Source organism: Allobacillus sp. SKP2-8, from assembly GCF_007559355.1.
Lineage (GTDB): Bacteria > Bacillota > Bacilli > Bacillales > Alkalibacillaceae > Allobacillus > Allobacillus halotolerans.
In genome coordinates, this window is the sequence record NZ_VMHF01000008.1 from 1 (window position 1) to 92,146 (window position 92,146).

The window sequence follows — 92,146 nt, forward strand, 5'->3', positions numbered from 1 at the left end:
CACATTTTTTTCGACACTCGAGGGTATAGAACGCATCTATAGGACTTTTCACCACATTTTTTTCGACGCTCGGGGGTATAGAAGGCTTCTATAAGACTTTCCGCTGTAATTTCAACGCCGCTTGAGCGTATAGACGTGAGCATGGGCAGTCGATTCGTAATGGACCCGACTGATTACGTGTATTCCTTAGGATGTGGCTGTATTAGATGATCAGAAAATGTTAGAATAATGAGAGGACAAAGACAATCAATAATAGGAGTGAGTTAAATGAACGAAAATCATTTCAACAGAATGAATAATGATGATGGATTCGTTGCTGCATTGGACCAAAGTGGTGGCAGTACACCAAAAGCACTTGCTGCTTATGGTATTCAAGAGGATGCTTATTCAAACGAGGATGAAATGTTTGATCTTGTCCATGAACTTCGGACAAGAATCGTCACTTCACCAGCGTTTTCTTCGGATAAAATTTTAGGTGCAATTCTTTTCGAACAAACGATGGATCGCAAAGTCGAGGGTAAATATACGGGCGATTACCTTGCAGATAAAGGCATCGTTCCATTTTTGAAAGTCGATAAAGGTTTAGCTGAAAAAGAAAATGGCGTTCAAATGATGAAGCCTATGCCTGAGTTAGATGAGCTATTACGTCGTGCGAATGAACGGAATATATTTGGAACGAAAATGCGTTCAGTCATCCATGAGCCGAATGAAGAGGGAATTAAAGCGGTTGTCGACCAGCAGTTTGAAGTAGCGAAGCAAATTATTGACGCTGGGCTAGTTCCAATCGTTGAGCCAGAAGTCGATATCAATAGTTCTGATAAAGAGAAATGTGAAGAGATATTGAATCAAGAAATCCTTAAACATGTCAACGAACTATCTGAAGACCAAAACATTATGCTTAAACTGACTATCCCGACAAAGGTCAACCTTTATAAAGAGTTGATTGAACACCCTCGTGTTGTTCGTTTCGTCGCCCTTTCTGGTGGTTATTCACGTGAAGAAGCTAATGAAAAATTAAAAGAGAATGATGGCATGCTTGCCAGTTTCTCTCGTGCACTTGTCAGTGAATTGAATGTCGATCAAACAGATGAAGAATTCAATAAAACACTTCAAGAAGCCGTTGACTCCATCTATGATGCTTCTGTGAATAAAAAATAACGTAACATTTAATAAACCTGAGCCCTCATTTGAAGGCTCAGGTTTGTTTTTTATTTATTTAGTTTAATTTCTTTGTAAACTTGTCGACCATTATGGCAATTGCACCGTCACCAGTAACGTTTGCAGCTGTACCGAAACTGTCTTGCGCCATGTACAACGCAATCATTAGACCTAGTGCTGTTTCGCCAAATCCTAGCATGCTACCAAGTAATCCTAAAGCAGCCATAACCGCTCCACCTGGCACACCCGGTGCAGCAATCATAATGATTCCTAGCATCATAATAAATGGAAGCATTGTGGCGAAGCTTGGTAGAGAAAGCCCTTCAGTCAACATCATAACCGCGACGGAGCATGTAACGATTGTAATTGTACTACCTGCTAAGTGAATCGTTGCACTTAATGGGACCGCTGAGTCCGCTACTCCATCAACGACATTGTTTTGCTTTGATTGTCTTACAGTTACTGGAATCGTTGCCGCACTAGACATTGTTCCTAACCCGGTAAAGTAAGCTGGTAACATCGTCTTTAACGCACGGAATGGATTTCTTCCAGTAATCCCTCCAGCAACTACATACAAAATCAATATCCAAATCCAATGAACGATAACTGCCATGATGAGGACGACTCCGAATGTTTGAAGCGTTCTGAACACCGCCCCATCGGCAGCTAGCTCACCAAAAATACTCGCGATGTAAAACGGTAAGAGCGGAATGATAATTTTCCAGATTAACCGCTCGACAATTTCTTTACCTTCGTCAAAAAACGCTCTAATTGTTGGAGTATGTATGCGCGTAATTCCTATACCGAAAACAAAAGCCAATACAAGCGCTGTCATGACTCCCATGATTGGATCAATGGTCAACTCAAAGAATGGTTCAAAGCCAGCAGTCTCTTCAGCACTTCCTCCACCTTCATTCACAAGCATCGGGATAATAATAATTGCAATAAAAAATGCCAGTGTACCCGCTAGAACTGTTGATGAATATGCAATCGCGGAAGTCACGCCGAGCATCTTCCCCGATTCCTTCCCAAAGCTCGCTAGTCCACTAATAATGAAAAAAACGATAATCAACGGAATTGTAAATCCTAAAAATTGGCCAAAAATTTCTTTAAATGTAACGATGATACGAATTAGAAATTCAGGAGCAACCAAGCCTACAGCAATTCCCAAAATCACTCCAATTAGTAATTTTACTATTAACTTCACGTGAATTCCCCGTTTCCATTTTTGACGTAGTATAGCATTGAAACAAAATCACGACAAGAATAAATTCGTATACCTTCATTAATTTTGCTTTTAATATAAGTATAATCTGCTATTGTATCATGTTATGTTTCAGAATATAAAAAAAGAAGCCAGGAAATATTCATTGTGACATTAGTTTCCTGGCTTCTTTATGAATTTTCTATTCTATTATTTTTTAGGTTCTAAGTCTTCAATCGAGTCAATATCCATGTAAGTCGGTACACCTAAACCTATTTTCGCACCTTCTAGGTTCTTCCCTAAATCTTCATATTCGCCTTCATATTTTTCGTAGAAATCCCTGTGCGTTTGCGGCATCCAAGGAGCTAAAGAAGCATCTGCGTCTCCAGCAGATACAGCTTGGAAAACGATTTGTGGATCAACGGGTGTCAATGTTACATTAAACCCTTTAGATTCCAAGGCAATTTTAGCGACATGGGCAGATGCACGTTCAGAATCCCATGGAGTCAACGCTAACTCAATATCCTGACCATCAACAGAGTCTACACCTTCAGACCAGCTATCGACTGTTTCTTGGTTTTCGTCAACCCAATCTTGTGCTGCTTCTTCAAAGTCTTTTTCTTGAGCTGCTAGCATGATCGATTCCATATCGTCTACTTCCCAGAAGAAATTATCAAGAATTTCATACGCTTCAGGCATGTCTTCTTTTAACCCTTTACGAGCAATTGTAGTGATATATTCTTCCCCACCGTAGACACCTTTTGGATCATCAATATATTTAATGTCATACTTTGCGAACATATAATGCGGGTTCCAAGCTGCTACAATAATTTCTTCTTCATTATCAAGCGCTTCACCTAGTTCCGTCAACATGGCTGCTGTAGAGGATTCTTCATGTGTCCAACCCTCAAGGTTGTCATACTCTTCCAACGCCTTATTTGTCGCCTGGGAAATTCCAGCGCCAGGCTCAATCCCAGTGATGGTGTACTCAACTTCTTCACCAACATTCACATCGCCATTTGATTCACTTTCCGCACTACTTTCATCTGCATCTTCTCCACCACAAGCAACTAATGCCAATGATAATCCAGCAACAATTCCTAATTTTTTCAGTTTCATCATAATAAACTATTTCTTCCTTTCTTATTTAAATTCTTTTTGAGATTTTAAGTATATTAAAAGAGATCGATCAAAACCCTCCTTAATCTTTATCTCTACCCACCCTTTAATGTTACAGTGTTTTAATTTTCTAAACAATTCGCATTTTCGGGGTTTATTCAGCAAATGAGCTACTAACCTGTTAGATACACATCTTATTCTGAAATAATAAAAGATAGCGTTGAAATCATCTAAATAGCTACTGAATAGTCTCGGTGCTTTAGCAGACTAACTTAATAAATCAGAGAAATCAGTAGAAAACCTTGTAATAATGAGATGGCTATAAATAGAACCTTTTGTGCTGATTCTCCGTCTTTCCAGCGATTTTAATAATAAGGGTCCAGAAAAAACACGCCTTCTTAAACACATAAAATAACACCCTACCATTTACTTTTTCATGGTAGGGTGCTATTTTCGATATTTTGAACTAGATTATAATAGATATTATTCAGTAGGTTTAAGTTTTTCAACCGATTCAATTTCCATTTAAGATGGTACGACCAGATCGACTCTAGTGCCTTCCAAATTCGGTCCTAGGTCTTCGAGTTTTTTTCACCATTTGAATCATTTACAGTAAGAAACGAACCTTTTCTAATACGAGCTCGCTTAATTGTTTATGACCGTTTTCATTTAAGTGCATGTAATCAACTTGGTTCATGGTGATCGATTTACTAGCATCCAAGAAAGATAGATTCGTATCATCCAAAAACGCTTTCAAGTGACCTGGTAACTCCCTCGATTTCACGTCACAATTGAAACCCATCGACTTCCGGACCTCAGTCTTTTGATAGTCTGAACCGATTACTGGTGGGGCAATGACTAATACTTGAGTTGATTTGTTGTAAATTTCCTTGTGTGCGTGTTGAGCCTTTTTAGCCAGTCTAGTAATACCTTGAGCAATATTGTGAGCCGTCAGTCCAAACCGTTCTTTCGTATCATTCGTTCCTAACATAATGATGACCAATTCTACAGGTGCATGGCTCTTTATACAAGGAACGATATAATCCATTCCGTTCATTCCTTCTAGTAAGGGATCGTCCATGACACTTGTCCGACCAGGAAGCCCTTCTTCGATAATTTGATATTCATCACCTAATTTTTCTTGTAAAAGGCAAGGCCATCTGACTTCTTCCGGAAATCTTCTCATTGTTTCTGCATTTAATCCCCAAGTATTCGAATCTCCAAAACAAACGATCCGTTTTCTCATAAATAACGATACCACCTTATCTTGATATTTTTTGATATGCACCCGAAGCGTGATTATATGTCCCTTATTTTATCTTATATGGGTTTAAATTCGGAATTTATGTAACCTATTTGGCATGATATGTGACTTCTTTTTGGAGATATGCACCCCCATAAAAGATATATGCGCCCTGGCATGAATATTCCCGAGAAAGATGACTATATGCACCCAAATTACAGTTATATGAGCCAGATCCTCTCGATATGCACCCTCAACTGAACTTTATGCGACCTATTCGGAAACTTATGGGACCAAATAAAATAAATATGCGCCCAAAACCGAATTAAATGCGCCCAAAACAAGTATGGTTATTGGATAAAACAAAAATCACTACATTATGCAGTGATTTTTGAGTCGTGCTTATATTTCCTTCATATATTGCAATAATTGATAGACAGCGCCTTGTAAGTTGGCATCATTTCCGTTTTGAGCAAGCTTAATCGATAAGGATCTTTCAAAAGAACTCATGATACGATGATTGACGCGCTGTTCGAGTTTCTCCAGCAAATAATCTCCTTGCTCTGAAACGCCACCGCCGATAACAATCATAAGTGGGTTAAAGATATGTACCAACGTTTTGATTCCTAAGGCAACATCATCTACCCAGCGGTTAATGACAGACTCTGCTAACTTGTCCTCATTTTTGGCTCGCCAAAACAAATCTGGTAAGGAATCATAGTCTTCAATGACACTTCGAGCCCGCTTGCTTAAGGCTTTACTGGAGGCATATCGTTCATAACATCCCTCATCTCCACAAGTGCACGGCTCACCACCTGGATAAAGGTTCATATGACCAAATTCACCGGCAGAATAAGCAGCTCCATCATAAATCTCTCCATTAATCACAATTGCACCGCCAATCCCTGTGCCAAGTGTCATGCAGAGAAATTGATCAACCTGCTTTGCTGCATCTTTCCAATATTCCCCAACAGCTGCACAGTTGACGTCATTATCCACTGTAACAGGCAAACCGAATTCAGATTCTAATATTTCTTTAATATTTAATCCAGTATAATTTGGAAGCGAATCAGTCGCGTATATGACTGTTCCTTCTTTTCGGTTGATCTGACCGGCCGTACTGATAGCAATGCCAGAAAGCTCAAACTCAGATTGCAACTCTCCCACAAGATCTTTCACTTGATGAAGGATTGCAGGACCCCCACCTTTTACGTCTGTTGGTATGCTTGCCTTTGTTAGAATCTTACCATGATCATCCAAGACACCGTATTTGATACTTGTTCCGCCTATATCAATTGCTCCTGCTAACACGTTGCCTTCCTCCATTCATTTTCTATTATTACTATCTTAAGATGTCGACGAGGAATGTTGAGATTCCAGGGAGAAAGACGAGTAATAACATAACGACAACGATTGGTATAAGAAATGGTAGGACACCTCGGTACATGGTTCCAACCGGTATATTACCAACCCTTGATACAACGAATAATGCCATCCCCATAGGCGGTGTCAAAATACCGATCATTAAGTTTAGAATGACGAACGCACCGAAAAAGATCGGATCGATTCCAACACTCGTGACGACCGGAATCAATACTGGTACAACAAGAACCAGCAATGCCAACGCATCGATAAACGTTCCTAATATAATCAAGAGTAAACTGATCAATAATAATAAGAAAATCGGTTCCTCGGTAATTCCTAGAAATGTGTCAGCTACTTTAATCGCCACACGCTCTCTTGCTACGAATTGACCGAAAAATTCAATCGCCGCAAGCATAAGGATGACGACACCTGTCATTTTAAACGATTCAACAAAGTTTTCGTATGCCTTTTTCAATGTCAGTTCTTTATAAATAAAGAAACCAAGGAACATGGCATACACCGTACTGACAACAGCAGCTTCAGTCGGTGTGAAAAACCCCGAGAAAATACCTACGATGATAATTAAAGGTGTAAGCAATGCCCAGAACGCTTCCAAGAAACGTTTCCAGATTATTTTTAAATTCGCACGTTCAAGAACTTTGTAACCGCGTTTTTTCGCCATAACAAATGTCGTCACGAATAAAGCAATGGCGATTAAAAGACCTGGAACCAACCCGGCAATGAACATCGATGCAACTGACACGTTAGCGATGGCTGCATAAATGATCATGTTCAAACTTGGTGGAATAATTCCACTTAAAATGGAAGTCGCTGCGGTCAAGCCACCATTAAAATCATCATGGTAACCCGCTTTACGCATGGTGCGAATTTCCAATTGGCCAAGGCCACCTGCATCTGCCAATGAAGAACCTGACATTCCTGAGAACATTAAACTAGCTGTAATGTTCACGTGTCCGACTCCACCCGGAATATGTCCGACCAAAGCTAATGCAAAGTTGAAGATTCGATCGGTAATTCCTGAAGCGTTCATCAATGTACCCGTCAATATAAAGAAAGGTATAGCTAATAATGTGAAATTATTAATCCCATCAATCAATTGAGCGGCAGAGGCAAAAATGAGGTTCCAGTCACCTAAGGCAAAGTATGCAAGCGCAGCAATGAGTAATGTAAAACCGACAGGAATCCCGATGAAGAGCAACAGAATCCATATGATAAAAATAATCGCAATCTCCATCTATTCCACCTCCGCTGCTTTACTTTGACGCCATTCTTTAATCAATCGCTCAATTAAACGAAAGATCATTAATCCAGTTAGAATTGGTAGAGCCGCATACATATACACATACGAAATCTGTAAGGTTACCATTTCTAAATGTTCTTGTCTTTCGACGACTGTAAAACTTATATAAAACACCGTAATCAGTGCAGCCAAAATCAATAATTGGTTGAATAAATAAACCCATTTTTGTATTTTGGCAGGTAACTTATTCACGAAAACATCAATTGCCACGTGACCTTTATCTTTAATTCCAGCTACAATGCCTAAATATCCTGCGTAAATAAAAAGAAGTTTACTCAATTCCTCTGACCACACCAAGGGAACACCGACCCCTTGGCGTGACAGAGTTTGAGCAACTAAAACAATTAACATGATTAGAAATAGGGCACTGCCGATTATTTCTTCTAAGTTGTCATAAATTTTCTTTAACATGAATAATCACCTTCATGGTTTATGTTTATTCCGCTGCCCCTTGAATAACTTCCATATATTTCTCTGCATCTTCACCGATATCTTCATAGTAGCTAGGGTAAGCTTCAGAAACAGCTTCTCTGAACTCATCTAAGTTCGGCTCAGTAATCGTTACGCCTTCTTCTTCAAAGAAGGAAATCAATTCATCCTCTTGTGTCTGGAACAATTCCGTATGGTGATCTGTTGCTGCATCAATTCCTTCTTCTAAAATTGTGCGAAGATCTTCAGGAAGATCTTGATAGGTCTTTTCACTTACCACATACGTGTTGTCATTAACAACGTGATTCGTCAACGCAATATAATCTTGAACTTCATGGAAACTCTGTGCTTCAATTGTTGGAAGTGGGTTTTCCTGTCCATCTACCTGACCGGTTTGTAGTGCTAAGTAAACTTCACCGAAAGCCATTGGTGTAGGGTTTGCACCTGTGTATTCAGCATAGTCAAGCAATGTTTGTGCTTCTGGTACACGAAGGCTCATACCTTCCATGTCAGCAAGTTCCTCAATTGGAGAGTTGGAAGATGTTACACGCGGTCCGTTGTAAGCACTATCAATAACACGCATACCATGTTCTTCAACTAACTCAGCACGTAGTTCTTCACCGAATTCAGTGTTGTATACAACGTTTTTAATGTGATCGAAATCCTCAATTACATAAGGCATTGCCAATAGTTCTGCACGTGGGATCCACTCACCGAAACGCCCCATCTCTGCAAGCGTAATATCTAGCGTTCCATCCTGCAATTGGCCAAGCATAGACAGGTCATTACCTAATTGCGCATCTGGGAAGATGGTTACTGTCAAACGGCCATCACTTTCTTTTTCAACATAATCCGCTAAAAACTCAGCAGCTTTGTACTCATTTGCCTGTGTGTTTGGCTGCATACCGAATTCCAACTCATAAGATTCACCGGATGCTTCACTGCTTTCACCATCTTCACTGCTGCTTTCACTACTACTTTCTTCCCCATTCTCTTCGCCTTCGCTCCCTGAAGAAGAATCTTCATCACTACCTCCACAAGCTGCAATAACCAACAATAAAGCTAAACTTAAGAAAAATAACAAACTTTTTTCATAATTTTTCTTCCTCCCTATTTGGTTTCCACTTTATTCATTTTTTGAGAAAACTTCTCCGTGATTACTTGCGGTCGTGTGATGGCACTGCCGACGACCACCTTATAAGCACCTAGTTCCAACGCCTTTTTCGCTTTCTCTGGAGTATCTATGTTTCCTTCTGCAATGACAGGTACGTTAACCGCTTTCAATGTTTCTTCTAAAACCTCAAGCGGAACATCCCCTTGTGTATACGGTGTGTAACCGACTAATGTCGTAGCAACAATATCAACACCAAGCTTTTCGGCATGCACTGCTTCTTCAACTGTCGAAACATCTGCCATGAACTTTTGGTTTGGAAACTTTTCTTTCACTTCACGAAAGAATTGATCAAAGCTTTTGTTGTGTGGGCGAATTCGATTTGTAGCGTCAAACGCAATAACTTCGACGCCTTCTGTCGCTAACTCTTCCACTTCTTTTAACGTTGCGGTGATCCGAACTTCATTGTCCCCATAATCTCTCTTGATAATCCCGATAATCGGTAGATCAACCTCTTGTTTGATTGCTTGAATATCTGCGACTGTATTGGCACGAATGCCACTCGCTCCACCTTGATAGGCCGCCAATGCCATTTTGGACATAATGAGCGGGCTGTGAAGCGGTTCTTCTTCTAAAGCTTGACAAGATACAATTAATTTTTTGCTCATCAACTTATACTCCCACTAAGATGATTTATTTCCCTGAAGCTAAGATGTCAACGATCTCTGTTGCCTGTCGTTTTTTATCATCCGTTAATTCTTTGAAAGGGAACTTCATAAAGCCAGCGTCGACACCTTGTTCTTTCAGTACATGTTTGAGTGTCTGATAAACGCCGATGTTTTCCATTTTAGCGATTACTTGATTCATTTCTAGCTGTAAGCTTTGCGCTTTTTTAAGATCTGAATTTTGAATCGCATCAAATAATGCTTTCGCTTGCTTTCCAAGTAGACTGTAAGTACTGCCGATTGCTCCATCTGCTCCAGAAATAATGAATTGAAGCAGCATGTCGTCTGCACCACCGAAGAACACTTTATCCGGATACAGCTCTTTCAACTTCGTGAGTCTAGAAAGGTTTGTGTCGGAATATTTGACGCCAATGACATTTGGAATGGCCAATAACTCACCATAGTCATCGATTGTCATTTGTGTTCCAGTTAGCACCGGAATGGAATAAACAATCATTGGATGATTCGTTTCTTCTGTAATCCGTTGATAGTAAGACTTGATCTCTTCAAAACTGAACTTGTAATAGTAAGGGGTAATCGCTGACAATGCGTCATACCCAAGTTCCTTGGCTTCGTTACCCAATCTGATCGCTTCTTCTATGTTTAATGAACCGATCTGGCCAATCAGCGTTACGGCATCTCCAGCTTCATCTTTGACGATTTTAAGCAGTTCTTTCCTCATGGTTTCATCCATTAAGAAACTTTCTCCTGTTGAACCGCCGATATATAAGCCGTCGACTTTCATTACGTCAATATTCTGCCGAACCATTTTCAATACTTTCGTGTAGTGGGCAACCAGGTGTAGTGAGCGTCATTGTGATTCGAACATTATTGTCTTCATCGACATCAATGCCATAAACCAGTCCTAGATCGACCTATATGGATTGATGGGGATATAAGGGAATCCTATCCTTCAGGAGCTACGGCTAAAAAAATCTCTTTAAAAAAATGATTATGAAACAATCGGGTGCAAGAATGGAATAATAATTACGATTTTTCTTGGCTTATCGGGCTACTATATAATGTTGGTTATGACGCCCAAGTTAGGAAAAAGGGGGTGTAATAATTGAACTGGGCAGTACTAAAAGATGCAAAATGGTGGTCATTAACAGCAACGTCTTTATTATTAGGGGTTATTGGCATAGTGTTGGCAGTATACAATAATAGCTACTGGGCGTATTTTGTTATTATTTCAGCGATATTCACGCTTTTAGGCTCGAATAGAGGAGATCAATTAACGGGTTTGTAAAGCAAACGGGCGCGATTGTGGAATAACAAAATTAATATATGAAAAAGTCGCTCAACAATATGAGCGACTTTTTTCATTTTAAATTTATACTAAAACGTATGTTATTTTGTATGCTGATTTCGTTGTGATTTATGATGTTAAAATCCTACTGAAATACGGTGTGATTTTAAATGCTAATTTTATTGTTAATTTGCTTTTTCTCCACCAAAAGTGAACTACTTACCCGTTTAGGCGTGCTTTTTTTGTTGAATTTTGATTATCGCTTCGGCGCTAATTCAATGGCTTGATCTAACGCTTCCAGCATACTTCTTTCATCGGCAATTCCTTTTCCAGCAATATCAAATGCTGTTCCATGGTCGACACTTGTTCGTATGATTGGAAGGCCGACAGTGATATTCACACCCGCTTCAAGGCCTAACACCTTGATTGGCCCGTGTCCTTGGTCATGATACATCGCTACAACGATATCAAAATCACCTCGTTGTGCACGGAAAAATAATGTGTCCGCAGGAAGTGGTCCTTCGACATCAATACCTTCTCCTGTTGCCCGTTCGATGGCTGGAATGATTTTTTCTTCTTCCTCACCATAGCCGAATAATCCGTTCTCGCCTGCGTGTGGGTTAATGCCACACACACCGATTTTCGGCTGGTCAATCCCTGATTTGCTCAATGTGTCATGCGCTAAGCGGATAACTTTATAGACACGTTCCGGTTCGATCATGTTTATTGCATCAATTAACCCGACGTGGGTCGTCACATGGATGACTTTCAACTTAGGAGATGAAAGCATCATGGAAAAGTCTTTTGTATCGGTCAATTCCGCCAGGATCTCTGTATGTCCTGGGTAAATATGACCACCTTTATGCAGCGCTTCTTTGTTCAAAGGCGCTGTACAAATGGCATCGATTTTTTGTTCGTTTGCCAGTTCAATCGCTGTACGAAGATATTCAAACGCAGCATGACCTGCTTCACTGGAAACTTCACCAAAAGGAAGGTCTGCAGGTAAAATATCTAAATCAATACAAGCAATTTCACCGTATGTTGTTTCAAAATCCGTATCTCTATCGATCACTTTAATAGACGCTTCTATCTTTAAATTCTCTACTGCTTTTTTCAGCATTTTTGCATCACCAATGACGATTGGTGTAGCTTCTTTGTATATTCTCTCTGTCTGTAAACTTTTAACGATGATTTCAGGACCTACGCCTGCTGCATCGCCCATTGTAATTCCTATAATTGGCTTATTAGACATGGTTATGAACTCCTTTTAATTCAAGCATCGCATGGTGTATGGAAGTTTCAGTTCCAAACGCGCCTGCCTTTGTAATGACTAAGTAGTCTTTTTCCGGACCAATCAATGTTCCTAAAGGAATGCCTGTTTCCACCTCTTGTATAAGTTGAAAACCTAGCCCTCCCAGATGACGAGATGTATCTTTTGCAGTATCGCCACCCGTTAAAACAAAGCCGGTCAGATCTCTATTTCTAAAAGCTACTTGTTCGACGATTTCACCGATGCCGTTTGAGATTCGTTCACCAATTGCATTTTTAGTTAGTTTCAGTTTTTCACCGATTGCTTTCACATCGCTGCGCGCACGTTCATCCGAGGGTACATACAAGACGACATCTTTCTCTTTTGCAAACCCTTCTAAACACCGTTCAATATACGTTTGTCGAGCATATTCCCATTCATCTAAAAAGAAGATTGTCGGGTCGATTTCAACGGCTTCGATCTGTGGTTGGTTTGCTGCATATTGAACTTGCCCTTGTGTTACTTGTGATAAACTCCCACAAACTGTCATCACACGTTCCGCTCTTCGTTCGACTTGCTCACCGACTTCGCTTTCAAGACCTAATGTCTCTGGAAGGACTTCCGCCAAACCAGCAGAACCTGCCCAAATGACATTCCGAGAAATCGAGCTCATTTTCTTCGCACCTTCTCGGAGGTCTTCAAACGATTCAGCATCGCAAACAAGGTAAGAGATCCCCTGTTCTTTAAAGTTTTCAATCTTCTTCGCAAAAGAGTCATTATCCAAGTAAATGTCTTCTTGGCGAATCAGACCAACCGGCACGCCGATCTCTTCTTCAATCAATGCTGGAATCGATGAATTTTTCACCGGGTGTTTTGGATCTTTTGCCGTTTCTGTTTCTGCCAACTCCACGCCATTGACATAATGGATCCCATTCTTTGTCGTTCGTCCAAGTGATGGGAATGCTGGCGCGATGAAGATAAATTCAGGGCCAAAGACTTCTTCTAGTGTCTGTAACTCTGTACCGATATACCCTCTTAACGTCGAATCCATTTTTTTATAGATCGTAGTAAAACCTGCATTTTTCAAATATTCCCCAGCCTGGATTGTGATGGATATTGCATCTTTCTTCGCTAAAGCGCGCGAATTTGTATCAATCACCAAACCGTGGTTAAGCCTATTTGAGGCTTGTGGAATATCGAACAACACAGACGTAGGTATTCCCTTTTTTGTCAATTGAACACCTGAATCATTCGCGCCCGTCAGATCATCCGCTATAATTCCTATTTGTAATCTCATTGTTGATAACTTCCTTTAATGTTATTCATGCACCACATAATCGTCTGGTATATTCACACCTTTTTTCTCCAGACGTTTTACAAGAAATCCGATATAGATCGGTAGTAAGATTGCGGTCGTTACCGTAGATGCAGCTACCTGCACGGTCGCCAAGTCAACATTTGTTGCAAATGTTGCACTTGCCGCGGCAATTGCTGCTGGTGTTGCTACTGCGTTACCTGCTGTAGATCCTTCAGCCGCACCAGCAATCGGGTTCCATTTAAGTGCTTTAAAGACAAAGTACCCTGCTGTACCCGTGATAAATACTGTTGCTAAACCAAGAAGGACGCCAGAAAGCCCACCATTAATGATTGCATTGAAATCAATTCCCATACCAAGCGCAAACGCGAAGAATGGAATTAACATCGAGCTACCTTTATCCAAGAATTTACGCATTTCATCATCCAAGTTCCCTAACACCATACCCACAATGATCGGCAATAGTACGGAAATGAATGAAACGAATGAGAACAATCCGTCAACAAAGCCCATTGCACCGAAGATCGCCAATGCAACCATCGTAAAGAACGGACCATCGTTTAAAGCTAACAGGGAATAAGCTGCGCGATCTGTTTTGTCACCATATTGTCCAACTAACGCGACGTATAAACCGCCGTTACTGTTCGTCATGGCAGCAATAATTGCAATCGGTGCCAAGCCCAACCACAATCCATTTTCTCCTGCGAACATATACGCAAGTAAACCGAATATTGCTCCGACAAACCATTTGGTCGCCAACAATGTCGCACCTTTTCCAAGGCTGACACCGACGTTCCGTAGATTAATTTGTGCACCTGTACATAACAGGAATAGGGCAATCAATGTGCCTGCACCATCGACAAATAATTGTTGTGTAAAGTTACCGATTCTCAACAAATCGGGTGCAAATGTATTGAGTGTTGCAGCAAGCAATAATGGGACAACCATCATGCCGCCCGGAATTCGATCCAATGTTGCTTTAATCTTCATTATTCTCCTCCTTCATATGTAAATCGTTTAATTTTCGAACACCAATAAAGCGGTTACACGTGTAATAATAATTTAATCCGATTAAAAATGCAACATTATTTTATAATAATATTTTATTAATGCTCTTGTTCCGTTATTTGTGTTGCAAAATGAAACAAAAAGAGGACCTTATACAGATCCTCTTTTTTTTTCATTCCCTATGATTTTGTTATTTATTATTCATCTCTTAATTTTCGCCATAATGTTGAACGGTTGATTCCTAATCTCTTTGCTGCCTTCGTTTGATTTTGATTTTCTTCCGTCAACACTTGCTGGATGACCTGCTTTTCAATTTCTTTTAATGTACCTTCCATCGCTAATGGTTTCACTGAGTTATTTGATGCAGAAAGCTTATTCATAACCTTATTAACATCGGGGACATCAATATAATATCCATTCGCTAAACTACTTAATTGTTTCACAACCGCTCGTAATTCTGGAATATTTCCCTTCCAATCATATTGTAGCAAGCATTGAGCGGCCTGATCGTTTACCCCGACGGTTTCACTTCCCTTTTCCATATGCATCTCCGTCAAAAAATAATCAATAAAAGCCAATATATCTTTTTTACGCTCTCGGAGTGGTGGAAGGTAAATGATTTCGTCATCGTAATCGCTCACAGCATCGGTCTCCAGCAATTCTTCCTGTAAAAGTATGATTTTAATTCGCTTCGATAAGACGGTCAATCGGTATATGAGATCTCTTTGGACATCGGAAGAAATCAAATCTATATTTTTCACAATCACTGTTCCACTTGTTAACGAGTGAAGTATTTCCTCTAAATAGGTAAAGCTTTCATTCGTAAATAGCGATCCATGAATCTCTACAATCGGTGCGGTTTGATCAAAACGTTTAAAATGAATTTGTTTGGCGACTGTAAACTTCCCTGTTCCCTTCTCTCCTACAATACAAGTCATTTCGTCAGTCGCCGCTGCATGACCAATCTTCTCTTCAAGTTGGTGCACGCGATCACTGTCTCCAATCAGTGGTTGATTTGCTGGGTCGCTCATCATAGATATCACTTGCTGCCCGTTAGGATTATACGTAGTTGCATTCAATTGAATTCCAACAATCTTCTCTGTCTTGCTAACGAGAAAACCTTGGAGTTGATAGATACGCGATTCACATTTGATTTCTTGCCACTGAATTTGTTGTTGATCAAGAACTCTTCTGACAAGTTGGATAAACGATTCTGCATGTACCAACTTCTTCGTTGGGTCTATTTCGGCAAATGAACCATTTTGTTCGAGAACTTTCCCCTCTTCATCCACTAACATCACCGGAAGGGGCATCTCATTAAGGACTTGCCGATAAATATGATGGCGATAATTAACTCTTCGAAAGAAGTGGTGGATTCGCTTTGCTTCGTCGATGGCATTCATAATCGCTTCTCTTCCGGAAGTAATCAAAACACCTCGTAAACCAAGCCGCTGAGCAACCTCGATCGTTATAACGTCACCAATGACAACAGTGAATCCTTCTTGTTTTAGCCGCTCTAAATTAGCTTGCACTTCATTCGATGACTGTATGGTAACCATTTTTACGTCGAAATCTAAAATATTACAAATAGTCGCTGAACCTTCAGATATATTTTTAAAACCTACGAGTGCTACACCGGATTTCACCCCACTGATCAAGGTAAACACACGAAGCATATCGTAACCAGTAATATCAATGTGTACGACAGGAATGGAAATGGATTCTTGAATCAGTGACGCCGTTCCACCACGACTGATAATGATGTCATAACCTTGCTCTTCCGCACGCTTGGCCTCGATGACACCTTTTTCCAAGTTTGCTACCGTCGTATCCAATTGAATATCATCTGGAACCTCGATATTTTTCGCTGTTTCCGCCAGACCATTATATGGTGCTACGAGTAAAACCTTAATCATAAAAACCCCTCATCCGTTGCATATTTCAACAATTGTATTATGCCATAAAGTGGTTTTTGTGTCATGTATTGCGGGAGGGATTTTTTAAGAAACTGAAGGGGCGTGGATTAACACTGAAGACACGTGGGTTAACACTGAAGACGCGTGAATTAACACTGAAGCGGCGTGGATTAACACTGAAGGTGCACGAATTAACACTGAAGATGCGTTGTTTAACACTGAAGACGCGCAGATTAACACTGAAGGTGCGTGGTTTAACACTGAAGCCGCGCAAATTAATGCTGAAGTCATAAGATCCAATGATGGACTATTCAGGCATAGAGAGAAAAAATCATGCGCTATCTTCGAACAGAAGCGCACTAATCAAAGGTAGCGAGTAAAAAACGCACACTACCCACGAATAGAAAGGTTCCAATCGTGGGTAGTGGTTAACTTTATCTTTAATAAATAATTGAATTATTCTGTTGCTTTTCAGCTCATTTTAATCCTGAAGATTGTTAATTTAAGCTATAGTCAATACGTTTTTCATCATCTAAAAACAGCGACATTTCCTTAGGTTTTGTTTCTGCAATTTTTCTTCCGTTTCGATAAGAAGCCAGCACTTCTGCTTGTGTTCGAATCGCATCGTATCGATTCGTCGCATTCAAGATAATAAAGTTCGCCGGCTTACCTTCTTCAATTCCGTATTGATCTTGAATATCTAAGGTAACCGCGCTATTTTCTGTAATATAATCAAATGAATGAACGATTTGGTGGTAGCCCATCAAGTGGGTCACATGTATCCCCATAAGCAGTACTTGCAACATATTCCCCGTTCCGATCGGATACCACGGATCGACGATATCATCATGACCAAAGCAAACATTAAGGCCCGCTTCCGTCAATTCTTTCACCCGGGTTACACCGCGGCGTTTCGGATAATCATCAAACCGACCTTGTAAATGCGTGTTCACGAGTGGATTGGCGACAAAGTTGATGTTTGAAAGCTTTAAGATTTTCATTAATTTCGATACATATGCCCCGTTATATGAATGCATCGCTGTCGTATGACTCGCTGTCACCCGATTGCCTAGGCCTCTTTCAAACGCTTCTGTTGCAACAACTTCAACAAAACGCGACTGCTCATCATCAATCTCATCACAGTGGATATCGACGAGCTTATCGTACTTTTCAGCTAGGTCAAAAGCAATTTTCATCGATTCCACACCATATTCGCGAGTGAATTCAAAATGTGGAATGCCACCGACGACATCTGCTCCCATCTTTAAAGCTTCCTCCACAAGCTCTTTCCCTTTCGGATATGATAAATAGCCTTCTTGAGGGAAAGCAACCAACTGAAGATCGACATAGTCCTTCATCTCTTCTTTCACTTCGATCAAAGCTTTCAAAGCTGTTAATGTTGGGTCACAAACGTCTACATGCGTACGAATATGTTGAATTCCTTGACTGATCTGCCACTGAATCGCTTTTGTTGCTCGTCGTTTCACATCTTCAATCGTCAATAATTGTTTTCGCTCAGCCCACGTTTCAATGCCTTCAAATAATGTGCCGCTCTCATTCCACTTTGGCTCTCCAGCTGTCAGTGTCGTATCCAAATGAATATGTGGCTCAATGAAAGGCGCACTCACAAGCTTACCACCCACGTCCAAAGCGCCATCGATCGGCTTGGCTGTTTCGATTTTCTTGAAAAATCCATTCTCGATATGAATGTTCCATAAACCTTCTCGTTTTGCTAATGAAGCATTTTGTATAATCATCTACTTATACCTCTTTTCCTACAATGACACTCGTTTTCGTTCCCATAACTCGCTCCAAAACGAATGTTAAACCTATAAATATAATAACCGAACCAATCATGCCATTTAACGGTGGAATGCCTGGAAGAAACTGTGCAGCCGCAAAGCCTCCGACCCATGCGATAATCGCCGGCCAACGAACAGCTTGGAATGTCGTCTCTTCCAATGGTGCATAGTGTCCTTTTCTTAAAATAAAGAAATCCGCAAGTAAAATCGCGCCAATTGGCGGAAGGGCAGCTCCTAATAAGGATAACCAGCCGACGAAATTATTGTATAACCACATCGCAAAGATTGTTCCGATGATTCCGTTGATAATGACGAGCTTGCTTTTTTTCATTTTCGTGATATTCGAAAAGCCTAAGCCAGATGCATATAGCGCGTTATCATTCGTCGTCCAAATGTTTAACCCGAGAACGATAATCGCCGGAACAATTAGCCCTTGGACAAACATGACTTCTGAAATATCTCCAAATCCAGTAGAGATTGCTCCGACTGCGCCGAATAGGAACATCAACGAATTTCCGATGAAAAACGCAATCAATGTAATGATGACAGCTGACTTTTTCGTTTTCGCAAACCGGACGAAATCAGGAGTCAATGTGCCTGCACTCGCAAACGACCCCACACAAATCGTCAATGCGACGGCAAGTCCTAGTGACGTTTCTGGTTGATAGTTAGCTAGTTGAGCGATACCTCCAAGATCGTTAATAGCTATTCCAACAGACACGCTCCCGATGATTGCAATGGCAGGAACCGCGATAAAACTTAAGATGGCCAATGCCTTCATACCGTAAAAGGCTGATGCTGTCATGACGATCCCTGAAAGAATGACTAACAGCCACATATCAATGCCCGTCACCTTGTGCACAGGAACGGCAAACATTGCCAATCCCACACCGAACCAACCGACTTGTGTTGCGCCTAGTAAAAATGAAGCTAAATACGAACCCTTTTCACCAAATGCGTATCTTGCAAGCAAGTGTGTCGATAAACCTGTTTTTGCAGCCATATACGCCAAGCCACTTGTGTACAGCCCAAGAATTAAGTTTCCTAATAACACCATCCAAATGAACTCTTGAAAGGTTAAGCCTAAACCTAACTCGCCACCCGACAACATACTTGCTGAGAAAAACGTTAATCCCATCATCACCGCAAACATTTTCATAAAACCGACCCGATGAGATTGTGGTACTGCACGTAATGAAAATTCATGATCCATATTCAATTCCCCCTTGTCTTTTCACTGGCACCAAGTCGAACAAGGAGATTTACAGATTTTCGCACAAAAAAAGCTCCTTGTCCGACCGACAAGAAGCTTTTAGAAATAGAATGACGTGCTGCGACGTGCATACACGTATCCCATTTCTAAACCGTTGTCCTTGTCAGTCTCTCTGGACTGAATTAAAGGTACCCATATGTGATTGTTCTCATTATTACAATGTAAACGTTGATTGTCAAGATGAATGGAGCTTTATTTTAACGATTCTTCTGATGAAGCTGAACGTGAAGCTCACGGACTTCCGCGGCCAATTCAGGGACCGGACCATCTATCTCCGCGTCGCGAATCACCTCTTGAATCGGTAAATTGTAAACAAATGGATTCTACATCTGAATCGTTTAGTGAAGTAGCAAATTTAGGTCTACATGTATCACTTTTGTAACGTCTAAACTCCTATTATCAGCCATAGTATTTAATTATTTTTGGTTCGTAGTTTGATATTACTTCAAAAACATCATCTCCAGTCAGATATAAATGATGCTCTACTGTGGGATAAAGTTGTTTATTAGCTATATGGTTATTGTCAAATGACTTAATATAGGAAGAATTAGATACTTTAAAAAAATATGGGGATTCATCTGAATTTAAAAAGGAAAAATCTTGATCTAACCTACTCAAATCTGACCTCCCTATCTCCGTTCCATACCGAAAGCTCCAAACAACGTACTCTAAAGGGCATTCCTGATCATACACAATTTTTATTCTATTACTATAAAAGTCTTTGAAAATTATGGTCAATGAATCGGGCTTGCAAGCCACTTCCTCCATAACTATTTCTGATGGGTTTTTACCCTTTAAAGTCATGTCAGGTTGCCAAACATGGAGTTTTTCTCCATTTTTTTTCTTCATTATAATCAACTACCTTATTTATATCTAATTTTGTCCCAAACCCTCGAGTTTGATGCTGGATATTGCAGAGTTGGTTTACCTGTAGATGTTTGGTTGGTGAGGTTAGCAGAGGATTTTATTCCATTCCATTTTATTTGGCCAGCACTACCACACATAATTCTAAAATCCTCAGTATCACTCTCAGTTGGAGCTGGGCTAACATTTATCTCAATACTTTTTATTTCACAACCACCTGGCATTGCATTTATTCCTTGCTCACCACTAATAACCATATAAGAAGCAATTAGTAAAAGTAAAAATAACGTTTTAAAAATAAATCTCTTACTTATTTTTTGAACATTACCCCAGCTCACCAACTCGATAAACTGAACGCTCATACATTGAAAAATACCTAGTGTTCCAATACAAAAAAAGCCAGTTATCCAGTAACGATACTTAACATTCATCCTACTTACTCAGCCAATTAAAGATTCTTCTGATGAAGCTGAACGTGAAGCTCACGCACTTCCTCTGCCAACTCGGGGACCGGACCATCTACCTCCGCATCGCGAATCACTTCTTGAATTGGAAGGTTCCGAACCGGTGAAGGCCCAACTCCCATTTCATTCATCCACTCCACCAATTGCTCAGACGAGCTCGCATATACAATTCGTCCTAGACCGACCCAACCATGAGCCGCCGCACACATCGGGCAATGCTCACCAGACGTATAAACCGTCGCCTTGCTTCTTTCCTCAGGACTCATATTATTCGCCGCCCAGCGCGCCAAAGCAAACTCCGGGTGCTGGGTATGATCTCCGCCAGCCACATGGTTGTGGTCTTCATGGAGTACCTTCCCATCCGCAGAAACAAGAACAGAACCGAATGGCTCATCTCCTTTATCGAGCGCCTCTTTAGCTAATTCAACACAACGGCGTAAGTGCTTTATATCCACTTCAGTAATCATCGGAAAGCCCCCTCAATATTTTTATTACCAACATTTAAGTTAGCATACTTTTAGATGGCGAACACATTATACGCTTATCAAGCAATAGGATAATTACTAAGTTCTATATAATTTATAAAAATAAACAATTATCATTAAAACTTTAAAAAATAAAACAAAAATCATTTTATTTTTAATTTATTTCATGTAAAATGATACCAAGAATAATTTCAGGGGGAGTGTTAGATTTGAATCAATTTAAATTTAATCCGCAAGATAGTCAAATGATTGTAAATGGTATTGTTGAAGGGTATCGGGAGTATATTGAACATCGTAAAGACCGTCACGAAATTATGGCAATTAGTTCTGCTTTTGCTTGGACAAAAGGAAACTTCATAGAAAGTAAAATTGCACAAATCAGCCCTCTTCTTAGTCTAAAATACAAGTTCGCAAAGGCAGGATTAACATGGGATTATTTGCAATTTATTCATGAAGATACAAAAAAACTTTTTCTCATTAAAAATGCAGCTTATTTTAACGAAGATAACTTCTCACAAGCTTTATTACCCAATCAACAGAAAAGTAAGGGCCCTCGTAGAACCTACCTACACGAACTATCAAAAATAAACCAACATATTGAATTTACGTCTGATTACCAACCCCAAAGTGGAGATGAAATAACTGAGCAACTATCTTTATTTATACCCGAGAAACAAATAAGAGATGATTTAGAAAAAATCCAAAAAGACTATAATGAATTCCACATCCTAACGTACAACATTGACGACGCATATCAAATCTCTGAAATCATTCATTATATACCTAACCCGACGAATAACATTGCATACAGAATTGAGGACCTATCAAAATATATCTCAGGTGCAGAATTAACAGATGAGGAACGTGAAGTAATTGCACCAGATCAAGACAGTGATATAATTGACCCTGCAGCATATGATATAGGAATCATAGAGGATGAGAACGAAGAAGAAAGTAATTAATCTTTTATTTTAGTAAGGGGGGGAGCTTTATGTTTATTGGTGAAAATTTAGCTAACCTTCGCATCATGCATGGATATTCACGAAAACAGCTCTCTGAAAAGTTGAATGTAACAGAGCAAGCCATCTGGCAATACGAAAATAATTATACGTCTCCTAAAATGCAAATAGTTAATGATTTGAAGTCAACGTTTAACGTAAAAAGCAAATTCTTTTATAAAAATGACGTATTAAATCGATACTGTGAACCAAATAATATTCCAGTTATGAACATTGCATACCGGTCTAAAATAAAAAATGTAATTTCAAAGACACAAGCAGAAGCCAAACACATTGAATATCTGGATAGCTTTGTTAATTATCTTACGGCAAAATTATCTCTTCCTACTCAAAGAATCATTCAACTAAGAGACGAAGTTATTAACTATCTAAATACTACATCCGATGCTCGGGAAGTACAAATAAGCACAGTAGCTGAAATTGCACGAAATAAACTAGGATTTCGAGATGATACAAATGATGACCTGATGTTTTTAGTTGAAAAAAGCGGTATCTTTATATTTGAAAAAGCAATTGGAGAAGAAATTGATGCTTATAGTTTATGGACTAATAGTGACCGACCTTTCATTATTTTAGGTAATATTAAAAGGTCTTCTGTTCGAAGAAACTTCGATATTGCACATGAGCTTGGTCATTTGCTTCTTCATTATAAAGTTGAATTCACCAACCTTGATACAAAAGAACATAAAAATATAGAAAATGAAGCAAATCTTTTTGCGGGTGCTTTTTTATTACCGAAAAAACCTTTCTTATATGATATGGAAACAATTTCTCGCGTTACTAATCCTGATGCTTATTTAGATTTAAAAAAGAAATGGAAAACATCACTTCAAGTTTTAGGTTATAGAGCGGCTAATTTAGGTATACTGGACTCCAAAAATCATCGTAATTTTTATGCTGCCTTACATCGAAAAGATTATCTAAAAAGAGAACCACTCGACGAATCTTTATCGATTCAAAGACCGCACAAAATTAAATCAATTATTGATTTAGTGACTAAAAAGGAATTAATTGATCTACGTGAGATGATGGAGAAAGACTGGATGGTAGAAGTTCAATTTTTTAACCGAATAACCGGTATTGAAGTAGATTTTTTTAATAATTATCTGAAAAAGGATTATGACTTTGAACTGTTACATGTTGAAAATTCATAAAATCTTCTGTAACTAAAAAAAGGTAGAACCCTATTACAATGGGTCTACCTTTTTTCTTGTTATTAAATTCAATTGAATCTTTCGTCAAAGCAGTAAAAAAGCGATTGGCGTTGCGATCAAAATCGTAAGGATTGTTCGTTCAATCCAAATGACAATAAATTTAGGAATACTGACTTCAATATCCGTTGCCAAGATTGTCGGAATCGTAGCAGAGAAGAAAATGATTGCTGAAACGGATAGAATCCCCATGACAAATTTCGTTACTAAGGAGGCATCCACAACCATTAATGCCGGCAAGAACATTTCGGCGATTTCTACAGCTGCCGCTTTGGCTGCCAATAGAGGCTCTGGAAGTTGAACCAATAACGTGAATGGATAGAAAATATAACCGATTATATCAAATACAGGTGTGTAAGTAGATAGAATCAATCCTAAAAGTCCGACAGACAGAATGGTTGGCAATATGGATGCTGCCATAATGACGCCATCTTTGAAATTGATCCAGACGTTTTTCATTAATGGTAAAGAATCATTTGCGACAGACATTCCTTCATCCCAAGCTGCTTTGAGTCGATTTCCCTTAGGTTGAACTTCTGGAGTTCCCTCTTGCCCTTGGTAATAGTCTTCACTGACTTTGTTTAATGGCCAAATCCTAACTGTGATAGCGGTTACAAGAAAGGTGACAAACAACGTGACCCAAAAATAAGTATTCCATATGTGCATGATGTCTAGCGTACTGGCTACGACTACCATGAACGTTGCTGAGACTGTTGAGAATCCAGTTGCGATAATCCACGCTTCTTTCAGTGTGTACTTCCCTTCTTTATACACGCGGTTGGTGATCAACATCCCGATTGAATAACTTCCTACGAATGAAGCCACTGCATCAATTGCTGATCGACCCGGTGTTTTCCAAACAGGTCGCATGATCGGCTGAACCAAGACACCGATGAACTCTAAAAATCCATAACCGACTAACAAAGCCAAAAAGACTGCACCGATTGGGACTAAGACGCCAACTGAAGTAACTAAGTTATTAAAAAGAAATGGACCTAAACCTGGATTGAAGAGCCAAGCTGGTCCGAAATCGAACACGAGCATGAAGGCGAATATGGCTCCAGCTATCTTAAACATCGATAAGCCAATAACGACTTTATTTTTGTTCCACGTTTTATTCGCAAAGGGGTAAATCGCTCCGAAAACGATAACCGCTAGAATATAGTACGGTACGGCAGCTGTGAAATTCTCTCTAATAAATGTCACCATATGATCAAGCATAATACTCGATGAACCATTGATCGTAATGGGAATGAAAAACATAAACGCTCCTATAAAACTGTAACCGATAAACTTAAGTATATTATGCCAATTCGTGTGGTGCTCCTCCTGTGGTTGATGCACTTGCTTTTCTGCTTCCATTTGCATAACCTCCCATAGGTAAAATAAAGCTCTGTTAAAAATCTTTAAGATTTAACAGAGCTGCACAACATAACATCTAGTTTTCTACGACTACTTTTCCTTTTTTAATTACTTGGTCAATATGGTTCATGCCATAGTTGTACGATAGTTTGAGATAGTTCGACACACCGAAAATAGCTACGTCCGCTTGTTTTCCCACCTCCAAACTACCGATTTGTTCTGCTTTACCAATGGCGTGTGCAGCGTTAATCGTTGTTGCGACCAACACTTCTTCTGGAGTCATGCCCATTTTCAAACAGCCTAGGTTCATAATGAATTGCAAAGACAATGTCGGGGATGAACCTGGATTGGCATCTGTCGATAGGGCTACAGCAACGCCTTGGTCGATCATCTTCCTTGCATCGGCATACTCAGCCATCAAGAAAAATGCTGTTCCTGGCAATAGCACACCGATGACATTTTTTTCTGCCATTTGTCGGATTCCTTCATCAGAAGCTTTCAATAGATGGTCAGCTGAAATGGCTCCGACTTCAGCGGCTAATTCTGCTCCACCGTATGGTTCGATTTCATCGGCATGAATTTTCGGAATGAGACCATGTTCTTTTCCAGCTTGTAAAATACGCCGTGATTGCTCAGGTGTAAATACACCTCTTTCACAAAACACATCATTGAATGTAGCTAACCCTTTCTTGGCCACTTCAGGAATCATCTCTTCAATGACACGGTTGACGAATGGTTCTGGGTTTTCCTTTTCATCCATCGGAATGGCATGCGCACCCATGAAGGTAGAAACGATATCCATCTCATGGTCTTCAGCAAGCTTTTTCGCTACTTCCAGTTGTTTCATCTCATGCTCAATGGAAAGTCCGTAGCCACTTTTGGCTTCTACGGTTGTGACTCCATACTCAAAGAATGTATCGAGCCGCTTCTTCGACTCTTCATAAAGTTGATCGAAGCTTGCTTCCCTCGTCGCTCTAGTCGTGGCATGAATCCCGCCACCAGCATTCATAATTTCCATATAGGTTTTGCCTTTGAGGCGCATAGCATATTCATTCTCTCGCGTACCTGCATGAACGAGATGAGTATGAGGATCGATTAACCCTGGTGTTACTAGTTTTCCAGTCGCATCGATTACCTCCGCTTGAGCCACCAGCTCCGCGTGCTCTTTTTCGATATCTGCTAATAAGCCTACAGCTTGAATCGTTCCTTCCTTCATCAAGACACTGCCATTTTCAATCACGGTTAAATCGCTCATTTTTTCTCGCTTGGCAGGTTGTTCGGAATAACCCTTCGTCGTCACTAGCTGTGATGCATTTTTGATAAGTAGTAGTTCTGACATGTGAATTCTCCTTCTCTATGAAATGACTTATTGATCTAGTAATGGGATATGAACACCTTTTTCACGTGCCGTCTTCTCCGCTAATTCGTAGCCTGCATCGACATGACGCGCAACACCCATCCCTGGGTCTGTCGTCAATACGCGTTCCAGTCGTTGTTCCGCTTCTTTCGTTCCATCTGCGACAATGACCATCCCGGCGTGTAACGAGTAGCCCATTCCGACGCCGCCTCCATGGTGTACACTTACCCAGGTCGCACCGCCGACACTATTAATCAGTGCGTTTAAAATTGGCCAATCAGCGACCGCGTCACTACCATCTTTCATACTCTCTGTTTCACGATTTGGCGATGCGACTGAACCGGAATCTAAATGGTCTCTACCAATTACAATCGGAGCTTTCAATTCGCCGCTCGCCACCATGTCATTAATGATTTTTCCGAAACGGGCACGTTCGCCATAACCTAACCAACAAATGCGTGAAGGAAGCCCTTGGAAGCTAATCTTTTCACGCGCCATACGAATCCAATTGCAAAGTGATTCGTTGTGACTAAACTCCTTTAAAATGACTTCATCTGTTTTATAAATATCTTCCGGATCTCCCGATAAAGCCACCCAGCGGAACGGCCCTTTTCCTTCACAAAACTGTGGTCGGATATAGGCGGGAACGAAGCCTGGGAAATCAAAGGCGTTTTCAACACCTTCATCTTTAGCTACCTGACGGATGTTGTTTCCATAGTCAAAGGTAATCGCACCTTTCTTCTGCATATCGAGCATCGCTTCTACGTGTTTTGCGATGCTTTTTCTAGAAAGTTCAGTGTACCTTTCAGGATTTTCATTTCTTAATTGATTGGCTTTGTCTAATGTCAAGTCTGTTGGAACATAACCGTTTTTCGGGTCATGGGCAGACGTTTGGTCTGTCAGAACATCTGGAACAAACCCTCGCTCAATCATTTCAGGTAAAATTTCCGCTGCATTGCCTAGTAAGCCAATGGATAACGCCTCACCACGCTCACGAGCATTTTTTGCCAGTTCAAGCGCATCGGATAAATCTTCGGCTTGTGTATCAAGATATTTTGTTTCGATTCGGCGGTCGATCCGGTGCTGATCAACTTCGACTGCAATACATACCCCTTGGTTCAACGTCACCGCGAGCGGTTGGGCTCCTCCCATACCACCTAATCCAGCAGTAAGCGTGATTGTTCCTTGTAAACTACCATTGAAGTGCTGACGCGCACATTCAGCAAACGTCTCATACGTCCCTTGAACGATTCCTTGACTGCCGATATAGATCCAGCTTCCTGCCGTCATTTGCCCATACATCATTAATCCTTTTTGATCTAACTCATTAAAATGCTCCCAGTTCGCCCAAGCGGGAACCAAATTGGAGTTTGCCAGCAAGACTCTCGGTGCATTTTCATGAGTTTTGAAAACGACGACAGGCTTGCCTGATTGAATGAGCAGTGTTTCATCATTCTCAAGCTGCTTCAGCTCTTTCACAATCGCGTGGTAACTATCCCAATTTCTTGCCGCCTTACCGATTCCTCCATAAACAACAAGCTCATCCGGGTTTTCGGCAACTTCTGGATTCAAGTTATTGTTCAACATGCGCAATGCCGCTTCCTGAAGCCATCCTTTCGTATGTAGCTCTGTCCCTTGAAATTGCTCAACTGCCGTTTTATTCATGGACTCAATCCTCCCGTTACGTTATTTAAAGCGTTTTCATTTTTTCCAAGAATCCATTCCTGCCATCACTTCTGCCACTAAATAAGACGCCAGACGAACCGTTTGCTCATCATGGTCAAGCGTTGGATTAACCTCAGAAATATCAAAGCTCAATAAATTTTTCCTTCTGGAAATATGATGCAATAATTTTTTCACCGTTTTCGGATCCATACCTGTCGGCGAAGGAGCACTGACACCCGGTGCGGATGAAGCAATAATCGAATCGGTACATAGCGTTAAAATGATATGGTCAAATCGATCTGAAAATGTATCAATTACATTAAACGTATCTTCAAAATTGTTATGCTCCAGCTCTTCTTCTAGCACATATTCGCAATCTAATTGATCTGCTATATGAAACAATGCCGGTGTGTTACCGAATCGTTGAATGCCTAAGCACAAATAACCCGCTTTTGGATCTTGCTCCAATATTTGCCGAAACATTGTGCCAGATGAAGGTTCTGGGTCGTTACGTAAATCAAAATGGGCATCGATATTAATGATCCCTACTGATTTGTCCGTTCCAAGATATTTTCTTGCCCCTAAATAATGACCGTATAACGTTTCATGACCTCCACCTAAAATAATTGGTGTCCCATGACTTCCGAGTAACTTGGCCACTTGATTTCCTAAAGAGGATTGCGCTTCTTCCAACGCACGTCCCTGACATACAACATTCCCTACATCTACAAGCAGTGTATTCAAGTGATTCGGGATTTTAGCAAGATGTTTACGAATTGCATCCGGCGCTTTCGAAGCCCCTTGTCGACCTTTATTTCTTCGCACACCTTCATCACTCTCAAAACCGATGAAAGCAAAGTATGGGTCGCTATCTTTCAATTGATCGACGCTCATCCGTTCAACGACTTGGTGTAATCTGAAACTGTCTGGGTTCTCATGACTGTCAATTCTCCCCGTCCAGAGATTCTCCATTGCTCGCATGCTGCGTAATTCTCCTTTCGGATTAATTTCAGAATATATTAACTATTGTAATTAGTGTAATTTATTTATAGTATAATTACTAATACATATTTTCTATATTTCTATTACTTTTAACTATAGGTGGTGAAAAAGTAGAAATGGATACGAGACAATTACGCTATTACGTTGCACTTATTGAAGCTGGTACCTATACAAAAGCTGCCGAACAGCTACATATCTCTCAACCATCACTAAGTGCGACAATCAAAAAACTTGAAGAGAGTGTTGGATTAACGTTGATCAATCGAGGTTCGCGGAGTTTGAATCTGACCCATGAAGGAAGAATATTGTACGAGGAAGCACGTCGATTTCTTCAACATTTTCAGCATGTAACCGATGAAATGAAACGATTGAAGCAACAAGGACCATTGGGAATTTCCATCGGTTTAATCGAATCGACGATCTTTTTCGTGCCTGAAATTCTCAAGCAGTTCAAACAGGAATATGAAGAGGCAAAAGTTAGTTTGATGGAAACATTAAGTTTGTCGGATGTCGAGGAAGCTTTATACAACTTTGATATACATCTCGCCATAACAAACCAGAACATTTTTCAAAATGATATTGAAACATTGCCGATCTATGAGGAAAAGCTCGTAACACTGATCCCATCAGGACACCGGTTGGCTAATAAGCGCAAAGTTCAATTACATGACTTAGAAAATGAAAGCTTCATTGTTTGCAAAGAGGGTTTTCAAACACGACAAGACATTTTGAATGCGTTCAATCGAGCGGGCGTCCAACCAAATATTCAGTTTGAAATTGAACGATTCGAAACAAGCTGTAGCTTAGTTGAGAAAGGATTGGGCATCACTGTCGTTCCTGAAAACTATGTCACCTACTCAAAACATACAAATTTAGTCGTCAAATCGCTTGCGGAAGACAATATTTCAAGGACAGTATACTTAGCTTATGTAAACAATCGGTACATGCCACCGATTGTGAAACGATTTATTGAAATGATTGAGACGTACTTTAAATAACTCTTATTCTTTTCGCTTAAAAGATCTTTGATGACGGATGCCTAACTCTTTTGCTTCTCTACGCAAAGAAGTAATTAAACTGATTGCCATTAATATGATAACGACCGAGAATGGTAAGGCCGCAACAATCATTGCGTTTTGAAGCGCCAGCAACCCGCCAGAATAGATCAATGCCAATGCCGTAAGAGAAAGGAATATACCCCAAATCGCTTTGATTCTACGGGTAGGATTTTGAATGCCATTGGATGTCATCATCCCTAACACGAACGTTCCCGAGTCAGCGGAGGTCACAAAGAAAATGACAATAATGAGTATCGTTAAAATCGATAACACCATTCCAATCGGATACGTTTCCAATACACCAAACAGCGATTCTTCCGGTAACAAGGAAGAAATGCTGATTCCTGCTCTTTCTGTCGTAATTGCAGCGCTACCGAACGTCGTAAACCAGATAAAGCTAAGAATGGTCGGTGCTAACAAGACGAATGTAACGAATTCACGAATCGATCTCCCTCTGGAAACACGAGCAATGAACAATCCAACAAAAGGTGACCATGCAATCCACCATGCCCAATAAAATATCGTCCAATCATTAATCCAACCACGGATATCCTCATTCAATGGTGCAATCCGCAAACTCATTTGAATGATATTTTGAAAATATCCACCTACAGAAGTCACCAATAGATTTAGCGTGAACAACGTCGAGCCGAGAAAAAACAGAGCGAGAAATAGTAGCAATGATAAGCTCATATTAATATTACTGAGATACTTAATCCCTTTACCAATCCCTGTTAAAGCAGAAATCATAAAGAGAATCGTCACGATAATGATAATAATTGTCTGTGACCTTAAATTTTTCGGAATATCGAATAAAAACGATAAGCCACCGTTAATTTGGATGGCACCGAAACCCAAAGAAGTTGCTACACCCATGATTGTTGAAATGACCGCAACAATGTCAATGACCTTGCCAGTCGTCCCATCAGCATGTTTGCCAATAATCGGACGCAGCGTCTTACTAATTAAGCTAATTTCACCTTTTCTGAATCCAAAATAGGCAATTGCTAATGCAACGATTCCATAAATTGACCATGGGTGAATGCCATAATGAAAATACGTGTACCGCATCGCATCTTTAATCCCTTGATCTGTCCCCAATTCCCCCGTAGGTGAGTTAATCGCATAGTGACTCAATGGTTCATAAGCACCGTAAAAAATTAACCCGATACCAATTCCAGCACTAAATAGCATCGCAATCCATGTCGGACGGCTAAATTCAGGCTTTTCGTCAGGTTTCCCAAGCTTAATTTTACCGACCGGGCTTATGAATAAATAAATACACGCTAAAACGATTAATGAAACAGAAACCAAATAGTACCAACCAAACGTATTGATAATGAATCCTTGTGTTTGATTCGTAATGGTTTCCACCAAGTTAGGTGTGACGATTCCAAAAAACACGATAATTGACATGATTGCTAGTGCGGCATAAAAGACAACCGGATCTTTTTTCATATGAATTATAATCTCCTCTATCGATCGAATTGATTTTCAGCAATTGAAGCATCTACCGTTATTTTGGACATGGAGGAGGATAATATGTAATTGATATATATGTTTGACGATGAAAAGGCGCTTACTAGTAAAGCGGCTTAGATTATTCATAAAAAAACCCCAAAAAGTTAAAATAACTTTTTGAGGTATGACAATTTACTGCTTCGGATTTATTTTTGATACAATTAAATATAATACAGCCGTTACGATAATGGTAGGATATACGGCCCCGACTGTTTCCGTAAATAGTGGTAATGGATTAATGACCAAATAGAAAATAACACCAACGAGCCAAACAAAAATAGCTCTTAGGTTTACGCCTTTAAAGTACCAATATTTACCGTCTTTAAGTTCCAATTGATTCACTTCATATTTTCGCTTACGTACGAAGAAATAATCTGTCAGCAAAATACCCAGCAACGCAGCTAGCGCCATCCCGATATAATCAAGAAACATCATCAATGTATCGAGGAAGCTCGCCATGTACAAAGGAATCAACATGGGGAAACCTGCAAGGATCGTCACTGCCCAAACGGAATGCAATGGTTTGATTTTTTTCGTTACATTTGTAATTGAAATTCCCGCGGCCATCAAGTTTACGACGTTCGTTGTGACACAAGCTACGATAATCATGACTAACGCAACCCAGCCGAGACCGAGATTACTTACAAGAGAACTTGGGTCCGAGTTGTCCGGATTAAATTCGCCTGTCGTAATTGCCGCTCCAACCGTGGCAACAACACCACTGTCGATAAGCGCTCCCTAACTGTTGATAAGACGCTTCTCACTGTCGATAGGCGCTCCCTAACTGTTGATACAGCAATCCTGACTGTCGATAAATGTGCGCTGTATTGAACATTGATGAAATAACTACAAGAAGAAGTTTATAATGTTTATTGGGAGCATACGATTTATTAACTTTTATTTATAAAAGAAGGTGATTCAGTGGATGAGCATGCTTTCAAAGAACTGAAGAAAAGAGTTAAGGAACATTTAAATAAAAACCAACCTGTCTTAGACAAAGAAACGTTAATGAACCAATCGATTGAACAGGCGAAAAAGAAATATCGCAAAAAAATGCGTGATTCAGAACGAGATTGATTTGGGTTAAAAAACTTCTTGATGAAAAATAAAACCTTGCCGCTTTTTATGCGTGCAAGGTTTTCTTATTCATCATTTGGATTTTTCTTCCATGAATTTTTCTCGTATTTGATATTTTAATAACTTACCTTGAAGACTACGAGGTAATTCATCTGTAAATTCCACTGAATGAGGTATTTTGAATTTCGCAAGCTTTCCCTTACAAAATTCCAGAATATCTTCAGCATCTGCTTTTTCTTCTTCACGTGGAACTACAATGGCTTTCGCTACCTCTCCCCATTTTTCATGAGGAACACCGATTACTGCAACATCCGCAATATTTGGATGTTCATGCAACACTTCTTCAATTTCGGCTGGATAAACGTTAATCGCACCTGATAGAATCATATCTTGCTTTCGATCAACGATATAATAATAGCCTTCTTCATCTTGGATACCCATGTCACCTAGTCCGAGCCACTCACCTCTAAAAGCTTCTTCTGTGGCTTCAGGTCGTTTATAATATTCATCACATAAAGTTATACCTTTTACATAAAAAGCTCCTGCTTCTCCTTGCTTGACCTCTTCGCCATCATCGTCAAGCAGTTTTACATCCATTCCAAGCATCGGAAGCCCGACAGAACGGTTTTTCTTTCTTTGGTCTTCTGGAAACAAGTTTGCAGCACCACCGAGTTCGGTAGCTCCATAAAATTCATTTAACTCTGATGACGCAAAGAACGATAAGACCTTTTCTTTCGTACTTGTGTGTAGCGGAGCTCCAACAGAAATTAGACTCTTCATTGAGGAAACATCGTAATTACCTCGAACATCTTCTGGTAATGCAAAGATGGCATCAAACATTGGAGGAGCCAAGAATGTAGTCGTTGGTTTTTCTTGTTCGATAGCTTCTAATACTTCCACCGGGTGAAACTTTTCTAAAATATGAACTGGGTTACCAACGAAAAAGTTAGGTAGTGATATAGATAATGCAGCAGCCCCGTATGCAGGTCCTGCTACCAAACCTTTTCCACCTCGACCAATTGAAAACTCGATACTGAAAAGTAGTGCAACCAGATATAAGCTTCGATGCGTACGTACAGCACCTTTTGGACGCCCTGTGGTTCCACCTGTATACATAATGCAAAATATGTCCAATTCGTTTAATGGCTCTGATGGTATAGGTTCATCAGTAGGAAACTGAGAGATCCATTGTTCATATTCAAATGTAGACACCTCAGATTCACCGACACTTATATAGTGATGGGTATGTTCTGCTTGGTCTTGAATTGCATTAACTTCACCAGAAAACCGACTGTCGAATATTAGAGCAACGGATTCTGAATCATCCAGTACATGTTTAATCTCTTGTGATACAAAACGAGAATTAATTGGCACATAAGCGGCACCAATTTTTCCACAAGCAAAAACAACTTCATAAAGTTGATTACAATTCATCAGTTGAAAAGCAACTTTATCACCTTTCTGAATTCCTTCACTTTGTAAAGCGTGTGCTAATTGATTAATTCGCTGATTAAACTGTGCATACGTAAATCTTTTATCCTTAAAGGAGATTGCCTCTTTATCTCCATAACGCTTAGCATTCAATATAATAGGATCACTAAATAACATAGGTTCCATTTATAAACATTCCTTCCTTTGTTTAAGTATTTATATTTTAAAAAGGACTGCGATTGAGCCAAGCCCCGCCATCCATCGTTATACAATCTCCATTGATGTAGTCTGCCTCAGCTGAAAATAAAAACTTCGCTAGACCTGCAATCTCTTCGGGTCTACCTGGTCTGCCAAGAGGTACTCCTTTAAGTACTTGTTTTCGAGCCTCTTCTGATTGTAAAAGCTTAGCAGATCCACCCGTATCTTCAATCGGTCCAGGAGCTATAGCATTTACACATATTCCATACTTCGAACCCCATTCAACAGCTAGCGTTCGTGTCATTGCCAAGACACCTGCTTTAGCACTGGCGGAATGTATGACACCTGCACCTCCTGTCCATGAATAAGTAGTGACTATGTTTAAAATTCGGCCTTTCTTTCCGGTTTTGATCCACTCTTTTCCGACAGCTTGACTGCAATACCAGGTTCCATTTAATACGATGTCCACGACTGAGTTCCAACCGTTGATCGATAAATCTTCTGCCGCGCACATAAAATTTCCTGCTGCGTTATTCACTAGAAAGTCTATTTCACCGAATCTTTTTTTCGTCTCTTCGATGGTATATTGCACCTTATCTGGATCGCGAACATCCATCTCCACACAAAGAACTTGTCCTTCAACTTGTTCAATCTCTTCTTGAGCGGCCTGTAATCGCTCCATCGAACGCCCGGTGATGACGACTTTTGCACCTTCTTGCGCAAATTTTTTCGCCATGCCTTTTCCCATGCCGCTACTACCACCCGTTACAATGACTACTTTGTTTTTCACTGAATCTCCTCCACCTTGATATACTTTTCAATATGAAACCGCATTCATTTTTCTGCTATCAAATGTACAATTCACTTCTATAACGACTATTTCAATAAAACATACCTGCTTTTGTTCCTTTTTTTAGACCTAGACCAATATCAAATAACATTTGCTTAAATTCTTGAACTTTTTCTTCATCATACTGTGACAGTAACTCCGAATCTAATTCATCCATTTTGTGACTTAGTGGTTCTTCTAGAAGACGACCTTTTTCTGTTAAAAACACAAAACGATTGCGACGATCACTAGAATCGAGTCTACGCTCAATAAAACCACCTTGTTCCAATCGATCAATAATTCCAGTTACAGTTGCGCTGTCCATTTGTAGGCGCTCTCCTAATTCCGAACCAAGTTGACCATCCTTTTTCCAAAGGAAATAAAGTACTCCAAACTGGACGGATGTTATTCCGTATGAGGACAACTTTTCTTTACTGAGCTGCTTTACTTGTTGCAGTGCCTTTCCGAGAATAAAATGTAAGCAATCGAATTTCTCTATTACCACCACCAACCTTTTTAATTTTCTGAATGTTTTATTTTTTACAGTATATCATGTATACAAGTATTTTGTATACAAGTTATTTTTTTTTGAATAAAAAAGCACCGAACATCTGGTTACGTTCGGCGCTCCAATCGATTTATTTTAGATATTGCATTCAATTACAAATCATCAAACCCATTCAAGTCACTTGTTTTCGTATACTGTCTGGATTTTTGTTCGAAGAAGTCTGTTTTCGTACCATCAAAATTATCGACATAGGCACGGATCCACTTCATCGGGTTTTCGACATGTTCAGGATAAATTTCATGAAGTCCCATCATCCGTAGCATTTTATTGGCACGGTATTTGATGTAGCCTGCCATTTCGTCGAGATCAATTCCTTCCACATCTTGAAGAACATAATGTGACCATTCAATCTCGAGCTCGACGGATTGTTGAAAATGCGTGTATACCCACTCTGTCAGTTCACTCGTATTCTGTTCAGGATTTTCAGCTAAAGTTGCCCGGAACAGTTCGGCAATAAAACGACCATGTTCAAGCTCGTCGCGGTTAATATAGCTGATCATCGTGGATGTACCGACCATTTTGTTTTTCCGTGCCAAGTTATAGAAGAAGGCAAAACCGGAATAGAAAAACATGCCTTCCAATAATGACGTATAAACTAATGTTTTCAAGATGTTTTCAATAGTCGGCTCTTCAACAAATTGATTGTATTGATGCATGATCTGCTCATTCCGCTTCAGCAACACAGGGTCTTTTCTTCCGTGTTGAAACGATTCGTTTTGTTCGTCCAATGAAACAACGGAAGAAAGCACGTACGAATAACTTTCATTATGAACAGCTTCTTGTTGAGCAATTACTGCCATAATTGATTGGACGGAAGCGTCTGTTGCATATAAAGAGATGAGTAATGCCGTTCTCGTTTGCGGTGCGTCAAGTGTGGATAACAAGCCAATGATTTTTAAGTAGGCCTCTTGTTCAGCTTCCGTTAAGTCTGAAAATTGTTTGACGTCACCAGACATATTCACTTCATCCGCTTGCCAGTAGTTCCCCAATAGTCGCTTGTACATTTTATACCAATGAGGATAAGCGATATCATTCCAGTTTAAAATCCCACTTGATTGTCCACCAAACAACCCTGTTGATTTATTCGGGTTTAGCGGTTCAAGCGTTTTCGCTCTTTCAAGCAAAGATTTTTCCATGTTGTAACACTCCTTCAACCCAGTTGTGTACTTTTTCTTCCTGACTTCCTCTAGGCGATTGTTCGATTTTTAATCCCGGCCATTTACTGTGATAAAACTTTGTAAGCTTGTTTACGGCGTTACAGAACAATTCCTCTCCACCGAATTGAGTATCTCCTGTACCGAAAACAGCAATATGATCAGGCTTATATCCAATTTCCAAAATAAAATCTTTCACTTCTTCAGGTACACCTCCGTAATCCCACGTGAATGTACCGAGAAAAATTAAATCGTAATCCATCGGGTCAAACGGAGGACTAATTCCGATTGGGTGCATGTCTACAAAAACATCCCGCTTCTTTAATCGTTCCTCAATTAACTCCGCTACTTCTTTCGTGTTCCCGCTGTATGATAAATAAGGAATGATCACCCTCAACTTTCACACCACTCACACTCTTCGACGTCATTTGCTGTCGAACGAACATAGTAAGTCGTTTTCAACCCTTCCTTCCATGCTTGCAGATGTAGATTGAGCAGGATTGAAGCTCGGATTGTATGAGGTACATAAAAGTTAAAAGATATACTTTGATCGACATGTCTTTGACGAGCTGCATTTTGTTTAACAGACCAACGCTGGTCTAGAATATAAGCCGAACGACGATAAATGTGATACGTATGATGGTCGAGATCAGGCGCTGTCACAGGAATGCGAAAGTCTTTTTTCTCTTCACTGTAAAAAGGTTTAAAAACCGGATCAATACTTGCCGTTGAGCCCGCAATCATTGATGTAGAAGAATTTGGCGCAACGGCCATCAGATAACTATTTCGAATCCCATGCTTTTGAACTTCTTCTTTTAATTCCGTCCACTGCTCGTTTGAATAATCCTTCTGGTCAAAATATTCCCCTGTACTCCATTTGCTTCCTTCAAAATATGGATAGCTTCCTTTTTCTTTCGCCAAAGCTGCACTTGTTTTAATCGTGTAGTAAGCAATCTTTTCATATAGTTCATCGGCGTATTGCACAGCTTGATCCGTTTCCCATTCGATATTTTTCTGTGCAAGTAAGTGATGCCAACCAAATGTTCCTAGGCCGATCGCACGATATTTATGATTCGTCACAACCGCTTGCTTCACAGGCAGATTGTTTAAATCAATGACGTTATCGAGCATACGGACTTGAATCGTGATCAACCGCTCAATGACATTGTCAGGTACCGCGCGACCGAGGTTAATTGAGCTAAGATTACAGACAACGAAGTCGCCTGCTTTATATTTTTTAACAATCGTATTTTCTTCTTCAATGTATTCTTCCACTAATTCGGTCGGGGATTGGTTTTGCGTAATCTCCGTACAAAGGTTAGAGCAATAAATCATTCCAGTATGTGAATTGACATTTTGTCGGTTCACTTCATCTCGGTAAAACATAAATGGTGTCCCCGACTCCAATTGAGAGCGCATGATCCGTTTCATCAAATCAATTGCTTTCACTTTTTTCTTACTCAATTGGTCATTTTGAACACACTCATTGTATTTTTCTCGGAAGGAGCCGCTTCCCTTTTCTTCATCATAAAAGTCTTCTAATGAATAGCCCATGACTTGTTTCACTTCATGTGGGTCAAATAAATACCAGTCACCGCGCTCTTCCACCGTTTCCATAAATAAATCCGGAAGTGTCACACCTGGAAATATATCATGCGCTCTCATGCGCTCATCACCATTGTTTAGCTTCAAATCAAGGAACAACTCAATGTCTTGATGCCAAATATCTAAATAAACAGCAATAGCTCCTTTTCTCGTGCCCAACTGGTCGACACTGACCGCTGTATTATTCAACTGCTTCACCCATGGCACGATCCCACTGGACATTCCACTGAATCCTTTAATCGAACTTCCGCGGGCTCTTACTTTTCCCATGTAAACACCAATACCTCCACCGTTTTTCGATAGGTTAGCTATATCCGTGTTACTGTCGTAGATCCCCTGCAAACTGTCCTCCACCGTATCGATGAAACAACTGGATAGTTGGCCATGTGTTTTTCCGGCATTATTCAACGTTGGTGTGGCAACCGTCATGTATAAATTACTTAATGCCCAATACGTCTCAGAAACAAGCTCTTTTCGCTTCGCTGGATGCTCATCTTGCATTAAATACATCGCGATCATCATCCAACGTTCTTGAGGCAATTCATATACATTTTTATTATGATCTGTCGCCGTATAGCGTGTAGCCAATGTATATAACGCCAAATAATCAAATAACATGTCCTTTTTAGGATCAATAACCGTTTGAAAATGATTAATTTCATCTTTTGTATATTTCGCTAATATCGACGTCGAGTAAATCCCTTTTTCCGTTAATGTTTCGATGAGATGATAAAAAGACCCGTAGCCGATATGTGGATCGACGCTCCGGTTTTCTCCTGCCTTTCTATAAAGCTCACGTAAATAAAGTCTTGCTGCAACATACTTCCAATCCGGAGTTGCTTCATCAATATTTTCAAGTGCATTCTTAATCAATAGATCTGTTATTTCTTCATGATCCATGTTTGGTTGAATACTTTTTAATGACTTCTCTTTATATGGACCTGTTTCAACCGGTAGTCCCTCCGCCACTTCATCAATCATTTGTCGTATGGATTCCTCATTTACTGTTAGTTCGGTAATCATCCATCGTCCCTCCTCTTTAATTCCAACAAAAAATAGCCGTTCCTCTCAACGAGTTGAACGACTATAAAACGACAGAAATATCCACGTATGCATACTTTTCTATCGTTTCATAATCCCTCACCCCGGAGAAATGAAACTTCAGAGTTATGGCAGGTCTCCTGACTTGTGCGCTTAACATCTATTAGAGCCCTTCCCATATTGCCGTCGTGAAACGAGCAATACAGTGGACGTCTAACCGGACACACTTACAGTTGCGGGGGCAGCTCCAGCATTTCACTGGATTCCCTTTTAAGACAAATATGTCACCGTAACTCCAAATTACTATATATAGTTTAAATTAACTGAAAATAAATCAATATATTGTGTTAAGACTATCATACTGAAAAATGATTTACAAGATTAAATAAAGAAAATACTCAACAAGTGTACTGAAATCTTTTATATTTCTCCGAAAAAGGGAAGCAATTTAGCATTAAATAGTTTATACCATACTGCCGTACTGTTAATTCTCCCATTTTAGCACAACTATAATGTTCGACACCCGTGCAATGATCGATACGTCTAATCATTGTACGGGGGTTCTTTTGTATTAAACTATTACCGCTTACCACCTTCGTAAGCCTATACCACAATGACGTACCGACATATGATATATATAAGCTTCAAGAGAGAGGTGCTTAACATTGAGCAAATCCAGAAAGACGAATTATCCTCGTTGGGATGAATTACCCTACGCAGGAGAATCAAGACCTGTTGAAAACCCAGAAACTCCTTTTGCGGGAAGCTGGACGACATATTACATTCAATATGAAGATAATAAATGGGTATCTACCTTTACTGGCGAAACAATCCCTTTTCAAGTTCGTTATCCAAGTACGATTGATTGGTATCGAGAGCTACCGATTGTTCAAAGAACGCAACGAAACTTAACAAGAGAACAAAAGGCCATTGCGGCATACTGGGGAACAGGTGTGGCCACAAAGCAGTGGACGCCAATAGCAGATCAGCTCATCGATGCTTATGGTGTAGAGGCCCCTAGGGGCGCAAGAATCTTAGCTGCTCTGCATGCAGGATTAAATGATGCATTTGTTGTTACATGGTTCTATAAATTTAAATGGCTCGTTGCCCGTCCAAATCAATTAGATGATCAATTAGCTACTTTCCTTTGCACACCTAGACATCCTTCTTATCCATCTGGCCACGCAGCAGTTGCTGGCGCTGCTGAAGTCATTCTGTCCTATTTTTTCCCAGCGGAGAGAAGGCGGCTACATGAGCTAGCAGAGGAAGCCGCTCAATCCCGATTATATGCTGGCGTTCACTTTCCAGTAGACAATGAGCAAGGCTTACGGCTTGGAAGGCAAGTTGGTGAACTTGTCACAAGACAATTACAAAGAGATCGAGATACAGAAAGAAGAAACATTGATATTCCATATCGAAATTCCGAAAACATTCAACTTACGCCTCCGCCCTATGAACAAGTAATCCCTTTTGACTTTGATCATGCATGTGATTCATTAGTTACCAACCAAGCCAATAAAAAAAGAAAAAAGAAAGAATCGTTACCGAATAACCATGCGCATCGACCGAAGTTATTTTATTAATAAAGGAAGGACAGTAAGATTGGTTTATACGCAATCCTACTGTCCTATTTGTTTAACCCAATTTAATTGGATTCTATTTCCGAAACCGTCACAAATTCGTACTCATCTTCTAAAGAGTTTAAGATTATTTCAACCGCCTCGACGGTAGTTGCATGAATGTCATGCATAAGAACAATTGATCCGTCCCTGACATTTTCTTTAACAATATTTACAATTAACCCTCTGGACAATTGATACATTGGATTGGAAGTCGCGGGATCCCAAGCAAGACTGTATTCCGGCCTCCGTATGGAGCGATGAATGATCAAGTGCGTGAATATCCTGTTCTTTGAAGTCGCCCCACTCTTTTAATGTGTCTGCTGGTTCTACTTCAGGATTCACTGGATACTCATAGTTTGCGCTAGCAAATTGCTCCTGCACCTCTTTAGAGGAAAGGAATTCAACTAGTTTAACAGCATTTTCTTTGTTTTTAGCATGTTTCGTCACACCGATACCACTAACGTTCACGTGCGTTCCAGTCGTATCTTGGTTCGGGAAGAATACGCCTAATTGTTCAGCTACTTTCACTTCTTCTTGATCCTCTGAATTTAACATTCCACCAAGATAGTAAGTGTTCATAACAGCAATATCGCCTTCACCTGCTGCTACACCTTTAGCTTGGTCTCGGTCGCCACCTTGTGGTTCACGAGCCATGTTATTGACAATGCCTTCAGCCCATTTCTTAGCATCTTCACGGCTGTCCAACTCGATAAATGAAGCAACAAGAGACTGGGAACCTCACCTTGATATACATTCTGAATTTTTCGATTAAAAACACTTTATCTAAGCAGAGCAAAATAATTGAACAAGCTTACATATTCGTTTTAAAAGAAAAGTGTAAAGACATCGAAGAAATCTTGCACACTATTATTCAGGGAGGATTACCTTATGAGTCGTTTAGCATTACTGGTGCAGCACAAGGTATGGGTGCCGCTCACGCAAAATTATTCATTGAGCAAGGAGCAAAAGTCGTACTAACAGATTTAAATGAAGAAAAGGGCGAGGCATTAGCAACTGAACTGGGCGAAAATGCTCTTTTCGTGAAACAAAATGTAACGTCTGAAGAAGATTGGGCGACTGTCATTGAGAAAACAGAAGAAACATTTGGACCGGCTAACGTGCTTGTGAACAACGCTGGAATTACTTTGGCAAAAAGCCTCTTCGACCTAACATTAGAAGAATACAAGCGTACGGTTGAAATTAACCAAGTATCTGTATTCCTAGGAATGAAAGCAGTAGCACCATCTATGAAAAAAGCAGGTAGCGGTTCGATTGTTAACATTTCTTCAATGAATGGCCTAGTTGGAGGAGCAATCGGATACACAGATACGAAGTTCGCTGTTCGTGGTATGACGAAAGCAGCTGCTCTTAACTTGTCTCCAATGGGCATTCGCGTAAACTCTGTACACCCAGGTGTCATCGCTACACCAATGGTTGTTCAAGAAGACACAAAAGCTGCAGTTGAAGAGTTCTCGAAAAGCATTCCAATGAAGCGTGTCGCACAGCCTGAAGAAGTATCCAATATGGTACTATTCTTAGCATCTGATGAATCTAGCTATTCCACAGGTTCAGAATTTGTAATTGATGGTGGATTGACTGCACAGTAAGCGTAATTGTAAGTTGTGAATGATCAATAAAACGAGAACTGACTTCGGTAGGTGCTTTTTTTATAGTTAGGTTGCTTAACACTGAAAAGTAGCGGGTTAACACTGAAGGATTTAGAATTAACGCTGAAGGATTCACATGAATGCAGTAGCAAAACCGCTCGTCTTTATTATGAAGTGGAAACATATCGAACTTATCAGTTGATTTTTCTAAAAATCGGCATATAATTGAAAATGAATGACATTCAGTCATATTGGAAAGAAGGGTGTGAGTCACATCGATAAAAAGGAACGAATCATACAATCGGCAATTGATGTTTTCTCCGAGAAAGGGATTGAGAAAGCAACAATTTCAGAGATTGTAAAGAAAGCGGGTATCGCTCAAGGGACTTTTTATTTATACTTTTCTTCTAAATTAGCAGTTATGCCTGCGATTGCTGAAGTGATGGTCAACAAAATACTAGAAGGTCTTAATAAAAAAGTAAGTAGTGGACCTATTAAGCAGCAGATTATTGATATGATTCATGTCATTTTCGATTTAACAGAAACATATAAAGAGCTTACGAAACTACTATACACTGGATTAACGCAAACGCAGTATGTAGGTAATTGGGAAGTTATTTATGCCCCTTTATATGATTGGATAGAAGAGCTATTACGAAACGGAATCAAATACCAGGTAATTGATCCGGAACTAAATGTTAAATATACTGCTAAAATCATCGTCGGAACGATTGAATCAGCGGCAGAGCAAGCATACCTCTATGATCAGCAAGATGCTAATGCTGTCAAAGAACACCAAAAAGAATTATATCACTTTCTAATCAAGGCTTTAGGCGCTAACACGTAGCGTCCTTTTATTTTATCTTAAAATGAATGACAGTCAGTCATTAAAATTATAAGGAAGGAAATTTCTATGAAAAGAGCTTGGTTTTATGTCAGCTTAACAAGTTTACTAGAATTGTTTTGGATTTTCGGGTTTAACGTGGCTGATGCTTGGTGGCATTGGGCAATCATTATTCCCGTGATTGTTGTGGATTTTATGATTCTTTCAAAAGCATGTGAATTATTACCGACAGGAACAGTGTATGCCGTTTTTGCAGCTGCAGGCGCAGTCGGCACTTCACTTATGGATGTCTTTATATTCGGAGAATCATTCAGTGCGGAGAAAGGATTATTTATCAGTATCCTCGTCATCGGTGTTATTGCTTTAAACTTAGCAGATCAAAAGTCTGAATCAACATTAGAAACTGAACAAGGAGGTGTTTAATATGGGATGGATTTACGTATCTTTTGCAGCCATACTCGAACTAGTTGGCGTTATTGGATTAAATAAATTCAGTGAACGGAAAACACTTTTGCACACATTACTCTTTTTCGGTGGTTTTGGCGGAGCATTCCTTTTTCTTTATACATCCTTTAATTACCTTCAGGTCAGTGTAGCTTACGCCGTTTGGATTGGCATAGGAACCGCGGCTGCAGTAATTGTAAATATGATTTTCTTTAATGAATCAAAAAGCATAGGACGAATCATTAGTTTAGTCATTATTATCGTAGGCGTTACAGGATTAAAAGCAGTCTCTTAGGAATTATTACGATGAATTATGAAAAACGACTCGAACTCATTAAAGAGTTCAAGTCGTTTTATTTAAATGCTCATTATTTTGCTGGTTCTAGATCTTCAATTGAATCAATATCCATATATTCAGGAACGACTAAACCGATTTTAGCTCCGGTTAGATTCTCTCCTAAGTCATCAAAGCCGCCTTCATGCTTATCATAGAATGCTTTCGTTGTAATCGGCATCCAAACCGCTAATGTTGCGTCAGCATCACCATTTGCAATAGATTCATACACAATCGCCAAATCAACAGGTGTTACGGTAACATCATAGCCATACTCTTCTAATACCTCTGCTACAACATAGGTAGCTGACAGTTCAGAATCCCATTGTGTAGATGTCAATTCTATCGATTTTCCATCTGTTTCTTCAACACCTTCTGTCCAACCTGCTACCTTATCTGGATTATCTTCTACCCAACGCTTGGCGGCATCCTTCAGTTCATCTCCTGTTTGGTGCGTCTCATACATAATTCCTTCCATATCTTCAATGTCCCATTGAAATTGATCAATCAGTTTATATGCATTAGGCATATCTTCTTTTAATCCTATACGTGCAAGGGTTTTAATCACTTCTTTTTCACCATAAACATTGTCTGGGTCATCTAAATATTTTAAGTCTGGATATTTCGCAAAAATCCAATGCGGATTCCAGCCTGTAATAATAATTGGTTCTTCCTTTTCTATCGCATCATCAAGTGCTGCTGTCATTGCAGTGGTTGATGATTGCTCAAGCTTCCAACCTTGTAAACTTTCATATTCATCAATGGCTTTTTCAGTTGTCACAGTAATAACTGCACCTGGCTCTATACCAATAATAGTATAGTTTACTTCTTCACTGTAATTGATCTCCTGGTCTTCTTCTTCCCCTGTAGCCGTATCTTCAGATTGGCAACCTGCAACAAACAATGTCAAAACGATAAGAATCAAAAATGAAAGATTAAATGTGTTGAACAGTTTTGTCTTAAACAATTTTGTTTCCAGAACCCTTCTCTTGTTGTTACTAGCTTGTTTCTAGCGTGAGTTAACTGAATGGCATTGATTGAATATGATTCTAGCTCGTGTATTTTTACATACACATCTATTACTAGTCTTACATTGTTTTTTAATACCAGATTATTCCTGATCGCGGTACTCCTTAATCATAAATAAAGAGGGTAAAAGTCAGAATATAGCAGCCTTTGTATGTTAAAATTGTTTCTAAATATTATGAAATATATTATATGAAGATTAGGTGGGATCAAGTGGGAAGTGAACATGAAACACCTGAAAAAAGAAGAGAACGATTAAGACAACAAGAATGGAAAGATAATCCTCAAGGCGTTTCAAAAGATGCTTGGGAGAGAGGAAGACATGGAAGTCTCGTTGTTTTAGTTGGCGGTCTAAGTTAGAAAGGCACTGGAATACTTCTTCTTGTCATCATATTAGGTTTTATCGTCTATGCGGTTTTCTTTCGATGAAGTTAGCTTTAATTAAAGAAGATTATACAAAAACAACGCTTGGGCAATCCATACCCAAGCGTTGTTTTAAATTAATTAACCCCTGCTAAATCTCTTTCATGTTGTTGTTTAGATCGATCGGATACTAAACCTTCCTTACCAGATATAACACCTGCGATTAGGATGATCATCGAAATGACGATTAAAAATACGATTGGCATCGTCCAGCTACCGCTTATGTCATACAATGTACCGACAAAAACCGGGCCGACTGCCGCTAACAAGTAGCCAAATGATTGCGCCATTCCTGATAATTCAGCCGCTTCCTTCCCGTCTCTCGTTCTTAACGTAAAGAACATCATGGAAAGACTGAAGCAACTTCCTCCAGCAACCCCGAGTAAAATGGCTGATACTGGAACGAACGCCATACTACCGAGCAACAATCCAGAAAACCCGATAATAAACAGCACAGCGGCTCCAATAGCTAATCCGACTTGATTTTTCATTTTCTCAGCAACCATTGGCATGACAAGTGTTGTCGGAATGATTGCCGCTTGTAGTAGGAAGACCATCCAGCCCGCCGTACTTGCATCATAACCAATTGAATTCAATACGTCCGGCATCCACGTAATTAATGTGTAAAAGGCCAAAGACTGTCCTCCCATAAATACTGTCACAGCCCAAGCTAACGGAGAACGCCATAAATTCGTTTTTTGTTCCGTTACATTCACTTTCGGTGATGATTCACCCTTTTTGCGTAGCTGTGGAATCCAGATGAGTAAGGCAATGACAGCAAGCAATCCCCATACACCTAACGCACCTTGCCATCCCATATTGCCAATCGAGGAAGCTGGTACGCTCAATCCGGAACCTAAAGCACCGAAAATATTCATAAATACAGCATAGATACCTGTCATGAGCCCAATTCTAAAAGGGAAACTCATCTTAATAATCGCTGGTATTAAAACGTTACCAACGGCAATCGCCAAGCCGATAAATAAAGTTCCGATAAATAAAAAGCCAATGCCTGTAATCGATCGAATCGCAATCCCAGCAATCAGCAACATCATCGATAAGCCAATCGTCCATTCCATACCAATTTTTCTTGCAATCTTCGGTGTAAATGGTGAAAACACTGCAAACGCGAGCAATGGTAACGTAGTAATTAGCCCTGCGACAGAGTTACTAATTCCGAGATCATCACGGATAAATGTAATCAATGCACCGACTGAAGTAATAGGTACCCTCAAGTTTGACCCGATTAAAATAACACCAATTAATAATAGCCAACTGGCTTTTGTAGTATTGTTGTCTGTTTGTATCCCTGCTTGCTTACTCAAAACTACTCCTCCGTCATCTTCAATATGTAATCTTTTAATACTTCCATGTCATTCTCGACATACATTGCAGCAGACGCTTGGTCCTGCTTTTGAATCGCATCCAGTACATTCAGGTGAAGTCCTTTCTCCAACTGAAAAGAAGGCTGCATAGCCAAGAAATCATGGACAAATGAATATAATAAATCTGTCATATGCTCATATAAATCAATCAGTAACTGATTGCCAGAAGCTTGAACGATCGCTTTATGAAATTCAATATCAGACGTAATAAATTGATCTATGTCTTCTTTTTCAGAAGCAATTTTAGTTTCAGAAACAATTGCTTCAATCTTCGTCAAGTCTTCTTCTGTTCGATGTTCGGCAGCCATTTTAGCAGCTTGTTTTTCGAGCGCAAATCGCACTTCAAGCGTTTCCAGCATCGTAGATTTCTTTACATGACGCTTTAAAGCAGCTCCTAAAACACTTGTTGATCTAACGAGCGTGCCACTCCCCTGCCTTGTTTCCAATAAACCAGCGTGAACTAATGCCCGGATGGCTTCCCTTAATGTATTACGACTTACGCCGAACTTTTCCATTAGTTCCATTTCAGGCGGAAGTTTTTCTCCTACCTTCCACTGTCTCTGTTCAATTAACTGCTCCATTTGTTCAGCAACCTGTTCTACCAACGACAAACGATTTATTTTCTGAATCATTTTGTTCCTCCATAAAAGTTGTAGGATGATTGGTACATAGGATATTGTACGTGAGGGTAGCGGTTTTGTAAACTGATGTAGGTTATTTGTTGTTCGATCATCTGATGGATTGCTAATGTTTGAAGTGCATCGTTTTTTTCCAAATAAAAAAGCAACCTGCTGAATAGCAACAGGTTGCTTTTTTATATTTTAACGATTATCTTCATCATCATCGCTGAATTTATCTTTCATATCGCCATATATCTTTTTGGCTTCGCCTTTTACTTGGTCTTTTTTACCTTCGATTTCTTTCGAAGTATCGTCTGTCATTTCACCATATTCCTCTTTTGCTTTACCTTTCGCCTTATCCAATGAACCTTTTACGTTCTCTTCAAAACCTTTATCTGACATATTAAATCCTCCTTGTTGTGGTTCAGGTTGCAATTAAAATCAGTAAAAGCTTTAGAAAGCTTACAGTTTTTATTTAACCGTCAAGAAGGATTTGTAAACATTGATCTAGCTAAATCAGGGTTCAAAATATCGGATTTACAGTGTATAGATTCATTACGTCGTCAAAAGCTATCCATAAATAAGTGAAGGAGGGTAACGATGAGCGGTAAACCTAAAGGGCCAAAATAGCAGAAAGAACCAAATTTACCGAAGAGTCCGAAACAGCCATATGGAGAACCTTTGAAAGGCTCGCATAAAGTGAAGCAGCAAAATCATTCAGGTCAAAAACAAAAAACAGATCATGATATGTAGTGTTTGGAAAATAGAGTGATTTGGATGTTTACAATGGGGAAGCATTTTTTAAGCTCCCCATTGCACTTCTATTCGAAGATAGAGCACGACTTTTACGCGCTACCTTTGATTAGACCACTCCTATTCACAGATAGGGCATGATTTTTGCACGCTATCTTTGATTAGACCTCTCCTAATCACGGGTAGAGCTCCATTTTCGCGCGCTACCCGTGATATAGAATACTCCACTACTATTGTGATTCTTTCGGTAAAAGTAACTTCTCAATCCCTCAACCATTTTGCCGTCACTGTATCAGCTGTGGACATCTGTTCTGGAGTTCCTTCAAATATGATTTCTCCCCCATGTTTTCCTCCACCTGGTCCGAGTTCAATGACCCAGTCACTTGCGGCAATAAAGTCGACATTGTGCTCGATAATGATGACTGAGTTTTTACGTTCTACAAGTTTTTGAAACACGGCGAACAGTTTGTCGTTGTCTTGTGCATGTAATCCTAACGAGGGTTCATCTAGAATATAAATTTGTCCTTCCTTTTTAAGATGGCTTGCCAATTTTAATCGCTGGACTTCGCCACCACTTAATGAGCTCGTCGTCTGTCCTAACGTTAAATATTCTAGTCCGACTTCTCTTAGTGTATTGACGCGATGGATGATTTTTGGCCGATCGAAAAAGTCTTTTGCTTCTTCAATCGTTAGCTGTAATACGTCTACGATATTTTTTCCTTTATACGTATGTGAAAGAGCTTCATCCGAATACCTCGTTCCACCACACGCTTCACAAGTTACGGATACCGGATCGGCGAAAGCTACGTCTGGCTTCGTAATTCCTTTACCATCACAAACCGGACAGGCGCCTAACGAATTAAAACTAAATAATCCAGCGGGTTCCCCCGTTTCGCGCGCAAAGATTGCCCGAATATCATCCATAATTCCCATGTACGTTGCAAGTGTTGAGCGACTGGAGATACCAATCGGAGCTTGTCCAACCATAATTGTTTCTGGATACTTTTCAGGAAAAGCTTCAAGCATCAACGAACTTTTTCCGGAACCAGACACACCACAAACCGAAACGAGGACATTTTTCGGAATATCTACTGTGAGATCTTTCAAGTTGTTCATCGCCGCGTGTTTGATTGTGAAAGTTTCTTCAAATGGGCGTGGTTCTGAATTGATCTTGAGTGTTTTTTGCAGCGTCGTTGCAGCTTCTGATTCTTCCAATCCTTCTTTGTTTCCTTGAAATATCACTTCCCCACCATGCACACCTGCACTTGGGCCCATTTCAATGATTTCATCAGCAATTTCAATGACAGATAGATTATGTTCAATCACAATCACTGTGTTATGTTCCTCTTTGATTCGTTTCAGCATTTGAATGAGCAAATCAACTTCCTCCGGATGCAGACCTGCAGTCGGTTCATCAAAAATAAACGTCATGTTGTTCAAACTACTCCCTAAATGACGCGCAATTTTAACACGTTGGGCTTCCCCACCCGATAGTGATTCCATTTTTCGCGATAAATTTAAATAACCCAATCCTAAATCTACGAGCTGTTTTATAGAAGGAATAGTTTGTAAAGCAATCGCATGCCCAATTGGATCATTGATTTTTTCAAGCTCTTCTAATAGATCAGTTAGCTCGAGCGCATCATAATCAGCAATATTGAATCCATTAATTTTAGATTCAAGCACTTGTGGATTCAGTCCGGACCCTTGGCAAGTCGGACAAGGTGTACGTGTCGTCATTGCCAGGACGTCATCAAGAGTTGTTTGGGCAAGTTTTGAAACATCCCGATTAATATAAAGACGAGTAAAACGCGGTAATAGCCCGTCCCATTCATGAGGCTGCGGACCATGCTTCGTGTGAAACGGCGCAAAAACCCGCTCACCTTCAGGAGGTCCGTAGATAAATAACTGATAGTCTTCCTCTGAAAAATCTTTAATCGGTATATCAGGGTTAAACAACCCCCCTGTAATCATCCATCTACCTTGCCAACCAGATGGTGATAACGGTTTAAACTGTACCGCGTACTCCTTTAATGATTTATCTTCATCAACTAACTTGTTTACATCAGGTGCGACAATTTCACCAAAACCATTGCAAGACGGGCACTGCCCAAATGAACTTTGACTTGAAAAGTCTGTTGCCGTCTCAATCGGCGGGTCGCCAATGCGTGAAAACAGCAATCGAATCAATGGATCGATATCCATATACGTGCCAACCGTCGAACGGGAATTCCCACTGACCGGTCGCTGTTCAACAACGACGACGGGACTTAAATGTTTCATTAAATCCGCTTCAGGTCTTTCATACCGCGGCATTTGATAACGAACATACATCGGGTAATTCATCGTCATTTGTCTTCTGCTTTCTGTTGCCAGCGTATCAAAAACGACTGAACTCTTTCCTGAACCGGAAATACCGGTAAACACCGTAATTTGTTCTTTTTGAATGTTAAGGTCGATGTTTTTTAAGTTGTTTGCTTTCAGACCACGTAAAATGATCTCATCTTTTTTATTCGACATGTGATCATCCTTTCTGACGGATCATCAATGATTATTCGTTGCATGCATTTTAGCATACTAACCCAAATTATTTAGAAGAAATGAAAGTTGAAAACATACCGATTTCCTTCCTGTCAGGTTTAATGAACTATAAGTACCGGGAAATCTATAGATAGACCTACCCTTGATGTTCCATTCTCTAACCAAAAAAGCCGAAGGAGATCATTGAACCGTGATCATTGCACTCCATAGTATCTGATAGTGGAATAGATTATAGAACTTACGTATAATTACTCGTTGTAAAAGAACGAGAGGCACGAATAAGAAAGGTGATTTGTATGAGACTAAAAGATAAAGTAGGAATTGTTACAGGAGGCGCTGGTGGAATTGGTCGTGGCATCGCACTTGCAATGGCTAAAGAAGGCGCACATATTGCAATCGTAGATATCAATGAAGAAAACGGCCAAAAAGTGCTTGAAGAAATCAATGGCCACACAGAAGGCATGCTTTTTATTAAAGACATTTCTAAAAGAGAAAACGTTGAAGAGATCGTAGAAAAAGTTGTAGAAAAGTTCGGTAGACTTGATATCTTAGTCAATAACGCTCACGCATCTAAACAAGCACCATTCGCTGAGACAACAATGGATATGTTCGATCTATCCTTTAACACTGGATTCTATCCAACATTTAACTTTATGCAAGTGGCCTATCCAGAGCTTAAAAAGGCAAAAGGTAAAGTCATTAACTTTGCTTCAGGTGCTGGAATTAATGGACAACCTACACAAGCTTCATACGCTGCAGCAAAAGAAGCGATTCGCGGAATTACGCGTGTAGCTGCGAATGAGTGGGGCGCAGACGAAATTAACGTAAACCTTATCTCTCCAATTGCGTTAACTGAAGGTGTGAAACAATGGAGTGAAAACTTCCCAGAATTATATGATGAAACAATCAATAAAATCCCTATGAAACGTATGGGTGACCCAGAAAAAGATATTGGTCGCATCGCTGTATTCTTAGCTAGCGAAGATTCTGACTACATTACCGGCCAGACAATTATGTCCGACGGTGGATCAACTAAATTATAATGATCAAACTCAGATAAACATAACTTCCTTACATTGGAGGAAGTTGTGTTTTTTTTATAAAGCTGAGCCACCCTCATTCAAGAGGATTTCGCATTCATAGTATAATAATATGGGGTGAAACTAATGCGACAAGAAAATATAATAACCGATGAAAAGCTAGTCCTCCAAGCTGCACAAGCTATATGGGCGATGAATAAATACCTTGTACTCGCTTGTAACCAACAAGATTATCAGAAGGTGCGCACGTATTTAAAAGCGAATGATCGTGATTTAACTGCGGCTTATAGAATTTTAAGAAATATCGAAACAACATATGGTCAAGTACCAACAGAAGAGCTCCCTCAACTTTCGAATGCACTGTACCATATGGCGGGTTATTTCAAAAAATTAGTATCCAGTGAAGAAAGACAAAAGATGAGTAATTCCATCCAAACAAACTTTTCCCAAGCGCTAACATTGCTTGAAGAAAATACGCAAAAATATCAAGTGCATTATTTATTGCATTCGCGTTTTTGGCCTCAAGACAGAGAGAAGCCGTTTAATCTCGTTCCGGTTGCACTTAAACATCATAACGTTACTTACGAAGCAAACGAGTTATTATGGTATGGCGACTATTTAACATTTAACAATTAAAGAGAAAAAGGTGATTTGATGCGTTTATGGCACGAACAACTAATCCCAGATCTACCAAGGCCTCAGCTGTTAGGTCAACATCGTGAATGTTGCGCATTACGTGGATTAGGATGGAAAAAGAAACACGCTACCGTAGATTATGTTTTCACCCATTCCCCTTATAAATTGTATCAGTATCATATGTTAGTCATCGAAGAGATGCAGCGTCGCGGTTATAAAAATGACCCGTTATGGGAGGATCCAACCTATCGCGGTAAAGCTTGTCCTCCATATGATCTAGCCGATATGAAGGTCGAGAGATTAACTAATCCTATTTATCCAGAACATGACACCGCCTACTTAAAGGAATGTAAAAATAACTTACTTGAGAAGGGTATTCGGTTGTCATATGAATGAACGATCATAACTTCAAGGAAATACCTAAACAAAAATCGTGATTTTTTCTCCATATTTTAAGGCTCATAGCTTATAACGACTATGCTAGTATCAAAATATGGAGTTGATAAACATGAATCAATCTGATTATTTATTACAAGAAGCTACTAACTTTATTCATAGCTGCTACACTGAACTTGGGATACCCGAAGAAGAACAAAACAAAAGAATTTCTGACATTGAAAGTGAAATACACCGTACAGGTACTTATGCTCATACAAGCTTGGAATTAACACATGGAGCAAAGATGGCTTGGCGCAATAATAATCGATGCATTGGTCGATTGCTTTGGGATACATTACACATTATTGATGCACGTCATATTTATACAGCAGAAGATGCTTATGACAAACTTATTGAACATATTAACTTCGCTACAAATGTCGGGAATATACGATCTACAATTACCATTTTCCCTCCAAGATTCGATGGAAAAGATCCAATGAGAATTTGGAATCATCAGCTGCTACGTTATGCTGGATATGAGTCCAATGGTGAAGTGATTGGTGATTCCACATCGATTGCTTTTACGAAAGAATGCGAACGTTTAGGATGGTCAGGACAGCAAACAAACTTCGATATTCTCCCATTAGTCATTCAAGAGTTAGGACAGACACCTAAACTATTTGAAATACCTAAAGAGATCGTGAAGGAAGTTGAGATCACACATCCTCAATTTGAAGAATTCAAAGCGTTAAATCTAAAATGGTATGCTGTACCAATCATTTCTGATATGCGATTAGAAATAGGTGGTATTGATTACCCGATGGCACCATTTAACGGTTGGTATATGGGGACTGAAGTAGGAGCGAGAAACCTTGCTGATGAAGATCGGTATAATGCACTACCTAAAATAGCTGAAATAATGGGGCTCAACACAAATTCAGACCGTTCCCTTTGGATTGATAAAGCTCTAGTGGAATTAAATATCGCTGTAATCTATTCTTTTGAAAAAGCTGGTGTCACGCTTGTCGACCATCATACGGCGGCAAAACAATTTAAAGCTTTTGAGAAGAAAGAAATGAAGCATAATCGTCCAGTTACAGGGAATCGGGCATGGCTCCTTCCACCGCTATCGTCAGCAACAACGCATATCTACCATAAACCGTATAAGAATGACATCGTCACGCCGAATTACTTTTATCAAGAAAAAGCATACGAGCCTACTACGTAAATTTTAATAGTAGATGAAATAAAAAGAAGTGTTTCATAACAATAGGCGAAACACTTCTTTTTATTTTTGTTTGAAGACTACTGTTTATTCTCCCAATTAAACTCAGCGCTTTTTATAAAATCATATAATTCATTTTTCCCCTTTACTTGATATATACCGTCGTCAAGGTCAACACACTCTTTACCTAACAAAATATGATAGCTACTTTCCTCAGTTTTAAGCGTGATAATATACTCGACCGAGGGGGTTTTATTTGTTTCTTTCATCTCCATGCTTCTAGGTTTCTTTATAATGTTTTGAATTACTTCATCGGAAGTTGATTCAGTCCATTTGTGGTTAAGCATATCTTCAATTCTAACTTTCTCTACAACCGTATCGTTTGATAGTTCAGATGATATTACTGATTCATAAGTAGTTTGTTTACTCTGTTCGATCATAAACCACGCTACCCCTAACACGACAACAAATGAAGTAACCAGAACTTTTTTCTTCAAATAACCTCTCCTTTTCAAAGCTTATATAATCGTATTAATTATTTTTATTAAAACATACAATACATAATTACACAGCAGGTTTAATGTCAATGATTGATGATGTCACTTAGCTATCGACTTACATAAGATACTTCAAGTCATTGTAAATGCACAATTTGTATCCAATCGTTTAATAACAGTAATCCTTGGAACGAAGTAAATTGCTCTCTACTTATGCTTATTTCTAAAGTTACGGAGGTACTGTATGATAAATTTTCATTCATTTTATGGAACAATTACGATGATCAGTGATTTTCCAATAGGTCAAGATGATGAGGAAGCAGGCTGCTATAAGATGATGTCTGTCGAAAATAATTCAGGTGAGTTAGTTAATTTCGTTGTAACACCTTCAACTTATTTTGTAGATCACGTAGCGGTGAAAGTGGGAGATCGTGTAACCGGGTATTATGACGGTGATGCACCAACCATCCTCATATACCCTCCACAATACGAGGCACTTGTCATGGTTAAAGAGAACCAAAACCAACATGTAAAAGTTGATTATTTTAATAGCCAGTTGGTGAGTAGCAACGGACAGCTAGCACTGAATATCTCTCCATATACACAAATTGTGTTAACCAATGGTCAGACATTTACACAACCACCGAAAAATCGAGATTTAATTGTCATTTATGGACCTGCAACCTTTAGCATTCCTGCACAAACTACACCTTACAAAGTCATTGTATTATGTTTTTAAAAACTCGCCTAACAGATAAATAGTTCACTTACCGTGGAGAAAATCTAAAATAACAATATATTTAGCATATCAATTGGTATGCTTTCTTTTATTGTCATACCAATGCTTTAACTATAATCGCACCCGCTTTGACATATAAATTCGCATTGATTTTATCATAATGATAATATTTATTGTAATCGTGTTATTTTGTCATTTATTTACTATGTTAAACAACTGTGAATTACTATGTGAATTCGTATGTGATTTATTTATCCACTGATTTTTTTATTTATAAAAATTTTTCTGTCATCTGTAATCATTTTTTGATTCCATATGTTAAAATGCAGGAAAATAACATAAATACTGAAATAACTTAATAATACTGAAATGATTTATTGCATAATCACTTTAGAAAAGTAGGGTTTAATTTGAATTACGGTAAATGGTCTGCGATATTGGGAGTTATTTGTGCATTAACTATTTTTTCCTCTTATGCAGTTGCTCCAAAGCAACCCGAAGGTATGATGGTTGTTCTTATACAGATATTATTCTTCACTTCCATTGTCTCAGGAATACTTGGTTTAATTTTTAGTTTTATAAGTTTTAAAAAGAAAGAAAAAGGGTTTTTAAAGATGATAGCTCCCATAATAGTTATCTTAGTTATATTAACGTTTGTTATTTCATTCATTCTTACGGTATTTAGTTTTCTGTAAAAACCTCAAAAAGCGAATTTAATGTAAGGAATGATATTCATATAAAGGGCGCGCTAATTTAACAGTGCGTCCCTGCAGGGTCGTAACTTAGTCTTGATAAGTAACGCAAAGGAGCGAAAAAAGTGTCTAATGATATTAAAGTCGAATTCGAAATAAAAGCATTCGGAGAAGAAGAAATAGATAATTATAATAATTCATTTAAGGGATATGAGGTTGCAAGAAATAAGGTGTTATCAAAAGAAATAACATTGGGGGAACTTGAAAATTACATATCTTCCATCTTTAGAGAGGTAAAGGATGATTATGGACAACAACCTGAACAACTAACTGCAAAAATCACCATTAGAGCAAAAGAAAATGAAGGTGAAATTACTTATCTCGGTTGAGCCTTATCTATTCCTCAATACGAACGGGCGCAGTTGTAGAATAAGAAGTGCGCCTCTAACGGGGCAGGTTATAGAGCAGAGGTGATAATCATTGAGAATATTTTTATTCGTTGTTTCTTATGTTGTGTTAGATGTAATTAGTTCATTACTTTATGTCGGATTATTGCTGTTGCTTTTTAGTACAATGAAAAAAATATTTAATATGAACGAAGAAAAATGGAGCGCACTTTTTAAATACAGAAAAGGAAAAGGCTTATATTCTATAATGGTTTTTCCGTATTTATTGATGATTGCCATAATGTTCCCAGTATCTATGTTAGGGTTTGAATTGATTAACTTTGATTATAGAATTTTAGGTTATATAGCCGTGATTATGTTACCAACACTTATTCTATTACTAAATCTACCTAAACTTAAAGAAAGTATAGTAAATAAATACGCAGAAAGTTATTAAGCAAAAGGGCGCGTTTCTTTAATAAGAATTGCGCCTATTTTCTATATAAATATTTTTGTGTCTATAAAGGAGAGGTGTAAGTTTGAAACAAATACCATTGATTTTATCATTTATTCTGTGCATTTTTGTAGCAATTTTAAATTTTTCGGAACACGACTTTTTTAATGGCATGTTTATGGCTATTATTTCTTTACTTGTCCTAATCGAATTGGTGAGACAGTTAACAAATAAAAGTGAGGAGTCTAGTTAAGCAATCGGGCGCGATTGTTGCATAACAGCATTAATATATTAAAAAGTCGCTCAATTGATATGAGCGATTTTTTTCGTTCTAAAGTCATACTTCACTTTTGGTGGAGAAATAGTGAACTACTAATGCAAATAGCATTAAAATCGCACTGTTTTCCCAGGGATTTTTGTAATACAAATAACAATGGTATTAACAGTATACTTACCTAGCAGACGAGTTATTTTTATTGCTTATTTCGATAAGAATGCTCACAAAACAAATCGTTAATAAGCAATTCCTACACGTTTGCGAATAAATGTATCGTCTGAAAGCTGGCTATAAGCAAAGGCTGCTGTGTCCTGAACCGAAATTTTCCTTCCGTCTACGGGCAGCGTCTCTGCTTCCACACGATAATCCCCTACTTCTTCTCCTTCAGGCAAATACGTCGGACAAACAACTGTCCAATCAAGGTCTGATTCTTTCAAAAGCTCATATGCTGCAGCATGATCCTCGGCTGCAGTCGTTGTTTTCCGCTTCGACTCACTCGATTGAAACCGGTAAATGCTAGGGTTTACTCTGCTATTTAAAATCCCCGCCGTTCCAATCGTAATATATCTTTTCACATGATAATCATTCATGAGTTGAATGATCATTGGTGTGTAGCGAGAGAGCACGTTGTTTTTATCTGTGTTTAGCGCACTTACAACCGCTTCGACAGGTATTATAGTCATCGCTTTTTCCAATGCTTCTGCATCGAGCACATCGCCTTGCACGATATATAAATGCGGATGGTCTAGCATTATCTTCTCAGGCGATCGAACAAGAGTCACCACTTCATGCCCATCTTGCAACATTTTTTCGAGTAAGGCAGTTCCAACTCGCCCTGTTGCACCGAGTAGTAATATTTTCACACTCTTCCCTCCTCTTTGCTTATAGACCTAGTACTTAGTAGTTTAGCGGAAGAGTACAATAAGTAAAAAGAAAGAGACTTCCAAAGAGTCTCTTTCCATACGATCTTTTCTATTCTTCATCTACAGGGATATAATCAAAGATTTCACCTGATTTCGTCAGCTTCGTGAGCTTTTCCAACCATCGGTAATAGACTCTAGCATCTTCAAGTTGTTGATAATCCAATTCAGCCTTTTCTCTTAATGCTTCATCTGTCTCAGGGTCCTCGATTACTTCTTTCAGTTGTTCCTGGGCTTTTTTCAAGCTAACCAAATACATATTCACTTCACGTTCCCACTTCATGCCATAGAAATGAGAAAAATAATTGAAAAAATTCTTTTCAGCAATGAATGAATCCTTTCTCGATCCCTTCTGCCATACCTTTTTAACGATATTAATATCTTGCAGCTTGCGGACGGAAGTGCTCATGCTCGGTTTACTCATACCGAGTGCGTCTTTCATTTCATCTAATGTAATCGGTTCGTGTTTAAAATACATGGTTGCGTACAAACGCCCTACTGCAGGAGTAACACCATACAAGTCCATCGTTTCTGATATCGTATTAATCATCATCCGTTCAACCTGTTCAATCTTTTCTTGAGCATTTCCATTGTGTGAGTCATTCCGTTTTTCTTCCATGGTGGCACCTCTTTTTTGTATATTGCACTTGAGTTATTCACGCGAGTAAGGAAGCCTATATAGAATATTGCATATGTTAGTATGTTTATTTAGTTTGTTAAGTACAAATTGAATGTTTCTTTTATTTTATAATTAGTATGGCAAAGAAGCAAGCTAAAATCAGCACTTCATAAAAGAGACGATCCTCTTAGTGAGAACCGTCTCTTTACCTCTATTTATTTCATCCACTCATCAACGACATCCTGATTTTCTTCTATCCATTTTTCAGCACCTTTTAGTGGATTGTCTTCGTTTTCTTTCGTTTGGATCATTAAATCACCCAACTGATCATCATTCAGCTTAAAGTTCATCAACCATTTGCTGACATCTTCATGATCTGAGTCGAAACCATCACGAGTTGCCATATAAATTTTCTCTACTTCACCAAAGGTCTTTTTCGGATCGTCTAAGAATTTTAGATCTACTTCAGAGAAAATGTAATGTGGCTTCCATAGTGGCGCAACAATCGGTTCTTCATCTTCGACTGCGAGTCTAATTGATGAAATCATTGCCGCTGTACTGCTTGCTGATAAATTGTAATCAAGACCATATTCATCAATAACTTCCTGTGCAACAATCATCGTACCTGCTCCAGATTCAAAGCCAATGATTTCCCCATTGAACTTGTCTTTATTTGCATTCAAATCTTCAATACTATTGATATCTTCCATATATGTTGGAACAACCAACCCAACTCTACCATTATCATACCATGGTTCTTCAAAGAAATTGGCTTGATCTTTAAACTCTTCATAGTAACTCTTGTCTTGGACAGGCAACCAGATCTCAGGTGCGATATCTAATTCTCCTGCTCCTAACGCAGCCATTTGTGGCCCCATTTCAAGCAACTTCAAATCCACTGTATACCCTTCATCTTCTAATAGAGCTTTCCATAGATTTGTAACGGCAATATTTTCAGGCCAATTAATTTGTCCGATCGTAATTGTTCCTTTGTCTTCCTCTGACCCATTCGAGTCTTCATCTGATTCTGCATCCGAGCTCGTTGAACCACATGCCGCCAGTACTAAAAATATTGTCGCCATTAAAGTGAATAGACTTATACGTTTAACATTCATTAATTACAAACACCTTTCCCTTTTTGTTTTTTAATTACATCTAGATCGAATACTCTTTTATTATAAGCGTGTATTGATTTCAACAGATGATACGCTTCATCGCCTCCCTTTGTTAAATAAAATAAATTTATTAAATTTTTTCTTAACAAATTATTCATATCTTATAGGTTAAAGAAATATTTTCTTTTGTCAAATCAATATTCTGTTTTTTCCTGCTTCCTTGTTGTTCTAGAAGTAACGAGACAAATTTTAAGTTTTTCAATAGGTTATTCAAAAACGTAGTCATTGCGGTACATGGCAAGCAAATGACCAATCTCCCTCAACTATGATTTGACAACGAAATTAAATCACTGTTAGGATTAGTTTATTAGAAACGTTAAATTTTTATTTAACAAACTTAACGTTATTCGTATAGGAGTGATGATGTGAAGTTACAAAAGATGTATATAAATGGAGAATGGCTGCATGCCAAATCCGAAAAGACTCGTGAAATTATTAATCCTTTTAACCAAGAAGTAATCGCTACAGCAGTAGAAGGAAATGCTGAAGATGCAAAAACAGCGATTCAAGCCGCACGCGTAGCATTTGATGAAGGCAGTTGGAGTACAATGCCTGCAAGTGAGCGTGGTGCAATCGTCAATAAAATTGGTTCATTGATCGAGCGAGACTTAGAAGAACTGGCAGAACTCGAAACATTAGATACGGGTAAAACCGTTCAAGAAAGTCGCGAAGATATGGCCGACATTGCGAATGTATTCTTTTATTTCGCAGGTCTCGCTGATAAAGATGGTGGCGAAGTCATTGCTTCTCCAATCCCGAATAGTGAAAGTAAAGTCGTTCGTGAACCTGTCGGTGTCTGTGGTCAGATTACACCATGGAACTACCCACTGCTTCAAGCCGCATGGAAACTCGCACCTGCTTTGGCTTCAGGCAACACGCTAGTCATGAAACCGAGTGAGATTACACCATTAACGACTGTAAAAGTTTTTGAACTCATGGAAGAAGCTGGTGTACCAAAAGGTGTTGCGAACTTAGTACTCGGAGCCGGAAAATCTGTAGGCGCTGAATTAGCTTCCAACCATGATGTCGACTTAATTTCATTCACCGGTGGCATCGAAACAGGAAAAACGATTATGCAAGCAGCGAGTGACAATATGAAAAAAATTGCTTTCGAGCTTGGCGGTAAAAATCCGAACATCGTTTTTGCCGATGCTGACTTTGAAACAGCTGTTGACCAAGCATTAAACGCTGTATTTTTTCACGCAGGTCAAGTGTGCTCTGCGGGAGCGCGTCTGTTAGTAGAGGAAAGCATCCATGATGAATTCGTAGAAGAGTTAGTTGAACGAACGAAACGAATTAAATTAGGAAACGGTTTCGATGAAGACACACAAAGTGGACCAATGATTTCAGCTGAACACCGCGAAAAAGTGGAAAGCTATGTAGAAATCGGTAAAAACGAAGGTGCCAAACTCGTCGTTGGAGGTAAACGTCCAGAAGACCCTGAGTTAGAAGACGGTTTTTTCTATTTACCTACAATTTTCACAAACTGCACAAGCGACATGCGCATTGTTCAAGAAGAAGTGTTCGGCCCAGTACTCACCGTCGAAACATTCCAAACGAAAGAGGAAGCCGTCCAACTTGCTAACGATACGATTTACGGATTGGCTGGTGCCGTTTGGACACAAGACTTGAGTAAAGCAGAATTTGTTGCTGCCCGTTTACGCATGGGAACAGTTTGGATCAATGACTTCCACCCTTACTTTGCGCAAGCACCTTGGGGCGGTTATAAACAATCAGGTATTGGCCGTGAACTTGGACGTGAAGGCATGGAAGAATATACAGAGTTAAAACACATTTTCCGCAATAAACAACCGAAACCGATTAAATGGTTTAAGTAAGAAGTCGATGGCGTACTGATAGATTCTTAAAAAGGTAGCTGTACCATGATTGCTCATGGTGCCTTCCTTTTGCACATTTTGTTAAATTTTTATTTAATAAATAAAACAAACTAAATAAAATATCAATGAGGATAAGTTTTTAGATTCTATAAAACAATCTTCAAGGGGGTAAATGACATGACACAAACATATGATTACGTAATTGTCGGCGGTGGGAGTGCAGGTTCTGTACTCGGTAACCGCCTCAGCGCAGATAAAAATAACAGTGTTCTTATTTTAGAAGCAGGACGAAGTGATTACTTTTGGGATTTATTTATTCAAATGCCTGCCGCGTTAATGTTCCCATCCGGCAATCGCTTTTATGACTGGATCTATTCAACAGACCCTGAGCCGTATATGGACGGGCGCCGTGTCGCTCATGCTAGGGGGAAAGTACTTGGTGGATCAAGTTCAATCAACGGGATGATCTATCAACGAGGTAACCCATTAGACTATGAGAAGTGGGCTTCAGAACCAGGGATGGAAAAATGGGATTTTGCCCATGTCCTTCCGTACTTCAAACGGTTAGAAAAAGCTTTTGGAGCCGATTCTTCCGATGAATACCGCGGGCTTGATGGTCCGATCAAATTAAAACGTGGCCCTGCAACTAATCCGTTATTCCAAGCATTCTTTGAAGCTGGCGTTCAAGCGGGTTATGCAAGAACACCTGACGTCAATGGATTTCGCCAAGAAGGCTTTGGACCGTTCGACAGCCAAGTGCATAACGGTAGACGTGTATCGGCGTCACGTGCTTATTTACGCCCAGTGATGCATCGCAAAAACCTTACAATTGAGACACGTGCTTTTGTGACAAGCATTAATTTCAACGGTAAGAAAGCAGAAGGATTAACATACAAAAAGAATGGAAAAATCCATCACGTCAACGCAGGAGAAGTCATTCTTTCTGGCGGTGCATTCAATACGCCGCAGTTATTACAGTTGGCTGGTGTAGGAGATGCCGAACATTTGCGTTCCGTTGGCGTTGAACCGATTCATCACTTGCCAGGGGTTGGAGAAAATCTGGAAGATCACTTAGAAGTATATATTCAGCACGCTACTCCTGAGCCCGTTTCCATGCAACCGAGCTTAAACAAACTGAAAATGCCTTGGATTGGCTTGCAATGGTTACTTGGTCGTACCGGACCAGCAGCATCCAACCATTTCGAAGGTGGCGGATTTGTCCGTTCGAATGATGAAGTTGACTATCCGAACTTAATGTTCCACTTCTTGCCGCTAGCTGTACGGTATGATGGACAAAAAGCAGATACAAAGCACGGTTTCCAAGTTCACGTTGGACCGATGTATTCCAACTCAAGAGGAAGATTGAAGATTCGTTCCAATGATCCATTTGAGTATCCAAGCATCGTCTGTAATTATTTATCTACCGAAGAAGATCGTCGCGAATGGGTCGAAGCCATCCGTGTTGCACGAGACATTCTTTCTCAGCCAGCGATACAAGGATATAGTTCTGGTGAAATTTCTCCAGGGCCTTCTGTCCAAACAGATGAAGAAATTATCGAGTGGGTTAAGAAAGACGGAGAAACAGCACTCCACCCATCATGCACAGCTAAAATGGGCCCTGCTTCTGACCCGATGGCAGTAGTAGACCCAGAAACAATGAAAGTGCATGGGTTAGAAAATATCCGTGTCGTGGACGCATCCGCCATGCCACGCACAACGAACGGAAATATCCACGCTCCAGTATTGATGTTAGCTGAAAAAGCAGCTGATATTATCCTCGGTAATGAACCGTTGGAACCAGAATATAAAGATTATTATGTTCATGGCGTTCATGCCCCAGATGCAGGGGCAGTTAAGGCGTAAAAATAATCATGAAATAGGAAAGAGACCGCTCTTGTTGAGAACGGTCTCTTTTATTTTTGCAGGGAAAGAAATGAGCTTTAGATTTAGTGTAGCTAAAAGCAATATTATTAATATATTCTAGTTTCTTTTATTTAATTTTGCGGATTTGAATTAATATTAGATAAGAAATCTTCTTTTGTTCTCAATACGTGATTTTGAGCATGTTCGCGAGCGGCTTGTTTATTTTGGTTTATAATTGCCTGTACAATTTGTTCATGTTCTTTAATTGATTTTTCCACTTGGAAATCCACAAAATCCGGGAATTGTGGCTGTAATCCATTCCATAAATCTGAGAGTAATGAAAATAGCCGTGCACTCTTCGAAGCTTTCCATATAAACGAATGAAAGGCTTCATTTAATTCTACATAACTATTACCTTCAGAATGTTTAATTCTATTATGAATTTGTTGAAGTTCATCAAAATGTTCTGGGGAATCACAAGCTCGTTCTGCAGCCATCCCTTCTAGGAATGCACGAATTTCATAGTGAACTTCAATATCTTCTTTTCTCAAGCCAATTACTACAACTCTGCGATTACTCTGAATATTGATAAGCCCTTCTCTGTCTAATACTTGAAAAGCTTCCCTAACTGGCATTCGCGAAACTCCTAATAAATTCGCAATACCTTCTTGCGTAATCTCTTGTCCCTTCTGTAATTTCCCATTATAAACCGAGCTTCTTAGAGAATGAAGAACTTGATCCGTCGTTGATAACTTTTTTATTTTTTTCATAATTATCTTCCTCATTTTGTATTGATATATTCATTATAACTCTTTGACAATTTAAAAATTAACAAATATAATTATTTTATTATTTGGATACAAAATACATTATACAAAATACAATTGGAGGATTAAAATGTTACCCTTAGAAGGTATAAAAATCATTTCATTAGAACAAGCCGTTGCAGCGCCATTTGCCTCCAGGCAACTCGCTGATTTAGGGGCTCGTGTTATAAAGATTGAAAGACCTGAAACTGGTGATTTCGCGAGAAACTATGATCAAACTGTAAAAGGAATGTCTAGTCACTTTGTGTGGATTAATAGATCCAAAGAATCTCTTACATTAAATATGAAAGCGGATTCAGGTAAATCAATATTTAAAGATTTACTAAAAGACGCAGACGTAGTGCTTCAAAACCTAGCTCCAGGGGCGATGAATCGTTTAGGTTTTAGTAATGAAGAACTTCATAAAATTAATGACAAGTTAATTATTTGTAATATTTCTGGCTATGGTTCTAATGGCTCTTACGTCAACAAGAAAGCCTATGATTTGCTCATTCAATGTGAGGCTGGTTTCTTATCGATCACGGGAACTGAAGAAACACCTTCTAAAGCAGGAATTTCAGTAGCAGATATTGCAGCTGGCATGTATGCATATAGTGGTATCTTAAGTAGCATTATCAAGAGAGCTAGAACCGGTAAAGGAGAAGTACTGGATATATCCATGTTAGAAGCATTAGGTGAGTGGATGGGATTCCCAATGTATTACTCGCTTTATGGAGATAAGGAACCAAAACGTACAGGCTCTCATCATGCAACTATTTATCCTTATGGGCCTTTTCAAACCGCTGGGGAAGAGACTATTTTCTTTGCCATCCAAAATGAAAGAGAATGGGTAAATTTCTGTGAAAATATTTTACATAACCCTGACCTGGCTGTAGATTCTCGTTATTGTAACAATTCGAAAAGAGTTGAGAACAAAGAAAGTTTGCAACGTGAAATAGAAGATGTTTTAAACACTAAAAGTCTGCATGAAGTTATGAATGAACTAGAAGAAAATAAAATTGCTAATGCTCAATTAAAAAACATTAAGCAATTTGCTAACCATACTCAACTTCGTGAAAGAAAGAGATGGATAGATGTTGAGACACCAGTAGGAAGGATTAAATCACTCCTCCCACCAGCCGCAAATAGTAAAGAAGACATCAAAGTATCTCCTATTCCAGAAATAGGTGAGCACACAAATCAAATATTAACAGAACTAGGTATGGATCAAGATACAATAAAACAATTAAAAGACTCTCAAGTTATATAAAAAGGGCTGATTAATTATGTTAAATAGATCTTTGTTATTTGTACCGGCAGATAAAGAAAAGATGCTCAGGAAAATAAATGAATTACAGGCGGATTTAATAATTATAGACTTAGAAGATGCAGTTAGAGTTGATGAGAAGCATATCGGGAGAGATTTGATTAGGAAATATATTGGCGACTGGGAAAAACCTGTATTTATTCGCGTCAACAGTATAGAAACAAGTGAATTCCAAGTAGACATGCAATTAATCCTGGAAATAAGCAATGCGGTGTCATTACAAGGTGTAATGCTTCCAAAGTCCTCATCAAGACGTAATATTGAAGAGCTTGCAGAACATCTTGAAACAATTGAAAATCAAGGAAGTAGACAATCAAAATTATCGATTATTCCTCTGATTGAGAGTGCTCTAGGAGTGCATAACTCTATAGAAATTGCATCTAGTCACCAACGGGTTATGATGTTAGCTTTCGGTGGTGTTGATTTTACCACCGATATCGGCGCTCAAATTACAGACGGAGAAATGGAATTACTATATGCACGATCAAAAATGGTTATTGCTTCTCGTTGTGCAAATATAAAACAGCCAATTGATACTGTTTATACGAACTTCAAAGACAATGATGGGTTCATTGAAAATTGTATATATGTTAAAGCGTTAGGTTTTGCAGGAAAATTATTAATCCACCCATCCCAAATTAAAGGTGCTAACGCTGTGTTTTCTCCTTCAAAAGAAGAATTTGAATTTGCACAACAATTGGTATCCCAGGCTCTTAAAGAAAAAGGGGCCTTTCAATTAGATGGAAAGATGATAGATAAGCCGATTATTGAGAAAGCTGAGAGGATTCTTAATGAATATGAACTAATTAAATCAAAAAACTAGGGGGATAAAATATGGCGCAACCAGCTCAGAAAAATGATCAATTTAAAATGAACACAAATCCAACTAGAAGTCGAGTAAGTATTTTTAACATTCCCATTGTATGGTTTGCAGTTATAACTGCTTTGGCATTAGTGGCTATGTATACTGATAATTTACCTACAGGAATTATAGGTGGTTTACTCATCATGATGGTATTAGGTGAGTTGTTTGGCTGGATTGGTGATCATACTCCAATCTTAAGGAGCTATCTAGGTGGCGGTGCAATCCTAGCAATTTTCGGTTCCGCTTTTATGGTATATGCTAATCTGATCCCTGATCAGACGGTTACACTTATTACTGACTTTATGAAATCAGGAGGCTTTCTAAACTTTTATATCGCTGCACTAATAACAGGAAGTATACTAGGAATGAACTCTGAAACATTGAAAAATGCTGGTGTAAAGTTTGCCCTACCTCTTCTTGCAGCCGTAGCAGGGTCCATAATTTTAGCAGGATTTGTTGGATTAGTAATTGGTTTCGGTTTTAAAGATGCAATCTTAGTAATTGCAATGCCTATCATGGGTGGAGGTATGGGAGCAGGTGCAATCCCTATGTCCCAGGTTTACTCAGAAATCTTGGGTAATGACCCTTCTTATTATATCTCGATATTGGTGCCTGCATTAGCACTAGGAAACGTCATAGCTATTATTTTCGCTGGATTATTAAATATGTTAGGTAATAAATTCCCTTCATTAACAGGAAACGGACAATTAATGGCTGGATTTGATGTAGAGAATAAAAAGATAACGTATAACATTGGAGAAATGGGAATTGGAGTCTTAGCAGCTTTAACGTTTTATATCATCGGTCAAATGCTTGGTAACTTCATTCCACTTCACCCATATGCACTAATGATCATTTCAGTTGCCGTATTCAAGCTCGCTGGTTGGTTACCACCGATTATCGAGTCCGGGGCAAACCAATGGTATCAGTTTGTTGCAAAAAACTGGACACTTGCACTCCTAATTGGTATTGGAGTCGCTTATACTGACTTGAATGCTGTGATTAATGCCTTAACTCTAGAATACATCTTACTTGTATTTAGCGTGGTGTTTGGAGCAGCCCTTGGAGCTGGTATACTCGGTAAACTAGTCGGTTTCCATCCAATCGAAGCATCTATAACTGCAGGTTTATGTATGGCTAATATGGGAGGAACAGGCGATGTCGCTGTGCTATCAGCTTCCAAACGAATGGAATTAATGCCTTTCGCTCAAATTGCCTCTCGTCTTGGCGGAGCACTCATTTTGTTGATTGCAGGACTAATTGTACCGTTGTTATAGAATATAAGTAGCGGCTATCATCTGATGATAGCCGCTTATGTATTGCTTCTTCCTGAATTCATTCGTCTACTTCACTTATCTCTGAAACAAAAATTATTACCGTCATGGCGTTCACGCCCCAGATTCAGAACTCTAGTAATCTAAGTCATTATTTCCCCGAATTCCCTCTCTTCAAAATATTTATTTGCAAGCGCATTCTACCTATGGCATACTGTGGATTGTAACGCAATTTAAAAACTTCATACGTTATATGTAGGGGAGCTAGTGATGCTAGCTGAGATTGTATTCTTGAAATACTAACCCTTTGAACCTGATCTGGTTGGTACCAGCGGAGGGAACATTTCATTAGAATCATTTACACATAAATGAGATATATTCCTGTGCGCTAAAGGACCACCCTTTAGCGCACTTTTTATTTTGTGTGAGCATGCTGATTATTCTAAAAGGGACCCTTCTCATATAACGAAAACAAATGGGGGTATTTACGTGAAAAAATGGATGAGCATCATTTTGTTTGTAGGAATCGCTTTTTTAGCAGCTTGTGGCCAAAACGATGAAAGTAATGGAAGTGACGAAGAAGGCAATGCTGACCTAACACCTGTAAAATTCGCACTCGATTGGACACCGAATACGAACCACACAGGAATTTATGTCGCAAAAGAAAAGGGCTATTTCGAAGAACAAGGCCTAGATGTTGAAATTTTACTACCTGGCGAAGTTGGCGTGAATCAGCTGCTAGCCGCCGGGAAAGCGGACTTTGGGGTTAGTTACCAAGAAGGCCTTACACAGGCGCGCTCGGAAGGTCTTCCACTCGTCTCCATTACAGCAGTGATGCAGCATAATACAGCCGGTTATGCTTCCCCTGTAGAAAAAGGGATTACTTCGCCAAAAGATTTTGAAGGGAAAAAGTTTGGAGCATACGGTTCTGACCTTGAGAGAGCGATGATGACAACAATCATGAAAAATGATAATGCCGATGTAGAAGAAGTTGATTTCATTACAACGGGGGACTCTGACTTTTTCGTTGCTGTTGAACGCGATGTCGACTTTTCACTTGTCTATTATGGTTGGACGGGAATTGAAGCAGAACTAAGAGGTGTAGATTTAAACATGGTTTATCTCGCTGACTTTTCCGACAAACTTGATTTCTACACACCGATCCTTGCTACTAATGAAAAGATGATCTCCGAAGATCCAGAGTTGGTAGAAGCTTTTACACATGCAGCTGTGAAAGGGTATGAGTTTGCGATTGAGCAACCAGAAGAAGCTGCACAAGTATTAATTGATGAAGTACCTGATCTTGACCCGGAACTGGTGAAACGCAGTCAGGAATGGCTATCACCTCGGTACAAAGATGATGCCGAACAGTTTGGTATCCAAGAACAAGAAAGATGGCAGAAATTTGCTGACTTTTTATTAGAAAATGACATTATCGATGAAGCAGTAGATATTGATCAAGCATTTACGAATGAGTTTTTACCAGAGAAGTAGGTTCATAGATTACAGAAACTAGGAGTGTTTTTATGGCAAATGCCTTGTTAAGTATTCAAATAATCCCTAAGGTCGACGATCAAGATGTATATTCATTTGTGGAAGAAGCAATTGCCGTAATCGAGGCAACCAATGTGAAATACAGCGTACACCCATTGGAAACAACGATGGAAGGCGAATTGTCGGAGCTACTACAAATTGTACAGAAAATGAATGAGAAAATGTCAGCATTAGGTGCTCCAAGTGTCATCTCCCAAGTTAAAATTGCTTATCGACCAGAAGGAATCACAATGGATGAGCTCGTGGAGAAATACGAATGAAAACGAGTTTACTGAAACAAATATGGAGACCAATCCTTGCCATCTTATTATTTATCGGGCTATGGGAAGTAGCAACACGACTTTTTTCCATTGAGGAATGGCTACTCCCTGCTCCTTCCGATATTGTGATGGAGGCGAAAAGCGTTATTCCAACCTTTTTGCCTCATCTACAATCAACTGTAACATTATCTGTTTCAGGCTTTCTCATCGGGACGACAGTTGGTTTAGGGGTAGCAACGATATTACATCTCATGCCGAGAGTCCGAGAAACGTTTTTTCCCTTTATCATTATCTCTCAAAATATGCCGATTATCGTTCTCGCCCCATTACTTGTGATCTGGTTCGGATTCAATGCGCTACCTAAGTTAATCATCATTACATTAGCCTGTTTCTTTCCGATTGCCGTTTCCGCCTTAGGTGGATTTACACAAACGAACCGGGAGTTAGTCCACTATATGAAAATGATGGGCGCGAATAAAGCGCAGTTATTCTGGAAATTGGAATTGCCACATGCCATTCCGTCGATTTTTTCAGGACTAAAAATCGCAGGAACATACAGCGTCATGGCAGCTGTCGTATCCGAATGGTTGGGTGCACAAAAAGGTATTGGGGTATTTATGACACTTGCCGCTTCTTCCTATCGAACATCACGCGTATTTGTAGCCATTATCGTTGCAATGATCATCAGCTTAGCCTTTTATGGACTGATTCTATTATTGGAGAAGTTTTTCATTCGCTGGCAGAAGAAGGGGGAAAGCAATTAGATGTTGGAATTACGTCATGTGAGTAAGTCATTTGGACAAAAACAAGTTCTTCAGGAAATTTCACTTCACGTAGCGAATGGAGAGTTTGTTTCAGTAATCGGTCCCTCTGGAAGTGGAAAAAGTACGATGTTTAGTCTGATTGGAGGCCTTCTTGAACCAGATGCTGGTGAGATCTATTTAAGTGGAGAAAATATAACCAATAAACGTGGCTTCATTAGTTATATGCCACAGCAAGCCTCCTTATTTCCATGGCGAACGATTATAGAAAACGTGTTAGTCGGCCAGGAACTACAAGGAAAGAAAGATTACGAACGAGCTGAAGCGATGTTAAAAAGAGCAGGACTCGGTGATGTGATTCATGCCTATCCTCATGAGTTATCTGGTGGCATGAAACAACGGGTCGCTTTCATCCGTGCTTTGTTAAGTCCACAATCATTGATGCTGCTCGATGAACCGTTCTCGGCTCTTGATGAGTTTACAAGAACCGATATGCAAAAGTGGCTTTTATCCATTTGGGAGGATGACGAACAATCGATTCTCTTTATTACCCATAATATTGACGAGGCATTATTTCTGTCGGATAAAATTATTATCCTATCCGTCAACCCTGCAGAAATTAAAGAAGTCATTGAAGTCCCATTCAAGAGACCACGAGATGAAGAATTATTGCTTTCAGAAGAATTTCTTCAGTGGAAAAGAAAGATTATGGATGTCATTCAATATTAAACAGATCAATGAGGAGGAATGATGATGCAAAATCAATCTTGTAGTAATCAAACCGTTAGCGCGAGTTTTTCCATTCACCCGATGAGTGATGATTTTAAGGACATCATTCTCGGCGCGTTAGATGAAGTCGATACATCAAACGTCTGGTTGGAAACGGATGATGTTTCAACAAGTGTACGCGGGATGTCCACTCATGTTTTCGACGTAACAAAAGCGTTATTTATACATGCGGCAAAGACCGGGAAACATGTTGCATTCCAAGCAACTTATATGTGTGGATGCCCAGGAGATCCCGGTGAAAACACTAACCTTGAGGTTGATGAAATCCCGCTGAACAAAGAAAAAGTAGAAGATACAAAACAGTACGTTGCAGCGAAGTTCTCCCTCTACCCTTTAGGTGGCGGAGATTACATGGACCTTATTTTTCAACAAATCGAAGCAATGAAAACGTTTGTTACTGTTTCTTCTGCCCCTGTAGCAACGCGCCTAGAAGGTGAAGCAATCCAAGTATTCAATGGCTTGGAAAAGGTATTTAATGCGACGGTTGAAGGTGGATCTAGTCATACCGTCATGACCGTTTCTATTTCAGCGAATAGTCCGTCGCATACAGATAAAGTGTAAGCTCATCGTAATTAGAAAAGAGACCAGAGACCACGAGATAGTGTAATCTAAACTGTGTAAGTAGAAGAACGTTCGGCTTCTACTTGCCGGCTTGGTTTTTTTATTTACTTAGAATGATTATATATATAATTGAAGAAATTTAAATGACGGAATTAAGCGTAATCCTAAATCAGTGAATTGGGGCTAGAGGATGAAGTAATTTCATTCCGCGGCCGAGTCGTGTACTGGCTAAACCAAAGTGCACAGTTGCCCGTTCTAATCCTACATTTACTATAACAGAAGCTTAACCATTGATTAGACATGTAGTAACTATTACACTCATTATAGAATTTAAATATATAACAACTTGAAAGAGATTGTAATATACCGATCGAACTTTTCACATGACTGCAAGATTGGAGGCTTCTATGATTAGTTTACAGAATGTTACCAAACGATACGGCGCGTTTAAAGCGATTCAATCCATATCATTAAACATTAAACCTGGGGAAATCCACGGTATTATTGGCTCGAGTGGCGCAGGAAAATCTACATTATTGCGTATGATGAATTTACTTGAAAAACCTGATGAGGGCGATGTCATTATTAACAATAAAAAAATCAATCATTTAAAAGGCAAAGAGATTCGAAATATACGCCAGTCGTTAGGCATGATTTTTCAAGGATTTCATTTAGTCGGCAACAAAACGGTTTTTGATAATGTCGCTGTGCCATTAGAAATTGCCAAAATAGCAAAAAAGAACCGAACAGAACGCGTGATGGAGAGCTTGCGTTTCGTCGGTCTTGAAGCCTATAAAGATAAGTATCCTAGACAACTTAGTGGGGGACAAAAACAGCGTGTCGCTATTGCACGTGCCATTGTTAATAATCCTAGCGTTTTGTTATGTGACGAGCCAACATCATCACTTGATCCAACAACGACAATGGAAATACTTGAGGTACTAAAGCAAATTAATCAGCAACTTAACGTAACCATCATCATTGTGAGTCATGAGATGGAAGTCATTAGAAGCCTCTCTGAGCGAGTAACAGTGATGGAAGATGGTCAAATTTATGAGGTAGTAGAAATAGAGCCGACAGGTGTAAATAAAAGTAAGAAAGGGGCAGCAACATTTGTCGAACAGCTGAAGTCAGGAGGTGATTCCAATCCTTCCTGAAGTATTAGTGGAGTATCAATCTGAGATTTGGGAGTCGATTGTCGAATCATCTATTATGGTAGGTTTTTCAGTATTAGCGGCATTGTTAGTTGGACTACCCATTGGAACATTTTTATTTCTATGTCGTAAGGGACAATTACTAGAGAACAGACTCGTTTTTTCATCTTTAAATTTACTCGTGAACATTATTCGTTCATTCCCATTTTTACTACTCGTAATTTTTATGATCCCATTTACGCGATTTGTTATGGGAACTGCAATAGGTACAGCTGCCGCAACACTTCCTATGATGGTGATTGCCATTGCACACTACTCACGACTTGTGGAGCAATCCCTACTCGATGTACCAAAGGGGGTGATTCAAGCAGCTGTCTCGATGGGAGCATCCGTTAAAGATATTATTTTTAAGTTTTTATATGTTGAATCACGTTCTGCCCTCGTTTTAAGTATGACGACATCCACAATTAGTTTTATTTCCTATTCAACGATTATGGGGGTTGTCGGTGGTGGCGGAATTGGGGACTTTGCCATTCGATATGGTTATTTACAATATCGAACAGATTTAATGGTTTATATCATTATCATTATCGTGATATTTGTACAAATTATCCAATATTCAGGGATAACCTTAGCAAGAAAAATAGATAAAAGGTAGAAAGAAGGGAACAATCTATGAAAAAATCACTATTAGTAATTATGATCGCTCTCGTAACATTTCTAGTTGCATGTAGTGGCGATGATCAAACAGATAATAATGCAAATGAAGAAAATGACGTACAAACATTAAGAGTTGCAGCTGTTGAGTCACCAATGACAGATGTTGTAGAAATTGCAAAAGAACTTCTCGCCGAAGATGGTATTGAGGTAGAAGTTGTTGAGATGGGCGATTACATACAGCCAAATGAAGCACTAAAAAACAAAGAGATCGATGCAAACTTTTCACAACATGTACCATTCATGCAACAATTTAATGAAAATGCCGATGGTAACTTAGTTGACGTTCAACCGATTTATTTTGCTAACTTCGGCCTTTATGCAGATGGATATGAAAGTATTGATGAATTACCAGATGACATAACAATTGGTATTGCCAATGACCCATCTAATGTGGATCGTTCTTTACGCTTATTAGCATCCCATGGTTTGATTGAGCTAAATGAGATTGACGGAGAGCAATATGGATTAGATGATATTATCGATGAATCACACAACTTCAGTTTTGAACAAACAGAAATTGCTTCGTTATCACGTTTATATGAAGATGTGGATGGAGTTATTATGAACCCAACACATGCGAGCCATTTAGATTTAACACCAGCTGATGATGCACTTATCACAGAAAAAGAAGATAACAAATTTGCGATTACATTAGTAGCCCGCGAAGATAATGCGGATTCTGAATTAATTCAAAAGTTAAGGGAAGCAATGACAAGTGAAGAGGTAAGAGAGTTTCTAACGGGACGTGAAGGAGAATCAGCTGTACCGGCATTTTAATAAGAAAATCTCATTTATTTAGAAGTGTACCGAGAAAGTAGGTACGCTTCTATTTTGATTCGTAGTAGAAACATACGCGGAAGTGATCATACAATTATTTCTTCAGATTATTATTTTCAATAAATTTATCAAAGTCGTTAGAGGTATTTTGAACAATGCGAAGTTGTGTAACCGTCAAGTAGAAATGAACATTTTCTGCTCATTAATTTTGAACACTTTTCTCTTGAAACAAAGATTGCCTATATTTAATTCGATGACTGGCCCCATTTAAATGAACAACCTCTGAGCGATGGAGGAGGCGATCTAGGATCGCCGTTGTTATTCCTTGGTCACCAAGCAGCTCTCCCCATTCATCAGGTCCTTTATTCGACGTTAATATGATTGAGCTCCGTTCGTATAGGTGATTGATTAAATGAAAGGATTAAGTTTAATTGATCAGGAAACTCACGAACTCAGTTACAATGTTGAAAACGTGGTTGCTTATCTTAAAGCCGTGAAAAAATGCATTTACCATAGCAGGAACAAAGAATGGAAAGTCTCATGGATGCGGTAATACAGCTATGAGTTAACAGATGATAGTCAAAGTTTCCTACTGATTGAAGCGGGTGCTGAAATATAGTGAGCACTCGCTTTTTTTAATTTTTATGTTTTTTAACTCCTCTATTGTCAATAAAAAAACCTAGAACAATAACAATCCAAATATACGGTTCAGTTAATGAAATCCCGGCTTGTGACTCTCCTCCAGCTATTGAGAAAATAATAATTAGCGATATCGTATAAAAAAATAGGAACCTACCAAAATTATTTGAGCTTTCATCTGTATCTACCTTTTTACTTAAAAATCCTGCAATAATTAGCAATATTAATGCAAACCAAAATACTTGGGAGGACCAGTCTGGCAAATTAGGTTGCGGAAAGAAATCTAAAAACAATGCAATAGTAAATATTGCAAGCAGAGTAATTTCAATGATTTTTAGGATTGTACTCATATAACGGTTCTCCCCAAACTATTTGATATGAGGTACGAGAGTGAAGGTTATTTTAAAGATTGCTATGTTTTCTCTGTTTATTAAAATTATAGTAATAACTCAATTCAAAAACTAAAAAGCAAACGAATAGACTTGCTAAAATAGGATAGGAAGATTCGATAAGAAAAGCCAAAATTAATGTAATAAAAAAAGCGCTTAATCCAAATATGATTGGATAATTTATAAGTTTTCTTTTTCATAAAAAATCATCCTGGCTTTCTAATTTTCAATTTTTTATGACCATCAAAATTTAAAGAAAATATTAATTGATTGCTTTCTAGGCAATAAAAAATCATTATTTCCAATAATTTAGTCAGTGTTGATTTCTACCACCTTGTAGTTTATCATCTACTCCATTTCCCTCAGTAAGGACGAATCCAATTGACTTACTGAACTTTGACCAGTCAATCCTAACGTAATATCCAAATCGGCAAGCATATTTTGCATGACTTCTTTTACGCCTTTTTGACCAGCAACTGCTAAGCCATACATCAACGGCCTTCCGACAAGTACTGCTTTTGCTCCGAGTGCCATTGCCTTTATAATGTCCGAGCCACGTCGGATTCCACTATCCATTAATACCGGTACTTTATCTCCAACAGCTTCTACGACCTTAGGAAGTGCATCTAGTGCTCCGATCGCACCATCCACTTGGCGTCCACCATGGTTGGACACGATGATGCCATCGACACCCTTCTCTACAGCAAGCTTAGCATCACTTTCATGTAAAATACCTTTTAGAATGATTGGTAGATTTGTATGTTCACGCAAAAAGTCGATATCATCCCACGTTAAGCTTGTATTACCAAATACTTTCGTCCAATGCATAACGGCAGCTTGAGGATCCTCTTGTGGTGATTTATCTAGCTTAGACAAGAAAGCCGGATCGGTGAAATAATTTCCTACACCTTCACCTGCTAAGAATGGTAAATATACATTTTTCAAATCATACTCTCGCCACGCCATCATCGGTGTGTCCAATGTCACCACAATAGCAGAGTAGCCAGATTTCTCTGCGCGTTTTAGGAAACTTGCCGCAATCTCAGGGTCTCTACTCCAGTATAGTTGAAACCAACGTGGAGCATCTCCCATCGCCTCTGCGATCTTTTCCATCGGCACACTAGAGGCTGAACTTGCGATATAGGGAACACCCATTTCAGCGGATGCCAGTGCCGAGCCAATTTCCCCTTCTTCATGAATGATCGATTGAACGCCGATTGGTGCTTGTAAAATAGGGAACGGATACTTCTGACCAAAAAGGTCAACCGATAGATCACGTTTATCCACATTTCTTAGCATGCGTGGAATAACTTCTCGATTTGTAAACGCTTTCGAATTTGCCTGCATTGTCTTTTCGCTTCCTGCTCCACCCGCAATATAATAATAAGGACCATCTGCTAATTTCTTACGGGCTAGTTCTTCCCACTCCTCAAGTATGACTGGAAATCTGTCAGGATCCGGGTTTTGCATCGTTGAATAAATTTGATACTGAATCTTGTTTCCGATATTCTCCAATGTACTTATCCCCCTTTTTATTGCTATATACCTATTCTAATATAGTATATCACGGATATGTGGGAATTTTCTAACTTTTTGTGATTTTCCACATGGAGTGTAATATCTTGAGTTAAAATTTGATACAATTCTGCGATAGCTTTTTGGGTCACTCAATCGGTCTCGTTCTATTACACCATTTATATGTTGATTATCTTAACAATAACAGAACTAATGTTCTAGTTAAATTGGGTCGTAGAAAAATATAAAAGGCGTATGTATGTTGGTAGCAGGAGGGGATCAGATGTTAATTGAAAAATATGTGTTCATCGATTTTAAAGATTTTTGTAAAAAACACTTCAAAAAGAATCGAGAAAGTAAAAGTATTGAGGTTTTACAGGCATTAAAGGAGTACGATCGATCACTTTACCGAGCCATTGAAAAAACGGTTGGAAAACGGAAAATGAAATCGTACATCGGTCGTTTGTTACGTAGCATTAGAGGTGAAGGGTGGCTTTCCTATGAAGAAAAAACGTGGATCACAAAACCGAAGTGGGGATATTGCACTTATTGTTTCACACCATTAGATGACATCTACCTCATTGACATCGATCATCATCAATATTGTAATACGCATTGCTTTGACGACCACGAGGCAGTTTCTCATTACGATAGTTATGCAGATGATTATGTGTTCTTATTTTGGGATTTTGAAAAACTGAAAGAAAGATATTCTTATTTTTTAAACGGATCTTTTCCAAAAAACTTTAAGACACATTTGGATCTATTGATTATTGTGAGAGATATTCATAACGTTCTTTACAACGATGATTATTCAGATGTTTTATGGAATGGCGGAGATGATGGTCCTGTCTCAAGAGAAATGAATCGAATGATTACTATATTAAAGAACGACGCGGAAAAATTAGAGAAATTAATGGAACAATGTAAGCAAAAACTCCCCGAGACTAATGAACGCTTTGCGATTGTGGTCAGTGATACAATCATGCGGAGAAGAAAAAGACCTAAAGTGCTGCGAGATTTTATCCATACACACCGGAAATACCGCGATAAAGAAAATAAAAATAAATGGGTAACGAATGATTCGTTGCAACGATTGAATTGGCATGATGATTTAACTGCTGTTGAAGAGTTAGAGTCCGAAGTTTCAATCGTCAATGAAATCAATTGTCCTGATTGTAATCAAATGATTAGTAGTGATGAGAATACCTACCGGGTGCCTGATGGCTATTTTTATTGTGAAGATTGCTATCAGGAATTAGATTTTTATTACAATTTTAAGGAGGAATAGCTATGACTGAAAAAGTAGTGTGGTATGAACCTTTACTCGAAACCAAGCTTTACGAAGGAGAAGCAATGGATCAAAAAATGCATGGATACGGAAAACTATACTACCCAGAGATTGTTGATGATCCGGAGAATCAGCCTTTACGTTACGAAGGGTACTTTCACCAGGACATCATGCATGGTTTCGGAACCCTCTATCGACGCGACGGAATAAAGATTTATGAAGGCGATTGGCATCAAGGTTTGTATGAAGGGTACGGCAAACTATTTAATGACCTTGGTGAGATGACTTACGAAGGTGAATTTAGAAATGGCTTGAAGCTAATTGATTATGAAGCAAGAAAAGAAGGGAATCACCAAGAATACTACGACAACGGCGCCTTAAAATATGATGGAGAATGGAAAGACGGCTATAAGCATGGCTATGGTAAAGCATATTGGCAAGACGGCACATTATGGTATGAAGGTGAGTTCAAAGATGAAAAGCCGCATGGATACGGGAAAATGTATTATCCATCTGGAATACTTCGTTATGAGGGACAGTTTGAAGACATGCAATATGCCGGTTGGGGAAAAGAGTATTATGAGAATGGGAATTTAAAATTTGAAGGGATCCAAAAAAAGAACTCCCGCTTCTTCTACGGTGTAAGGAGTTATGAAGTCGGTATTCTATGTGATGAAGATGGGGAGATTCGTTTTGAAGGGAGGTTCTGATATAATTGGTATTGAAGAAGCATCTACAAGGACCTTATTTTTCAACAAATTGAAGCAATGAAAACGTATGTTACTGTTTCTTCTGCTCCCTTAGCAACACGCTTAGAAGGTGAAGGAATCCAAGTATTCAATAGCTTAGAAAAGGCGTTTAATGCGACGGTTGAAGGTGGATCCAGCCATAGTGTCATGACCGTTTCCATTTCAGCAAATAGTCCGTCGCATACAGATAAGGCGTAGTTCATCGTAATTACAAAAAAGAAACCAGAGACCGTCCATATGATTGGACAGTACCTGGTCTTTCTTTACATTCACTTCTCTCATTATCTAATTATCAACTGGCTTTCTCTTTTTTATATCGTTCAGTGTCGTTCTCAACCGTGAACCGTTTTCAAAAAAACCTGAACGATTGTTATCCTTGCACGTTGATACTTTTCTATTTTGTAAGAGTGTCTATGAGCCAAAAACATGTACTAGGATAAATACTTACAAAGACTAAATTAGCTTAGCATGATCATACTTAATTCAAAAATTACGTACACTACCTAAATAATTGTTCTGAAAAAATTGTTCTCGCTTAAATTGTTTCCTTAGCATAGATTGTAGACTCAATATTTAATTGAGTTAGAATAACAGGCCACCAGAATGGTGTACCTCTCCAACCATTCACTTCTAATCCATTTTGCTTAAGTAACATAATAGCAGGTTGATCAATTGCGAGTTCCTTCGCTACTTTAAGTTCACTTTTAGCACCCTTAGGCGTATCAGGAGAATCCTCAAACTTTTGTTTTGAATCTATTCTCTTTATATTTCTTCCTTCTCTAACTATTATCCATAAATTTTTTTCTTTACTATTCAGAGTGAGATAATCCAAAACAGAAAAATTCTCTTCCAGATCCCACTCATAACCACTTTCCATTTGAAGTGTTTCATAAATAGATGAAAGGATTTCTTTAACTTCAACTACCGGAGCTAAAAATGCATCATTATTAACTACTTCAGGGGAATAATATTTTAATTCCTTAACCCTTTCAGAGATTTTTTCTACTTTTTTGCTTATATTTGTTTTATATCCTGTTTGAAATCCAACAGGTAATATACGTTTATGAGGTTTTAAAGTAACAAGTTTTGAAAGTAATATTTTGTTTGGACTACAGGGTGCAATTTTGTTGGAGTTATCTTTATGGATAAATACTACCCCCCTATTATGGCCTTTTTCAAAGGCCTCTCTTAATTCAGTATCGAATTCATGAATCCTTTCCATAACATTATAAATCCTTCTAGTAGTGTAAAATCTAGTAACAGCTATATCTTCTACAGATCTAGCTCCATACATTCGGGAATGTTGAAGTACTGTATCTTGTTGAAACGAGTTTGGATTTCTTCCATAGAAAAATCCTGTTAAATTGCCTATTGTTATCCCTCTATCTAAAATTTGACCTCCAATAAAAATATTCATAGGTGTTCGAAGTTGCAATTGTCCTGTTGAATCAAGTAACTCTTCAACATCCTTGTCAGAATTAACGGTTGATACTACCACCATTTCTTGAAATAAAGCGTCTTTTACTTCATTTAATATTTCGTCGATTGAAGGCCGAGGCATATTTACTAACCTTACTGAGTTCATTAAATGATTATAAGAATTTTTAATCCATTCTTTATACAACTCATAATCGTTTTCGATCAATTCATTTAAATCTTCCAAAATAAGATTAATAAGTTGCTGTTGCCAATCATGCGCTTTTTTACCTCTTTCAGTGTGGACGACCATAGAATATTTTTCTTCATCTTCATTTAAACTTCTTTGTTGCCATCGCCTTATACAGCTACCCACAATAAAGTTAATTACAGCTCGATTTAGATTATGTAAATTTTTTTGAGTTATTAGATTTTCCTTTCGAACTCTACGTAAGTCCATTTTTTTCATTACTTCAAGGTCGTTTTCATTTATCTCTTGATATAAGTAAAAAGCAGGTGAATTCTGATCATTTGACTCTTCAAAATAAACTTCACCACCAACATACTTATCGTGTATAGGTACTAATTCTGTAAATGCAGGACGAACTGGTTCAAATTTAAGAGATTTATTGATTTCTCTATCATCGGGTTGCAGATAAAGAGAATACGGTGTCGCTGTGACTTGTAAAAACGATCCCTTACTAACATTAGCCCTAATATAATCTATTTTGGAAGCAATTACTTTCATTTCAATGATGTTTTTTTCTGGATTATTCTCATATGAAACACTTGCAAAGTCAGCTTCATCGTCGATAAATAAAATATTCTTGTCTTTTAAGTCTGGATATGTTGATAACAGTGCTTCATTTATTCTATCCATGTTTCTAGTTTCCTTTTTTACTACTATTGCAAGTTTCTTATTTAATTCCCATTTGCTCAAATTTGAAGGTAAAGTCATAATATCGTAAACTCGCATTTTGTCACGTGCAATCATTCTATCAAATTCCTGATTTAGTCTGGCGATCGTTTGTTTAACTAAAGCTTTTGTACCTTTTGTTAAAACAATTACTACATCATATCCATTATCATAGGCTAAACCCATTATACCGAGGAATGTTCTAGTTTTACCTGATTGAATTTTCCCTAAAAGCATACCGGGCTTGTTTGCCGAAGTTTGTTGATCTATCAAATTTTTTGCGGTATTCTCCATACAGGATAAATACTTTTCCTCATATTTATTTTTTTCCTTTAAAAATTCGTAAAAATCTCCAGTTGTGTTAATAGACATTTGAAATGTTTCCATAATAGCTTCTCTCCCCCTAATTACTTCAAAATTACTCAAGAATCTCCTTCAACTCAGCTTCGATACTTTTCCAATTCTTTGCTAAATCCACACTGCAAATTTTTATATGAAACCCTTGTATCTCATAATGAAGTTGAAATGATTGATAGACTCTGGGATACAATAAAATGCCTACTGCTGTGTCACCATTACGCTTTCGTTTATCGTTTTCTAAATAAGCGTATAGTTGATATAAATGACCGCTCCGTACAATTTCTTTACTTCTATTTTCGGCAAGTCCATGCTCATAAAACTTCGTATCAATAATGTATTTTTGTTCAAAAACATCCATTGAAATATCTGTTCTCATCTGAGGTACGTGTTCAATTTTTTCCCCGATCGCTCCCCAATCTAATGATTCGCTTCGAGCTCTTGATTCTGGATATTCATGTCTGTAAAAACTTTTCACAAATGCTTCAAACAGTTTAGCCATTTTCATATGATCACGAGAAAAATCATTAAATATTAACCTGCCTGAACCCTCATGCAATAAAACATTCTCAGATACCAATTGACAGATATTTAATATAAATCGGTAGTGTTGATTATTTCGGTGCAATTTAATTTGCTCAAAGTAATTAGGCCGTAATTCTATTCGAGATATAGACCGAAAATACATAAGCAACCTTTTTAAATCTTCATAGTACTCTCTTTCTAACTCCTTATACATACACAATTGAAGCATTGTTTCTTTGATCAATTGATTATGCAATATATCAAGGGTAAACTCTTCATGTTCGATGTGCATTTTCCCTTTCTTATAAGAAAAGCTCTCAAATGATTCTTTAAACAACAACTTACCTCTGATAATACCTGATTCTTCTTTTAATGGCTTATATTCTTTATATAACCCTCTTTTAACTAAAGATTTAACCTTTAAAATTAATACTTTACTCAACAAATTGATGATATCTTTTTCATCTTCACCGTACACGTCAATCACATTCTTTTCATGCGGATGGTCCCAAGCATAAGCCAGCATAAAGTAAATATTTTTAATAGGTACTTTAGTGATATTTACTGAGGAGTCCATGTACTTTATCCTCCTGATCGAACCAATACTCTTTCAATAGCGGTTTAATTTCTAACCGAACAATACGTTCAAACCACGTTTCTTCATCTTTAATGTTATCGGTTGGAGTGAAATAACTATGACCGATTTCAAATCCTTTACCGAGATTTACTTTGTCATTTAAAATTTCTGTATTAATTTCTTTCATAAACGATACAATTGACTCGATAAATCCTTGGCTTACACCCTTATCCTGTAGATATTCTTTGAACGAATCGGTTTCGAAACCGGGTTCTATATCAATAAAAGCAAACCGACGGCGCAAAGCATAATCTACCATTGCTAAAGAACGATCAGCCGTATTCATTGTGCCAATAACATATACGTTTTCTGGAATATAAAACCGTTCTCCTTTTTGACTATAAGTTGTTTGTATTTCAAATTCTTTTCCACGCTTATCCGCTTCAATAAGCATCATCACTTCACCAAATATTTTGGATAAATTACCACGGTTTATTTCATCGATGATGAAATAGAATTTCTCTTCTGGATTTTTTTGTGCTTTTCTGCAGAACCTATAGAATACTCCATCTTGAAGTATAAAATTACCTTCCGCATCAGGCTTAAATCCGCGAATAAATTCCTCATAGGAATATGACTGGTGAAATTGAATCATTTCAATATTTTCTGGTGATCTCATTTCCATATGGTAATAGGCCAGTCGTTTCGCTACGAACGTTTTACCTACACCTGGTGGACCTTGCAAAATAATATTCTTTTTATGATCTAACGAATCTTTCGCATCTTCTATTCTATCCAGATCCATAAACAGATCTTTAGCTACATCATCAATTGTAAAAAGTTCTTTATTGCTTGCTTTGTATTCAATCTCCGGCTCTTTACAAACATCCATCTTTTGAAAAATGTCGTCTATAAACTCTTCATCTGCAGTAACATCTGTTAAAGTCTTCTGATGAATAGGCAAATCGGAAACATCCCACTCACCAAATTTTAACCATTCGACATTTCTATAAGAATGTTGCGAACCATTTTCTGGACTATGTTGATAAGAAGATACTACTTGGCCGAATGCGTTTAATTTCGAAGTTCCTGCTTTAACGAATACGTAATCTCCCTCTTTCATTTCCTTTACAAATTGCTCATTGGCGAGTGCATCATTTACAGGGTTATGGTCATATTGATTCTTTTCTTTCAGGGAAAGGGCTATATCTTTTTTATCTTTGTATTTTCTTAGATCGCCCAATTCGTTCCATCCAATGGATATCTGTTCTTTTTCTTTAAACTCATTCCAATACTTTCCTTTTTCACCTGCAGCTATTAACCAATACTTTGGTGTCTCTCTCTCAATAGCATGCTTATCTTTAGATTTATCGAAAATGAAACTAAAAAACTGATCAATTTCATAAAGGACTGGCAAGTCGGTCTGCCGGCCGATGATTTTTTCATAATAGCTTACTATGTCATGGGCTTTTATGGCTTTTTGATACTTCATAAACCTTGTTGCAAAGGAGTCGCCCCTTTGATAACCAGGGTCTATTCCTAGTTCATTCTCAACCGCAACTTTATCCCGTTGATTAAAGAAACAGTATTCTTCTGGAAATATATTTCCTATAATTTCACTTAATGCGTTTGCGCCTATTCCAAAAAGTTTATATTGTTTATTATTTAGAAACTGATCCATCCGATGCTCTAAAGGATCACTTCCGTGTACTAGATATAAAAAACTCTCCCTATATTTATCAATCGAACTGGCATTCATTTGACCAAAGGCACGACCACGTGCAATCGCCATCCGATAAGCATTGATATGTTCACCGATTAGTTGAAAATCTTCCCACTCCATTGATTTAATATATTCTTGATCTTTAAACTTTTGAAAGAAACGATAACTTTTTTCCAAGAAGTCAAACTCTTTTTTAAAGTTATCAAATTCCTCTTTGTAATAGATTAAATATTTTTCTATTAAAGATTTATCAACTCTTTGATCCAACAGCTTTGGAGCTTTCCAGAACTTTAATAAGATATTAAACTCTTCTTCCGTTAACTTATAATTTGTTAGTTGTGCCAAGCGCATTATTAATAAATCTTTGGTTTCTGGAAGTTCCTTTAATTTGTGTCGAAGAAGCATACCTTCCGATTCACTTAACCGTGTATCAATCACTTTTAATTCAACTTGCGGATCCTCTTCATCATTATGTAACGGTTCTCGGTATACTTCAGCTAAAGCTATTATTCCTCCTGTATTCTTTTCACCTCCATCTGAACGCCAAATAAATAGTTCATCACCTTTCTTAACTTCGTATGTATGACGTTTCTGACGAATACTCCATTCAATGATTTTTCCTGTCTTTACATATTGATTAAGATTATTCACGCTTGGATACTTCTCTTTGTTTATAGCGAATTGTTTAGGGTTTCCTTGAAAAATCCACTTCGTCATAGAATATTCTCCTTTTAATTTATTCATTTGTTAAATTATATCAAAATATTCTAAAAATTACACTTGGTATTTTTATAATGCATATACATTTAATTTCTACATTATATAGCTTTATGGTGTATTATGATAAAATATATGTGGTTTCAATAGTATATGAAATAGATATCAACCAAATTAAACTTATATAAATAATTTATACTAATTTTATAAAATTCATGTAAAACATATTTTTAATCGTTATTATCTATGATTTTTAACGAGGCCTCTTATATAATCTGCTTGTCACAATAATCGAATGATTATATTAATTTCAGAATAAGAATAGGCTTTTAGATATGCAAAAGATCATTTGGAAAACTTATGTTATCTGACTATTTTAATTGTTTGGAGGGTGCACCTAAATGAATACATTTGGTAAAATTATTGATTTTCTTAATAATCCAATTAGTTACCGTCTAATATTTGCTACTGTATTTACATCTGGAATATTACTCAGCTTAAGCCTTTTACCGTTAAAGTATCTGGAAAGAGTTAATCTCGTCCAATTTTATTCTGAGTATGGGTATACTGTTTTAATCGTATTTTTATTTTCAATTTTTATTTTAATTATTCAATTAGGGTCAGTTATTGAGGAAAAAAGAAAAGATGGAAAACTAAAAAAACAAATTAATAAACAGCAGAAAGATTTAATAAATGATCCAATCGCATATTCTTACCTACTAGAATTGTATAGAGTCCACCCTGAGCCAGCACTTTTACCAATCTATAATCAGAAAGTTAAGCTTTTGGAACAATATGGTCTTATAATCAAAGCAACAAATCAATATCCTGTTTATGACCCTATTGAATTATTTAACCCAGAAATACCTTACATTCTCCAACCTAAAACGGAAAAAGAAATTCAAAAAAGGTTGAATGATAAGTAGAACCTGTATTTGAGTACTTATACCGACAAAACACGTTGGATAACATTATTTTAAATTAATGTTTATGACAAACTAAAAATGTAGTCTTTGGCAGTTAATTTATGTAGGTGGCTGAGAAGCAGCTGCATGAATAAAAAAACCACTTGCCAACCTCTCCAAATAACTTTAAACTCCTCGTTGGACCAACAACGTTCGACAGGAGGAAATTAGGAGATGTTAGCAGTGGCTCAAATTGATTATATCAGACATGAAGTAAACCAAAAAGGAGAAACATATGCCAGTGTGGGCAAAAGAATGGGTATCGACCCACGTACGGTTAATAAATATGCCAATCAAGAAGAATTCAAGAAGAAGGAGAAACAGAAACGGAAATCCTCCGTTATGGCACCCGTTAAACCTATTTTAGATAAGTGGATCAAAGAGAATTTGAAAAAGAAGCGAAAGTATCAAAGAACGGCTAAGAGAATGTTTGAACAACTAGAGAAGTTCCACAGTTTCAAAGGATCTTACCGGACGGTACGAGATTATGTATCACACCGTAAACGTGAATTAAAGGAAAGCATGGAGGATGCAGCTTTACCTTTCGAATCTTTTCAAGGTACTGCACAAGTAGATTTTGGCACAGCCCCATTTAAGTATCACTCCGAGGTTATTGACTTACCTTATCTGGTCATGTCATTCCCTCATAGTAATAGCTTTTATTTTCAGGTGTTTCCTTCGGAAAATACGGAGTGTTTACTTGAGGGATTACAACGAATGTTTTGTCATATGGGAGGCGTCCCTACCACGATTCGATTTGATAATCTGTCTCCCGCAGTTAAAAAAATACGAGCAAAAGGAGAACGAGAATTAACAAATACATTTGAACGATTTGTTTTCCACTACGGCTTTAAATATGAGTTTTGTAATCCAGGCAAAGGAAATGAGAAAGGCCATGTTGAGGCGATGGTTAAATATGTGAGGAATAACTTCTTACTACCGGAGAACACCGTTCTAAACCTTGATTAATTCAATGAAGCACTTTGGGAGTTGGCCGAGCAAGACCGTAATCGCTTGCATTATGAGAAAGAAGTTCTCCAATCTGAATTATTTAAAGAAGACCAAGATAATTGGCTAGTTCTTCCCGAGAAAACTTTTGATTGTGCTATTTATCAGGATGTAAAGGCTGATAAGTATGGCATCGTTACAATAGACAAAAAGCAATATTCTACCTCTCCTAGATTTGCCAAACAGAAGGTAAGTGTGTGTATTACATTTAACACCGTAGTTATTTTAAATGAAAATAATGATGTCATTGTTAAACACTCTCGATTGTATGGTATTAAAAGACGCTCGATGATATGGCAGCCTTATCTGGATTTATTATCAAAACGACCAAGAGCCATAAAGTACTCAAGTTTGTATGAGCAGTTCCCGCCTATTTGGTCCGAATACTTGAACAGTTGCATGGAGGAAGAGCAAAAAAGCGCTTTACGATTGTTAGGAGAATTATTAAAGAACGATGATTTTTCATTATTAAATGAAGCCCTGAAAATGGCTTCAACTCACGGGCATCCGAGTGCTGATCAAATTAGACATTGTTTTTATTCCCTACTAAACCAAAGCAACACCTATGAAGCTATTAAACCTAATATACCGGTACCTAAGGTACCTGATATAACAAGAGGCCTCTCTCATTACGATTCCCTCTTCCAGGCTGGGGGTGAAGTGAGATGAGAGAACAAATTGAAGCCTATGCCAAACGATTAAAGCTGAGTTGGATTCGAGAACATTTTGATAAGCTAGAGGCAGACAGTAATCAAGAATATCTTCTCAAACTATTTGAGCAAGAAGTGCAGAATCGAGAAGAACGAAAAGTTAACCTATTACTCAGTCAAGCGCAACTTCCGAAGACAGGTAATCAACCGTTTCAATGGGAGCATATCCGGGTCCCTCAAGGAATTAATCGAGAAAGAGTACTTGATGGAACGTTTATTAAGGAGAAGGAGAATCTTATTCTATATGGAGGTGTTGGAACCGGTAAAACGTATTTGGCGACATTAATTTGTCTGAATGCCATACATAGGTTTGGCAGTAAGGTGAAGTTCTTTACTGTGGCATCTTTAGTTAATAAATTAATAGAGGCGAACCAACAAGGTTCCCTCCCCAAACTGATTAAACAGATAGAAAAATTAGACTTACTCGTTTTAGATGAGCTAGCCTACATCCCTCTTCATAAACAGGGTGCAGAATTACTTTTCCAAGTAATATCCATGTGTTATGAGAATAAAAGCATCGTCATTACGACAAATCTTCAGTTTGGTCAATGGAATCATGTTTTTGGAGATCCAATATTAACAGAGGCGGTTATTGACCGACTCATACATCATTCACATTTACTCGTTTTTACTGGTGATAGTTATCGTTATAAGGAATCTTTATTGAACCAATAAATTGAGGTGGCAAGTGGGCATGCATTTTTAAATGCCATTTCATACATTTTTACTTGCCAAATACAGATTTATGAAGAACTTATTTATGATACGGTTCACCGTGGTAATTTAAGAGGCAAAAAAACAGCATTAGATTTTACCCGCCAATGCTGTTTTTTATTAATCTATTATCTTATATTCTGCGATTGGATACCGGTGGTCGGTTTGTAAATTAAGTCGGAAAGTCTTTTCTTACAAGGTTTTTGATTTTTTATGTGTAAAATTTGTGTAAAATGCTTTAACTTCATTAAATTTCATAAAATCATTTCGTAGAATTCATTAAAAAACAGCATTTGCTTGGATGATTCATGATAATGGGGTCAAAACCTCTTAATTTTTGGACTGAAATTGAGAAGATCCGGTTATTGATTTACGGGTTCTTGCTGCACTTATCTCAGAAATAACTGCAGCAAGGATTTCTTCACCAAATTTACTTCCTTTGATATAAGTGTCAAAAACACAATCCGCTTTAATGTAGTAAAGAACAATTGGAAGCTTACCTAACAAACCCAAATTAACCCTTCCAATAATTTTATAACTATTATCGATATCATCATTTGGAAATAAAAGAGCATTTGCCGTGCTGTATTCTTTAAATAATTCACTGTAAATCGCCTCATAAATGTGCTGCTTTGCAACATCATTAATACCTGGGCTACCTTTAAACCCATTCTCTACTGGTTTAATATTATAGTATTTAGCGTCCAATATCATTATGAAATCATCATGGACTGTTATAATATCTGGTTGGTACTCATCTGAATGACCAATTGAATCATTTATATAGTTTTCCCACAATGCAGTATACTTCATCCAACTACTTTCCGAGACCATCTTCCTTATCTTATCTTTTTGGTCATTAAACACCTTTTTTAATATATCCTCCCAAATGTATTCAAAGCGTTTCGTACCGAAGATTGATAATTCTTTCTTGTGATTTACATATTCTACATCTAAATAATGAATCATAGCATTTAATATTCTAACTTGTTGATCATTAAACACCACTTGCATTTCCTTTTTTATAATAGTAATGAGATAATTTTTATCTCCTAATGAACTAAAATCTGCAGTTGGCGTTATTATATTTGTCAGTTCATATCCAAGTAGCCCACCATAACGCATGTAGCATTCGTATATGATATTTTGATGAATTACAGTGACTACATTAGATTCATCACTATTATACTCTATGTTTTTCGTGTTTAAATAAAATGGTTGTTTATTAACAAAGTACGGTGTCACATCAGAAATTGTATCTTCCCAGCTTATTTCATCTTCACCATCATCAATTATTTCCGATATTTCTCTCTCATAATATCCAAAATAAATAAAGTCTCTTAAAAATAAATCACTTAGTCCAAGAATACTATTATAATCACTCTGGTTATTTAAAGGGTAAAAATCAGATGTTAGCTTTCGATAGTTAGCTTTTTCGTACTTTTTGAACACTTTAATTAATTGGATAGTATTTTCAAACTTTAATTTTTCATCTTGTGATGTGGAATATTTTGGTAATACACTGATGGTAATATTTTTATATGCAATTAAACCTACAAAATTAATTGTAAAGACGTCTTCATCTTTTTTCTGACAAATTGACTCATGAAACAATAGGTCTAGTAATTCCTCTCCAAGTAAATTGATCAAGTAATTTTTTTTATAAGGAACTAATTCTTGTAAAAAAATCATTTAAACAAGACCTTTCAAAGCCTCATGAACATCCTTTACGAAAATCGGCTTTTTATCTTCACTTAAATAATCCTGAACTATTTTCGAAAATGTGCTTTTTCTAAACAAAATAGTTGGATTATGTCGTAGTACATCATCCCTTAAGTATAATAAAATTTTATTTACAAATATTTCGTCGTTATCAAACTCATCATTTTTTAAAAAGAATGGTCCAAGTAATTTGTCCTCCGGTATATTTTCATTTGAGAGAAAATCATTAATCACCTCTCTAAATCCATTCCATGGCACTTTTGTGTCTAAAAAGTTCAAAAATATTTGCTTATCATCAACTTTTCCTTTGTATTTATCTAGTAATAAGTATTTAAAAGTCCACCTTCTTTTAAAAGCAGCATCCATTGGTTGAACGCCCTGATCTCCACTATTCATTGTTGCCCATAAGTATAGGTTTGATGGAATTTTGATTGATTCATCCAAATATGTACCCATTCTTGCTCTTAGTGCATTAAGCATGTTTTCTTGAATCGTAATTGAATAAGAACTTTCTCCATCAGCATTTCTATCTAACAATTGAAAAAAGTCACCGAACACACTAGCTGCATTTGCCCTATTAATTTCTTCTATTATCAATACAAAGTTATGATTAGGGTTTTCCTTTGCTCTTGAAAACATCTCAAGTAATGGTCCCAATTCGAATTTATAATCAATTAATGGTTCATATTGATAATCTGCTTCACGAACCATACTAGCATCATAAATCGTTGTGTTAGTATCCTTATAAATAGGAGTAGGTTTATACACACCTGCAAACTGGCTGTATGAATATTTAGGATAGAATGTAACTCTTTTTCTCAAATATTCATCTGGAAATAGATCTGTTGCTATTTCATCCAATTCAAAACTTTTCCCAGTTCCAGGAGCTCCATAAACAATTAAATTTCTAGCAAATTCACTAGCTACTTCATTTGGTTCAAAGTTACAATAACTTTCATTTCCATTAACTGTATTACTATCTTCATCAAAGTCATATTCATAGAAATTATCTAAATTCAACATATAAGACAATAGAAAGTTTGGCCTGAAAGCATATGAATTTCGCTTCTTTTCTGTAGAAATCTTAAACGTGGAAAAACCATCTCGCATTGCCTGTGCTATTTTTTTAACATGAATTTTAGCAGAATGATTTTTTCCTTGTTCTTCATAAGCATGGATGTTCCACCCAACAATAATAGGGTTTTGATTTCTTTCGTAAACACCCAAAAGTAAATTAATAGTTTCATCAGTATCAATTATCTCTAAATCTTTTAACTGGATTCTTTTATCATTTGGACTAGTCCTGCCCGTATTAGATAACGCCTTACAATATATATTTAGGTTATATGTCTCACCTTCATTATTAGACATTGTTCCTTGTAATTGCGCTCTTTCTTCTGATGTCCAATTAATATTCCAGTTTGTATTAGCAAGGGCATTTTTTATTATTTCTCTTACTCTACCAGGCTGTAAAATAGGTTCATTATCAATCACGATTGATCCGTCAGGGTTAGCTTGATTATATTCATTAGACATTGCAGATACCTCCACTCCCTCAATAGATTAATTATTTCTTAGTTTTTCGCCGTTTTACTTTGATTTTCTAATTGACTTAGTTAGAAGCGC

General features: G+C 38.3%; 84 protein-coding genes, 7 pseudogenes and 2 riboswitches. Of the genes and pseudogenes, 40 read left to right on the forward strand and 51 right to left on the reverse strand.

All coding sequences use genetic code 11. The features are described from left to right. The first annotated feature begins 267 nt into the window (after positions 1–267). Positions 268–1,158, forward strand: a complete 891-nt coding sequence (locus FPQ10_RS07870; RefSeq protein ID WP_144162750.1) for a fructose bisphosphate aldolase — start codon at positions 268–270, stop codon at positions 1,156–1,158. A gap of 58 nt (positions 1,159–1,216) precedes the next feature. Here the strand turns inward: FPQ10_RS07870 and FPQ10_RS07875 are convergent, their stop codons facing one another. The 10 genes and pseudogenes from FPQ10_RS07875 to FPQ10_RS13325 form a co-directional block, all read right to left on the reverse strand. Further along, positions 1,217–2,365 carry a dicarboxylate/amino acid:cation symporter gene (locus tag FPQ10_RS07875; RefSeq protein WP_144162752.1) on the reverse strand — a complete coding sequence of 383 codons (1,149 nt, stop codon included), beginning with the start codon at positions 2,363–2,365 and terminating at the stop codon, positions 1,217–1,219. A gap of 207 nt (positions 2,366–2,572) precedes the next feature. Further along, positions 2,573–3,484 (reverse strand): glycine betaine ABC transporter substrate-binding protein, encoded by a 912-nt coding sequence (locus FPQ10_RS07880; protein ID WP_144162754.1) that lies wholly within the window; start codon positions 3,482–3,484, stop codon positions 2,573–2,575. Positions 3,485–4,088: 604 nt separating this feature from the next. Further along, positions 4,089–4,727, reverse strand: a complete 639-nt coding sequence (locus FPQ10_RS07885) for an SGNH/GDSL hydrolase family protein (protein WP_144162756.1) — start codon at positions 4,725–4,727, stop codon at positions 4,089–4,091. 399 nt (positions 4,728–5,126) lie between these two features. Further along, positions 5,127–6,035: an ROK family protein gene (locus tag FPQ10_RS07890; RefSeq protein ID WP_255439796.1), complete on the reverse strand. Its 909-nt coding sequence runs from the start codon at positions 6,033–6,035 to the stop codon at positions 5,127–5,129. Between the two features lie 31 nt (positions 6,036–6,066). Further along, on the reverse strand, positions 6,067–7,344 hold the full coding sequence (locus FPQ10_RS07895) for a TRAP transporter large permease (protein WP_216686705.1): 1,278 nt from the start codon (positions 7,342–7,344) through the stop codon (positions 6,067–6,069). Beyond that, entirely contained in the window at positions 7,345–7,821 is a 477-nt protein-coding gene (locus FPQ10_RS13205; protein ID WP_216686706.1) for a TRAP transporter small permease, read from the reverse strand. It abuts the gene before it with no gap. 25 nt (positions 7,822–7,846) lie between these two features. Then, a complete protein-coding gene (locus tag FPQ10_RS07900; RefSeq protein ID WP_144162760.1) occupies positions 7,847–8,923 on the reverse strand; it encodes a sialic acid TRAP transporter substrate-binding protein SiaP in 1,077 nt (358 codons plus the stop codon). Positions 8,924–8,949: 26 nt separating this feature from the next. After that, a complete protein-coding gene (locus FPQ10_RS07905; RefSeq protein ID WP_144162762.1) occupies positions 8,950–9,618 on the reverse strand; it encodes an N-acetylmannosamine-6-phosphate 2-epimerase in 669 nt (222 codons plus the stop codon). 25 nt (positions 9,619–9,643) lie between these two features. Further along, positions 9,644–10,444, reverse strand: a complete 801-nt coding sequence (locus FPQ10_RS07910) for an N-acetylneuraminate lyase (RefSeq protein ID WP_144162764.1) — start codon at positions 10,442–10,444, stop codon at positions 9,644–9,646. After that, positions 10,440–10,550: pseudogene (locus FPQ10_RS13325) on the reverse strand (metal-sulfur cluster assembly factor); the annotation flags it as partial. The gene FPQ10_RS07910 and the pseudogene FPQ10_RS13325, both read right to left, overlap by 5 nt. Before the next feature lie 191 nt (positions 10,551–10,741). On the opposite strand from FPQ10_RS13325, the gene FPQ10_RS07920 reads away from it, so the two are divergent. Continuing rightward, on the forward strand, positions 10,742–10,924 hold the full coding sequence (locus FPQ10_RS07920) for a hypothetical protein (RefSeq protein ID WP_068446700.1): 183 nt from the start codon (positions 10,742–10,744) through the stop codon (positions 10,922–10,924). Positions 10,925–11,180: 256 nt separating this feature from the next. On the opposite strand, the gene pdxA is transcribed toward FPQ10_RS07920, so the two are convergent. The 10 genes and pseudogenes from pdxA to FPQ10_RS07970 form a co-directional block, all read right to left on the reverse strand. After that, positions 11,181–12,176: a 4-hydroxythreonine-4-phosphate dehydrogenase PdxA gene (gene pdxA / locus FPQ10_RS07925; protein WP_144162766.1), complete on the reverse strand. Its 996-nt coding sequence runs from the start codon at positions 12,174–12,176 to the stop codon at positions 11,181–11,183. Next, entirely contained in the window at positions 12,169–13,470 is a 1,302-nt protein-coding gene (locus FPQ10_RS07930) for a four-carbon acid sugar kinase family protein (protein WP_144162768.1), read from the reverse strand. Before FPQ10_RS07930 ends, pdxA begins: the two co-directional genes overlap by 8 nt. A gap of 21 nt (positions 13,471–13,491) precedes the next feature. Continuing rightward, on the reverse strand, positions 13,492–14,478 hold the full coding sequence (locus tag FPQ10_RS07935; RefSeq protein WP_144162770.1) for a 2-keto-3-deoxygluconate permease: 987 nt from the start codon (positions 14,476–14,478) through the stop codon (positions 13,492–13,494). Between the two features lie 215 nt (positions 14,479–14,693). Then, on the reverse strand, positions 14,694–16,412 hold the full coding sequence (locus FPQ10_RS07940) for a sigma-54-dependent Fis family transcriptional regulator (protein ID WP_144162772.1): 1,719 nt from the start codon (positions 16,410–16,412) through the stop codon (positions 14,694–14,696). A 497-nt stretch (positions 16,413–16,909) separates the two neighbouring features. Then, positions 16,910–18,169 carry a cytosine deaminase gene (codA, locus tag FPQ10_RS07945; RefSeq protein ID WP_144162774.1) on the reverse strand — a complete coding sequence of 420 codons (1,260 nt, stop codon included), beginning with the start codon at positions 18,167–18,169 and terminating at the stop codon, positions 16,910–16,912. A 4-nt stretch (positions 18,170–18,173) separates the two neighbouring features. Further along, positions 18,174–19,427 carry a cytosine permease gene (gene codB / locus FPQ10_RS07950; RefSeq protein ID WP_144162776.1) on the reverse strand — a complete coding sequence of 418 codons (1,254 nt, stop codon included), beginning with the start codon at positions 19,425–19,427 and terminating at the stop codon, positions 18,174–18,176. 257 nt (positions 19,428–19,684) lie between these two features. Next, positions 19,685–19,801 (reverse strand): annotated as a pseudogene (locus FPQ10_RS13330) (nucleoside deaminase); the annotation flags it as partial. An 85-nt stretch (positions 19,802–19,886) separates the two neighbouring features. Continuing rightward, complete coding sequence (locus FPQ10_RS07960) at positions 19,887–20,336, reverse strand: hypothetical protein (RefSeq protein WP_144162778.1); 450 nt, start codon at positions 20,334–20,336, stop codon at positions 19,887–19,889. Between the two features lie 14 nt (positions 20,337–20,350). Beyond that, positions 20,351–20,782 carry a hypothetical protein gene (locus FPQ10_RS07965; RefSeq protein ID WP_144162780.1) on the reverse strand — a complete coding sequence of 144 codons (432 nt, stop codon included), beginning with the start codon at positions 20,780–20,782 and terminating at the stop codon, positions 20,351–20,353. Positions 20,783–20,799: 17 nt separating this feature from the next. Next, a complete protein-coding gene (locus tag FPQ10_RS07970) occupies positions 20,800–21,282 on the reverse strand; it encodes a nucleoside deaminase (RefSeq protein WP_144162782.1) in 483 nt (160 codons plus the stop codon). Positions 21,283–21,509: 227 nt separating this feature from the next. Here FPQ10_RS07970 and FPQ10_RS07975 point away from each other — a divergent pair, with 227 nt between their 5' ends. Together FPQ10_RS07975 and FPQ10_RS07980 are read left to right on the forward strand one after the other, a co-directional pair. Then, positions 21,510–22,262 carry a spr1630 family ClpXP-sensitive toxin gene (locus tag FPQ10_RS07975; RefSeq protein WP_144162784.1) on the forward strand — a complete coding sequence of 251 codons (753 nt, stop codon included), beginning with the start codon at positions 21,510–21,512 and terminating at the stop codon, positions 22,260–22,262. A gap of 29 nt (positions 22,263–22,291) precedes the next feature. Further along, complete coding sequence (locus FPQ10_RS07980; protein ID WP_144162786.1) at positions 22,292–23,473, forward strand: spr1629 family repressor/antitoxin; 1,182 nt, start codon at positions 22,292–22,294, stop codon at positions 23,471–23,473. A gap of 84 nt (positions 23,474–23,557) precedes the next feature. Here FPQ10_RS07980 and FPQ10_RS07985 read toward each other — a convergent pair whose 3' ends face one another. The 4 genes from FPQ10_RS07985 to hutG all read right to left on the reverse strand — a co-directional run bounded on the left by FPQ10_RS07985 (position 23,558) and on the right by hutG (position 28,895). After that, positions 23,558–24,898, reverse strand: coding sequence for a YjiH family protein (locus FPQ10_RS07985; protein ID WP_144162788.1), 1,341 nt, complete (start codon positions 24,896–24,898; stop codon positions 23,558–23,560). Positions 24,899–24,968: 70 nt separating this feature from the next. After that, complete coding sequence (gene hutI, locus FPQ10_RS07990; RefSeq protein ID WP_144162790.1) at positions 24,969–26,231, reverse strand: imidazolonepropionase; 1,263 nt, start codon at positions 26,229–26,231, stop codon at positions 24,969–24,971. Between the two features lie 27 nt (positions 26,232–26,258). Further along, positions 26,259–27,914: a urocanate hydratase gene (gene hutU, locus FPQ10_RS07995; RefSeq protein WP_186278610.1), complete on the reverse strand. Its 1,656-nt coding sequence runs from the start codon at positions 27,912–27,914 to the stop codon at positions 26,259–26,261. Between the two features lie 36 nt (positions 27,915–27,950). After that, on the reverse strand, positions 27,951–28,895 hold the full coding sequence (hutG, locus tag FPQ10_RS08000) for a formimidoylglutamase (RefSeq protein WP_255439803.1): 945 nt from the start codon (positions 28,893–28,895) through the stop codon (positions 27,951–27,953). Between the two features lie 137 nt (positions 28,896–29,032). Here hutG and FPQ10_RS08005 point away from each other — a divergent pair, with 137 nt between their 5' ends. Then, positions 29,033–29,914, forward strand: a complete 882-nt coding sequence (locus tag FPQ10_RS08005; protein WP_144162794.1) for a LysR family transcriptional regulator — start codon at positions 29,033–29,035, stop codon at positions 29,912–29,914. Between the two features lie 3 nt (positions 29,915–29,917). Here FPQ10_RS08005 and FPQ10_RS08010 read toward each other — a convergent pair whose 3' ends face one another. Both FPQ10_RS08010 and FPQ10_RS08015 read right to left on the reverse strand, forming a co-directional pair. After that, positions 29,918–31,432: a BCCT family transporter gene (locus FPQ10_RS08010; protein ID WP_144162796.1), complete on the reverse strand. Its 1,515-nt coding sequence runs from the start codon at positions 31,430–31,432 to the stop codon at positions 29,918–29,920. A 195-nt stretch (positions 31,433–31,627) separates the two neighbouring features. Next, positions 31,628–32,224: a cytosine permease gene (locus FPQ10_RS08015; RefSeq protein WP_144162798.1), complete on the reverse strand. Its 597-nt coding sequence runs from the start codon at positions 32,222–32,224 to the stop codon at positions 31,628–31,630. A 192-nt stretch (positions 32,225–32,416) separates the two neighbouring features. On the opposite strand from FPQ10_RS08015, the gene FPQ10_RS13080 reads away from it, so the two are divergent. Next, entirely contained in the window at positions 32,417–32,572 is a 156-nt protein-coding gene (locus FPQ10_RS13080) for a hypothetical protein (protein WP_186278611.1), read from the forward strand. Positions 32,573–32,644: 72 nt separating this feature from the next. Here the strand turns inward: FPQ10_RS13080 and FPQ10_RS08020 are convergent, their stop codons facing one another. From FPQ10_RS08020 to FPQ10_RS08045, 6 genes are all read right to left on the reverse strand, one after another. Next, positions 32,645–34,189, reverse strand: coding sequence for a class I adenylate-forming enzyme family protein (locus FPQ10_RS08020; RefSeq protein WP_144162800.1), 1,545 nt, complete (start codon positions 34,187–34,189; stop codon positions 32,645–32,647). Positions 34,190–34,226: 37 nt separating this feature from the next. Next, the gene (fadH, locus tag FPQ10_RS08025; protein WP_144088390.1) at positions 34,227–34,991 is read right to left on the reverse strand and encodes a 2,4-dienoyl-CoA reductase; all 765 of its coding nucleotides are present in this window, start codon (positions 34,989–34,991) and stop codon (positions 34,227–34,229) included. 91 nt (positions 34,992–35,082) lie between these two features. Then, the gene (locus tag FPQ10_RS08030; protein WP_336511039.1) at positions 35,083–35,538 is read right to left on the reverse strand and encodes a MarR family winged helix-turn-helix transcriptional regulator; all 456 of its coding nucleotides are present in this window, start codon (positions 35,536–35,538) and stop codon (positions 35,083–35,085) included. A gap of 152 nt (positions 35,539–35,690) precedes the next feature. Then, entirely contained in the window at positions 35,691–36,734 is a 1,044-nt protein-coding gene (locus FPQ10_RS08035; RefSeq protein WP_144162802.1) for a ribonucleotide-diphosphate reductase subunit beta, read from the reverse strand. After that, positions 36,715–37,149 (reverse strand): flavodoxin, encoded by a 435-nt coding sequence (locus FPQ10_RS08040; protein WP_144162804.1) that lies wholly within the window; start codon positions 37,147–37,149, stop codon positions 36,715–36,717. The genes FPQ10_RS08035 and FPQ10_RS08040 overlap by 20 nt, the downstream gene beginning before the upstream one ends. Next, complete coding sequence (locus FPQ10_RS08045) at positions 37,146–39,380, reverse strand: ribonucleoside-diphosphate reductase subunit alpha (RefSeq protein WP_144162806.1); 2,235 nt, start codon at positions 39,378–39,380, stop codon at positions 37,146–37,148. The genes FPQ10_RS08040 and FPQ10_RS08045 overlap by 4 nt, the downstream gene beginning before the upstream one ends. A gap of 131 nt (positions 39,381–39,511) precedes the next feature. Next, positions 39,512–39,705, reverse strand: a riboswitch (cobalamin riboswitch). A gap of 358 nt (positions 39,706–40,063) precedes the next feature. Between FPQ10_RS08045 and FPQ10_RS08050 the strand changes: the two genes are divergently transcribed. Beyond that, positions 40,064–40,981 carry a vanadium-dependent haloperoxidase gene (locus FPQ10_RS08050; protein ID WP_144162808.1) on the forward strand — a complete coding sequence of 306 codons (918 nt, stop codon included), beginning with the start codon at positions 40,064–40,066 and terminating at the stop codon, positions 40,979–40,981. A gap of 315 nt (positions 40,982–41,296) precedes the next feature. On the opposite strand, the pseudogene FPQ10_RS08055 reads toward FPQ10_RS08050, so the two are convergent. Then, positions 41,297–41,755 (reverse strand): annotated as a pseudogene (locus FPQ10_RS08055) (extracellular solute-binding protein); the annotation flags it as partial. 167 nt (positions 41,756–41,922) lie between these two features. Between FPQ10_RS08055 and FPQ10_RS08060 the strand changes: the two are divergent. The 4 genes from FPQ10_RS08060 to FPQ10_RS08075 all read left to right on the forward strand — a co-directional run bounded on the left by FPQ10_RS08060 (position 41,923) and on the right by FPQ10_RS08075 (position 44,210). Further along, on the forward strand, positions 41,923–42,627 hold the full coding sequence (locus tag FPQ10_RS08060; RefSeq protein ID WP_255439821.1) for a glucose 1-dehydrogenase: 705 nt from the start codon (positions 41,923–41,925) through the stop codon (positions 42,625–42,627). Positions 42,628–42,892: 265 nt separating this feature from the next. Then, positions 42,893–43,474, forward strand: coding sequence for a TetR/AcrR family transcriptional regulator (locus FPQ10_RS08065; protein WP_255439806.1), 582 nt, complete (start codon positions 42,893–42,895; stop codon positions 43,472–43,474). A gap of 66 nt (positions 43,475–43,540) precedes the next feature. Then, the gene (locus FPQ10_RS08070) at positions 43,541–43,894 is read left to right on the forward strand and encodes a DMT family transporter (protein ID WP_144162812.1); all 354 of its coding nucleotides are present in this window, start codon (positions 43,541–43,543) and stop codon (positions 43,892–43,894) included. 1 nt (position 43,895) lies between these two features. Then, the gene (locus tag FPQ10_RS08075) at positions 43,896–44,210 is read left to right on the forward strand and encodes a DMT family transporter (protein ID WP_144162814.1); all 315 of its coding nucleotides are present in this window, start codon (positions 43,896–43,898) and stop codon (positions 44,208–44,210) included. 73 nt (positions 44,211–44,283) lie between these two features. On the opposite strand, the gene FPQ10_RS08080 is transcribed toward FPQ10_RS08075, so the two are convergent. After that, positions 44,284–45,216, reverse strand: a complete 933-nt coding sequence (locus FPQ10_RS08080) for a glycine betaine ABC transporter substrate-binding protein (RefSeq protein WP_255439809.1) — start codon at positions 45,214–45,216, stop codon at positions 44,284–44,286. A 251-nt stretch (positions 45,217–45,467) separates the two neighbouring features. Between FPQ10_RS08080 and FPQ10_RS08085 the strand changes: the two are divergent. After that, positions 45,468–45,704 (forward strand): annotated as a pseudogene (locus FPQ10_RS08085) (DUF6366 family protein). Between the two features lie 71 nt (positions 45,705–45,775). Here the strand turns inward: FPQ10_RS08085 and FPQ10_RS08090 are convergent. From FPQ10_RS08090 to FPQ10_RS08100, 3 genes are all read right to left on the reverse strand, one after another. Next, the gene (locus FPQ10_RS08090; RefSeq protein WP_144162816.1) at positions 45,776–47,023 is read right to left on the reverse strand and encodes a CynX/NimT family MFS transporter; all 1,248 of its coding nucleotides are present in this window, start codon (positions 47,021–47,023) and stop codon (positions 45,776–45,778) included. Between the two features lie 2 nt (positions 47,024–47,025). Beyond that, the gene (locus FPQ10_RS08095; RefSeq protein ID WP_144162818.1) at positions 47,026–47,715 is read right to left on the reverse strand and encodes a FadR/GntR family transcriptional regulator; all 690 of its coding nucleotides are present in this window, start codon (positions 47,713–47,715) and stop codon (positions 47,026–47,028) included. Between the two features lie 189 nt (positions 47,716–47,904). Beyond that, positions 47,905–48,105: a CsbD family protein gene (locus FPQ10_RS08100; protein ID WP_144162820.1), complete on the reverse strand. Its 201-nt coding sequence runs from the start codon at positions 48,103–48,105 to the stop codon at positions 47,905–47,907. 198 nt (positions 48,106–48,303) lie between these two features. On the opposite strand from FPQ10_RS08100, the pseudogene FPQ10_RS08105 reads away from it, so the two are divergent. Next, positions 48,304–48,456 (forward strand): annotated as a pseudogene (locus FPQ10_RS08105) (small acid-soluble spore protein P). 261 nt (positions 48,457–48,717) lie between these two features. On the opposite strand, the gene FPQ10_RS08110 reads toward FPQ10_RS08105, so the two are convergent. Continuing rightward, the gene (locus tag FPQ10_RS08110; protein WP_144162822.1) at positions 48,718–50,976 is read right to left on the reverse strand and encodes an ATP-binding cassette domain-containing protein; all 2,259 of its coding nucleotides are present in this window, start codon (positions 50,974–50,976) and stop codon (positions 48,718–48,720) included. Positions 50,977–51,293: 317 nt separating this feature from the next. Between FPQ10_RS08110 and FPQ10_RS08115 the strand changes: the two genes are divergently transcribed. The 4 genes from FPQ10_RS08115 to FPQ10_RS08130 all read left to right on the forward strand — a co-directional run bounded on the left by FPQ10_RS08115 (position 51,294) and on the right by FPQ10_RS08130 (position 54,282). Then, the gene (locus FPQ10_RS08115) at positions 51,294–52,040 is read left to right on the forward strand and encodes an SDR family NAD(P)-dependent oxidoreductase (protein WP_144162824.1); all 747 of its coding nucleotides are present in this window, start codon (positions 51,294–51,296) and stop codon (positions 52,038–52,040) included. Between the two features lie 123 nt (positions 52,041–52,163). Continuing rightward, positions 52,164–52,673 carry a DUF1722 domain-containing protein gene (locus FPQ10_RS08120; protein ID WP_144162826.1) on the forward strand — a complete coding sequence of 170 codons (510 nt, stop codon included), beginning with the start codon at positions 52,164–52,166 and terminating at the stop codon, positions 52,671–52,673. Positions 52,674–52,691: 18 nt separating this feature from the next. Beyond that, positions 52,692–53,069 carry a TIGR02328 family protein gene (locus tag FPQ10_RS08125; protein ID WP_144162895.1) on the forward strand — a complete coding sequence of 126 codons (378 nt, stop codon included), beginning with the start codon at positions 52,692–52,694 and terminating at the stop codon, positions 53,067–53,069. 112 nt (positions 53,070–53,181) lie between these two features. Beyond that, a complete protein-coding gene (locus tag FPQ10_RS08130; RefSeq protein WP_222103060.1) occupies positions 53,182–54,282 on the forward strand; it encodes a nitric oxide synthase oxygenase in 1,101 nt (366 codons plus the stop codon). A gap of 77 nt (positions 54,283–54,359) precedes the next feature. Here the strand turns inward: FPQ10_RS08130 and FPQ10_RS08135 are convergent, their stop codons facing one another. After that, entirely contained in the window at positions 54,360–54,776 is a 417-nt protein-coding gene (locus tag FPQ10_RS08135; protein WP_144162830.1) for a hypothetical protein, read from the reverse strand. Positions 54,777–55,020: 244 nt separating this feature from the next. Here FPQ10_RS08135 and FPQ10_RS08140 point away from each other — a divergent pair, with 244 nt between their 5' ends. From FPQ10_RS08140 to FPQ10_RS08155, 4 genes are all read left to right on the forward strand, one after another. After that, a complete protein-coding gene (locus FPQ10_RS08140) occupies positions 55,021–55,515 on the forward strand; it encodes a hypothetical protein (RefSeq protein ID WP_144162832.1) in 495 nt (164 codons plus the stop codon). 410 nt (positions 55,516–55,925) lie between these two features. After that, complete coding sequence (locus FPQ10_RS08145) at positions 55,926–56,210, forward strand: hypothetical protein (protein ID WP_144162834.1); 285 nt, start codon at positions 55,926–55,928, stop codon at positions 56,208–56,210. A gap of 122 nt (positions 56,211–56,332) precedes the next feature. After that, positions 56,333–56,596 carry a hypothetical protein gene (locus FPQ10_RS08150; RefSeq protein WP_246569167.1) on the forward strand — a complete coding sequence of 88 codons (264 nt, stop codon included), beginning with the start codon at positions 56,333–56,335 and terminating at the stop codon, positions 56,594–56,596. A 91-nt stretch (positions 56,597–56,687) separates the two neighbouring features. After that, positions 56,688–57,050, forward strand: coding sequence for a hypothetical protein (locus FPQ10_RS08155; protein WP_186278612.1), 363 nt, complete (start codon positions 56,688–56,690; stop codon positions 57,048–57,050). Between the two features lie 510 nt (positions 57,051–57,560). Here FPQ10_RS08155 and FPQ10_RS08160 read toward each other — a convergent pair. From FPQ10_RS08160 to FPQ10_RS08170, 3 genes are all read right to left on the reverse strand, one after another. Beyond that, on the reverse strand, positions 57,561–58,187 hold the full coding sequence (locus tag FPQ10_RS08160; protein WP_144162836.1) for an NAD(P)-dependent oxidoreductase: 627 nt from the start codon (positions 58,185–58,187) through the stop codon (positions 57,561–57,563). 109 nt (positions 58,188–58,296) lie between these two features. Beyond that, positions 58,297–58,863, reverse strand: a complete 567-nt coding sequence (gene cudC, locus FPQ10_RS08165; protein ID WP_144162838.1) for a choline uptake/conversion transcriptional regulator CudC — start codon at positions 58,861–58,863, stop codon at positions 58,297–58,299. Between the two features lie 215 nt (positions 58,864–59,078). Then, positions 59,079–59,978: a glycine betaine ABC transporter substrate-binding protein gene (locus FPQ10_RS08170; RefSeq protein ID WP_144162841.1), complete on the reverse strand. Its 900-nt coding sequence runs from the start codon at positions 59,976–59,978 to the stop codon at positions 59,079–59,081. Positions 59,979–60,418: 440 nt separating this feature from the next. Here FPQ10_RS08170 and betB point away from each other — a divergent pair, with 440 nt between their 5' ends. Then, complete coding sequence (betB, locus tag FPQ10_RS08175; RefSeq protein WP_144162899.1) at positions 60,419–61,876, forward strand: betaine-aldehyde dehydrogenase; 1,458 nt, start codon at positions 60,419–60,421, stop codon at positions 61,874–61,876. A 177-nt stretch (positions 61,877–62,053) separates the two neighbouring features. Then, positions 62,054–63,739 (forward strand): choline dehydrogenase, encoded by a 1,686-nt coding sequence (gene betA, locus FPQ10_RS08180; protein ID WP_144162843.1) that lies wholly within the window; start codon positions 62,054–62,056, stop codon positions 63,737–63,739. Between the two features lie 131 nt (positions 63,740–63,870). Here betA and FPQ10_RS08185 read toward each other — a convergent pair whose 3' ends face one another. Beyond that, a complete protein-coding gene (locus FPQ10_RS08185; protein ID WP_186278613.1) occupies positions 63,871–64,509 on the reverse strand; it encodes a GntR family transcriptional regulator in 639 nt (212 codons plus the stop codon). Between the two features lie 127 nt (positions 64,510–64,636). Between FPQ10_RS08185 and FPQ10_RS08190 the strand changes: the two genes are divergently transcribed. From FPQ10_RS08190 to FPQ10_RS08240, 11 genes are all read left to right on the forward strand, one after another. Then, positions 64,637–65,815: a CaiB/BaiF CoA transferase family protein gene (locus tag FPQ10_RS08190; protein WP_144162847.1), complete on the forward strand. Its 1,179-nt coding sequence runs from the start codon at positions 64,637–64,639 to the stop codon at positions 65,813–65,815. A gap of 16 nt (positions 65,816–65,831) precedes the next feature. Beyond that, positions 65,832–66,695, forward strand: a complete 864-nt coding sequence (locus FPQ10_RS08195; RefSeq protein ID WP_144162849.1) for an HpcH/HpaI aldolase/citrate lyase family protein — start codon at positions 65,832–65,834, stop codon at positions 66,693–66,695. An 11-nt stretch (positions 66,696–66,706) separates the two neighbouring features. Continuing rightward, positions 66,707–68,014, forward strand: coding sequence for a 2-hydroxycarboxylate transporter family protein (locus tag FPQ10_RS08200; RefSeq protein WP_144162851.1), 1,308 nt, complete (start codon positions 66,707–66,709; stop codon positions 68,012–68,014). A gap of 244 nt (positions 68,015–68,258) precedes the next feature. Further along, positions 68,259–68,368: riboswitch (TPP riboswitch) on the forward strand. 132 nt (positions 68,369–68,500) lie between these two features. After that, positions 68,501–69,505: an ABC transporter substrate-binding protein gene (locus FPQ10_RS08205; RefSeq protein WP_255439811.1), complete on the forward strand. Its 1,005-nt coding sequence runs from the start codon at positions 68,501–68,503 to the stop codon at positions 69,503–69,505. Between the two features lie 32 nt (positions 69,506–69,537). Further along, a complete protein-coding gene (locus FPQ10_RS08210) occupies positions 69,538–69,825 on the forward strand; it encodes a thiamine-binding protein (RefSeq protein ID WP_144162853.1) in 288 nt (95 codons plus the stop codon). Continuing rightward, positions 69,822–70,589, forward strand: a complete 768-nt coding sequence (locus FPQ10_RS08215) for an ABC transporter permease (RefSeq protein ID WP_144162855.1) — start codon at positions 69,822–69,824, stop codon at positions 70,587–70,589. Before FPQ10_RS08210 ends, FPQ10_RS08215 begins: the two co-directional genes overlap by 4 nt. Beyond that, positions 70,590–71,315: an ABC transporter ATP-binding protein gene (locus FPQ10_RS08220; protein ID WP_144162857.1), complete on the forward strand. Its 726-nt coding sequence runs from the start codon at positions 70,590–70,592 to the stop codon at positions 71,313–71,315. 24 nt (positions 71,316–71,339) lie between these two features. Next, positions 71,340–71,936 carry a YkoF family thiamine/hydroxymethylpyrimidine-binding protein gene (locus tag FPQ10_RS08225; RefSeq protein WP_144162859.1) on the forward strand — a complete coding sequence of 199 codons (597 nt, stop codon included), beginning with the start codon at positions 71,340–71,342 and terminating at the stop codon, positions 71,934–71,936. Positions 71,937–72,343: 407 nt separating this feature from the next. After that, the gene (locus tag FPQ10_RS08230) at positions 72,344–73,093 is read left to right on the forward strand and encodes a methionine ABC transporter ATP-binding protein (RefSeq protein ID WP_144162861.1); all 750 of its coding nucleotides are present in this window, start codon (positions 72,344–72,346) and stop codon (positions 73,091–73,093) included. Beyond that, entirely contained in the window at positions 73,083–73,748 is a 666-nt protein-coding gene (locus FPQ10_RS08235; RefSeq protein WP_144089672.1) for a methionine ABC transporter permease, read from the forward strand. The genes FPQ10_RS08230 and FPQ10_RS08235 overlap by 11 nt, the downstream gene beginning before the upstream one ends. Positions 73,749–73,765: 17 nt before the next feature. After that, complete coding sequence (locus FPQ10_RS08240; protein WP_144162863.1) at positions 73,766–74,587, forward strand: MetQ/NlpA family ABC transporter substrate-binding protein; 822 nt, start codon at positions 73,766–73,768, stop codon at positions 74,585–74,587. Positions 74,588–74,789: 202 nt separating this feature from the next. On the opposite strand, the pseudogene FPQ10_RS08245 reads toward FPQ10_RS08240, so the two are convergent. The 3 genes and pseudogenes from FPQ10_RS08245 to FPQ10_RS08255 all read right to left on the reverse strand — a co-directional run. Next, positions 74,790–75,005 (reverse strand): annotated as a pseudogene (locus FPQ10_RS08245) (ATP-binding protein); the annotation flags it as partial. Positions 75,006–75,222: 217 nt separating this feature from the next. After that, the gene (locus tag FPQ10_RS08250; protein WP_144162865.1) at positions 75,223–75,576 is read right to left on the reverse strand and encodes a hypothetical protein; all 354 of its coding nucleotides are present in this window, start codon (positions 75,574–75,576) and stop codon (positions 75,223–75,225) included. Between the two features lie 387 nt (positions 75,577–75,963). Beyond that, the gene (locus tag FPQ10_RS08255) at positions 75,964–77,130 is read right to left on the reverse strand and encodes a lactate 2-monooxygenase (protein WP_186278614.1); all 1,167 of its coding nucleotides are present in this window, start codon (positions 77,128–77,130) and stop codon (positions 75,964–75,966) included. A gap of 283 nt (positions 77,131–77,413) precedes the next feature. On the opposite strand from FPQ10_RS08255, the gene FPQ10_RS08260 reads away from it, so the two are divergent. Genes FPQ10_RS08260 through FPQ10_RS08270 form a run of 3 tightly spaced genes read left to right on the forward strand, consistent with a single transcriptional unit; the run spans position 77,414 to position 79,368 of the window. After that, complete coding sequence (locus FPQ10_RS08260) at positions 77,414–78,421, forward strand: hypothetical protein (protein WP_144162867.1); 1,008 nt, start codon at positions 77,414–77,416, stop codon at positions 78,419–78,421. A 2-nt stretch (positions 78,422–78,423) separates the two neighbouring features. Continuing rightward, entirely contained in the window at positions 78,424–79,131 is a 708-nt protein-coding gene (locus FPQ10_RS08265; RefSeq protein ID WP_144162869.1) for an MORN repeat-containing protein, read from the forward strand. 36 nt (positions 79,132–79,167) lie between these two features. Beyond that, complete coding sequence (locus FPQ10_RS08270; protein WP_255439823.1) at positions 79,168–79,368, forward strand: Ykof family thiamine-binding protein; 201 nt, start codon at positions 79,168–79,170, stop codon at positions 79,366–79,368. Between the two features lie 337 nt (positions 79,369–79,705). On the opposite strand, the gene FPQ10_RS08275 is transcribed toward FPQ10_RS08270, so the two are convergent. From FPQ10_RS08275 to FPQ10_RS08285, 3 genes are read right to left on the reverse strand one after another with little or no spacing between them, the layout of a single operon-like run. Further along, a complete protein-coding gene (locus tag FPQ10_RS08275; protein WP_255439813.1) occupies positions 79,706–81,889 on the reverse strand; it encodes a Z1 domain-containing protein in 2,184 nt (727 codons plus the stop codon). A gap of 31 nt (positions 81,890–81,920) precedes the next feature. After that, the gene (locus FPQ10_RS08280; protein ID WP_144162873.1) at positions 81,921–82,961 is read right to left on the reverse strand and encodes a 5-methylcytosine restriction system specificity protein McrC; all 1,041 of its coding nucleotides are present in this window, start codon (positions 82,959–82,961) and stop codon (positions 81,921–81,923) included. After that, positions 82,936–85,401, reverse strand: a complete 2,466-nt coding sequence (locus FPQ10_RS08285) for an AAA family ATPase (protein WP_144162875.1) — start codon at positions 85,399–85,401, stop codon at positions 82,936–82,938. The genes FPQ10_RS08280 and FPQ10_RS08285 overlap by 26 nt, the downstream gene beginning before the upstream one ends. A 401-nt stretch (positions 85,402–85,802) precedes the next feature. On the opposite strand from FPQ10_RS08285, the gene FPQ10_RS08290 reads away from it, so the two are divergent. The 3 genes and pseudogenes from FPQ10_RS08290 (at position 85,803) to istB (ending at position 88,759) form a co-directional block, all read left to right on the forward strand. After that, positions 85,803–86,327, forward strand: coding sequence for a super-infection exclusion protein B (locus tag FPQ10_RS08290; RefSeq protein WP_144162877.1), 525 nt, complete (start codon positions 85,803–85,805; stop codon positions 86,325–86,327). Between the two features lie 213 nt (positions 86,328–86,540). Then, a pseudogene (gene istA / locus FPQ10_RS08295) lies at positions 86,541–88,043 on the forward strand (IS21 family transposase). Further along, entirely contained in the window at positions 88,040–88,759 is a 720-nt protein-coding gene (istB, locus tag FPQ10_RS08300; protein WP_144162879.1) for an IS21-like element helper ATPase IstB, read from the forward strand. The pseudogene istA and the gene istB overlap by 4 nt, the downstream one beginning before the upstream one ends. 369 nt (positions 88,760–89,128) lie before the next feature. Here istB and FPQ10_RS08305 read toward each other — a convergent pair whose 3' ends face one another. Beyond that, positions 89,129–90,490 carry an LlaJI family restriction endonuclease gene (locus FPQ10_RS08305; protein ID WP_144162881.1) on the reverse strand — a complete coding sequence of 454 codons (1,362 nt, stop codon included), beginning with the start codon at positions 90,488–90,490 and terminating at the stop codon, positions 89,129–89,131. Continuing rightward, positions 90,491–92,056: an AAA family ATPase gene (locus FPQ10_RS08310; protein ID WP_144162883.1), complete on the reverse strand. Its 1,566-nt coding sequence runs from the start codon at positions 92,054–92,056 to the stop codon at positions 90,491–90,493. Positions 92,057–92,146: the final 90 nt, after the last annotated feature.

What these genes read in the sequence shown, in the direction of transcription:
- FPQ10_RS08225 (WP_144162859.1), top strand. Translation starts at nt 71,340, where the DNA reads ATGCAAAATCAATCTTGTAGTAATCAAACCGTTAGCGCGAGTTTTTCC.
- FPQ10_RS08240 (WP_144162863.1), top strand. Translation starts at nt 73,766, where the DNA reads ATGAAAAAATCACTATTAGTAATTATGATCGCTCTCGTAACATTTCTA.
- FPQ10_RS08280 (WP_144162873.1), bottom strand. Translation starts at nt 82,961, where the DNA reads ATGGACTCCTCAGTAAATATCACTAAAGTACCTATTAAAAATATTTAC.
- FPQ10_RS08075 (WP_144162814.1), top strand. Translation starts at nt 43,896, where the DNA reads ATGGGATGGATTTACGTATCTTTTGCAGCCATACTCGAACTAGTTGGC.
- hutI (WP_144162790.1), bottom strand. Translation starts at nt 26,231, where the DNA reads ATGTCAGAACTACTACTTATCAAAAATGCATCACAGCTAGTGACGACG.
- FPQ10_RS07930 (WP_144162768.1), bottom strand. Translation starts at nt 13,470, where the DNA reads ATGAGATTACAAATAGGAATTATAGCGGATGATCTGACGGGCGCGAAT.
- FPQ10_RS07960 (WP_144162778.1), bottom strand. Translation starts at nt 20,336, where the DNA reads ATGAAGAAAAAAAATGGAGAAAAACTCCATGTTTGGCAACCTGACATG.
- codA (WP_144162774.1), bottom strand. Translation starts at nt 18,169, where the DNA reads ATGATTATACAAAATGCTTCATTAGCAAAACGAGAAGGTTTATGGAAC.
- FPQ10_RS08190 (WP_144162847.1), top strand. Translation starts at nt 64,637, where the DNA reads ATGTTACCCTTAGAAGGTATAAAAATCATTTCATTAGAACAAGCCGTT.
- FPQ10_RS08035 (WP_144162802.1), bottom strand. Translation starts at nt 36,734, where the DNA reads ATGGAAAAATCTTTGCTTGAAAGAGCGAAAACGCTTGAACCGCTAAAC.
- FPQ10_RS08185 (WP_186278613.1), bottom strand. Translation starts at nt 64,509, where the DNA reads ATGAAAAAAATAAAAAAGTTATCAACGACGGATCAAGTTCTTCATTCT.
- FPQ10_RS08120 (WP_144162826.1), top strand. Translation starts at nt 52,164, where the DNA reads ATGCGACAAGAAAATATAATAACCGATGAAAAGCTAGTCCTCCAAGCT.
- FPQ10_RS07910 (WP_144162764.1), bottom strand. Translation starts at nt 10,444, where the DNA reads ATGGTTCGGCAGAATATTGACGTAATGAAAGTCGACGGCTTATATATC.
- FPQ10_RS13205 (WP_216686706.1), bottom strand. Translation starts at nt 7,821, where the DNA reads ATGTTAAAGAAAATTTATGACAACTTAGAAGAAATAATCGGCAGTGCC.
- FPQ10_RS07970 (WP_144162782.1), bottom strand. Translation starts at nt 21,282, where the DNA reads ATGATTACTGAAGTGGATATAAAGCACTTACGCCGTTGTGTTGAATTA.
- FPQ10_RS08260 (WP_144162867.1), top strand. Translation starts at nt 77,414, where the DNA reads ATGTTAATTGAAAAATATGTGTTCATCGATTTTAAAGATTTTTGTAAA.
- FPQ10_RS08215 (WP_144162855.1), top strand. Translation starts at nt 69,822, where the DNA reads ATGAAAACGAGTTTACTGAAACAAATATGGAGACCAATCCTTGCCATC.
- FPQ10_RS08285 (WP_144162875.1), bottom strand. Translation starts at nt 85,401, where the DNA reads ATGACGAAGTGGATTTTTCAAGGAAACCCTAAACAATTCGCTATAAAC.
- FPQ10_RS07885 (WP_144162756.1), bottom strand. Translation starts at nt 4,727, where the DNA reads ATGAGAAAACGGATCGTTTGTTTTGGAGATTCGAATACTTGGGGATTA.
- FPQ10_RS08210 (WP_144162853.1), top strand. Translation starts at nt 69,538, where the DNA reads ATGGCAAATGCCTTGTTAAGTATTCAAATAATCCCTAAGGTCGACGAT.
- FPQ10_RS08250 (WP_144162865.1), bottom strand. Translation starts at nt 75,576, where the DNA reads ATGAGTACAATCCTAAAAATCATTGAAATTACTCTGCTTGCAATATTT.
- FPQ10_RS08130 (WP_222103060.1), top strand. Translation starts at nt 53,182, where the DNA reads ATGAATCAATCTGATTATTTATTACAAGAAGCTACTAACTTTATTCAT.
- FPQ10_RS08045 (WP_144162806.1), bottom strand. Translation starts at nt 39,380, where the DNA reads ATGATTACCGAACTAACAGTAAATGAGGAATCCATACGACAAATGATT.
- FPQ10_RS07940 (WP_144162772.1), bottom strand. Translation starts at nt 16,412, where the DNA reads ATGATTAAGGTTTTACTCGTAGCACCATATAATGGTCTGGCGGAAACA.
- FPQ10_RS07880 (WP_144162754.1), bottom strand. Translation starts at nt 3,484, where the DNA reads ATGATGAAACTGAAAAAATTAGGAATTGTTGCTGGATTATCATTGGCA.
- FPQ10_RS08115 (WP_144162824.1), top strand. Translation starts at nt 51,294, where the DNA reads ATGAGACTAAAAGATAAAGTAGGAATTGTTACAGGAGGCGCTGGTGGA.
- FPQ10_RS07980 (WP_144162786.1), top strand. Translation starts at nt 22,292, where the DNA reads ATGTTTATTGGTGAAAATTTAGCTAACCTTCGCATCATGCATGGATAT.
- FPQ10_RS08200 (WP_144162851.1), top strand. Translation starts at nt 66,707, where the DNA reads ATGGCGCAACCAGCTCAGAAAAATGATCAATTTAAAATGAACACAAAT.
- FPQ10_RS08010 (WP_144162796.1), bottom strand. Translation starts at nt 31,432, where the DNA reads ATGAAAAAAGATCCGGTTGTCTTTTATGCCGCACTAGCAATCATGTCA.
- hutU (WP_186278610.1), bottom strand. Translation starts at nt 27,914, where the DNA reads ATGAATAAAACGGCAGTTGAGCAATTTCAAGGGACAGAGCTACATACG.
- cudC (WP_144162838.1), bottom strand. Translation starts at nt 58,863, where the DNA reads ATGGAAGAAAAACGGAATGACTCACACAATGGAAATGCTCAAGAAAAG.
- FPQ10_RS08195 (WP_144162849.1), top strand. Translation starts at nt 65,832, where the DNA reads ATGTTAAATAGATCTTTGTTATTTGTACCGGCAGATAAAGAAAAGATG.
- FPQ10_RS07985 (WP_144162788.1), bottom strand. Translation starts at nt 24,898, where the DNA reads ATGCAAATGGAAGCAGAAAAGCAAGTGCATCAACCACAGGAGGAGCAC.
- FPQ10_RS08140 (WP_144162832.1), top strand. Translation starts at nt 55,021, where the DNA reads ATGATAAATTTTCATTCATTTTATGGAACAATTACGATGATCAGTGAT.
- pdxA (WP_144162766.1), bottom strand. Translation starts at nt 12,176, where the DNA reads ATGTCTAATAAGCCAATTATAGGAATTACAATGGGCGATGCAGCAGGC.
- codB (WP_144162776.1), bottom strand. Translation starts at nt 19,427, where the DNA reads ATGGATCATGAATTTTCATTACGTGCAGTACCACAATCTCATCGGGTC.
- FPQ10_RS08290 (WP_144162877.1), top strand. Translation starts at nt 85,803, where the DNA reads ATGAATACATTTGGTAAAATTATTGATTTTCTTAATAATCCAATTAGT.
- FPQ10_RS08125 (WP_144162895.1), top strand. Translation starts at nt 52,692, where the DNA reads ATGCGTTTATGGCACGAACAACTAATCCCAGATCTACCAAGGCCTCAG.
- FPQ10_RS07870 (WP_144162750.1), top strand. Translation starts at nt 268, where the DNA reads ATGAACGAAAATCATTTCAACAGAATGAATAATGATGATGGATTCGTT.
- FPQ10_RS08310 (WP_144162883.1), bottom strand. Translation starts at nt 92,056, where the DNA reads ATGTCTAATGAATATAATCAAGCTAACCCTGACGGATCAATCGTGATT.
- betA (WP_144162843.1), top strand. Translation starts at nt 62,054, where the DNA reads ATGACACAAACATATGATTACGTAATTGTCGGCGGTGGGAGTGCAGGT.
- FPQ10_RS08265 (WP_144162869.1), top strand. Translation starts at nt 78,424, where the DNA reads ATGACTGAAAAAGTAGTGTGGTATGAACCTTTACTCGAAACCAAGCTT.
- FPQ10_RS08110 (WP_144162822.1), bottom strand. Translation starts at nt 50,976, where the DNA reads ATGTCGAATAAAAAAGATGAGATCATTTTACGTGGTCTGAAAGCAAAC.
- FPQ10_RS07965 (WP_144162780.1), bottom strand. Translation starts at nt 20,782, where the DNA reads ATGAATGTTAAGTATCGTTACTGGATAACTGGCTTTTTTTGTATTGGA.
- FPQ10_RS08070 (WP_144162812.1), top strand. Translation starts at nt 43,541, where the DNA reads ATGAAAAGAGCTTGGTTTTATGTCAGCTTAACAAGTTTACTAGAATTG.
- FPQ10_RS08095 (WP_144162818.1), bottom strand. Translation starts at nt 47,715, where the DNA reads ATGATTCAGAAAATAAATCGTTTGTCGTTGGTAGAACAGGTTGCTGAA.
- hutG (WP_255439803.1), bottom strand. Translation starts at nt 28,895, where the DNA reads ATGCGAGCAATGGAGAATCTCTGGACGGGGAGAATTGACAGTCATGAG.
- FPQ10_RS08275 (WP_255439813.1), bottom strand. Translation starts at nt 81,889, where the DNA reads ATGGAAACATTTCAAATGTCTATTAACACAACTGGAGATTTTTACGAA.
- FPQ10_RS07895 (WP_216686705.1), bottom strand. Translation starts at nt 7,344, where the DNA reads ATGGAGATTGCGATTATTTTTATCATATGGATTCTGTTGCTCTTCATC.
- FPQ10_RS07905 (WP_144162762.1), bottom strand. Translation starts at nt 9,618, where the DNA reads ATGAGCAAAAAATTAATTGTATCTTGTCAAGCTTTAGAAGAAGAACCG.
- FPQ10_RS08220 (WP_144162857.1), top strand. Translation starts at nt 70,590, where the DNA reads ATGTTGGAATTACGTCATGTGAGTAAGTCATTTGGACAAAAACAAGTT.
- FPQ10_RS08230 (WP_144162861.1), top strand. Translation starts at nt 72,344, where the DNA reads ATGATTAGTTTACAGAATGTTACCAAACGATACGGCGCGTTTAAAGCG.
- FPQ10_RS08100 (WP_144162820.1), bottom strand. Translation starts at nt 48,105, where the DNA reads ATGTCAGATAAAGGTTTTGAAGAGAACGTAAAAGGTTCATTGGATAAG.
- FPQ10_RS08305 (WP_144162881.1), bottom strand. Translation starts at nt 90,490, where the DNA reads ATGATTTTTTTACAAGAATTAGTTCCTTATAAAAAAAATTACTTGATC.
- betB (WP_144162899.1), top strand. Translation starts at nt 60,419, where the DNA reads ATGTATATAAATGGAGAATGGCTGCATGCCAAATCCGAAAAGACTCGT.
- FPQ10_RS07935 (WP_144162770.1), bottom strand. Translation starts at nt 14,478, where the DNA reads ATGAAGATTAAAGCAACATTGGATCGAATTCCGGGCGGCATGATGGTT.
- istB (WP_144162879.1), top strand. Translation starts at nt 88,040, where the DNA reads ATGAGAGAACAAATTGAAGCCTATGCCAAACGATTAAAGCTGAGTTGG.
- FPQ10_RS08020 (WP_144162800.1), bottom strand. Translation starts at nt 34,189, where the DNA reads ATGGAACCTATGTTATTTAGTGATCCTATTATATTGAATGCTAAGCGT.
- FPQ10_RS08170 (WP_144162841.1), bottom strand. Translation starts at nt 59,978, where the DNA reads ATGAATGTTAAACGTATAAGTCTATTCACTTTAATGGCGACAATATTT.
- FPQ10_RS08005 (WP_144162794.1), top strand. Translation starts at nt 29,033, where the DNA reads ATGGATACGAGACAATTACGCTATTACGTTGCACTTATTGAAGCTGGT.